This is a genomic window from Paraburkholderia sacchari, assembly GCF_000785435.2.
Lineage (GTDB): Bacteria > Pseudomonadota > Gammaproteobacteria > Burkholderiales > Burkholderiaceae > Paraburkholderia > Paraburkholderia sacchari.
In genome coordinates this window covers 56811-169752 of the sequence record NZ_JTDB02000009.1, presented here as the reverse complement: position 1 = coordinate 169752, position 112942 = coordinate 56811, and the positions used below count along the sequence as shown (strand labels likewise).

Genomic DNA, 112942 nt, shown 5'->3' with positions numbered 1-112942 from the left:
GGGCAGCTTGTCTTCACGGTTGTTCAGCACATCGCCCATCTGCCTGACCCATTGCCAGTCGTTCGCATCCAGATAGTTGTGATGCCAGAAGCGCAGCGCGAGCAGCATGAACGAGATGAACATCACCACGCCCACGAACGGATGCAGGATGCGCGTCCATTGCCCGCCGCCGAACAGCGCGGAAAGCCAGAACATCGACGGGTGGAACATCGCCAGCCCCGAGAGTGCGAGCAGCACGAAGGTGATCGCGGTAATCCAGTGGTTGGTGCGCTCATTGGCCGTATAACGCTGGATCCGTTGCGGTTCATCGTTTTTCATCGCCGCGCTCCTCGGGTTCGCCACGCATGCGCCGCGCCTCGTCGCGCGCGGCCTGCTCGTCTTCGTCATTCACCTCGTTCGGCCCCACCCGCGTGTAGTGGAAGAAGCCCGCTACCGCCGCGAGCGCGATGCCCGCGAGCGCGAGAGGCTTGGCCACGCCCTTCCACAGCCGCACGAGCGGGCTGATACGCGGATTGTCGGGCAAGCCGTGATACAGCGAGGGCTGGTCCGCGTGATGCAGCACGTACATCACGTGCGTGCCGCCCACGCCTGGCGGGTCATAGAGCCCGGCTTTGTCGAAGCCGCGCTCCTTGAGGTCGACGATGCGCTCCGCCGCGTGCTGCTTCATGTCCTCTTTGGTGCCGAACACGATCGCACCGGTCGGGCAGGTCTTCACGCATGCGGGTTCCTGCCCCACCGCCACGCGGTCGGAGCATAGCGTGCATTTATAGACGCGATGATCCTTCTTCGAAAGGCGCGGGATATTGAACGGACAGCCCGTGATGCAATAGCCGCAGCCGATGCAGTTTTCCTCATGAAAATCCACGATGCCGTTCGTGTATTGCACGATCGCGCCCGGCGACGGACACGCCTTGAGGCAGCCCGGGTCCTCGCAATGCATGCAGCCGTCTTTGCGGATCAGCCATTCGAGGTTGCCGTTCGGGTTCTCGTATTCCGTAAAGCGCATCACGGTCCACGAGTGCTCGGTGAGATCGCGCGGGTTGTCGTAGACGCCCGCGTTGATGCCCACCTCGTCGCGCAAGTCATTCCATTCCATGCACGCGGTCTGGCACGCTTTGCAGCCAATGCACTTCGTGACGTCGATGAGTTTCGCGACCGCGCCCGTGGACGGCTCGCGCACGCCGGGCGGCGGCGTGGTGGTGGCCGACTGGCGCTTGATATCGAGCGATTGCAATGCCATGTCGTCCCCCTACGCCTTTTCCACTTTCACGAGGAACGACTTGAACTCGGGCGTCTGCGAATTGCCGTCGCCGACGGGCGGCGTGAGCGTATTCGTCAGATAGCCGGGTTTGGTCAGTCCCGTGAAGCCCCAGTGCAGCGGCACGCCCACGTGATGCACCTTCCTGCCGTCGATGGTGAGCGCCTTGATGCGCTTCGTTACCACCGCCACGGCAATCAGGTAGCCGCGATTGCTCGACACCTTCACGCGTCCGCCGTCGACCACGCCCACTTCCTTCGCCAGCTCTTCGCCAATCTCGACGAACTGCTGCGGCTGAATAATGGCGTTCAGGCGCGCATGCTTGGTCCAGAAGTGGAAGTGCTCGGTGAGCCGGTAGGTGGTGGCGACGTGCGGGAACGATTGCGCCGTCGAGAACGTCTTGCGGTCGTCCGGGAACACGCGCGCTGCCGGATTGCTCGTAGCCTGCGGGTTATTGGGGTGGAACGGGTTATAGCCGAGCGGGTTCTCGAATGGTTCGTAGTGCTCGGGAAACGGCCCTTCGTTCATGCCGTCGCGCGCGAAGAAGCGCGCGACGCCTTCGGGGTTCATGATGAACGGCCCCATGCCGAGATCGGGCGACTCGTCGATCTTGTAGTCGGGCACGTCCGCGCCGGTCCATGCGCTGCCGTTCCAGCCGATCAGCTTGCGCGTGGGATCGAACGGCTTGCCGGCCGCATCGCACGAAGCCCGGTTGTACAGCACGCGGCGGTTCGCTGGCCAGGCCCAGGCCCAGTTCAGCGTCTGGCCGATGCCGGTGGGGTCGGCGTTGTCGCGCCGGCCCATCTGGTTGCCCGCCTGGGTCCACGCACCGCAGAAGATCCAGCAGCCGCTTGCGGTGGTGCCGTCGTCCTTGAGCTGCGCGAAGCCCGAAAGCTGCTCGCCCTTCTTCACGAGCACCTTGGTGGCGTCCTTCGGGTCGGTCTGGTCGGCGAGCGCGCGGCCGTTGTACTCCTTTGCGAGTTCCTCGGGCGTGGGGCTCTCCGGGTCCGAGTACGGCCAGTCGAGCTTCACGATCGGATCGGGCAGCTTGCCGCCATCCTTCTGGTACGCCGCGCGAATGCGCAGGAACAGCCCCGACATGATCTCGAGATCGCTCTTCGCCTCGGCCGGCGGTTCCGCTCCCTTCCAGTGCCATTGCAGCACCCGGCTCGAACTCACGAGTGAGCCGTTTTCCTCTGCGAAACAGGTCGTGGGCAGGCGGAACACCTCCGTCTGAATCGAGCCGCTATCGACATCGTTGTAATCTCCCACCTTCTTCCAGAACTCGGAAGTCTCGGTCGCGAGCGGATCCATGATCACGAGCCACTTGAGCTTGCCGAGCGCGGCCAGCGTTTTCGCCTTGTTCGGCGCGGACGCGATCACGTTGAAGCCCTGGCAGATATATCCGTTGACCTTGCCCTGGTTCATCAGCTCGATGGTCTGCATCAGGTCGTAGGGCTTGTCGAGCTTGGGCAGCCAGTCGTAGCCCCAGTTGTTCTCCTTCGTGGCCGCGTCACCCCACCACGACTTCATGAAGCTCACGAAAAACGCGTTATAGCGCTGCCAGTAGCTGAGCTGGTTCGGCCGCAGCGGTTGCAGCGCGCGTTGCTTGATGTAGTCGTCGTAGCTCTGCTCAGCCTCGTTGGGCAGGGTCATGTAGCCGGTGAGCAGATTCGACATCAGCCCGAGGTCGGTGAGCCCCTGGATGTTCGAGTGGCCGCGCAGCGCATTCATGCCGCCGCCCGCGATGCCGATGTTGCCGAGTAGCAACTGCACCATTGCGCCGGTGCGGATCATCTGCGAGCCGATCGAGTGATGGGTCCAGCCGAGCGCATACATGATGGTGCCAGCACGTCCCGGCTCGGCCGTGGTCGCCAGCATTTCGCACACCTTGAGGAATTTCTCCTTCGGCGTGCCGCAGACCTTCTCCACCATCTCGGGCGTGTAGCGCGAGTAATGCTGCTTGAGCAACTGATAGACGCAGCGCGAATTCTGCAGCGTGGCATCGGTCTTCACGAAGCCGTCTTCGCCGATCTCGTAGTCCCACGACGATTTGTCAGGGTACGCGTGTTTTTGCGTGTCGTAGCCCGAGTAAATGCCGTCGTTGAACGCGAAGTCCTCGCGCACGATGAACGAGAAGTCCGTGTAGTTCTTCACGTATTCGTGCTGGATCTTGTCGTTCGCGAGCAGCCAGTTGATCACGCCGCCAAGGAACGCGATGTCCGTGCCGGTGCGAATCGGCGCGTAATAATCGGCGACCGATGCCGTGCGCGTGAAGCGTGGGTCCACCACGATGAGCCGCGCCTTGCGGTGCGCCTTGGCCTCCGTGACCCACTTGAAGCCGCATGGGTGCGCCTCGGCCGCGTTGCCGCCCATCACGAGAATCACGTCCGCATTGCGAATATCGACCCAATGGTTCGTCATCGCACCACGGCCAAACGTCGGGGCAAGACCTGCCACCGTCGGGCCGTGTCAGACACGCGCCTGGTTGTCGAATGCGAGCAGGCCCATCGAGCGGGCCACCTTATGCGTGAGATACCCGACTTCGTTGCTGCCCGCGGAGGCGGCCAGCATGCCGGTGGTCAGCCAGCGGTTGACGGTCTTCCCATCCGCGGTCTTCTCGACGAAATTCGCGTCGCGATCTTCCTTGAGCAACTTCGCGATGCGGTCGAGCGCCTCGTCCCACGAAATGCGCTTCCACTCGTTCGAGCCCGCCGCCCGGTACTCGGGATACTGGAGCCGGCTCGGGCTGTGAATGAAGTCGATCAGGCTCGCGCCCTTCGGGCACAGCGTGCCGCGATTGACCGGGTGATCGGGATCGCCCTCGATATGGATGATGCTCGCGGTGGCGTTCTTCGCACCATCGCCAAGACCGTACATGAGGATCCCGCAGCCCACCGAGCAATACGGGCAGGTGTTGCGGGTTTCAGTGGTGCGCGCCAGTTTGTATTGTCGGACTTCGGCAAGCGCATTGTCGGGCGCGAAACCCATCAATGCGAGGCTGGAACCCGCCAGCGACGTTGCCGTGACCTTGAGGAACTGGCGCCGGGACATTTGCAGCATGGTGTGCGTCCTCGGCATTGTGATTGCGGGTTTTTTCAGTATAAGACGTTTCCAAAGATAGATACTGTCTAGTGTCCAGACGGCGCCAAGTTCAAGAACCAGGCTTGCTATATTTCCGATATTTCCGCAAGGTTCAACTCATTCGTATGAATCCCGGCGCGGCCATTGCGCCCGCGCCGGGCACAATGCCGGCAATATGAAACCACCCACGCCGGAATCCAGGACGTTCGAAATGGCAACTCTCTTATCGGAGCGGCTCGGCTCCGCCGCACGCAAGGAAGCCTCCTGGGTCGTGAGCGCGTGCCGGCAATTCATCGCCGACCGCTGCCCGTCGCTGGCCGCGAGCATCGCGTTTTATTCGGCGTTCTCGCTCGCGCCCACACTCGTCATGGTGATCGCGGTGGCCGGCTGGTTCTTTGGCGCCGACGCGGCGCGCGGCGAGCTGTTCCGCCAGGTGCACAACGTGCTGGGCAACGATGCCGCCGCGGGCGTCAGCACCATCGTCGAGAACGCGCACCGCGCGGGCGGCACAGGCAGCATCGCGGCCATGATTTCGCTCGCGATGCTCGCGGTCGGCGCGTCCGCAACGTTTGCGTCGCTCAACTCGGCACTCAATATTGTCTGGCCGGCAACCGGCCTTCGCACCTCCTCGGTGCTTGCGCTCGTACGCGTGCGGCTGATCTCGTTCGGCCTCGTGCTCGGCGTCGCCATCCTGCTGTTCGTCTCGGTCGTGCTGGATACGGTCATCACCTTCGTCGGCCGCTGGATCTGGGGCGAAACCTCTTTTGTGATCATAGGAAACCTGCTGCAACTGACGGTCGGGCTGCTCGTGCTCGCCTTTGCATTCGCCGCGCTGCTGCGCTTCCTGCCCGACGCCGTGGTGCGCTGGCGCGACGCCATGGTGGGCGGCATCGTGGCGGCCGTGCTGTTTTCGGTGGGCAAGAAACTTTTCGCGCTCTATCTGGCGCATGCGGGCATGGCCACGGCGTTCGGTGCGGCGGGCTCGCTGGCCGTGCTGTTGATGTGGCTGTACTTCTCTGCGGCGGTGTTGCTGCTGGGCGCCGAATTCTCAGCCGCGCGCGCACGCCTGCACGATCCGCGCGGTGCATGGGGTTTCCTCGCGGAAACACCGCCCGGCAGCCGCGCCAAGCTCGCCTCCGTACTCGCCGCTTCCACGATTGCCCCCATGCGCGAAACCGCAACGGGCGGCCGGCCGGTCCATGCGGTTCCGATCGGAAACACGGACACCGTTGCCAACCCGCAAGCCGGCCGGGACGCCGCTCATGGCGCAAGCGCCGCCGATGCGCCGCGGCAGGCGATCGGCCAGGTGCGCGCCGAGGGCGGCGCGTTCGCTCGGGGCGCGCTCACCCGGCGCAGCGCCGGCAGCCTGCAAATCCGCCGCTCTCAAGAAAACTCCGGGCTGCCCCAAGTTTTCTTGCCCCCCCTCGGCGGGCCTGACGCGAAGCGGCAGGTCTGGGGGCGCTCAGTAGTCAACATGGAGAAAAGCGCCACCGAGGCCGCCGCCCGTACCCTCTTGCGGGCGGGCCGCACGGTGGCCGCCACCAACCGCTATGTCCAGCGCCACCCCTGGCGCTCGGTGGCGTTCGTCGCGAGCGCCGCGCTTGCCGTGACGGCCGCGGCAGGCCGCCGCCGCGCCGCCGCGCCGGATTCACACAACCCGGGCGATTAGCCCTCGGTCCGACACCCGGCCACTCGCGCCGACATAGCCTGATTCGAAATACTGAGCAACCGGTGACCGCGTTCGGTTGCTCCGTATTTACCCTTATATTCCTCCTCCCCCCCTGTTGCACATTTCGCGACTCGTATCGAAAACCGCAATAGTGCCGCGTCGGCATCGTTTCCTTGCGAATCTGGAAGAATCCGTTAGAGCCCCGTATTACAAGGCATTTTGCGGATGTGTCAGCTTTTCGCGACAGTCATTTTTTTTCAGTTCTGGAGAATTGCGCCCCTGCGTTATTCTCCGTTCCGCAATGGCACGAACTAATTCAAGCAACAACTAAATTATTTGCGTGGAGAAAACCGGATGAAACGAATCGCCCTCTCGACCCTCTCGCTGGCCATCCTGGCCGTCTCGGGCGCAGCACATGCGCAGAGCAGCGTGACCCTGTATGGCGTGATCGACGAGTCGATCCAGTGGGTTGGCCACTCGAATGTCCAGAACAAGAACCTGGTCGGCCTGTACGCCGGCAATATTTCGGGCAACCGTTTCGGCCTGAAGGGCACGGAAGACCTCGGTGGCGGCCTGAAGGCAATTTTCCAATTGGAAAACGGCTTTGACGTCAACAACGGCAAGCTGGGCCAAGGCGGCCTCATGTTCGGTCGTCAAGCTTTCGTCGGCCTGACGTCTGACCAATACGGTACGGTCACGCTGGGCCGCCAGTACGACCCGCTGGTCGACATGGTTCAGCCCCTGACGGCCGACAACTACTTCGGCAGCACGTTCACGACGCCGGGTGACGTTGACAACAACGACAACAGCTCGCGTACGAACAACGCCATCAAGTACGTGTCGCCGGTTTTCAGCGGCTTCCAGTTTGAAGGCATGTATGCACTGGGCGGCGTCGCAGGTGCGACGGGCTCGGGTCAAAGCTGGGGTGCGGCTGCTACGTACGGCATCGGTGGCTTCAACGTTGCTGCTGGCTACTTCCGCATGGACAACTCGTCGAACCCGGCAGACCGCCTCAGGTCTGTCGCGAATGGCGGCGGCGGCTGGGCGGCGAACGCTACGTCGGGCGCCATGTTCGACAGCGAGATCAATTTCGCATACGCTTCGGCCAAGTCGATCAACAACGCTTCGGTCGCTGCGCAATACGTCACGGGTCCGTTCACGTTCGGCGCACGTTACGCCAACGTCCAGTACAAGTCGGACGGCTACTCGCTGTTCCAGTCGAGCCAGCGCTACAACGTTGCAGCCGGCTACTTCGGCTACCAGGTGAACCCGGCCCTGCTGCTCGGCCTGGGCTACACCTACACGCACGGTGCGGGCAACGCGTCGAACACCTACAACCAGGTTTCGCTGGGCGCGGACTACAACCTGTCGAAGCGCACCGACCTGTACGCATTGGCGGCTTACCAGCACGCCAACGGCACGCAGTCGGGCACCGGCGGCGCGGCCAACGCATCGGTCGGTTCGTACGGCTACAACTCGAATTCGAGCTCGCAAGAGATCGTCAGCCTGGGCATCCGCCACAAGTTCTAATCGGCATGAGCCGGGCTTACGCCCGGCCAGGCGAAGAGACCATGCAGCGGCTAAAAGCTGCACGCTACACAAGCCAGCCTTCGGTGCAAGCCAAGGCTGGCTTTTTCATTGGCAGCGCGTTTTAGCACCAAAGATCGACGCGCTCGAAAAGCCGGCCGCACTCAACGTACGGTTCTCGCAGCGCGCCGTCAACACACCATCGGCGCAGCTTCAGTGCGCGTCAGAGCCCCGTCGGAGCACGCTCAGCGCAGCCTTGCTAGCGCCGCACTTGCATGACGCAAGAACGCCTCCGCCAGCGGCGCCGCGTCCCGCTGCGCGTATCGCGCCACATTGAGCGGCACCTCCAGTTCCGGCACGAAGCGCTTCACCACCACGCGCGCGCTTGCTCCCGCCGCCGTGAGCGGGTCGACGAGCGCAATGCCCATTCCCGCCTCCACCAGCGTCACGAGCGCCTGCGCGAGATCCGCTTCCACGCCAGTCAGACGCGTTACGCCACACTCCGAGAACAGGCGGTCGATGCGCAGACGCGCATGCGTTCCCGCCGCATAGGAAACGAAGTGCTCACCCTCGCAGTCGGCGGCGCCAATCGCGCGCTTGCGCGCGAGGCGGTGGCCGCGCGGCACCATGCAGCGCATCGGCCATTGCCCGAGACGCTCGAGACGCACCGCGCGCGGCGCCGCTTCCTCGCCAACGAACGCCAGGTCGCAGCGCTCCGCCGCCACGCGTTCGAGCGCGAGCGCGGGTTCGAGCGTGAGCAGCGTGACATCCACGCCCGCATGCTCCTGTGCGAACGCCGCGCTCACGCGCGGCAGAAAGTCGGGGCCGAGTTCGGGCGCGCCTGCCACGCACAACACGCCGCGACGCTGCTCGCGGATTTGCGCGGCGGCCTGCACGACACGCTCGAGCCCACTGAACGCACGCTCGACTTCCGCATGCAGAGCATGCGCCTCGCCCGTCGGCAAGAGCCGCCCGCGTGCACGCTCGAACAACGCGAAACCTACGCTCGCCTCGAAGTCGGCAACGAGGCGGCTCACCGCAGGCTGCGAAACGCCGAGCGCGTGCGCTGCACGCGTGACCGTGCGCCACTGCATCAAGGCGCGAAACGCTTCAACCTGGCGAATACTGAGTTCGGAAGCTGGCATAACATCAGTGCATGCTATTTTCTTGGACAGGTCATACGGCATTAATGCTGCGGAATCACGGCTTGCCGAGATCCGCTTTTTACGCAGCATTATGCTCGACACCCATGTATAACATCAGAACATGCCTGGCGCACAGCGTGCCGCAATGCCATTTTCCACGCACAAATAAAAATCCCCGTGGGCAAGATGCCAACGGGGATTCTCTGGGTACTCTCGCGTGCCGCAGCCAACAAAGGCCACGGCATGAAGCCTTTAGGCCGCTGCTGCGTCCTTCAGCTTCTTCAGCGCGCGCGCCTTGATGCGCACGGTTGCCGGCTTGGCCGGGAACCAGCGCTCTTCACCCGTGAACGGGTCCTTGCCAAAGCGCTTCTTCTTCGCCGGAACGGCCTGAACGACGATCTTCAGAAGACCCGACAGCGTGAACTCGCCGGCGCCCTTCTTGTGGACCGAACCCAGGATCGTGTCTTCCAGCGCAGCGAGCACGGCCTTCGTGGCCTTCGGCTCGACGCCAGCACGCTCAGCAACGTGAGCAGCCAGCGAGGCCTTCGTGAAGGTGTCCTTGATCGGCGACGGTGCGCCGGACGCCTTCACGGCGACCTTCTTAGCTGCGGCCGTCTTGGTGGCGGGCGCTTTCTTTGCGGCAACCTTCTTGGCCGGGGCAGCTGCCTTTTTGGCCACTTTCTTTGCGGAAGTCGGCATGTTTCTCCTACCAGTGTTGGTCAGTGAATCGACGAAGCACAGCGGAATGCAGATGCTTCAACGGCGGATTCTACAAGCGCGCAAGCGTTTTGCGTGACTCTTTTGCATTGTAGATGCAAATTTGTTGCGCGACGCTGACTGCCGAATGCATTTCGATACTTGTTTTCAGGGGTAAACGTGCACCGGCTCGCCCCGCAAGAGCGCGGTTCGCGCTATCGCGACGCGTGCGCGATGCGGCGAAACCGCCACACGTATGGCGGTTTTTGGCAACAACGGCCCCTTCGCGCTACCTCGAAACGAATTGCGGCAGCGGACAAGTGCGCACATTCGAGCGTCGCGGCTGGCAGCTTTTGCGTGCTTTTTGGCGCTCCTGCACAGGCCCGCATGCGTAGAGTGACGATGAACGCGCCGTCGCCGGCACGGCGCGCGTTTCACTCCACCTTCATTTCGAGGCATTCTTCATGGCGCTCAAGATCGGCTTTTTGCTATTCCCCAAGGTACAGCCACTCGACCTCTGCGGACCGTACGACGTACTGGCATCGATGCCGGACACGCGAGTGCGGCTCATCTGGAAAACGCGGGAGCCGGTCATGTCGGCGACCGGCATGCTGCTCACGCCCGACACTGTGTTCGACGACTGCCCGCCGCTCGACGTGATCTGCGTGCCGGGCGGCAGCGGCGTGGCCGCGCTGATGGAAGACGATGCCACGCTCGCATTCCTGCGCCACCACGCGCGCAAGGCGCGCTACGTCACGTCGGTCTGCACCGGCTCGCTCGTGCTCGGCGCCGCCGGTCTCCTGCACGGGCGCCGCGCCACCACGCACTGGGCCTTCCACTCGCTGCTCGAACCGCTCGGCGCGATCGCGGTAAAAGAGCGCGTGGTGCGCGACGGCAACCTCATCACCGGCGGCGGCATCACGGCAGGCATCGATTTCGCGCTCACGCTCGCGGCGGAACTGGTCGGCGAGGAAGCCGCGCAGGCGCTCCAGCTCGAACTCGAATATGCGCCAGCGCCGCCGTTCGATGCGGGTCGCCCGGAAAGCGCGCCGCGCGCCGTGGTGGAACGCGTGCGCGCGCAAAGCGCGGCTACGCTCGAGCAGCGCACGCGCATCGTCGAGCGCGTGGCGGCAAAACATCGGGACACCCGCGCGTGAGCGCACCGGCATCGGTCCGTTGATCTGTTGCGCGATATCTGTTGCGCGAGACGAGAACCAGGGTCGCACTTGCTACCGTCGTTTGCAAGGATCGTATACATTCGAACTGGGGCTGCCGTTCAACCGGCGTACCCACAAAAGCGCGGCATCCGCCGCGCTGTTTTTCGCAATCCTTGCATTACAAACCCTGAATCCAGCGGTAAAAATCAATCAAGAGGGGTATTCATGCAGTCCACCATCAGCAAGCTGACTCTCGCCGCGGCCGCCGCCGCATTCCTGCTGGGCGTCGCCGCGCCCGCTTTCTCCCAGGACGCCAGCGCGCCCGCGGCCACCGCACAAAGCGCCGCGCCGGCTTCGCAACCGCTCACCAAGGCCGAAAAACGCAAGCAGGCGCGCGCGCAACACAAGGCCGAACGCAAAGCGGCGCGCGAGAAAAACAACGCCGAACTGAAGCAACTCGAAGACGCAGGCTACAAGCCCGCCAACAACGACCCGAACTATCCGACGAATCTCCAGAACGCGCAGAAGAAAGCCGCGGCGGCAGCGGCGGCGAGCGCGAGCCAATAAACCGCTTCCTCTCTCCAGTCTTTTTTGCGCATGCGGGGACCGGCGCCCATCCGGTCCCCGCCATCGTCCGCCGCTCTCCTCGCTTCACGTTCCTCGCTTCACGTTCCTCGCTTCACGTTCCTCGCTTCACGTCCCTCGCTTCACGTCCCCTGCTTCAGCGCTCCCCGGATACCTCCAGCGCACCTCCGACGCACGCCATGCCCCGATATGGGACGATCCCGCTCGTCCCTGGTCGAGATGGAACCCACCTCATGAACGCACCGAAACCGGAGGCGGGCGCGACGCTCGCGCTCAAGAAACCGGGCCTGCCCATCGGCTTGATCGCGGGCGCTGTCGCGCTCGTCGTCGTGTTGCTGCTGCCGTTGCCCGCTAGCCTGCCCGTAGCGGGTCAACGCATGCTCGCCATTCTCGCCTTCGCCGTGGTCGTGTGGCTCACCGAAGCCGTTTCCTACGAAGCGAGCGCCATTATCATCACCTCGTTGATGGCGTTTCTCGTCGGCACCGCGCCCACCGTGAGCGACCCCTCGCAGCTCTACGGCACCTCGAAAGCCATCAGCATGGCGCTAGCGGGTTTTTCGAATTCCGCGCTCGCGCTCGTCGCGGGCGCACTCTTCATTTCGGCGGCCATGACCGTCACCGGCCTCGACAAGCGCATCGCGCTCGTCACGCTCTCGCTCATCGGCACCACCACGCGGCGCATCCTGATCGGCGCGATCGCCGTGACCATCGTGCTCTCGCTCGTCGTGCCGAGCGCCACAGCGCGCAGCGCCTGCGTGGTGCCGATCATGGTCGGCGTGATCTCCGCGTTCGGCGTGGACAAGCGCTCGAACATCGCGGCGGGCATCATGATCGTGGTCGCGCACGCCACCAGCATCTGGAACGTCGGCATCCAGACGGCAGCCGCGCAAAACCTGCTCACCGTGGGCTTCATGGACAAGATGCTCGGCGCGCGCGTGACCTGGCTCGACTGGCTGATCGCGGGCGCGCCCTGGGCGATCGTCATGTCGGCCATCCTGCTCGTGCTGGTGCTGAGGATGCTGCCGCCCGAGACCGACGCCATCGCGGGCGGCAAGGAAGCCGTGGAAAAGTCGCTGCGCGAGCTCGGTCCCATGACCGGCCCGCAAAAACGCCTGCTGGGCGTCTCCATCGGCCTGCTGTGCTTCTGGGCCACCGAAGGCAAGCTGCACCCCTTCGACACCACCTCGGTCACCTACGTGGGCCTCGTGCTGCTATTGCTGCCGCGCTTTGGCGTGATGGACTGGAAAACAGTGCAAAGCCGCATTCCCTGGGGCACGGTGATCGTGTTCGGCGTGGGCATCAGCCTCGGCACCGCGCTGCTCACCACCAAGGCGGGCCAGTGGCTCGGCGACGTCGTCGCGCATCATACGGGCCTCGACAGCGCCGGGCCGTTCACGGCCTTCGCGGTGCTCGCCGCGTTCCTTGTGGTGATTCACCTTGGCTTTGCGAGCGCGACCGCGCTCACCTCGGCCATGCTGCCGATCCTGATCGCGGTGCTGCAATCGATGTCGGGCGACTTCAACCGGCTCGGCGTGACCATGCTGCTCGGCTACACCGTAAGCTTCGGCTTCATCCTGCCGATCAACGCGCCGCAAAACATGGTGTGCCTCGCCACCGAGACCTTCACCGCGAAACAGTTCGCGCGGGTCGGCATCGTGCTGACCGTGGTGGGCTATCTGCTGTTGCTGCTGTTTGCCGCCACATGGTGGCGCTGGCTCGGCTGGATCTGAACGCGCCGGTGACGGCGCGCCGAACACGCTAGACCGCCACCGCGCCCACGTAGTTTTCCGCCATCGCGGTCGCCGCCGCGCGCGAGGTGGTGACGTGCTCCAGCTCCGCCACCTGGAGGCGCTGCTCGAACGGCGAGGCGTCGTCGAGACGGTGCATCATGCGCGTCATCCAGTACGAGAAGTGCTCGGCGCGCCAGATGCGGCGCAGCGCGGTCTCGCTGTACGCATCGAGCAGATCGGTGCGGCCTTCCTTGTAGAACGCCACCAGCGCGGCAGTCAGCACGCGCACGTCGGCGACAGCCAAGTTGAGGCCCTTCGCGCCCGTGGGCGGCACGATGTGCGCCGCGTCGCCCGCGAGAAAGAGGCGCCCATGCTGCATCGTGGTCGATACGAAGCTGCGCATGCCGACGATGTTCTTCTGGAAGATCTTGCCCTCGACCACCTGATGGCCTTCGTCCGAATCGACGCGCGCGTGCAGCTCGGCCCAGATGCGGTCGTCGGACCAGTTTTCGACGGTGTCGTTGGGATCGCACTGGAAATACATGCGCTGCACGTTCGGCGAACGCGTGCTGACCAGCGCGAAGCCGCGTTCGTGGCGCGCATAGATCAGCTCGTCGGACGAAGGCGGCGCCTCCACGAGAATGCCGAACCAGCCGAACGGGAACACGCGTTCGTAATCGTTGCGCAAGGCCACCGGAATGGCCGCGCGCGAGACGCCCTGCGAGCCGTCGCAGCCGATCACGTAATCGCAATGCAACGTGTGCTGCTCGCCCTCATGCTCGAAGCAAATCGAGGGCGATGCCGTTTCGATGCCGTGAATCGACGTATTCGAGACGTTGAAGAACAGCTTGCCGCCGGCGGCCACGCGCGCCGCGACGAGGTCCTTGAGCACCTCGTGCTGGGCGTAGACCGTGATCGCCTTGCCGGTGAGCGCGGTGAGGTCGATGCGGCGGCGCTTGCCGTCGAACGCCAGCTCGAAGCCGTGATGCAGCGCGCCCTCGGCTTGCATGCGCGAGCCCACGCCGGCCTCGACGAGCGTATCCATGGTGCCTTGTTCGAGCACGCCGGCGCGGATCGTCGATTCGATCTGATCGCGGTCGCGCCTTTCGAGCACGACCGAGTCGATGCCGCGCAGATGAAGCAGATGGGAAAGCAGCAGGCCCGCGGGCCCCGCGCCGATGATGCCAACTTGAGTGCGCATGAATGTCTCCTGTGTGTTGATTTTGCGCAAGTTTGGCGGCTGCGAGCGATATCGCGCAACGCGATATCGTGAATATGAATTATCTCGATTACGGATAGCGGGCCGACTCTCATCCAGCTGCGCATTCATGCGGCGGCGCAGCGTAACCGCCGCCCCGGTTAGCCGGACATGTGCACGCCTGGCGGCATCGGCGTATGCTCGAACACATGCCCGCAGAGCAATCTGCACTCTGGCCGCCGGCTCGCCGCCGCCCGAAACGCGATGAACGCTTCCCCTCCACCCGCTGGTTCCGAACCCGGCTCCAGGCCCGTCTCCGCAGCCGACGCAAGCTCCGGGGCCGCCGCCAAACCCGGCCCGCGCGTCACCGTGATCGTGCTCACGCGCAACCACGTGCGCCAGATCGTCGACACCGTGGCGCGGCTCACCGCCCTGCCCGAGCATCCGCATGTGATCGTGGCCGACAACGGCTCCAGCGACTCCACCGTGAGCCTGCTCGCTTCGCTGTTTCCGCAGGTGCGTATCGTCCAGACGCTCGGCGATCACGGCGTGGCAGGCTTTAACCGCGCCTTCGCGCTCGCGCGCACCGACTATGTGGCGTGCTGCGACGACAGCACCTGGTTCGCGCCCGGCGCGCTCGCGCAAGCGGTGCAGCGGCTCGACGACCATCCGAACGTGGCAGTGCTCAATGCGCGCGTGGTCGGCGAGGACGAGCGCGAAATCCATCCGGCGTGCCTCATGCTCAACGCGACCTCGCCTGGCGGCGAGGGTCTGCCCGGCCCGGCGCTCGCAGGCTTCATGGCGGGGGCGTGCATCTTCCGCACGAGCGTGTTGCGCGCGCTTGGCGGCTACGAAGAGCGGCTCTCGCACGGCGGCGCGGAAGAACTGGCCGCGCTCGACGTGTTGAGTGCGGGTCATGCGATCGTGTATTGCGAGGCGGCGCTCGCGCATCGCGAGCCGCTATGCCGCTGGTTCACGCGCGCGCAGCACTGCGCGCTCGCGCGCAATTCGGCGTGGGTGGCATGGATGCGTCTGCCGCTGCGCGACGCGCTGGCCGCCACGGGCCACGCACTCGTCGTGTTCGCGCGCCAGCAATCGCTCGGCCCGGCCGGCTTCGCGTTGCTGCGCGGCGCGTTCTGGGCCTTGCGGCGGCGCCGCGTCGCGCCCGCGCACGTCGTGCTGCTCACGCGCCAGGTGCGGCGCGCCGAGCGCCACGTGCGCGCCGGCATTCCCGCCATGGCCGAAAAATACGATCAGTCCGGCCAGCGTGCGTGGTAGATCGCGGCAATTCAGGGCATAACCGGCACGAAGTCGCGATATTCGACTTGCGCGCCACGCACCACGATCGCGGTGGACTCGGGCACCTCGGCCCACACTTCCGGTAAATCGCCAAGCGGCTCGGACACGAGCAGATAGGCGTCCTCGCCCGCGGCCGCGATGCGCGGGTCGTCGGGATAGAGTTCGCGCAGGTGCTTGAACGAAGTGGTGTGAAAGAGCGAGCGCGACTTGCGCTCGCTGGAGTAGCGCACGGCCACGAGCTGCTCGCCGTCGCTCGCGCAAACCGTCATGTTGAGCGCCGGCTCGATGCCGTGCTTTTTCGCGGTGGCCTCCACGAAGCCCACCATGCGCTCGAGCGCCGGCACCGGATCGACTTCGAGCCCGAAGGTCATCGCCAGATAGAACATCGCTTCGGAATCGGTCGAGCCTTCGATGGCGCTGAAGCGCCCCGGCTCGACCGCCACCAGCAATTCGCGGCGCACGAGCGGAAAGCTCTGGATCAGCCCGTTGTGCACGAACATCCAGCGCCGGTGCCGGAACGGGTGGCAGTTGGTCTCCTGCACGGGCGTATGGGTGGCAGCGCGCACGTGCGCGATGAACATCGGCGCGTGCACCGCGCGCGCGATTTCGCGCAGGTTGCGGTCGTTCCAGGCCGGTTGCACGCTGCGATAGCGATACGGAATGTCGTGCGGATGCTGATACCAGCCGACCCCGAAGCCGTCGCCGTTGGTGGTGGTCGCGCCGAGCTTCGAATGCAGGCTCTGGTCGATCAGCGAATGGCGCGCATGAAACAGCACGGTTTCGAGCGGCACAGCGTTACCGGTATAGGCAAGCCAGCGGCACATGGTGACCTCCACTTTCAACGACTCGATGAACGACCCGGCGTGGTGTGGCGGCACGCAGGACCCCGTGCGCCCCGGTTTTAAATAGTCGCGTGCCCGCCCAGCAGCGGCACGAGAAAGCCGCTCAAGCCGGTGAGAATAATCTGCACGCCGATGCACAATAGCAGGAACGACGAAATGCGCATGGCCACGCGCGTGCCCTCCGCGCCCAGATAAAACGCGAGGCGCGCGGCGCGGCTGTAGACGTAATAGATCACCAGCACCACGAGCAGCGAGATCACTATCGAGGCAATGCCCGAGAGCAGAAATGCCGACAGCTTGTGCGTACGGTTCGCGTTGAGCGCAATGGCCGTGGCAATCGAGCCGGGGCCCGTGGTGAGCGGAATCGTGAGCGGAAAGAAAGCTTTGCTGGCCGCCGACGCGGCGCTGAGCGGCTTGACCGGATGATCGGCCACGGACGGCTCGGGTTCGGGCGCATTGAGCATCTGCCAGCCGCTCACGGCCACCGCGAGGCCGCCGCCGATACGCAGCGCCTCCATCGAAATGCCGAAGAAATGCAGGATGGGCGTGCCTACGAAAAACGCCGCCAGCAGCACAAAGCCCGCATTGGTGGCGACGCGCTTGGCGAGCAAACGCCGTTCCTCGTCGCTGAGCGAGGCCGTGCGGTCGAGAAAAACAAAGGCGATGCCGATGGGGTTGATGATGCTGATCAGTCCGGTGAAACCGAACAGAATGTCTGAAATCAGGCTCTCGATCATGTAGGCGATCCGGTGAACGCAGCGGGCCCAAATGGCGCCGCCGCCGGCAGCGAGAAGTGTAACCGCAGCGGCGCAGACCGTGCCGGCGGCATGCCGGCCCGCACGCGCAAATGAACCCGCTTCTTCATGACGCAGCGCACCAAGCCGCGCAATCGACACAAGTCCGCATTCAACCCCGCACGCCGGGATCGCATCAGGATTTTTGGCTGCTTTACGGGGCGCATTCGCGGGCATAGAGTGAACCGACCGCCCCCCAAACGAACCCGAAACAAGGTTTCCCTTTTACCCAAAGGAGTTGCCATGTCACTGAGGTTGCTTGCCGCGTTACCCTTCATCGGCATTCTGCTAGGCGTGCCGTTCGTCAATCGCACCGAGCCCCTCGTGCTCGGCATGCCGCTCGTGCTTGCGTGGATCGTGATGTGGGTCGTGCTGACCGCGGCCATCATGGGGCTTGTCTACAAGCTCGATCCGGCCAACCGCGACGTGCAGGATGCACAAGGCGGGGTGCGATCATGAGCGCGCTGATCATCATCGCCGCGATCACCGTGATCGCGCTTTATCTGGGCATCCGCGCGCGCCGCGGCCACGACATGAGTCTCGAGCAGTGGTCGGTGGGCGGACGCAGCTTCGGCACCGCGTTCGTGTTCCTGCTGATGGCGGGCGAGATCTACACCACTTTCACGTTTCTCGGCGGCAGCGGCTTCGCGTATGGCAAGGGCGCGCCCGTCTATTACATCCTGGCTTACGCGACGCTTGCGTACATTCTTTCGTACTGGATGCTGCCGCCCGTGTGGCGCTATGCGAAAGAACACGGGCTGGTCTCGCAGCCGCACTTCTTCGCGACCAAGTACCACAGCCCCGCGCTCGGCGTGCTGGTCGCGTGCGTGGGCGTGGCCGCGCTCGTGCCGTATCTCGTGCTGCAACTGAAGGGGCTCGGCATCATCGTGTCGACCGCGTCGTACGGCGCGATTCCCTCCACGGCGGCGATCTGGATCGGTGCGGTGGTGGTCACCGCCTACGTGATCTTCTCGGGCGTGCGCGGCTGCGCGTGGAACTCGGTCGTCAAGGACACGATGATTCTCGCCATCGCCGTGTTTCTCGGCATCTACCTGCCAGTCCATTACTATGGCTCGCATGCCGAGATGTTCCGCGCCATCGACGCGGCCAAACCGGGCTTCCTCAGCTTCGCGGCAAAAGGCCAGGGCGTGACGTGGTTCCAGTCCACCACGCTGCTCGCCGCGCTCGGCTTCTTCATGTGGCCGCACACTTTCATGTCGGTCTACACCGCGAAGGACGAGCGCATTTTCCGCCGCAACGCCGCGATCCTGCCGCTTTATCAACTGATTCTGCTGTTCGTGTTCTTCTGCGGCTTCGCGGCAGTGCTCAAGGTACCGGGCCTCAAAGGCACCGATATCGACCTCTCGCTGTTCCGCCTTTCGCTGCAAACCTTCGACCCTTGGTTCGTGGGCGTGATTGGCGCGGCAGGCGTGCTCACCGCGCTCGTGCCGGGCTCGATGATCCTCACCACCGCGTCCACGCTGCTCGCCAACGACGTCTATCGCGGCGCGCTGAATAAAAGCGCCGGCGACGAAAGCGTCGCGCGCGTCGCCCGCATCTTCGTACCGGTGGTCGCGCTGGTCGCGGTGGGCTTCACGCTCAAGGGCGGCGAGACCATCGTGGCGCTGCTGCTGATGGGCTACAACTTCGTCACGCAGCTGTTCCCGGCGCTAGTGTGCAGCCTCTCGGCACGCAACCGCGTGACGAAACAAGGCGCTTTCTGCGGGATTTTCGCGGGCGTGCTGGTGGTTGTGCTTACCACGCTGCTGCACCTGAGCGTCGCGCAGTTGGTTCCGTTCGCGTCCGATACATTCAAGGACATCAACATCGGCTTTCTCGCGCTCGGCGTGAATATCATCGTGCTCGCCGCCGTGAGCGCGCTCACGCAGCCGCGCGCGCATGCGGATCACAAGCACGCGGGAGCGCACTGAGAGCGATCGCAGCCTGCTGTTTCGATTGCAGTTTCAATGGCTTTTTCAATGGCTTTTTCAGTGATGGGCGGCGCATTCGTTGCGCCGCTTTTTTTTAAATTCGCCGGCGGCGGACAGACAAAACTCAATTCTTTGCGGCGCGCGCCGTAAACACAGTGATCCCGTCACTTCACACTCCTCAGGCGCGCCGATGACCGACACACTCGAAACCGCCCCCGGCGCCGCCTCGCTCACGCCCGCCGACCTCCCGGCCGGCCAGCCGCTCGAATGGCCGATCGTGGACCACGACGGCACGCTGCTGCTCGAACGCGGCGCGACGCTCGTGGGCGAGATGGAGCGCGATTTCCTGTTCCGCCACTTCGCGCCGCGGCGCGGCGACCATGCAGCGCCCGAGGCCGAGGACACATTCGCGCACGCGAAACCGCAAGAGCCGGAAGTCGCGCTGACCGTGCGCGACCTGCATCTATCGATTGGCGCGTCGATGGGCCTGCGTCCGCAACAAGGCGCCAGCGGCGCGCCGATGCACCCGTGCAAGCTGATCGGCTTTGCGCCGAACGAGTCGATCTTCGCGACGCTGCCCTACGCCGATGGCCGCCCGATTGCGCTCACGCCCGGCGAAAACGTCGAAATCGTGGCGATTGCGAGCCAGGCCGTCTATCGCTTCGTCTGCACGCTGCACGCGATCCATCACGCACCGCTGGGCTATCTCGTGCTCTCGGAGCCCGCCCATATCCGCCTGCTGCGCGAGCGCAAGTCGATCCGCGTGAACGCGCGCTTTCCGGTGCGCTTCGGCATCGGCGCCGAGGGCTATCAGGGTGTCGCGCTCGCGCGCGGCATCAGCGCGCTGGGGCTTTCGCTCGTCGCGCCATGGGCGCTCGGCCAGGTGGGCGAGCGGCTGCGTATTGCCTTCAGCCTGCGCTCCGGCGATCTCGACACGCCCATCGAAACCAGCGCGGTGATTCGCAACGTGCAACAGGAAGACGGCGCGCAATGCACGCTCGGCCTCGAACTCGACAGCCTCACGAGCGCGGAGCAGATGGCGATGAAAGTCTATGTGTTCGACCGCCACGACGACGTGGTCTACTGGAGCAACAGCACGCGCTGAAACAGGCGCTCCGGTTATACCCCTGGTGCGGCGCGGCCCATGCGTGAAGGCCGAAATGCGTGTGCTATGGTAAGCGCGCATCCTCCAAACCGGCCTTCACGGCCGCACTTTTTCATGGCACAGCCCTTTGACGAAGCCGAACGCGCGGCGGTCTACCGCGCGATCCACGAACGGCGCGACATGCGGCACTTCACGCCCGGCCCCGTCGATCCGGCGGTGCTCGCGCGTCTGCTCGACGCCGCGCATCACGCGCCGAGCGTAGGCTATATGCAGCCGTGGCGCATCGTGCGCATCACCGGCGCGGCCTTGCGCGAGCAGTTGCACGAGACCGTCGAGCGCGAACGCCTCGCCACCGCCGACGCGCTCGGCAAACGCCGCGACGAGTTCATGAAGCTCAAGGTGGAAGGCATGCGCGAATGCGGCGAATTGCTCGTGGTCGCGCTGATGGACCGCCGCGAAGCGCACATCTTCGGCCGCCGCACCTTGCCGGAGATGGACCTTGCCTCGGTGGCCTGCGCGATCCAGAACATGTGGCTTGCGGCGCGCGCCGAAGGGCTCGGCATGGGCTGGGTGTCGATCTTCGACGTGGACGAAGTGCGCGCGCTGCTGCACATGCCCGCCGGCGCCAAGCCCGTGGCGATTCTGTGCGTCGGCCACGTAGCCGAGTTCTATCCGAAGCCGATGCTGGAGATCGAGCAGTGGGCCGAGCGTCGGGCGCTCAGCGAATGCGTGTATGAAAACCGCTGGCCGGACGAGCAGACCGAAACCGTGCCGCAAGCCGAAAGCGCGCGCACCGGGTCCGCGTAGCGCGGCATCCGCGACTCAGCACAAATCAAGCGCCCATCAAGCACCAATCAAGCGCCGAACGTGACTGCCTCGACGTTATTGCCATCGGGGTCGATGAGAAAAGCGCCGTAGTAGTCGGGGCTGTAATCGGGCCTCAGGCCCGGTGCGCCGTTGTCCGTTCCGCCTGCCGCGATGCCGGCGGCGTAAAAGCGGTCGACTTCGGCGCGGCTCGCGGCGGCAAACGCCACATGCACGCCGCGCGCCGTAGCGGCGTCGCTGGCCGGCACGGTGTGGAGCCATAACTTAGGCATGCCAGGTTTGCCGATGCCTGTAATTTCGCCGTACTGCACGCTGACGCCACAACCCAGCGGCGTCAAAACCGCCTCGTAAAACCGCTTGCTGCGTGCGAGATCGCGCACGCGCAGACCCACGTGATCGAACATGTCTGGCTCCTGGTCCTGTGCCCCAACGGCAACCCTTGCCGTGGTACCTGAGAACCAGTTTAGTGCGCTGCGCCCGCGCGCGGCCTGGGAAAAATTGCGCACACCAGTGCGCGAGCCGGAGCCTCGCGTTCCCTCACTGCGCAAGCGGCTTAATGGAGATCACGTCGGGCATGGCCGGTGCGCCCGCCTGGCCGGCGGCGGCGTGGTCGGCCTCCTTTAGCTTCACGCGCCATTGCGGCGCACCCGCATACGGCAGCCGCGCGAGCGCGCCGGCGACCAGATACGGCAGCGCCTGTTGCGCGTCGGCGTTGCGGTCGCGCTTCACCGCGCTCACCTTATAGGCTTCGCGGCCGTCCGGCAGCGCGAGAAAACGCAGCGTGAGCGTATGCGTGTAGCGCTTGCCGAACCACGGGAACGACGGCCCTTCGGACGGCACGCAGCCGCCAACGCAATGGCCCCCATTGCCTGAGCCGCCGGTCTCCACGCTGACGTCGCTGGGCCGCGAGGCCCATGCCGCGGAAACGATATAGCGCGCCGCCTCGGGCGTGCCTTCCTTGAAGCCGCGTTGCGCGAGGCCGGCGCGCAGCAGCGCCTCGTAAGGCAGCGGCTCGTCGGCTTCCGCCTGCGCGGGCGTGCGCGCGAGCCGATACGTGGCGGTGGCCAGGTCGGTTGCGCTCAGGTCGCCAGTTGCCCGCACATCGGCGCTCGGGCCTGCGCAGCCGGCAAGCGCGCCCAGCATCGACAAGGTGCAGATCGTCATCGGGACTTTCACGGAGAACTCCATCGGTATCGTTGGCAGCCGGTTCCGGCGCCCAGGGTGCATCACGGGTGCATCACGGGTGCATCGAGTGCATTCGGCGCGATCAGGCGGTGCCCAGGGCAGTCACGCGACAACGCCGTCAAGCCGGGTTATCGAGCGCGGGCAGCGACATCGTCACCGTCGTGCCCTGGTCCGGCGCGCTCTCCACATGGATTTCGCCGCCATGACGCGTCACCACCGTCTTCACGAACGCCATGCCGAGCCCGGCGCCGCTCACCTCGGGCCGCTGGCCCGCATGAAAGCGCCGGAACGGCTGGAACAGCTTGGTCTGATCCTCGAGCGGGATGCCGTAGCCTTCATCGCGAATCGAGCAGATCACGCGCGGGGCCTGGCCATCCGCGACAGCGATACTACAGACAATCCTCGTATCGGGTGGGCTGTATTTCACCGCGTTGTTCAGAATATTGACCAGAGCGCGTGTCATGAGCGAGCGGTCGGCGTTGATCCAGCCCATCTGCTCGCCGTCAAACGCGGTTTCGATCTGAATGTGCTTGGCGCTCGCCTGCGGCCAGACTTCGTCGCTCGCGTCGATGGCGAGTTCGGTCAGGCTGGTGGGCTCCAGTGCGTATTGCTGCGACTCCGCGCGGGCGAGCTGCACGAAGTCGTCGGCGAGCGTGAGCGAGCGGCGCGCATAGCGCTCGATGCGGTCCATCACGTCGCGCACCGGCCCGGCTGCCAGCGTGCCGCGCTCGCGCTCGGTCTCCACGAGCGCCACGATCGACGCCTGAGGCGAGCGCATGTCGTGCGACAAGAGGCGCAGCGCGTGCTCGCGCTGGCGCTCGGCATCGTGCAGCGCGGTCACGTCGACGAGGCCCGCGATCCAGCCCACCGCCTGCCCCTGCGCATTGGTGCAGCGCGCGTAGCGCAGCAGGTAGTCGCTGCCGTCGCGCGCGCGCACTTCCACGCCCCGCTCCATGAGCTGTGCGAACTCGCCGCGCGCGGGATCGAGCGGCGCGGGCCAGTGCGCGTGCGCGAACGCGAGCGTCTCGGGGTTCGGGTCGATGGGCTTCACGAGCGCGAGATCGCCGAACACCTCGGGCATCGCGCGCCCCTCGGCCGCGCCCACGTTCAGGTCGGTGAAATAGGCGCGCGCCGCGTGATTGGCGATCAGCACCACGCCGCGCAGGTCGGCTACGACGAGCGGCTCCGGCACCGAGTCGAGACTGTCCCAGACGAAGCGGCGCATGTCCTGCAGGCGCTGCGCGGCTTGCGCCATCAGCGCCATCTGCTGGGCCAGCACGTCGCCGCCGAATTCGCGCGGCGGCGTGGGCGCTTCGGGCAGCAGATAGGGTTCGTCGGCAAGCTGGCGCAGCTCCTTGCGCAGATACGCCATCGTCATTTCGAGGCGCCGCCAGCTCCAGAGCGGATAAACGAGTGCGAGCGCAACGATCGCCGGCACCGGCGCGAGCCAGATGCGTGCGTAATAGAGCAGCGCGGCGCTGCCGGCCAGCGAGAGCAGCGCCAGCAGCGGCAGCAGCAGCAGCGTGCGCAGCGGCGAATGAACGAGAAATGCGTGCAGCAACAGCGCCAGCGGCACCAGCGAGGCGAGCACCACGGCGATCGGCGAGGCCGGTTCGATGGCCGTGCCCGACAGCAGCGTGTCGAGCGTTAGCGCGTGGATATAGACGCCAGGCACCGGCCCGAGCGTGCCCGAGAGCGGCGTGGCGAAGCGGTCGAACAAGCCCGATGCGGTCACACCCACCAGCGCCACGCGGCCGCGCAGCACGTCGGGCGGCACACGGCCTTCGAGCACTTGTGCGAACGACACCTTGCGGTAAGCATGCGTATTCGCGCCGAACGGCAGCAGGAAGCGCGCTTCGCTATCCGGCGCGCCCGGGCGCGTGAGCCTGGCGTCGGCGGCCGCGGTGGCGGCATTGCTCGCGCCCGCGTGATCGGGAAGCGCGAGCGTGCCGGCGCGCACGGCGCGCCAGAGCGGCACCATCAACTGAGGCCAGCGCTGCCGCGCATCGCCCTCGAACATCGCGATGCTGCGCACGATGCCGTCGTTGTCGACTTCGAGGTTGATGTGGCCGAGCCCCACGGCGGCCCGGGCGAGCGGCTCGACCGGCTTCACGACTTCGCGGCGGCCATTGTCGGCCTCGTTGGCGGGAGACAGCAGCACCGGCAGATACGAGGGACGCTCGCGCAGCGCCTCGCCCAGGCGCGCGTCGTCGGGCGATGGCTCGGTGAAGAGCACGTCGTAGACCACGGCGGCTACGCCCGCCTTTGCAAGTCGATCGACGAGCTGCGCGTGCACGCTGCGCGGCCAGGGCCAGCGCCCCAGCGCGGCAACGCTCTCGTTGTCGATCTCGACGATCACGATGTCGGGGGAAACGGGCCGCTCGCGGGCTGCGAGAAAGCGGTCGTAGACGAGGTGATCGGCGCTGAGAGTCCAGTGCCACACCACGCTCAGCAGCACGACGGCGATGCCTGCGCACGCCACGCCGATCCACTCGAACAGGAAGCGCCGCCCGACCGGGCGGCCGGGACGGGAAAGGCGGGGTGCGCTCACGCTCATGCGCGAGCGCCTCACCACTCGAGACGGAACGACTGTACCGGGCTGGCCTTCTGGAAGTACTTGCCCCCATCGAACTGCTCGGCAATCACGGTCCAGTAGTAGACGCCCTTGGGCAGGTCGGTGACGACCGCCTCGCCGTTCGTGATATCGGTGCGGTCCACGAGCGGCGCGCGCAGGTCCTCCGAGGTCGCAAGCACGAAGCGAAAGCGCGTGCTGCCGGCGCTGCGCTGATCGACGAACCAGCGGAACTCGTAGTCGCGCGTGCCTTCGACGCGCCCAGCCGAGGCGCCCAGCGCGAGGCGCCGGCGCTGGACCGCATACGTCGACGGCATGCCTTCCAGACCGTGCTCGTCGATGGCGGAAAAACGCGCGAAGTACGTGCCGTCGTCGAGCGCGCCGATGGCGACGTGCGGCCCATCGGAACGCGTGTCGCGAATCAGGTCCAGCAGGCCCGCGTCGCGGCCGATCTGCACGTGATAGCGGTGCGCCCCGGTAATGGGCGCGAGATCGAACGCGACGGTTTCGTCGTCCTGGACCTTCCCGGGATTGCGCAGATCGGGCGCGTCGAGCAGCGCGACGGGTGCGCCCACCGCGCCGCCCGCGAGCGTGAGGCTGCCGTGGCGCGCCACGACGAGCTGCGTGGAAGCGGCCAGCGGCGTGCCCGGCGCGGGCGCGACCGACGCGGCCGGGGCGCGCGACGCCGCGTCCACGCCCACCGCCCCTTCGATCACTTCGACCGCCGTCGAGCCTTTGTCGCCGTCGTAATTCACGCGAAAGCTCGTGCCGCGCACGCCCGCCACCACCGAAGGCGAGCGGATCTGGAAGCGGTCGTCCTTGCGGGTGGCCTTGGTGACCTCGGTGTTCACCTGGCCGCGATGGAGGTTGACCACGCGATCGGTCGAGCCGGTGAGCGCGGTCTGGCGCAGCGTGGCGAGATCGAGCGAGGCGCCCGGAGGGATGACGATATGCGAACCGTCGGCGAGTTCGAGCGTGGCGAAACCGTTCTCGCCGGTCTGCACGCGGTCGCCTTCGACGAGCGTGCCGCCGACGACGAGCGGCAGCATCGGCTCCTTGCCGAACGCATGGCTCGCCGGCCCGGAAGTGGCGATCACGCGGGCAGTCAGATGATCCTGGCGCAGCAGCGCGACCGGCAAGCGCAGCGAGGTGCCCGGCTGCAGGCGGCGCGGCGCGCTCACTCGGTTCAGGCGCGCGACCCTGGTCCAGTCGGCAGGATTACGCAGATAGCGCGTGGCGATGTCGTAAAGCGAATCGCCGGGCTGCGTGACGTAGACCGCCATCTCCATCGCCTGCGGGTTCGGCTTGCGGGCTTCGGCGCGGCCTGCGGCGGGCAGCAGTCCCAACGCCAGCGCACAAGCCGCCGCGCGGGCCAGCGGCGAACGCGCGGGTGCGCGACGGGTGCTGCGCGGGACGGCTGCCGGATCGGCAAGAGCGGCAGAACCGGCAGGAGCGGGTCCGGACAGTGCGACGGACAGCGTCACGCGCCCGGGCATGACGCAGTAAAGAGTGAAAAACGCCGAATAAGCGCCCCTCACGCCGTATCCCCCTCGATGCGCTCGAGCCGGTAACCGTAGCCGTAGATCGGCGTGAGGCGATAGCCGTTTTCGGGACGCAAGCCAAGCTTCGAGCGCAGCATGGAGACGTGCGTATCCATGGTGCGCGACGGGATGTCGTCGGACTGCTTCCAGATCACGTCGAGAATGTGCGCGCGCGACAGCGGCCGGCTCAGATGCTGGAACAGCAGCAGCGCAAGCTCGAATTCCTTTTGCGTGAGCGCCACCTGCTTGCCGCTGACCGACGCCTGGCGCGACTTCAGATCGAATTCGTAATCGCCAAAGACTTCTTTCTGCGTTGGCGCATGCAGCTGATACGCGCGGCGCAGCAGCGACGCCACGCGCGCGAGCAGGACCGGCGCGGAGACCGGCTTGACCACGTAGTCGTCGGCGCCGCTGTTGAGCATCAGCGCGATGTCGACTTCGCGGCTGCGGCTCGTCATGAACAGCACGGGCAAGCGCGTGGACAGGCTTTGGCGGACCCAGTGCAGAACCTCGTCGCCGGCCATATCGGGCACGTTCCAGTCGAGCACGAGCAAGTCGAAGGTTTGCCGCCGGAGCTGCTTGACGAGTTCGCCTCCCTTGGCGAACGCGTGGCAGACGTGGCCAGCCGCGCTCAGCGTCTGGCAGACGAAATCGGTCTGTGCCGGATCGTCGTCGAGTACTGCGATTCTCATAATGTCCTGCACCCAGTGTCGTTATTCATGTTCCCGGGATAGGCCGGCCCGGCGAGGCCCGGCCGTCATCCCCAACCCCTTGCCGCGCCGCTTGCGCCGCACAGCCAGGGCGCCACTCTCGCCGCGTCTCGAAACGAATGGGCGCGCACCCCGCAGCAGTGTGCCTGAAAGAGATCGGGAACCAGTTTTCGCTCATGGTAGACGAAAACGCCCCCGATTGAACGCCGCGCGGCCTTGCGCCCCCGCCCGGCCCACCTCGCGCCGCTCATCCTTTACGGCCGACCTCGCCGACCGCGTTCGTCTCGTCCGCATCGCCCGCGTGCCGGTCGCGGGCGAGATCGAGTTCGATGCGATCGAGGTCGCGGTTGCGGCCCGAACCGTTGACCCGCGAACCCGGCAGGAACCGCATGCTGCCGGAACGAAAAAACATGAAACCCCTCGAGTAGCAGACAGGCTCCGGACCCGCCGGATCGGCCCTGCGCGCGACGCAAACGGCGCACGCGTGAACGCGGGACTTCGTAAATGAAAAACGAGTGGCGACAGCCTCGGGCCGCGCACTGCGAGGTCTCCGGCGTCCTTCCCCCCCGGACTCGGACCGCCGGCGCAAGCGCCGCCGGACCGGCGCGTCACGCACAAGCGGGCATCACCGCCCGACACCCGCCCAAGACCGCAGCCGATCACACCATGGCGTTTCCCGCTGCCATCGCCACTCCTGGTACTTCCAGGCGCTGTTTTCCAGCGTTATCCGGCGAACTCGGGTCCGCTCTGATTTCCTCACTGCCGGCGCGTCGCCATGTCCCGACCGCGCCAGCCCCCGTAGCCGAATTTCCAGTCCTCGCGTGCGTGAGCCGCACGCCGTTACCGGCGCGGTCCATACCAGGACGCGCCACTACAAGCTATTGTGGCGGGAAGCTCGCAAAGCTACTGTCAGGGATTGTTAAATCGGCGGGAAACGGCTATCGGTCAGTTCAAGTGCGCTATTTCGGCCGCGACTTATCGTTGCGCAGTGTCAACAACTGGCATGCCGACCGCCATTTATATGGAATCCAAACCAATTAGTCGAATGTAACGAGATAAGGGCGCCCATTGGAGGCGCCCTCGCTTGCTCATACGGAAGCGGTCAGTACTGCTGCCGCTGGTCGCCCCTGCCAGCGCCCTGATTGGACGGATGAGCGCCTTGTTGCGGCGCCTCGGGACGGCCGCGCTCGGCCGGCGGCTCCGGCGGGCGCGCACCGCCAGGCGGCTGGCCGGGCGCATGAGTGAACGCGGGCGCCGGTCCTGGCCCCGGCCCCTGCGCTGGTGCCGGCGCGGGCGGACGGCCCATATTCGGTTGCGGCATGGGCGGGCGCGATGGATTGACCGCCTGCGCGGGCGGGCGCGGCGACTCGACAGGCGGCCGCGCACCCTCCACAGGCGGACGCTGCATTTCACCCGGCGGTCGCGCACCCTCCACAGGCGGGCGCTGCATTTCACCCGGCGGACGCGGCGCTGCGACGGGCGGGCCGCCGCTCTCGGGCGGCCGGCCATGAACGGACGGCGCTTCGTTGCCGGGGGGCATACGCGCCGGTTCAGGCGGACGCCCCGCGCGCGGCGGCGGAGCGCCATTCACCGGCGGACGAGCGCCTCCCGGCGGCGGCGGTGGCGGCGGCCGCCCTTCGCCGCCCGGCGGCCCGCCGTGAAACCGCTGCGGCTCCGGCGGACGCCCACGCACCGGTGGCGGCGCATGCGTCCAGCGATCGCGGTCGCCATACCAGGGCCGGTCGCGATAAAAGCTGCCCCAGTACGCCCCCACGGAAAACGTGACGATAGGCAAGCCGATGGCCGCGCCATAGCCGGTTAGCGGCACGTAAGCGCCTTGATACGGATAGCTGAGATATTCCGCATAGACCCAGCCACGCAGTCCGGGCAGCGCGACGTCGCACCACGAGTAGTCGCTCACGCAGCCCATCACGGTGACCGGCACGTTGGGGCCGAGCTCGCTCACTACCGGGTAGGCGTCGGAGGGGCCAGCAAACAAATCGACGGGCTCGCTCGTATAGGCCTGGGTCTGCGCGCGCACGCCCGGCGCCGCGAACGCCATCGCCGCAGCCACGCAGACCGTCGCGAGCCGCAAGCCCAGCCCGCGCGGCGGATTCGTGTATTGGCTTGTCATGCGCCCCTCTTCTCCTCTGTAACCCTGCACAAGGACGAGCATATTCCGTTCCTCGTCGGCGGACGCGTCGGCGCCGGAGCACGGGCAATCCATACGTTTTACATATGGATAATCTATTAAATCCATATTTAACATATCGAAACCGATTCCCTACTATCGGGTGAGCCGCACGATGCGCGCGCCGCCCCGGCAATGCGCCGGGGCGGTCGTGTTTCGCAGGGTGAACTCGATGAAAAATAATTCCGGCCTCACGCGTGGGATGGCGGCGCTGTTCGCCATCGCCTGCGGCGTGATCGTCGCCAACGTTTATTACGCTCAGCCGCTGCTCGCGACGATCGCAGCCGCGTTCGGCCGCCCGGTCGCCGATCTCGGCTATCTGGTCACGCTCACGCAGCTCGGCTACGCCGCCGGCTTCGTGCTGATCGTCCCGCTCGGCGACGTGGTCGACCGCCGCGCGCTCGTGCTGCGGCTGCTCGCTGCGAACATCGCCGCGCTCGGCCTGATCGTTTGCAGCCCGAACTATGCGACTTTCGCCGCCGGATGCGTGCTGGTTGGCTTCACGTCGTGCTCCACGCAGATCCTGATCCCGATGGCGGCGTCGCTCGCCGACCCGGCCTCGCGCGGGCGCGCAGTCGGCGTGGTGATGAGCGGGCTGCTGCTCGGCGTGCTGCTCGCGCGCATCGTGGCGGGCTACGTCGCGTACTGGGCGGGCTGGCGCGCGATCTTTGCGATTTCGGTGGCGGCGAGCATCGCCATCGCCGTGGTGCTCGCCATCATGCTGCCCAGAAACACGCAGGCGGTTACGTCCGCTACGTCCGCTACGTCCATTACGCCCGTGCGCTACGCGCGCCTGCTCGCGTCGCTTGCGCATCTGATGCGCCGCGAGCCGCTGCTCGTGCTGCGCTCGATTTATGGTGCGCTCGCATTCGCGTGCTTCAGCGTGGTGTGGACCGGGCTCACCTTCGTGCTGAGCCACGCGCCCTATGGATACGACGATGCGCAGATCGGGCTGTTCGGCATCGTCGGCGTGATTGGCGCGCTTGCCGCGCATCCGGCCGGCAGGCTCATCGACCTCGGCCACGAGAATAAGGCAACCGGCGCGTTCGCCGCGACGCTGCTGATCTCGTTCGCGCTGCTCGCGGGCGGCGGCGCTTCGCTGCCGCTGCTCATCGCCGGCACGCTTTTGCTCGACGTGGGCGTGCAGGGGCTGCATATCGCGAACCAGAGCGTGATTTTCGAAATCGATGCCGACGCGCGCAGCCGCATCATGACCGCGTATCTGGCGAGCTACTTCCTGGGCGGCGCGGTGGGTTCGAGCGCAGCGGGCGCCGCGTATGCGGCCGAGGGCTGGCTTGGCGTCTGCGCGGCGGGCGGCGCGCTTGCGGGCACCGCCCTGCTCGTGTGGATCGGCGCGCAAAGCGCGGGGAAATCGCGCCTTGCCGGGCAATCGACGGCTTCGCGGGAATGAACCGCTATCAACGCAGCAATGCCCGGCATGCCGGGCGTTGTGCGCAAAGTTGCATAAATAGTTGCACCAAAACGCGGTGAAAACTCAAACCACGTCCTGGAACAGCCGGCCCCAACCGCGCACCTCGCGCGTGTCCACGCCCACCATCCGCAGCGACTTCCATACCGCCGTCGCCACCGTGTCGTAGATGGGAATGCCGGTCTCGGCCTCCAGCGCTTCAACCAGCGGCGCAGCGCGCAGGTTCGTGCAGAACGTCGTGATGGCTTGCGGCTTCGCGCGCGCGACCTCCCGCACCGCCGTGCGGATCTGCTCGTCGGTCACTTCGGCGAAACTGTAGTTCACCTGCAACCCGAGATGCTGCTCGGCCACGCACTCGAAGTCGTGCCGCGCGTAGTTATCGACGATCTTGCGCTGCACGTCGTCGAGATACGGCGTGGCAAGGCCGAAGCGGCGCGCGCCGGTGCGCTCGAGAATCTCGTTGAGCGCGAGCACCGAGGTGGTCGCCGGCACGCCGGTGGCCTCGGTGATGCGCCGGCACAATTCGCGGTCGCCGTCGAAGCCGAGCCAGCCCGCCGAGGTGCCGCTCCAGGCGATCACGTCGACGCGCGCATCGGCGAGCAGACGCGCCGCGTCGACGATCTTGTCGAACTCGAACTGGCCGGTCGCGCGCGCGCCGAGCGAAATCTCCGTCACCGGAAAGCGCGAAAAATGCGCGCTGACGCCGGGTAGTCCGGCGACCATGGCGCTGGTAAGCGGTTCGAGCACCGTGTTCGACGACGGTGTCAACATGCCGAGATGAATTCGTTTTGTCATTGGATCAATGCTCCGCGGCATCGGGCGAAATTCAACAGCGCCCGACGCCAGTCAATTAAAGGTGATGAGATCAGGCCGGCACGCAAATGGGCTCGCGCCATGTGCACAGATCGACCATCACGCGCAGCCGCTGACGATCGAGGTTGCGGCCGATGAACACGATCTTGCTTTCGCGCGCCTCGTTAGCCCACGGCTCGGCCGCATGCAAGTCGAGTTGACGGTGCACGGCCTGCACGACGTGGCGGCGCGAATCGTCGGCGATCTCGAAGATGCCTTTCATACGGAACATGTCGTCGCCCTGGACGGCGAGCAGCGCGCGCAAGCCCGATTCGAGCCGCTCGCGATCGAACGGCCGGTCGAACACGAGCGACACCGAGTTCACCGACGGATCGTGCCGATGACCGTGATCGTGATCTGCGTCGTGATGATCATGGGCGTGATCGCAGCTCGAATCGCAAACGTGGTCATGATCGTGGTCGTGCGCATGGCCTTCGTGATCATGTTCGTGGTCCTGATCGTCGAGGCTCGTGCATCCCGGCGTGAAGCCGCCGATACCGAGAATCTTCGTCAGATCGACTTGCGCGTAGTTCGAGCGCAGGATCTGCGCGCCTTCGTTCAAATGATGCAGCCGCGCTTCGAGCCGGGTAAGCGCGTCGTCGCTCACCAGATCGGTCTTGTTCATGATGATGCGGTCCGCAGCGACGATCTGGTCGACGGCCTGATTGTCGAAGCCGGTCAGCTTCGGATCATCGAGATGGCTCTCGATGTGCAGCGCGTCGACCAGCGTGACGACGCCATCGAGCGCGACCTGGCGCGCCACCTCGTGATCCATGAAAAAGGTAGCGGCCACCGGCGTGGGGTCCGCGAGACCGCTCGTCTCGACCAGAATGTGATCGAACTTCTCCGGGCGCTCGAGCAGCTTCTGCAGGATCTTCACGAGGTCCGTGCGCACGTCGACCGTGCAGCAGATGCAGCCGTTCGTGACCTGGAAGATTTCCTCGTCGGAGGTCATCACGAGTTCCGAATCGACGTCGACTTCGCCGAACTCGTTCTCGATCACGGCGATCCGGTAGCCGTGGCGCTCGGTCAGGATGTAGTTCAGCAGCGTGGTCTTGCCCGAGCCGAGAAAGCCCGTGAGGATCGTGACCGGCACCGGCTGCACCGACTGAGGCTGGGTTTGCGTGTTGAGCTGGCTCATTGTGTTGTCTCCTTCTACGGGTCCGGAAAAATCAGATTGCGGCTGCGTCGGCGCGCAGCCCTTGCCAACGGCCGACGAGGCCTTCGTGGTCGATATCGAACAGGTCGAGCACGCGCCCGACCGTGTGGTCGACGATGTCGTCGACCGTGCGCGGATGGTTGTAAAACGCGGGCACCGGCGGCAACACAATCGCGCCTGCTTCGGTCACGCTCGTCATGTTGCGCAGATGCACGAGGTTGAGCGGCGTTTCGCGCGCGAGCAGCACGAGCTTGCGGCGCTCCTTGAGCATCACGTCGGCGGCGCGCGTGATCAGGTTGTCGGCGAGACCGGTCGCGATGGCCGCGAGCGTGCGCATCGAGCACGGCGCGACCGCCATGCCGTCACAGCGGAACGAACCGCTCGCGAGCGTCGCACCGATGTCGCGCGGGTTGTGCACGACATCGGCGAGCGCTTCGACGTCGCGCCGCCCCATGCCGAGTTCGTGGCCCGCCGTCAGCAGCCCCGAAGGCGACATCACGAGATGCGTTTCGCAGTGGTCGACGCGCGCGAGTTGCTGAAGCAGCCGCACGCCGTACACCGCGCCGCTCGCGCCCGTGATCGCGACGATCAGGCGCTTCATGATGCGCTCCGCAGATTCCGCGGCGCGAGCCCGGCGAGCAGTTGCGCGGCGCGCGTCATTGCGTCGGCGCCAATCTGTGCGCGCACGCCGTCGAAGTGCGGGCCGCGCGTGGCGTCGAGCCCCATGCGCGAAGTCGTGCCCACGCCCGAGGCGGACGGATCGAGCGCGCTGCCCGGCAGCCCGTCGACGATCACCACGTCGAGATGCGGTTGCAGATGCGTCGCGATCGCCCACAGCACTTCTTCGTCGCGCGAGATGTCGACGTCCGCATCGACCGCCACCACGTTCTTCAAATACGGGTCCCAGCCGAGCAGCCCGAGCATCACCTGGCGCGCCTCGCCGGGCCGCGACTGCTTTAACGCGACATAGGCGTGAAAGTGCGTACCCGAGGACGGATAGTGAACGGCCGTCACGCTGGGGAAGCGCTCCTTGAGCTTTTCGACCATCTCCGACTCGCGCGGAATGCGGCCGAGATTCAGGTGCTCGGCCGAGTTGCCGCCGGTCACGTCGATCAGGATCGGGTCGCGCCGGCGCAGCACGCTTTCCACTTTGAACAGATTGTTAGTAGACCGATCCGATGAATAACCGGTGAACTCGCCGAACGGCCCTTCGTCGGCGCGCGCGCGCGGGTCGATCACGCCTTCGAGCACGAACTCCGCATAGGCCGGCACTTCGATGCCGTAACGCGGCGTCTTCACGACGTCGAGCGGCGCGCCGAGCAGTCCGCCCGCGATGTGGCGCTCGTCCACGCCATACGGCAGCCGCGCGGCGCCGGACAGCATGAAAAGCGGATGCGCGCCAATCACCATCGCGACCGGCAGCGGCTTGCCGAGCGCCTGCGCGCGCTGCACCATGCGCCACAGATGGCCCCGCGAATGCAGGCTGGTGGCAATTTCGTCGCGCGAATGCAGCATCGAGCGGTGATAACTCGCATTGCCGATGCCGGTCTCGGGATCGTTGGCGATCAGGATCGCGTTGGTGATGTAGGGGCCGCGATCGGTTTCGAAATGGCGCAGCGTCGGGATCGTAGTGAGGTCAATGCGCTCGGTCTCGACCGATTCGAGCACCGGACCATCGGACACGACGCGTGGCGCGACCATGCGCCGGCTGCGTGCCTGGAATTCGTTGTGCAGATTCTGGACGTTCGTATCGAGCATCCACGCGATGCGCTTTCTAGACGCAAACACATTGGTGACGAGCGGCGTCTGCAAGCCGTCGACCTGCTCGAAAGCGAGCAGCGGATGGCGGTTCTGCGCGGCGAGCTGCCAGACGAGCGCGGTGGCGTCCTGATCGGCGCTCACGCGTTCACTGATCGTCAGCACGTCGTCGGGATGCGCGGCGCGATAGCCGGCGAGAAAATGGCGAAAGTCCTGCGGATTAGCGTCTGCGCGATCGAGAGCGGACGAACGGGTCGATGTCATGGTGGTTCCTTGTCATCAGCCTTTCAACGGCGCGGGCCGCACTTGCTGCACGGCGCCGCGCCATTGCGCTCAGCTGCTATCGCGGGCCGCCGCGCGCAACGGTGCAAGCACCGAAGCGCGAGCGGCCCACCGCATGGTCCCTATCAGGCGGGGACGTTGTCGAGCGCTGCGTAGCTGTCGGTCAAGCGCAGCTTCGCTTCCTCGAGATTGCGCGGCGGCGGCGAGGTCTTGATGCCGCACAGGCGCGCGATGTTGTTGCCCATGTAGTCTTCGAGACCGTCCTCGTCGAGATCCATGCCCTGCGGCGCGGGTCCGCACAGCATTTCGAGCTCGCGCAGCCACATGCCCGGCTCGTTCGGCGGCGAGTCGGTGCCGAACACGATCTTGTTGCGCGGCAGTTCACGTGCGAACTCGACGATGCGCGACTGGAAGCACCAGCCCGATTCACATACCACGTTGGGCGTGTCCATCGCCATCCAGAACGCTTCGAACGAATAGTTGCCGCCGGTCTGGATGCCGAAGTGACCGATGATGAAGTTCACCATCGGGAACTCGCGGATGATCGGGTAGAACATCGTCGGAATCGTGTACGGGCCATCGCCCGTGTGGATCAGCACGACGGTGTTGTACTTCGCGCACACCTTCATCGCGGGGCGCAGCCAGTCGAGCGCGCGGTCGGGACGGTAGCCGTGCATGTTGGCGTGCAGCTTCACCATCTTGAAGCCGTATTCCTTGATGTGGAATTCGAGCTCCTGCGCACCCTCTTCCGGGCCCCAGCGCGGGTTGAACGTGAAGTTGCCGATAAAGCGGTCCGGGTATTTCTGGCACAGCTCGGCGATATACGACATGTAGTCGCGAATGCCTTCGCGGCCGCGGCGGTTGCCGTCGCGATAGCCGGTGTTGCCCGGCGGCGGCTGAATGAAGCCCATGTCGATACGGCGCGGCTTGCCGTTGATGATGTACGGGCCGTCCATCATCTCGAGCAGACGCTCGCCCGTGAACGGCGTGCCGGTGTGGCGCCACGCTTCGTCGACGAGATTGGTCGGGTGCAGATGGGTATCGATGATCATGCTTGTCTCCGGTTCGTGTGACGTGGCGCGCTCATGCTGCGAGCAGCGCCCTGGCTTCTTCGACGGTCTTCGGCACCGGCGTCGGCTCGAGGCCGATCATGCGTGCGGTGTTGTTGCCGAGATAGTCTTCGAGCGTGTCTTCGTCGAGATTGAGGCCTTGCGGCGGATCGAAGCAAAGCACTTCGAGCAGACGCAGCCACATGCCGGGTTCGTTCGGCGGCGTGTCGGAGCCGAACAGGATCTTGTGCTTGGGCAGCACCTTCGCGAATTCGACAATGCGCGACTGCAGGCACCAGCCCGATTCGCAATACACGTTGGGCAGATCCATCGCGAGCTGGAACGGCTCGAAGCAGTAGACGCCGCCCGTCTGCACGCCGAAGTGCGCCATGATGAAGTTCACGGTCGGGAACTCCTTGATCATCGGCACCCATTCGGTGGGGATGCTGTACGGGCCGTCGCCGGTGTGCAGCTTTACGAGCACGCCGAGCTCCGCGCATTTGGCGAGCGCCGGGCGCAGCCAGTCGAGCGCGCGGTCCGGACGGTACGCATGCATGTTGGCCTGGAACTGCACCATCTTGAAGCCGAGCTTGCGCACGTAGTAGTCGATGGCGTTCACGCCGTTTTCGACGCCGCAGCGCGGGTTATAGACGAAGCAGCCGATAAAGCGCTCCGGATACTTCTTCACCATTTCGACCGTGTAGGCCATATAGGCGTCGATCGATTCGGTGCCGGTCTTTACGCCGTCGGTGTACGTGTAGATGGTGTTGCCTTGCGGCGGCTGGATGAACGCCTTGTCGATGCGGCGCGGCTTGCCGTTGATCAGAAACGGACCGTCCATCATTTCGATCAGGCGTTCGCCGGTGAACGGGTCGCCGTCGTGCCGCCAGGCGAGATCGACGAGATTCGTCGGATAGCAGCTTGTGTCGATAATCATGCGGGCTCTCCTCGCAGTGCTTGAGGTGGAACGCAGCAGCTCACGGCGCGTGTGCGGCGCCGGGTGAACTGCCTCGATTTCGGGAGCACTGTGAGAGCGGCAATGGTTGGAAAATTGGCGCCACCGACAGAAACTCCGTCAGTGAGCAATCTCCAGTTGAACGATCGCGGTATTGCACCGCTGCTTGTTCAATCGACCGCTTCTACCCACGGCCAGATCATGCCGCCCGCGAATGGGCTTTGTCAAGGGCGTGATCAAATTTCCGGTATTTCGATTGCGAATCTATTGCCGCCACTTGTCCGGACCGGATAAACATGCTCCGGCCGCGGCCTCATTTCCACGGCTAATTCATTCGGCATCCGAATTTTTTGCGCCGATTTCGCGCCGCCACTCCAGCGTCACCTCTTCCAGAAGCGCCAGAAAGCGCTCCAGCGCCGGCAGCGTGTCGTCGCGGCGCACCGAGGCGTAAAGGTCGGCGTTGACGCCGCGCTCGTCCAGCCGCACGAACACGACGTTCTCGCGCGGCGTGGTCGACAGCGACTCGGGCAGGATGCTCACGCCCACACCCGCGCCCACGAGGCTCAGCACCGTCTCGGGATCGATCGACTCGTGCAGCACGCGCGGCTGGAAACCGTCGCGCACGCAGGCCGCGAGCACGTCGCGAATGATCGGGCTTTGCGTGTTGAGCAGCACGAACGCATCGCTGGCGAGCGCCTTGAGCGCAATGCGGCGGCGCTTCGCGAGCGGATGCTCGCTGGGCAGCGCGACGCGCAGCGGCTGCGGGTATACGCGGATCGAGCGCAGCTCGCTGCGCGTCGCCGCGCTGCACGCGAAGCCCACGTCGATCTTGCCGGCGACCAGCGCGTCCTGCTGCTGCTCGGGCAGTAATTCATGCAAGGTCCACTCGACCTCGGGATTGTGCTTCTGGAACAAGTGCATCGTGCGCGGCAGCGGACCGTACATCACCGAATTAATGATGCCGATGCGGATATAGCCTTCGAGCCCGTCCGCCACGCGGCGCACGAGTTTCTCGACCGAATCGCAATCGCTCACGATGCTGCGCGCACGCACGAGCAGCGCCTCGCCAGCGCGCGTGAGCCGCGCGCCGTGGCGGCCGCGCACAAACAAAGTCACGTGCAGCGAATCTTCCAGCGCCATGATCTGCTGGCTCAGCGGCGGCTGCGAAATGTGCAGGCGTTCGGCCGCACGGCTGAAATTCCCCTCCTCCGCGACTGCAATGAAATAACGCAACTGCCTCAAATCCATATGAACCTCGTATCGAATGGATTCCAAAATCGTATTTCACATATCGATTTTGTGCACATAGGCTTTACCCACATGACGGAAATATGCCGCGGCCAACGCATCCACGAATCGATTAATCGATACGCCAATCGGGAGACGACATGACGAAGTTGAACGTGAACGGCGCCGACCATGTGGTCGACGCGCCGCCCGATACACCGCTGCTGTGGGTGCTGCGCGATACGCTGCACCTGACCGGCACGAAATTCGGCTGTGGGATGGGACTGTGCGGCGCGTGCACAGTGCATCTCGATGGCGCGGCGGTGCGCTCGTGCCAATTGCCGCTCGGCGCAGTCGCCGGCAAGCGGATCAAAACCATCGAAGGGCTCGGCACGCCGGATGCATTGCATGCCGTGCAGGCAGCGTGGCGCGACGAGGACGTGCCGCAATGCGGCTACTGCCAGTCCGGGCAAATCATGTCGGCGGCTGCGCTGCTCGCGACGAACCACAATCCGGGCGACAGCGATATCGACACCGCGATGGCCGGCAATATCTGCCGCTGCGGCACCTACGACCGCATCCGCCGCGCGATCCATCGCGCGGCTGTCGCGCTGCGCGACAAGGCGGCTGCATGAAACGCTACGACCATCACAACGGCCTCCAGACCGCGCCCGCTTCGGGCAGCCGCCGCCGCTTTCTGCAAACGGGCGCCGCGCTTGCAGGCGGCCTGCTGCTCGAAATCGGCGGCGCGGGCATTCAAGTCGCGCAGGCAACGCCGGCCGTCGACAGCACGGCGGGCCGCTTCGCGCCGAACGCATGGGTGCGCATTGCACCGGATAACCAGATCTTTTTGGTGTGCCACAAATTCGACAGCGGCACCGGCGTGAAAAACGCACTCGGCATGCTGCTCGCCGATGAACTCGACGCCGACTGGTCTCGCGTACGGATCATCCAGCCCGACGATCCGCTCGCGGCGGTCTATATCCAGAAGCTGTGGGGCATGCACGCCACCGGCGGCAGCACCAGCGTGGCGTGGCAATGGGAGCCGCTCAGGCGCGCCGGCGCAACGGCGCGCGCGATGCTGGTCGCGCAAGCCGCGCAACGCTGGTCCGTCGATGCGTCAACGTGTCAGACCGCGAACAGCGAAGTGATTCATCCGGCGAGCGGCCGCCGCTTCAATTACGGCGAGCTCGCCACCGCCGCCGCCTCGCAGCCCGTGCCGCAACAGGTCACGCTCAAGCGCCCCGACCAGTTCGTGCTGATCGGCAAGCCGCGCCGCAGCTATCGCGTGGTCGAAAAGCTCACGGGTCAGGCGCAATATGCGATCGATCTGCAATTGCCCGGAATGTTCACTGCGATCGTCGTTCACTCGCCCGTCGTCAACGCGAAGGTGAAGTCATTCAACGCCGCCGAGGTAAAAGCGCTGCCCGGCGTGCGCGACGTTTTCGCGCTCGACATTCCCGAGGTGATCGCGCATTTCCGGCCCGATCATGCGCCCTCGCGCGTCGCGAACGGCGCGTGCCAGCCGGGCGTCGCGATCGTCGCCGATCAGTTCTGGAGCGCGCAGCGCGCGCGCAAAGTGCTGAAAGTCGAGTGGGAAAACAGCGATCTCGCGAACTTCAGTTCGGAAGGCGCGATTCGCGAAATGACCGAACACGTCGACGATCCCGGCAAGCAATCGAACGGCAAAGGCGATGCAAAGGCCGCGTTCGCGCAAGCCGCGCGCGTGGTCGAGGCGGTGTACACGATGCCGTACAAGGCGCACGCGCAGATGGAGCCGCTCAGCATCGTCGCGTGGGTGAAGCCCGATACCGTCGAGTACTGGGGCGGCCTGCAGGTGCCGTCGCGCTGCGCGCAGGCGGCCGAGACGATTGCGGGCGTGCCGCGCGACAAGGTCCGCCTCCATCTGACCGAAGCCGGCGGCAGCTTCGGCGCGCGTGAGGGCCTGCATCAGGTGCTAGAAGTCACCGCAATCTCGAAGCGCGTTGGCAAGCCCGTCAAGCTGCTGTACAGCCGCGAGGACGATATTCGCGGCACGTTCTATCAGAGTGCGAGCGTGCACAAGGCGCGCGTCGCGCTCGACGCGAACGGCCACGTCACGGGCTTCAGCCTTCGCGCGGTCGTGCCGTCGATCAAGGAGCCCGACGATCCCGGTTTTCTGGCGAAATTCCCCGTCGATCCAAGCTGCACCGAAAGCATGCGCGCGGACTTCCACTACGACATGCCGGCGCTCGATCTCGCATGGGTGCGCCACGAACCCGGTTTCCCGATCTGGTGGTGGCGCGCGGTCAGCTTCGTGCCCAATGTGTTCGCGATCGAAAGCGCGGTCGACGAAACCGCGCACGCGGTGAATCAGGACCCCATCGCGTATCGCAGCACGATGCTCGCGAGCCGGCCCGAGTTGCGCGCGGTGCTCGAACGCGCGGCGACGCTCGCGCAATGGACGCCCCGCGCGATTCACGACGCGGACGGCACGCGGCGCGGCATGGGCGTCGCGATCTACAACGGCTACGAGAGCTTCATCGCCATCGTCGCGGAAGTCGCCGTGAAGGACAACGCGATCGCTGTGCGCAAGGTCACCTGCGTGGTCGATTGCGGCATCGCCGTTGATCCAGGCTCGGTGCATCAGCAACTCGCGGGCGGCATTCACTGGGGCGTGAGCACCGCGCTCATGAACGCGGTGCACATCGAGAACGGCCAAGTCCGCGAGAGCAATTTCCACGACTATCCGGTGCTGCGCATCCACGAAGCCCCGCTCGTGCAGATCGAGCTGATGCCGCCAACCGACCGCAAGCCGGGCGGCATTGGCGAGCTCTCGAATCCGCCAGTCGTGCCGGCCATCGGCAATGCGATCTTCGCGGCGACCGGGCAACGGTTGCGCGCGACACCATTCGTGCTCGCGTGAATTGGCCTGAATCCGCTTAGAAACTGCTTTACCTAATTACACCGCAAGGAGACACCCCGATGTCCGCAGAACTCGATTCGGTACGACGCGAAATCGCTCCCGTCGACAGCGTGCCCAAACCGCCGCTGCTCGTGATGCTTGGCCTCCAGCACGTCCTCGTGATGTATATCGGCGCGGTAGCGGTGCCGATGATCATCGCGAGCGCGCTCAAGCTGCCGAAGGAATCGATCGCGGTGCTCATCAATGCGGACCTGTTCACCTGCGGGATCGCAACCATCCTGCAATCTGGCGGCATCTGGCGTTTTGGCGTACGCATGCCGGTCATGCAGGGCGTTGCGTTCAGCGCCGTGCCGCCGATTCTCGTGATCGCAACCGCGCCCGGTCTCGGGCTGACCGCCGTGATCGGCGCGGTGATGGCGGGCGGCGTGATCACGATGCTGCTCTCGCCGGTATTCGGCAGACTCGTGAAGTTCTTTCCGCCCATCGTGGGCGGCTCGATCGTGATGGTCGTGGGGCTCTCGCTGTTCCCGGTGGGCGTGAACTGGATCGGCGGCGGCAAGGGCTCGCCCGACTTCGGCGCGCCGCAAAATCTCGCGCTCGCCGCATTCGTGTTCGTGATGATTCTCGCCATCAACCGCTGGCTCAAGGGCTTCTGGTCGAATGTTTCGGTGCTGCTGGCGCTCGCGGTTGGCATGCTCGTCGCGATCCCGTTCGGCATGGTCAATTTCCACGGCGTGGCCGAAGCGCCGCTGGTCGACATGATCCAGCCGTTTTATTTCGGCATGCCAATCTTCGATCCGATCGCGGTGGGCACCATCGTCGTGGTGATGGTGATCGTCATGATCGAGTCGATGGGGCTCTTCATCGCGACCGGCGACGTGGTCGACAAGAAGCTTACCTCGGCCGACATGACGAGCGGGCTGCGCGCGAACGGCCTCGCGAGCATCATCGGCGGGATTTTCAACGGCTTCCCATATACGATCTACAGCCAGAACATCGGCCTGCTCGTCGTGACCGGCGTGAAGAGCCGCTGGGTGGCGGTGGCCGCCGGCGTGATCCTGTGCCTGCTGGGGTTGCTGCCGAAGCTCGCGACCATCGTTGCTTCAGTGCCGTTGCCCGCGCTCGGCGGCGCGGCGCTGTTCATGTTCGGCGTGGTGACTTCGACCGGCGTGAAGACGCTGTCGCGCGTCGATTTCGAAACCAGCCGGCGCAATGTCTATATCGTCTCGGCCACGCTCGCGGTTTCGCTGCTGCCGACCTTTGCGCCCGCCTTGTTCGCCAAGCTGCCCGCCGCGATCCAGCCGATCCTGCACAGCAGCATCCTGCTCGCCTGCGTGACCTCGGTCGGGCTGAACCTGCTGTTCAACGGCATCCCGAAGGGAGATCCGCACACCCATTCCGAACAGGATGCTTCGCTGGCTCTGGCCAAGCACTAAGATAACCCCACGCGGCCGCCTCAAAGCGGCCGCGCGGAAGATCGTCTCCAGTGCCCACGCCTCCTGTGAATGCACTGTTCGGCTCTCGCTTTGCGAGGGCCGTTTTTTATTCGGGTCTTTGCATCTAAACAAGGTTTCACCACTGGATCAGATAAGCGGCGCGTCACCCGGCAAAAGCCGTCCTCGCGCCACAGCCGCCGGATAAAATCCGCGTCCGATTCTTCGAACTGCAGCGTTTGCTGCCCGCTCCCATGGCAGCCCGGCTACGCGGCGGTTCTGTCCGCGAGTGTCCACTCTTGGCCAGCATCGCCCCAGAAAAATTCAGCGCCTGTAACCGGACAACGAAGCCCACCGAATTAACCAGCGTATCCATCCATAACGCTCCACGCGCAGTGAGAGGCCGCCATGCAGCCCGAACATCCCACCGCCGACTTCGCGGCAGCCTTCGCGCCTGGTCTGACGAATCCCGATGCAGCCGCGCCCGAAGGCGTCGTGGCCGCTCCGGCCGCGCCCGGCAAGGGCGTCGTCAAGCGCTACAACGTCTATCGGAACAACGTCACCGTCAGTCTGATCGATGCGCTCGCGGCAATCTATCCTGCCGTGCAGCGCATCACCGGAGTCGAGTTCTTCCGTGCGATGGCTCGCTTTCACGTGCGCGCCACGCCACCGATTTCTCCTCTGCTGTTCGAGTACGGGCGCGAGTTTCCATCTTTCATCGAAACCTACGAGTACGCACGCGAGATGCCCTGGCTCGCGGATACAGCACGTATCGAACGCGCCTGGCTCGACGCCTGGCACGCCGCCGATGTCGCGCCGCTCACCGCCGGTGCGCTTGCCTGTGTCGATCCGTCCGCGCTCGCACAGGTGCGCTTCGTTCCGCATCCCGCCACGCGCATCGTGCGCTCGCGCTATCCGGCTGTGGCGATCTTCACGATGAATCGCGTGAACACGCCCGCCACGCCGCTGCATTCGGGCGATGCCGAGGATGCGCTCGTCACGCGGCCCGACGCGGACGTAATCGTCTCGCGTCTGCCACCGGGCGGCGCGGCCTTTCTCGTTGCACTCGTCGAGGGCGCAACGCTCGGCGCCGCAGTGGAGACCGCCTTCGAGGAATCCGCCGATTTCGACCTGCCGGCCAACCTCGCCGCGATGATTTCAGCCGGGGTGTTCGCCGCCATTCAAACAGAACAGTAGTGGAGCGCTAGTTGAGCCATCGTTAGCCTGTCGATTCAGGCAAGCCCGGGCGCCCGAGTTCAACTTAAATATTCCGCCGCTGTAACCGCCGCATGGCAATTCCCGAATTAGCTTGTGTATCCGCTGGGGATACCTCTCTTTCCTTCAACTGGAGATCGCTCATGTCCACCAAGATCAATGTCAGTTCCGCGCTGCTTGCCGGCGCCGTCGCCAGCCTTCTCGCCGCCACGGCCCATGCCGCGCCGCTCACCAAGGCGGAAGTCAGCGCTGCAATGGCCGCGCATAAGGAAAAGTGCTATGGCGTCGCGCTGAAGGGGCAAAACGATTGCGCCGCCGGCCCGGGAACGACCTGCCAGGGCACGTCGACGATGGATTTCCAGGGCAACTCGTGGAAGTTCGTTCAGGGCGGTACGTGTGCGAGCATCGTCGTGCCGGGTGGCGGCCACGGCTCGCTCACGCCCATGAAGTCCTGATCGCGCGGTTGACGAGAGGAGATGGGCGGTCATGAATCCTTCCACTGGCAGCATGACGGCGCATGCGCCTGGCCGTCCTCTTCGCGCAGCCGGCACGACACGCTCGGAGCCGGTGCTAGCCGGCACGAGTTTCAAACATGAACACTTCGCCGCGATTCTCGACGATGGATTGAAGGACGGATTCTTCGAAGTCCATGCCGAGAACTACATGGGTGCGGGCGGCCCGCCGCATCGGATGCTCGGCACGATCCGCGAACGCTGGCCGCTCTCGCTGCATGGCGTGTGCATGTCGATCGGCGGGCCGGATGCGCTCGACGTCCAGCACCTCGCCCGCTTTCGCGATCTGGTGGAGCGCTACGAGCCGCTGCTCGTCTCCGAGCATCTGGCGTGGTCCTCGCACGGAGGAACCTTCTTTAACGACCTGTTGCCGCTGCCTTATACGAAGGCCACGCTCGACAAGGTTTGCAGTCACATCGACCAGGTTCAGGAAACCATCAAGCGCCCTATCCTGCTCGAAAATCCCTCCACCTATGTTGCGTTCGCATCGTCGACCATGAGCGAGCCCGGCTTCATCCGCGCCGTTGCGCAACGCACGGGCTGCGGATTGCTGCTCGACGTGAATAACGTTTTTGTTTCGGCAGTCAATCACGGCTATTCGGCGCAAGCGTATCTCGCGGAATTTCCGTCCGAATACGTTGGCGAGATTCATCTCGCGGGACACAGCGAGCAGCGCGACGACGAGAATGCGCCGCTGCTCATCGACAGTCACGACCGTGCCATCGCAGATTCCGTCTGGGCGCTCTACGAGCTTGTCATCGAACGCCTGGGCCCCGTTCCAACGCTGATCGAATGGGACAGCAATCTGCCGGCGTGGTCCGAGTTGCGCGCGCATGCGCAGACGGCTCGGCGGATCGCAGACCGTGCGCTCACATCCGTTCTGAATGGAGAGTCATCATGATATCGACCCGGCAAGATCTCAAGCCGTCCGCTTTCAGCACCGTCACGATAGCAATCGTTCGTGCGCGGCGCCTGGTCGAAAAGCTCGCGCAGCCGTGGTTCGTGCAATTGCTGCTGCGCATCGCGCTTGCCGTGCCGTTCTGGCGCTCGGGGGTGCTCAAATGGCACGGCTTCCTCCAGCTCAACGACACGGCCATCGATCTGTTCACCGACGAATTTCGACTGCACCTGCCAGGCGGCCCTTATCCGTTTCCGGCTCCAGCGGTTTTCGCGTTTCTTTCGGCGTGCGGTGAGATCATATTCCCGGTGCTGCTCGTGCTCGGCATCGGCACGCGTTTCGCTGCGCTAGGCCTGCTGCTGATGACCTGCCTGATCGAATTGACGGTGCCGGATGGCTGGCCGGTTCACATCACGTGGGCCGCGATGGCGCTCGGCATTGCCGCCTGGGGCCCTGGCCTGATTTCGATCGATTATCTGCTCGGGGACCGCCATCACCGGGCGTGAGTGCGCCACGTTGCGTCCTGATTTAACCGCCAGCGAGTAATATTCATCCCCTGCACGTTGCTTTATCCATCCATCTAGAGGGGGCGGCATGGAGGCAGTCAGGGACCTACTCGGCGCTCAGCCGCTATTCGCACTCTTTCTGACCATCGCCATCGGCTACCTGGTCGGCGAAATCAACATCAAGGGCGTGGCGCTGGGCTCAGGAGCCGTGCTGTTCGTCGGCCTGGCGGTCGGTGCGTTCGCGCCGAAATCCGCGCCGCCTCCGTTGCTGGGCACGCTCGGTCTGCTGCTGTTTCTTTATGGCATCGGCATTCAATACGGCGCGCAGTTCTTTCGCGGGCTCACCAGCAAGGAAGGCGCGAAGGCCAATGCAGCCGCGTGTGTCGGTGTGATTGCCTCTGGTCTCGTGGCATGCGGATTGATTCGTTTCGGCATCGTGCTCGCCGATTCGCTCGGGATGTTCGCGGGCAGCGGGACCAGTACCGCTAGCCTGCAAGTTGCCATCGCCTCGATGAAAAGCAACGACGCCGCCGTAGCCTATAGCGTCACTTACCCATTCGGCGTGGCCGGGCCGATACTGTTCATCTATGCGCTAAACGCCGTGATGAAAGTGAAAATAAGCAAGCCGCCCGCGAAGTTGCTGAAGACCGCGGAAATCGCATTGCGCAATTCGACTCTGTTCGGTCTCAGGCTGTCCGAACTCGCGGCACGGCTGCCTGCCGGCGTGGTTATCTCAGCCGTGCGGCGCGCGCATCACAATCAGTTGCCCGTCGAGGATTTCACGCTGCGCGCCGACGACGTTCTGCTCGCCACTGCCACCGACCAGCGCCCGCTGGACGAAGCCACGGCGCTATGCGGCGAACTGCAGCCCGGGCGCATTGCGAGTCATCGGGAAGACCTCGACTATGTGCGCGTGTTCGCGTCGAACCCGTCGGTGGTCGGCATGGCACTCGGCAATTTGCGCTTTCCGGATGGAGTGAACTGCGCGATCGCGCATGTGCGGCGCGGCGATGCCGATCTGGTGTCGACGCCCGATCTGATTCTCGAAGCCGGCGACCGCGTCGGCGTGCTGGTCCATCAAGCTCATCAGGCGACGGTGCGCGCGTTCTTCGGCGACTCGATCAAGACCACCGCCGATCTCAGCTTCATCAGCCTCGGCATCGGCGCGGCGTTGGGGCTGCTGGTCGGTGCGATTCCGTTGCGCGTGCCGGGGCTCGGCGCGTTCAGCATGGGGCTCGCGGCGTTGCTGCTGGTCGCGCTGTGCCTCGGCAAGGCGCGCCGCAACGGGCCATTCGTCTGGGTGATGCCGCTTTCGGCCAATCTCGTGATGCGCAATCTCGGGTTGACGATTTTTCTCGCGCAGGTAGGCATTTCGTGCGGGCCGAAGTTTATTGCCACGGTGGGCACCGCCGGGCCGCTCCTGCTGCTCTATGGCGCAATCACGCTGCTGGTGCTGGTCGCCGCCACGGCGGTATGCTGCCTGTGGGTTTTCAGGCTGCCTTTCGATACGACGATCGGGGTAATCTGCGGCGCGACCGGCAACCCGGCCATTCTCGCTTTCGCCAACCGCATCGCGCCGACCGACGAGCCGGACATCATGTACGCAATGATTTTTCCGTCGATGACCATCGTGAAGGTGCTTTTTGTACAGATCGCCATTGCGGTTGCCGCCGGCTAAATGCAAGCACGTAATGCATGAAAAGATCTCGAGTTGCAGATTCAGCGGAGCCCATCATGGATGTAGCGATTTTCAGTTCGACGCGCTATGAGCGCCAGTTTCTCGACGAGGCCAACCGGGCCGCGCAACACGATCTGCACTACTTCGACGTCCCGCTCGATATGGACAGCGTCGGTCTTGCGGCGGGCTACGGCGCGGTGTGCATCTTCGTCAACGACCGCGCAGGTGCACAAGTGCTCGAAGCGCTGCACAAGGGCGGCACGCGTTTGCTCGCGTTGCGCTGCACGGGCTTCAACAATGTCGATCTGGAAGCCGCAGCGCGGCTCGGCATGAAAGTCGTGCGCGTGGTCACGTACTCGCCGTACTCGGTGGCCGAGCACGCGGTGGCGCTGCTGCTCGCGATCAACCGCAAGGTCCACCGCGCCTATAACCGCACGCGCGATTCGAATTTCTCGCTCGATGGCCTGACCGGCTTCGACCTGCATGGCAAGACGGTCGTGGTGGTGGGAACGGGGCAGATCGGCTGTGTGTTTGCGAAGATCATGCTCGGCTTCGGCTGCAAGGTGATTGGCTTCGATCCCTATCCATCGCCCCATTTCGAAGCGCTTGGCCTGAGCTACGCAACAGCAGGCGAATTCGCCGAGCAGGCCGACGTGATTTCGCTGCATTGCCCGCTGACGCCCGAGACGTATCACATCATCAACTCGCAGACGCTCAAGCGCACGAAGCCCGGCGCCATCCTGATCAATACGAGCCGGGGCGGACTGATCGACACGGAAGCCGCCATCGAGGCCTTGAAGAGCGGCCAGCTAGGCGGCCTGGGAATCGATGTTTATGAACAGGAGGCGGACCTGTTCTTCCGCGATCTCTCCAGCGAGATCATCACCGACGACATCTTCCAGCGCCTCGTGTCGTTTCCCAATGTGATCGTTACCGGGCACCAGGCCTACCTCACGCGCGAGGCATTGACGACCATCTGCGAAACCACGGTGGAAAGCATTACCGATTTCGAGAACAAGCAGGAATTGAAGAACGAGGTGAAATTCAGTTAGGCGTACGCATCGACTCCGCGCACCAGGCGTCTCGCCAGCCGCGCATCCCTCAACTGCTCCAGCCACCATTGCAGCGCGCGGCCCTCATGCTCGTTACGCCAACCGACATACAGCACGTTAGGCTCGCGCGGATTGGCGGTGCGCTTTTCCACCAGTTCGCCGCGCTTGAGCAGCGTTGCCACGCGATGCCGGGGCAACCAGCCAATCCCGAGCCCATCGCGCTGCGCCTGCGTCTTGGCGCGCATGGAAGGCACGGCCAGCGAACGCTGCCCGCCCACGGTGCCGTACGCGCGGCCCGCCGTAAAGCGCGACGAGTCGGCCACCACCACCGCGCGGTGCCGGGCGATGTCCTCGCGCGTCAGCGGTTCCCGCGACGCCGCGAGCGGATGCCGGGGCGCAATCGCGAACACCCACTCGACCACGCCCAGTTCGAACCACCCAAGATTGGGAATCGCCGGCGGCTCGTTGGTCGCGCCGATGACCAGATCGGCCCTGCCGTCGCGCAGCGCCTCCCAGGTGCCAGCCAGGACTTCATGCGTGACGCGCAGGGCCACCCCGGATTCGAGCTTGTCGAAGGCATGCATGACCGGCATGAGCGTTTCGAATTCCATCAGCTCGTCGGTCACGATCCACAACCGGTCCTCCCAGCCGTTGGCCACCTGGCGCACGCGCTGCGTGACGCGCGAGACGTCCTGTGCGAGCCGCGCGGCTTCTTCGGTGAGCACCTCGCCCGCGCGCGTCAACTGCAAACGGTAACGGCGGCGGTCGAACAGCAGCGCGTCGAAGCGTTGCTCGAGCTGCCGCGCGGCGTGCGACACGGTCGAGGGCGCCTTGCCCAGCCGCGCCGCCGCGCGCGACAGGCTGCCTGCATCGCGGATGGCCTCCAGCAGGGCCAATTCGTCTTCCGACAACATGTGCAATTCCTTCGAACGAGTTTATCGGTCCGATCGTATGGCAAACCGCTATCCCGCGTCCATACTGCACTCACGCAATGGTTGAAGTTCAAATTTTCCACTGGAGAAACATCATGAATCGCTTCGAAGGCAAAACTGTTCTGGTCACTGGCGGCAACAGCGGCATCGGTCTGGCGGCCGCTCAGGCTTTCGCCCGGGAAGGGGCGCGCGTGGTCATCACCGGCCGCGACGCGGCCACGCTGGAAACCGCACGCGCCACGCTGGGCGGCAACGCGCTCGCCATCCGCAACGAAACCGGCACCGTGCAAGCCGCGCGCGACCTGGCCCGCCAATTGTCCGAGGAAGGCATCCGCCTGGATGCCGTGTTCATCAACGCCGGCGTCGCCAAATTTGCGACGCTGCCCGATGTGGACGAGGCGCTCTGGGACGCCACTTTCAACGCCAACGTGAAAGGCGCGTACTTCCAGATTCAGGCGCTGCTGCCGCTGCTCAATCAAGGGACCTCGATCGTGCTGAACGGCTCGATCAACGCACGCATCGGCATGCCGATGTCCTCCGTGTATGCCGCCAGCAAGGCCGCGCTGATCTCGCTGGCGAAGACGCTCTCGGGAGAACTGATCGGTTCGGGCATTCGCGTAAACGTAGTCAGCCCGGGGCCGGTGACGACGCCGCTGCACGGCAAGCTCGGCATGGATGCCGACACGCTATCGGCTACCGTTGCGCAGATCCAGACCCAGGTGCCGCTGGGCCGCTTCGGCGAGCCGGCGGAGATCGCTTCGACGGTGCTGCATTTGTCGGCGCCTGAATCGGCCTTTATCGTCGGCACGGAAATCATCGTCGATGGCGGCATGAGCCAGCTCTAAGCCTTCCGGGGGGGCGGACCCTGAGTCGTCTTGTCGTCCGTCCCCCGGCCATCGCGTGTCCCGTTCAAGGAGCTTGCAACGTGGCAGCAAGCGTGAGGCGGGAGTGGCGGCCAACCACGCCGCCACCTCCGCTCAAGCGATTAGAAGCGGCATTAGAAGCGGTGGATGATGCCCACGCCAACCCCAACCATGCTGCGCGACGACGAAGGCGAATTGTTCTGGCCGTCGCCGATGGCCGCCGTGGCGTTGATGATGGTCTTGCCGTTCGTGCCCAGCGTCTGGCCGTTCGCGCGCTGATACGCTTCCAGCGCATACAGGCCGGTGCGCTTGGACAATGCGTAGTACTGCGAGAGGTTGAACTGGTTGTAGCTTGCCGCGCTGGTGATGCCGTTCGACAGCGTCGCGGCGGTGTAGCTATAGCCAGCGGCCAGGTCCAGCGCCGTGGTCGGCTTCCAGTGCAGCACGGCGCCTGCCGTGTTCCAGATCTGCGTGCCATGGAACAGCGAAGCCGTGCCCGCCGCGTATTGCACGTTCGAGTACGAGAGCGAAATATCCCACTGCGAATTGAATGCGTAGCCTCCCGTCACCGCGACGCGCTGCTGCTTGGCCGCGGTCTGGAAACCATTGTTGATGGCCGAGACGCCCGGCTGCGAGCCGTTGTTCGACGCGGTGGAGTTCGCACCCCATGCGCCGCCGTTCGAGTTGCCGTTGTCGATGCGCTGGATGCCCGCCGCAATGCCCACCGGGCCATTCAGGTACTGTGCCGCCACGCTCCACGTCTGGCCGGCGCCCGTGCTGCCCGGCGTGCCGCCGAGCGCGTACGAGCCGCTCACCGTGAAGCCGGCGATGGTCGGCGACGTATAGACGAGCGAGTTGTTCACGCGGTACAGCGTATCGAGCGAGTCGATATCGCCCGGGTGCGCGCCATAGGCGCCGGTCAGCCACGTGGTCGGGCTGTACGGCGAAAGCAGCGTGTAATACGAGGTGTACTGGCGGCCAGCCGTCAGCGTACCGAAGCGCTTGTCCGTCAAGCCCACCCACGCCTGGCGGTTGAACATCAGACCCGTCACGGCTTGTGCGCCGTTCGCGCTGTTGAATCCCTCTTCCAACTGGAAGATCGTCTTCGTGCCGCCGCCCAGATCTTCCGCGCCCTTCAAACCGAAACGGCTGCCGGCCCAGATGCCGTTGTTCATCTTGACCACCGAGCGGCCGCCCGAGTTCGAGCCCAACGCCGCCGAGCTGCTTTGATAGCCAATCCCCGTATCGACGATACCGTACAACGTCACGCTGCTTTGCGCATGGGCGCCCAGAGCGACCAACCCCAGAGCCGAAGCCAACAGTGTCTTTTTCATATCTTCTCCTCTATTAGAAACTCTATTTATGCGGTCCTGAATAAATGCCGCTGAGTGTGAAAGCCAACGTGGTTGGAACAACCAGAATCAATACACCGGGTGGCCGTTGATCAGGCTCGGCAACCAGGTCGAAAACCACGGGACGTAGGTGACGATATTGATGGCCGAGAAGATAGCGAGGTAATACGGCCAGGCGACCTTGGTGGTTTCACCAATAGACACATTGCCGATCGCGCAACCGATGAACTGCACCGAGCCAATCGGCGGATGCACGAGGCCGAGCGCGCAGTTCAGCAGGATCATGATGCCGAACTGCACGGGCCCCACGCCGTTGTGCATGGCCATCGGCAGAAACAGCGGCGTCGTGATCAGGATGTGCGCCGCCATATCGACGAACGTGCCGAGAAACACCTGAATGATGTTGATGTACAGAAGCATCAGCCACGGCATCGAAGTCGCGCCGTCGAGCATGCGCTCGATCGAATCCGGAATTTCGAGGTAAGCCATTTGAAAGCGCAGCATGTTCGACACGCCAATCAGCAGCAGCACCACGCCGGTCGTTTTTGCCGCTTTGCCGAGCGCGTGGCCGAGCTTCGCCAGCGACATCGAGCGGTACACCACGATGGTCAGAATCAGCGAATACGCCACGGCAATCGCGGCCGCCTCCGTCGCGGTGGCGATCCCGCGCGCCACGCAGAACAGAATGATCGCGATGACCATCAGGCCCGGCAGCGCGCCAATGAACGTGCGCAGCACCGCCATCCAGCCCGGAAAACGCTGCAGTTCGGTCGAACCGTCCGCACGGCGCGGATAGCCGAACTTCACCGCCTGCCAGTAAGCGGCGATCAGCACGAGGCCCATCACCCACAGCACCGGCAAGAGCCCCGAGAACAGCAGATCGCCGATCGACACGCCGCTCATCTGCGCGCCGTTGAGCGAGCCGCTTACGCCCTGGGCCGCGAACGCGTAGATGATCATGTTCGTCGAGGTCGGCATCAGCGCGCCGGCGAGCGACGAATGCGTCGTCACGTTGACCGCATATGCTGCGCTGTAGCCTTCGCGCTTCATCAGCGGGATCACCACGCCGCCCATCGCCGAGGTATCGGCGGTGGGCGAGCCCGACACGCCGCCGAACAAGGTGCAGGCCACCACGTTGGCCATGCCGAGGCCGCCGCGGAAATGGCCCACGGTCGCCTGCGCGAAGCGCAGGATGCGGTCGGCAATGCCGCCGTGGAGCATCAACTCGCCCGAGAAAATGAAGAACGGCACCGCGAGGAACGAGAACGCATTCATGCCCGAGATCATCGACTGCATCGCGGTAGCCGTTGGCAATCCTTCGTATAAATACGTGAGGACGCAGGACAGCCCGAGCGCGAATGAGACCGGCACCCCGAGAAGGAGGAAAACGAGAAAACTGGCTGTTAGAAGGGCGAGTTCCATATTTTTCTACTTGTGTTTCCGGGCAAAGAGCGCGAGCAGATGCTCGGTCGAGAACATCGCAATGCAGACGCTGGCTACGATCGGAATGCAGTAGCGCAGCCCTTCCGGCAAACCGAGAATCGGAATCCGGTCGTGCCGCGTGGTTTCCGCCATCTCCAGACAGCCGACAAGAGTCGCCACCGCGAAAGCGATCAGACAGACATGCTGAATGGCCGCCACGACCGTCTGGCCCTTCGGCGGCAGCTTCTTCACGAACGAGTCGAGCCCGATGTGACCGCCTTCGCGCACGCGCAGCGCCGCGCCGAACGTTGCGATCACAATGACGAGCAGCAGTGCGATGGGCTCGACGAAATCGGGCGCGTCGGCAAAGACGTAGCGCATCACCACGCTGTAGATCACGAGCGCGCACAGCGCGGCGAGGCTCACCGCCGCTACGACCACCAGCACGCGAAAAAGAAAATCGTTGGGGCGTTTCAGTAAATTCATTGACCCTGTCCTTCTTGCGACAGCACTGTCGCGAACATTCGGCAGTCGTCTCAAGACGCATCCAGCGCGCGCGGCAAAGCACGGCGCGTCGCCCGCAGGTTTCCTGCAAGGGCATTCGCGCCGCGCCTGCCAAAAACGGATTGATGCGGGTTGCGTCCGGGACGCGGGATTTACTTGACTGCCTCGATCTCGTCGACGATCTGCTTCATTTGGGGCGTCTTCTCGTACTTCGCCCAAACCGGCTGCATGACCTTCACGAACGCGGGACGGTCGATCTGCGAAGCCGTGACGATGGTGGCGCCGCCCTTCGTGACCGTCTTCTGCGCCTCGGCTTCACGCGCGGTCCACAGCTTCTGGTAGTACGGCACCGAGTCGGCTGCCGCCTTCTTGATGATCTGCTGCTCCTGCGGCGTCAGCGTATCCCACACCTTCTTCGAGAACACCAGCACTTCCGGCGTCATCGAATGCCGGGTTTCCGAGTACACCTGGGCTACTTCGAAGTGCTTGGTTTCTTCGTAGGATGGCAAATTGTTTTCCGCTCCGTCGACTAGACCGGTCTTCAGGCCCGTGTAGACCTCCGCGAACGGCATCGGGGTCGGCGTGCCGCCCATCGCCTTGATTTCGTCGACCATCAGGTCGGACGGCTGCACGCGCACTTTCAGGCCCTTCATGTCGGACGGCGACTTGATCGGCTTCTTCGCGTACATCGAGCGCGCGCCGCTCTCATAGAACGTCAGCGCAATCATGCCCTTCGCGGTAAACGCGTCGAGAATCTTCTGGCCTTCGGGGCCGTACATCACCTTGCGGAAATGGTCGATGTCGCGGAACAGGAATGGCAGCGACGGGATCATCGATTCGGGCACGATCTCGTTGAACGCCGCGCCGTTCGCGCGCGCCATGTCGAGCGCGCCAATGCGCACCTGGTCGATGGTGTCGTTCTCGGAGCCGAGCGCGCTGTTGCCGAACACCTTCACCTTGTCCTTGCCGTCGGTCGCCTTGCTGATTTCCTCGCCCATGTACTTCACGGCCATGTTGGTCGGATAGTTGTCGCCATGCACGTCCGAAACGCGGAACACGCGCGCTTGAGCCGACATCGTGCCGAACGCCAGCGCTGCGGCGGCAACGATCATCGAAACACGGGAAGATGCAAGCTTCTTGTTCATCGTGACTTTCCTTTTAATCCGGACGAAAGCGATCTGTTGGGTCTGATATGTTGTACGACGACGTATGAAGTCTATAAAAGCACTTTTCACTTGTACAGACGGTATTTACCCGCACAGAAACTCTCCCGGCAACCATTACCGAAGCCACATTTCGCCAATATCCGCGCCTGTTGCGCAGGACTCGGCGATACCATTCGAAGCGGTTCGCGAGATGTTGTTCTTTTAAAGAGGAACCCGAACCGAGGTAATTCCCCCAGTCTAGTTGTACGATGAGTGATGATTAATGACGACGTAAGAGGCGCCGCAAACGAAAAACGCCGGGAGTCGAACAGCCTCCCGGCGCATGCTTCGTGCAAGCCTGATTACAGTTTCCCTGCGAATTCGGGCTCGGGCAGCCCGCTCACGCCGGGCCGCAGCGCGAACACATGGCCGTCGTGCTCGCTTGCGCCATTGCCCGGCCGGATCGACGTGACGAACAGCGTATCGAGATCGCGGCCGCCGAACGCGCACATGGCCGGCTTCACGGCCGGCACGGCGATATGCCGGTCGAGCTTGCCTTGCGGCGTGAAGCGCAGCAGCAGCCCCGCATCGTTCGCGCAGATCCAGTAGCAGCCATCGGCGTCCACCGCTGCGCCGTCGGGTCGGCCCGCGTAGTGATGCAGATCGGCGAACACGCGGCGGTTGCGCGGCTCGCCCGATTCGATGTCGTAATCGAACGCCCAGATCAGGCGGCGCAGCGGATGCGAATCGGACAGATACATCGTCGCGCCGTCCGGCGACCAGCCAAGGCCGTTCTGCGTGATGAGCGCATCGACAATCGGCGCGGACAGCGCGCCGCTTGCGTCGAAGCGGTACAGCGCGCCGTCCGGGATGGCCGCGGCCATGTCCATGACCATCGTGCCGGCCCAGAAGCGCCCTTGCCGGTCGCAGCGGCCGTCGTTGAAGCGCATGCCGGCACGCGGGAAAGCGGGCGCCGCGAGCTTGCGGACCGTCGCCTTCAGCGGCTCGCCGCTCGATGCGCCCGATGCGTCATCGAGCGTGACCGCGAACAGCCCCGTTTCGCAACCGGCAAGCACCGCGCCGTCGCGGTTGAAGGCAATGCACGCCACCTGCTCCGGCAGCATCCATTCCGTGCGCCGGCCCGTTTCGATCTGCGCGCGCACGATCTTCTTCGCCGGAATGTCCACCCAGTACAGCGCCTGCTCCGCCGCGCGCCACACCGGGCTTTCGCCGGTCGCCGCGGGCAGCGGCCCCGCCGCTTCGAGCCGCTCCACTTTCGTGCTAGCCGTCGCGCCCGTCATCTGGACTCACCCGCCGCGTTGTTGCGCTTCGGCTCCATCGGTCCGGCAAGCACGAACGGGCCGCCCTGGTAAAGCTGGGTCGGATCGTCGAAGCGCGCGTCGGGCGCGCCAGCCGGAAACAGATGCTCGAACGGTTCGGAGCTGTCCTTCGGCCGGAAGCCGAGGAACGCGGCCTTGCTGTTGTCCACCCACGAAATGCGATTGTTCGATACGCCGTAGACGATCGCATGGCCGACGCGGTTGGTGAACAGCGAGCAGCGCACGAGTTCGATGAAGTCGCGATAGCTCAGATACGTGACGAGCATGCGCGCCGACTTCGGCTGCTCGAACGACGAGCCGATCCGCAGACACACGGTCTCGAGACCGAAGCGGTCGAAGTAGTAGCGCGACAGCGATTCGCCGAAGCACTTCGTGACGCCGTACAGGCCATCGGGGCGCAGCGGCGCATCGGCATCGAGCACCGAGGTCACCGGATGAAAACCCACCGCATGATTCGAGCTTGCGTAGACGATGCGCTTCACGCCCTGCTTCTGCGCCGACGAATACAGGTTGTAGAGGCCGCGAATGTTCGCTTCGAGCAAGTCCTCGAACGGCGCTTCGACGGAAATGCCGCCGAGATGCACCACGGCGTCCACGCCTTCGAGCAGCGCGTGCACGGCCGCTGCATCGGCGAGATCGACGATGGCGGCTTCTTCGTGCGCGGCCACTTCGCCGAGCGGCGCAATGTCGGACACGCGCACGATATCGGCCCAGTCGGCGAGCGCGCCGCGCAACTGCTTGCCGAGATTGCCCGCCGCGCCGGTAAGAAGCAGGCGGCGGAACGGCTTCCTTGCCGCGGAGCGGCTAACGCTCAAATCGTTCGAATCGGTCATGTCGTTTTGCTTCTGTGAATGAGGTTGGTGAAGTTCGCTGGATCAACTCGCGAGAAAGCGAAACGCCGCTCAGGTCACCGGCGCCGGATTGAACAGCGCGAGCGCGTTATGAAGCTTGAGCTTCTCGGCGCAGGTCTGTTTGCGCCCGCTCGCCACGTCGAGCATCAGGCGGAACAGTTCCCAGCCCACGTCTTCGATGCTGGCCTGGCCAGTCGCGATGGTGCCCGCGTTAATGTCCATCAGATCGTGCCAGCGGCGCGCGAGATCCGAGCGTGTGGCCACCTTGATGACGGGCACTTCGGCGAGGCTGTACGGCGTGCCGCGGCCCGTCGTGAACACGTGCAGCGTGATGCCCGAGGCCAGCTGCAGCGTGCCGCAGATGAAGTCGCTCGCCGGCGTCGCCGCATAAATCAGGCCCTTCTGCCGCACCTTCTCGCCCGGCGACAGCACGCCCGAGATCGCCGAGTTGCCCGACTTGATGATCGAGCCCATCGCCTTTTCGACGATGTTCGACAAACCGCCCTTCTTGTTGCCGGGCGTCGTGTTCGCGCTGCGGTCGGCGCCGCCGCGCTTCAGATAATCGTCGTACCACTGCATTTCGCGGATGATCGCCGCGGCCACCTCGGGATTGGCCGCGCGCGCCGTGAGCTGGTCGACGCCGTCGCGCACTTCAGTGACTTCCGAGAACATCACCGTCGCCCCCGCGCGCACGAGCAGGTCGGCGGCGAAGCCGACGGCCGGGTTCGCGGTCAGCCCCGAGAATGCATCGCTGCCGCCGCACTGCACGCCCACCACGAGATCGGAGGCCGGGCAGGTTTCGCGGCGGCGGTTGTTCAGACGCTTGAGATGGCCCTCGGCCATGCGCATGATCGACTCGATCATCGACTGGAAGCCCACGTGCGCTTCGTCCTGCAACACCACGACGTCGCCGTTATGGTCCGCCGCAACGTCGCCGATATCGGCAATGTCGTCCGCGTTCGCGGCCGCCGCGATCGGGATCGTGCCCGGCGGCATCAGGCGCTCGGGCTGCAGCTTCTCGCAGCCGAGGCTCACGATCATCACCTCGCCGCCGAAGTTCGGATTCAGCGCGATGTTGCGCACGGTGCGGATCGGCACCATCGCGTCGGGCGCGTCGATGGCGACGCCGCAGCCGTAAGTGTGGCCGAGGCTCACGACATCGTCGACGTTCGGGTACTTCGGCAGCAGTTCCGCCTTGATGCGCGTGACCGCGTGCTGAACCACGTCGGCCACGCACTGCACGGTGGTCGTGATCGCGAGGATGTTGCGCGTGCCGACCGAACCGTCGGCGTTGCGATAACCCTCGAACGTGTAGCCGTCGAGCGGCGCCATCTCCGGCGCCTTGATGGTGGCGATGGGCAGGTCTTCGAGCCCGGGCGGGCTGGGCATGCGGATCATGTGCTCGTTGATCCAGCTGCCCTTGGGCAGCGCCTTCAGCGCGTAGCCGATCACGACGTTGTAGCGGATGACTTCGTCGCCCTCGGCCAGATCGGCCAGCGCAACCTTGTGCCCTTGCGGCACGCGCTCGCGCAGCCTGAGGCCGTCGGCAAAGACCGCGCCCTCGCCCAGGCCGCCGTCGTTGACGACGATCGCGACGTTGTCGTTGGGGTGAACGCGTATGTAGAGCGGAGTGTGTTCCATTGCATCGATCCTCAAGGCGCTGTCGGCACTGTCGGCTTGCTGCGCCACTTATTCATACGTCATCATACAACATAAGCCGTTAACCACAACGCCCAGTATTTACCCTACGGCGCACCACTCGCCACGAATCCCCCGTTGAATTCCGGAATTCATTGTTGTACGATGACGTATAAGTATTCGATATTTACTCAACGAATCGCTACTTGTCGGACCTCCGGCCCACCAGTCGATGCGACCCGGCCCAGCCGACCCACCGAAACATACCGCTTCTGGATATTCACATGACGACACCGCAAGAACTCAAGCAGATCGTTTCGGAAGGCCTCCTGTCCTTCCCCGTGACCGACTTCGACGCACAAGGCGATTTCCGCGCCGATACCTACGCCGAGCGCCTCGAATGGCTGGCGCCGTACGGCGCTTCCGCGCTGTTCGTGGCCGGCGGCACGGGCGAATTCTTCTCGCTCACGCACGACGATTACTCGAAGGTCGTGCGCACCGCCGCCGAAGTCTGCAAGGGCAAGGTGCCGATTCTCGCGGGCGCGGGCGGCCCGACCCGCGTCGCGATTGCCTACGCGAAGGAAGCCGAGCGCCAGGGCGCGCAAGGCATCCTGCTGATGCCGCACTACCTGACCGAAGCCAGCCAGGAAGGCATCGCCGCGCACGCGGAACAGGTCTGCAAGGCCGTGCCGAACCTGGGCGTCATCATCTACAACCGCGCGAACTCGAAGCTCAACGCCGACATGCTGGAGATTCTGGCCGAGCGCTGCCCGAACCTGATCGGCTTCAAGGACGGCGTGGGCGAGATCGAAAACATGGTGACGATCCGCCGCCGCCTGGGCGAGCGCTTCTCGTACCTGGGCGGCCTGCCGACCGCCGAAGTCTACGCCGCCGCGTACAAGGCGCTCGGCGTGCCGGTGTACTCGTCGGCGGTGTTCAACTTCATTCCGAAGACCGCGATGGACTTCTACCGCGCCATCGCCGCCGACGACCACGCCACCACCGGCAAGCTGATCGACGAATTCTTCCTGCCGTACCTGAAGATCCGCAACCGCCGCGCGGGCTACGCGGTCAGCATCGTCAAGGCGGGCGCGAAGCTCGTGGGCCACAGCGCGGGTCCGGTGCGCGCACCGCTCACCGACCTGACCGGCGAAGAAATGGAACAGCTCGACGCGCTGATTCGCAAGCTCGGAGCGCAGTAAGCCCCCGCGGCGGCGCGCTGCAGACACGCACACGCGCGCCGCCAGCCAAACGGAAAGACGAGGACCGCGCAGACGGTCCCGTCATGAGCGCCCAGCCCGGCAACGCCGCCGGGCGTGCAGAGCGCTCCCCTGCCGCATCATTCAGGAGACAACCATGAACATGAGCCGCACGGCCAGTTCCGCCAGCGCCGTCGCGCGCACCCGGGTTCGCTACGCGATCCTGGCGCTGATCTTTCTGATCACCACGCTCAACTACGCCGACCGCGCGACCCTCTCGGTCACGGGCTCCGCAATGCGCGCCGCGTTCAGCCTCGACGCGATTCGCATGGGCTACATCTTCTCCGCCTTCAGCTGGGCCTACGTGCTCTCGCAACTGCCGGCCGGCTGGCTGCTCGACCGCTTCGGCGCGCGGCGCGTGTACGCGGCCAGCATTTTCTCGTGGTCGCTGTTCACGCTGCTGCAAAGCTCGATCGGCCTGCTGGGCAGCGCGGGCGCCGCGGTGGCCGCGCTGTTCGTGCTGCGGTTCGCGATGGGCGCAGCGGAATCGCCGGCGTTCCCGGCCAACGCGAAAGTGGTCGCGAGCTGGTTCCCGACCAACGAGCGCGGCACCGCATCGGCCATTTTCAACGCCGCGCAGTACTTCGCCGCCGTGGTGTTCACGCCGCTGATGGCATGGATCACGCACGCGTTCGGCTGGCAGACGGTCTATGTGGTGATGGGCGCGCTCGGGCTGCTGCTCGCGCTCACGTGGCTGATGTTCATGAAAGACCCAGCCGCCCACCCGCGCGTCTCGCGCGCCGAACTCGACTACATCGAGCAAGGCGGCGGCCTCGTGAGCGGCGCGCGCAAGACTCGCTCCGACGACGTCGAAAAAACCGTCGGCTGGACGCTGTTCCGCCAACTGCTCAGCAACCGCATGCTGCTCGGCGTCTATCTCGCGCAGTACTGCATCAACGTGCTGACCTACTTCTTCCTCACCTGGTTTCCGATCTACCTCGTGCAGGCGCGCGGCATGACGATCCTGCACGCCGGCCTCATCGCTTCGCTGCCGGCAATCTGCGGCTTTTCCGGCGGCGTGCTCGGCGGCCTGATCTCGGATGGGCTGATCCGGCGCGGCGCATCGCTCACGCTCGCGCGCAAGGTGCCGATCGTGGGCGGCATGCTGCTGTCGACCTGCATCATCGGCTGCAACTATGTCTCGACCGACTGGATCGTCGTCGCGCTGATGTCGCTCGCGTTCTTCGGCAAGGGCATCGGTGCGCTTGGCTGGGCCGTGGTGGCCGATACGGCGCCGAAGGAAGCGCTGGGCCTCTCGGGCGCGATCTTCAACATGTTCGGCAACGTGGCCGGCATCGTCACGCCCATCGTGATCGGCTATCTGGTCGCCAACACGGGCTCGTTCAACGGCGCGCTCGTGTTCGTCGGCGCGAATGCGCTGATCACGGTGTTCAGCTATCTCGTGATCGTGAAAGACATCCGGCGCGTCGAGTTGCGGGCGATTTGAGCAGTCATCGCATCGGTATAATCCCGTGCAGAGACCTCTGCCAATTTCCGCTCAAGGGGCGTATTCGATGGCCACACCAATCGCGCCTCCGCCACGACGCGCACGCAATCTTGCCGAGCTAGTCGTCAACCATGTCACCGAGCAGATTGCCGCCAAGGCGCTGAACCCCGGCGACAAACTCCCGACCGAATCGCAACTGATGCACACGCTCAGCGTGAGCCGCACCGTGATTCGCGAAGCCATTTCGCGCCTGCAGGCCGGCAAGATTATCGAAACGCGGCACGGCATCGGCAGCTTCGTGCTCGAACCGCCGCGCGAAAAGCTCGGCATCGCCGTCGTGCCCGCCACGACGTTGCGCGACGTGTTGTCGATTCTTGAATTGCGCATCAGCCTCGAAACGGAATGCGCGGGACTCGCCGCACAGCGCGCGAAGCCGGACGACCTCGCGCGCATTCGCGCCGCGCTCGATGCGATCGAAACCTCGCGCCATAACGGGCACGATAGTGTGGACGCCGATTTGCAGTTTCATGTCTCGGTGGCGCGCGCCACCGGCAATCGCTATTTCGTCGACATCCTCTCGCAGATGGGCAGCGCGCTGATTCCGCGCAACCGGCTCGACTCGGCGGGTATCGCGCGCGCCGATCCTGATGCGTATCTGTCGCTCGTTAATCTCGAACATGAGAGTATTTTTGAAGCGATTTCCCGGCACGATGCGCAAGGCGCACGTGCGGCGATGCGTATGCATTTGTCGAATAGCCGGGAGCGGTTGAGGCGTGCTAATGAGGTGAGTGGCTGAGCGGGCCTTTGCTTGTGTTGCGGGTGAAGAAAATGGCTGGGGTCGTCCCGACCATTTTTTTTGGCTCTTCGTGGATTAACGCCCGCCTTCCGTATCGGGCGGCGTCCCGCGAAGAATGTCGCCCGAAACAGGCCCACATCGATCCGGCTACGAGTACTTGTCGCCGACCGTACTGCGAATCGGATAGGTATCGTAGACGATGATCATCCGTTCAATGAGCCCCGCGACGTCGAACTCGAACACGTCGACGCTTTCGAAGCGCACCGCCGAACCGTCTTTCAGGCCCCAGTCGCGCGGAGTGGCAATGAGTGATAGACGAAAGTCTCCTGGCTGAGTGGAGCCGACATTCAAATGTCCCGCCAAAATATCTGCGAAGGACCAGTTCTGGCCGAGAGCACCAGTTCGACGATTCTCCACAAAGCGGAAATCGTCGAAGGTTGCTTTCGGGTGTCTCTGTGAATGAGTAGAGTCGGCCAGAAGCGGTCGGTCGCCGTAGCAACGAGTATGGTCAATCGGGTCCATGCGCGACACGCCATAACGGAATTCCAACCGCACGGTGAAGCGTTGATTTCGGGCCTCTCAATGAATCGGTTTTGCGGGGCCTAAACGAGGCATGTCCGCGCCAATGACGCACTTCAATCCGGTGCGAATGTAAAGTTCGCCTCAACCTGCCCCCCCTCATCCGACATGATCGTCGTTTCCGGTGAAAATGGTCCGACCGTCGAGCACGTAAGCCACGCTTCCTTGCCACGAGATTCTTGAGTTGGCTTGCGACGACAGACCCAGGTGACTTCTGTGCTCTGCCTTCCGTCCGGCCTGAAAACGACGATTGTACTTTTACCATCCGGTCTGGCACCTTGAGCCGCATCGAAGACAGTGCGGAAAAGTGCCAATGATCGCCAATTGCAGCGCCCTGGCAAATAGCGATCCAGAAAAAATCGCACCGAGTACTCTGTCTGCCCGGCGGGAACACGGAGCCAATCAATGACTTCCTGGGAAGTATCTGGCGCTCCCATCACACGACCAGCAAGCGTTTGTGTCTGACATTGTTTTGCCTGCGTGGTGTAACTAAGCTCGAACCACAACTCAAGATTGGAGTCCTTATGCCCTTTAATGACGACGAGCCTTTGCGGGGATGAATTGAGTGTCGGCTTATCAATTAGCCGATTCTGCTCGGCCTCTTCGTGGCCGTGGAACTCTATTTCGCCCGGCTCAGCGCGTACAACAAAGGCTTGTCCGACGAGTCCCCAGAGAACCGCTGTGCCCATCACCACGTGCAGTAGCTTCATTGCCGTCCTCATCCCCGATTTTACTGTCCGTCGAACGCAAACGAACTTGATGCGGCGATGATATGCCATTAGCGCAGCACACATGCCGCCACCGATTTCGACATAACTCAGGCGTTTAGTGACTGCTATCGGGGACCGAATCCTATATGGGCATAAGACCGTAACGGGCCGCAAACGGTCCCCTGCGGTCCGAATGAGCTACCCGATTCGGTGCGGCCGTGTCTATGATGATGACTGGCCACATGGAGCCATCAATGAGCCGCAAATGGACGCCACGGACATGAAGAGGCCTTTCAGCGCAGAGTTCGATTGGCGGAAGTAAGCGCGGGCGCGTCCGGCGCCGCACAAGTGGCTGATGATGCCTGCGAACCCGTGAAAGGAACGCGCCGGGCAGCCGATTGCGCCGGAATGGGCTCGCTGCTCATGACGCTGGCGGGCATCGCGTCGTGGCACTGGATCAACGCCCGCTGAGGGAGCATTGCCATGAAGGGCTTTCAAATTACGTTCTTTACTCAGCAGGATCGCCGGCATCATGGCAAACCGGTTGCCGACTGGCTTGTTCATCTCGCCAAGGAGATGGGGCTGCACGGCGCGACCGTGTATGCGGGGGCGGAGGGCGTTGGGCACCATCACCGCATCCACTCGGCGGGTTTCTTCGAGTTAGCCGATCAGCCCCTGTCGATCGTTATGGCGCTCACGACCGATGAGGCCGATCGGTTGTTCGAACGTTTGCGCGCGGAGGGCGCGCATCTCTTTTACGTGAAGACCCCCGTCGAGTTCGGCATTCTCGGGGAGGAGGACGGGGATTCCGGCGGAGCATAGGTGGGCCGCCAAAGTTCGACCAGCCGGTTCGTAACCTATTCAATGTTCGCTTCCGCGATCGGCACTCCGGTCGCGCACGATGGTGACGGAGCACGGCGCATAGGCAATCACTTGCCTTGCGACGGAACCCAGCAGCCAACGATCAAAGACAGTATGTCCTCGATGTCCTACTACTACGTGGTCGATACCATGTCGCTCGGCATACAGCACCAGTTCCTTGGCAGGATGCCCGACAACCGTCTCATATTGGACAGTGATTCCGGATGACCCGAACTCGCTCTTGAGCTCGGTGATGAGGTCCTGACAGTGACGTTTCTCGGTCTCAATCAGTTCAGGCCGCTCATAGGCCAGCTTCCCCCAATCGGGCAAAGGAGCAACCGTAAGAATGTGCAGCCGCGCCCCTTCCTTTTCAGCGAGATTCTTTGCGAAGCGGACTGCACCCTGTGCTGAAGCCGAGCCATCGTAACCCGCGAGTATGTCATGCATGATTGCCTCCAAACACGCATCGGGATCTCTTGCGACCATTCCGGGACACCCTGCAATGGTCGCGTCCCAGAGTAGCCCGGGTGTAGCCGCAACTCCCTGATATGCCCGCCCTTTAAGCCCTTGACCCTTGCAAACACTGCGCGACTCTGCTGGCCCGCGCCCTCACGCTGGTGACGCGGCGAACCGGTGCCCGGTTTATTGCCACTTCCAGTGTAGGCCGGTTACGGCAGCAAATCCTGGCCGGCGATCCCGTTGGCCGACGCGACGGGAGGGCCGCCCAGGCGGGGCGAAGGCTATTTAGTGCGCGCTTGATTCAGCGGATGGACAGGCCCGTTCCGGCTCACTACGCAGGTGTCTCCCTAGTGGGCCCACGCGGGGCTTCCCCGCAAGGCGATATTTGGGATACTCATTATCCAGCACAGCGATAGTAGGCTTCCTCCGCCATGAACATCGCCCGGAGCCCCTTGCCGCCATGAGTTCCCCCTCACACATGTCATCGCGAAGGGGTCGTCGGTGTTTTCACTCATTTGACCACCATCCTGCCGCTTTGCAAAATTCGTTCATTAAAAGAACGATGGTTCAACATACGAACATCTGGGCTGGGAGGATTTTATGAGACCTGCCAGGCGCCAGCACGTCGTTGAAACGCAAGGTACTGGTCAAAATCGCACTGGGAAAAGGCAATGAGTCGAAATTCGGTCGTCAACGTGCAGACGTTCATTAACGAGCAGCCATTCGGGAAGTTTCGGTGGCTCGTGTTTTCAATGTGTTTCGTGATCGTCTTGCTGGACGGCTTCGATACGGCCTCCATCGGCTTCATTGCGCCTTCTCTGCTGGCCGAGTGGCACCTGGGCAAGCCTGAGCTCGCTCCGGTTCTCAGCGCCGCACTTTTTGGTCTTGCGTTCGGGTCCCTCGCCGCGGGCCCGCTTTCGGACCGCCTTGGCCGCCGTGGGCTGCTGCTCGGCGCCGTGATCCTGTTCGGCGTTGCCTGCCTCGGCTCAGCCTTTGCGACCACACTCGAAACGCTCACCGTGCTGCGCTTTGTGACCGGGCTCGGGCTTGGCGCAGCCATGCCGAATGCTGTCACGCTCATGAGCGAATTCTGCCCGGATCGCCGTCGTTCAACTGTCATCAACCTGATGTTCTGTGGCTTTCCGCTTGGCGCGGCATGCGGCGGTTTTCTCGCGGCATGGATGATTCCCCACTTTGGATGGCGTAGCGTGCTGATTCTTGGCGGTGTCGCCCCGCTGCTGCTTGCCGCACTCCTCGCCGCAAAAATGCCGGAGTCGGTTCGATTCATGGTGGCGAACGTCAAACCTCATGCGCGTGTCCAGCAAACGCTCGCCCGCATCTCGCGGGTGGCCCTGGAGGCTGAACGCTTTGTCCTGAGCGAGAGCGCGCCCGACACCGGCCGCAGGGGCCTCGGTGTCGTATTGTCAAAGTCGTATATCGTCGGCTCGGTGATGCTCTGGGTGGCCTACTTCATGGGGCTTGTCATCTTCTACGCATCGATCAACTGGATGCCGCTGCTCCTGAAAGACGCAGGGCTCGCCCCGAAGAGCGCGACGCTGATCGCCGCGCTCTTTCCGCTCGGTGGCGTGGGCGCGGTGTTGTGCGGTGCACTGATGGATCGTCTTGACGCAAACCGCGTGGTCGCTGTCTGTTATGCGCTAACGGCTGTGAGCGTCTATGCAATCGGGCAGCTCGCAGGCAACGTCGGCGCGCTCGTTTTGGCGGTTTTCCTCGCTGGCATCCTGATGAACACCGCGCAATCGTCGTTGCCCGCACTGGCGGCCGCGTTGTATCCCACTGCGGGGCGCGGTACCGGCGTCGCCTGGATGCTGGGCATCGGCCGTTTTGGTGGCATTGCGGGTTCATTCCTTGTCGCCGAATTGACGCGTCGCCACTTCGGGTTCGCTGACGTCTTCTCTACCGTCGCCGTTGCTGGCGTAATCGCCTGCATCGCGCTGGCGATCAAGCAGTTGGCTGCGCCGCGAGCGACTGCGGCGCACGGAAAGATTGAAACAATCGGGCACTGAATGAATTACCGGGCGAAGTCCAAAGGCCATGGTGGGTCTTCGCCCTGTGGACCGGAGCAAAGGCATGTCCTCAGGTCGACTCGATGGGCGTAGCGAAAAGCGTTTGATAAGTACAACTATCCGAGAAAATCCGCTTTTTCGCTGCCCCACCCTCGACTTACCCTCGCACGATCTCCCCGTCACGACGACGCCACAGATCTAGCGGATTATCATCAGCCAGCGCCTGCGGCAGCATCTCAGCCGGGAAATCCTGATAGCACACGGGGCGCAAGAAACGATCGATCGACGTCGTACCCACCGAAGTCGCGCGCGCATCCGAGGTCGCCGGGAACGGCCCGCCGTGAACCATCGCGTGACACACCTCCACGCCAGTCGGAAAGCCGTTGACCAGAATCCGCCCTGCCTTGCGCTCGAGTATCGTCACCAGCTTCTTCGCAGCAGCCACATCGGCGCTGTCCATCTGCAGCGTCGCGGTCAACTGCCCGGCAAAGTGCTCGGCCACCTTCAGCAACTCCTGCTCATCCTTGCAGCGAATGAGCGTCGACACCGGGCCGAACACTTCGTCTTCCAGCGCCGGAGTCGAGAGAAACGTCTGCGCATCGGTCACGAACAGCGCCGCGCGCGCCTGAGTGGGACCGGTTGCGGCCACGCCATGCGCCACCATCTCGACACCCTGCGTCGCGGCAAGCTTGCTCTCCCCTTCCTCGTACGCTGCATGAATGCCCGAAGTCAGCATGGTTTGCGCCGGCTTCGCGATCATCGCTTCGGATGCCGAAGCAATAAAGCGCTCCAGCGCCTCGCTTTCGATCGCAATAGCCAGCCCCGGGTTGGTGCAGAACTGCCCCGCGCCAAGCACGAGCGAGTCGACGAAACCGCGCGCGATGCTCTCGCCGCGCGCCGCGAGCGCGTTCGGCATCAGGAACACCGGGTTGATGCTGCTCATTTCGGCGTAGACCGGAATCGGCTCGGGACGCGCCGCCGCCACACGCATGAGCGAGGTGCCGCCCGCGCGCGAGCCGGTGAAGCCGACTGCCTTGATGGCCGGGTGCGCGACCAGCGCCTCGCCCACCGAGTTGCCCGCGCCGACGATCATCGAGAACACGCCTTCGGGCAGATCCATTTCCCGCGCGACGCGCTGGATCACGCGGCCGACCAGTTCCGAAGTGCCAAGGTGCGCGCGATGCGCCTTCACGACGACCGGGCAGCCCGCCGCAAGCGCCGCGGCGGTATCGCCGCCCGCCACCGAGAACGCGAGCGGGAAATTGCTCGCGCCGAACACGGCGACCGGACCGAGCGCGATCTTCTGCATGCGCAGGTCCGGGCGCGGCAGCGGCTTGCGCTCGGGCAGCGGCGAGTCGAGCGTGGCGCCGAGCCACTGCCCCGCGCGCACGGTCTGCGCGAACAGCTCGAGCTGGCCGGTGGTGCGGCCGTGCTCGCCTTCGAGGCGCGCCTTCGGCAGGCCCGATTCGGCGTGGGCGCGCTCGATCAGTTCGTCGCCTAGCGCGGTGATGCCGTCGGCGATGCGTTCGAGGAATTCCGCGCGCACCGCGAGCGGCTGTTGCCGATATGCATCGAAGGCAGCGCGCGCCAGTTCGCACGCCTCATCGACATTGGCGACGGTGCCGCTGCCGAATGCCGGCTCGGCAATCTCGGCACCCGTCGCGGGATTGAAGGCGCGCAGCGCTTGTTCTTCGCCGCGCACGGCTTTGCGGCCGACCAGCATCTCACCGGTAATGGGCATTTGGGGGGTTCCTCGAATGGCATCTAAAGATATACGTCATCCTACAACATGAAAAGGGCCGCCGGCAACCGGGAACACCCGTCGAATCGAACTTCCGGGTTTACACACCCGTTACAGGCGCAGGCATGGGTATTAAACTGTCACTAGACATACGATGACTTATAACATCAAAATAGCTCGCGGGTTTGCCGCCGTCGCCGCCGACTTTCAGATCCATCGCCATTGAGGAGACACCCGATGCCTACCGACACGCCCTACCAGTCCCTGCCCAACCGCTTCCGCCAGGCGGTGCGCGGCGGAGCAACCCAGATCGGCTGTTGGGCGTCGCTGGGCAGCCCCATCGTTACCGAACTGCTGGGCACAGTCGGCTTCGACTGGATCCTGCTGGACGCCGAGCACGCGCCCAACGACGTGCTTACGCTGATCCCCCAACTGATGGCGCTCAAGGACAGCGGCAGCGCGCCGGTCGTGCGGCCGCCGGCCAACGACAGCGTCGTCATCAAGCGCTTTCTCGACAGCGGCTTTTCGAACTTCCTCGTGCCGTTCGTCGACAGCGCCGACGACGCCGCCCGCGCCGTCGCCTCCACGCGCTATCCGCCGCAGGGCATCCGCGGCGTGTCGGTCGGCCATCGCGGCAACCGCTACGGCACGATTGCCGATTACTTCGCACTCGCAAACGACAATGTCTGCGTGATTGCGCAGATCGAAAGCCGCAAGGCGGTCGAGGCCATCGACGGCATTCTCGCGGTGGACGGCATCGATGCGGTCTTTATCGGCCCATCGGATCTCGCGGCTTCGTACGGCCAGCTCGGCAACGCGAACCATCCCGAAGTGCAGCAGGCCATTGCGCACGTCTTCGAGCGCGCGCAGGCAGCCGGCAAAGCGAGCGGCACCCTTGCAACCGTGCAGGCGGAAGCGGAGCATTATCTGTCGATGGGCGCGCGCGTGGTTGCGGTGTGCGCCGATCTCGGGCTGCTCAAGGGCGCAGCGCTTGCGGTTCAGAAACACTTCATGCAGAAGCGGGCCGGCGAAGCTTGAGCGCCGCCCGCACTTAGGAGCATTCGATGAAAAAAGCAGGCTTTATTGGACTCGGCATCATGGGCAAGCCCATGGCCGCCAACCTTCTGAAGAACGGCGTGGCGCTCGCCGCGTTCACGCGCAGCGGCGTGCCCGATGAACTGACCCAGGCCGGCGCCGTGGCGTGCGACAGCCCGGCCGCGGTGGCCGCCCATGCGGACGTGATCTTCGTGATGGTGCCGGACACGCCCGACGTCGAGCGCGTGCTGTTCGGCGAACAGGGGCTCGCGAGCGGGCTGCGCGCGGGCCAGATCGTCGTCGACATGAGCTCGATTTCGCCGATGGCAACGCGCGATTTCGCGGCGCGCGTGCGCGAGCATGGCGCCGACTATCTCGACGCCCCGGTCTCGGGCGGCGAGGTGGGCGCGAAAGCCGGCTCGCTGACCATCATGGTGGGCGGCGAGCAGGCCACCTTCGACACCGTGAAGCCGCTGTTCGACATGATGGGCAAGAACGTCACGCTGATCGGCGCGGTGGGCGCGGGCCAGGTGTGCAAGGTCGCGAACCAGGTGATCGTCGCGGCAACCATCGAGGCGGTGGGCGAAGCGCTGCTGCTCGCTTCGAAGGCCGGCGTCGATCCGGCGCGCGTGCGCGAGGCGCTGATGGGCGGCTTCGCGTCGTCGCGCATTCTCGAAGTTCATGGCGAGCGCATGACAAAGCGCGCCTTCGATCCGGGCTTTCGCATCGAGCTGCACCAGAAGGATTTGAACCTCGCGCTCTCGACGGCGCAGGCGCTCGGCGTGTCGCTGCCGAATACCGCCACCTGCCAGGCGCTCTTTAACGCTTGCGTCGCGCACGGCGGCAAGGCGTGGGACCACTCGGCGATGGTGCGCGCGCTCGAGCTGCTCGCGAATCACGAAATCGGGCAGAAGGTGGCGTGATTTCACGCACGCGGCCGCGCGGGCACGGTTCAGACTTCGATACCCAGCGCGACGATGCGCCGGTATAGCGTCGCGCGCGCCATGCCGATCCGCGCGGCGGCGTTCGCCACGTGGCCGTCCGCCGCGCGCAGCGCATCGGCCAGGAAGCGGCGCTCGAAATCCTGCATCGCTTCGTCGTACTGCTGGGCGCTGGCGCGATCGGGCGCGGCGGCCGTCGGCTCGCCGCGGCGATTGTCCGTGTCCACTGGGCCGCGCGCGTCGTCTTCGGCCTCGATCTGGCCGCGCCCTTCACCGATGAAGCGCGCCAGCGAACGCGCGTCGATTCGTTCGTTCTCCGAAAGCAGCACCGCGCGTTCGAGCGTATTGCGCAGCTCGCGCACGTTGCCTGGCCAGCTATACGCGCACAGCACCGCGAGCGCATCGCGGTCGAGTTCGAGGTGCACGGCGCCGCTTTCCACGGAAAGCTTGTCGAGGATCGCGTAGGCCATCGCCTCGATGTCGGCCAGGCGTTCGCGCAGCGGCGGCACGCGAATCGTCAGCACGTTGATGCGATAGTAGAGGTCCGCGCGAAATCGGCCCTGCGCCACCAGCGCGGGCAGATCCGCCGAAGTCGCCGCGATGATGCGCACGTCGGTGCGCACGATGCGATTCGATCCGAGCGGCTCGAATTCCTGCTCCTGCAACACCCGCAGCAATTTGCCCTGCAGCGCGAGCGGCATGTCGCCGATCTCGTCGAGAAAGAGCGTGCCGCCCTGGGCCAGCTCGAACTTGCCGATGCGCCCCTTGCGGTCCGCGCCCGTGTACGCCCCCGCTTCCGCGCCGAAGAACTCCACTTCGAGCAGCGTGTCCGGAATCGCCGCCACGTTGACGGTCACGAGCGGGCCGTCCGCGCGCCCGGAAGCGCCGTGTATGGCGTGCGCCAGCAGTTCCTTGCCGGTGCCCGTCTCACCAAGCAGCAACACCGGCGACGCGAGACGCGCGGCCCGGCGCGCCTGGCGCTTGACTTCGATAATCGCGGCGCTGGTGCCGATCAGGCTCGAAAAGCTGTACTTCGCGCGCCGCACCTGCGCAAGCGACTGGCGCGTACTGATGAGTTCGGCGCGCAGCCGCGCATATTGGCTGAATAGCGGCGACAAGCTCTTGAGCCCGTCGAACAGCGCGAAGCCGACTGCGCCGATGGTCGTACCGGCGTCGTCCTTGATCGGCACGCGCGTGACGACGATCGGTTCGCGATCGGTTTCCAGAATGTCCAGCAAGATCGGTTCGCCGCCGTTCACGACCTCGCGCATCATGCTGTTCGGAATGACGGCCTCGCAGTCGAGGCCAATTGCCGCCATGGGATCGTCGAAGCCGAAGCGCGCCGCGTAATGCCGGTTGATCCAGACCACGCGCGCATTGCGGTCGACGATGACCGTGCCCTCGCTGTATTTCTCGAGCGATTGAAACAGCGATTGCATCGCCAGTTTGCGCACGCGGTCGTAGTCGGCCAGCAGCGCGGTCGTCTGTATTTCCATGGGTTCTCTCTTGCGCCGGTCGCTGACTCGCGACCCTGCGGATTCTCACTTTCGGGACGCATTATCCCAGAAATGAGAATCGCCTTTCTCCCCGGAACGACGGGCCTTTACTGGCGAGCGCCCGGCTCAAGGTAAGGCGCCCTGCCATCGCCGTCTCAATTCTGGGACGGCTCGCTGCGGCAGCGCTTCCATTTCGGCCGCCCCGCTCGCGTCACACGCGCCCGAACGCCCGCCCCGCAAGGCTTTCCAGCCGTTGGCATGCATCCTGCTCTATCGCGCACTCGCGCCTTTCCGAGGCCGCGAAACACAGGCAAACGCGCCTGCACGAATAAACCCATTGGAGACAAGATGTCCTTCGTGATTGTGATCGCCGCTTTGGCGTTCCTGATGCTGGTCGCCTATCGCGGCTACAGCGTCATTCTCTTCGCCCCCATCGCCGCCCTGGGCGCCGTCCTGCTGATCGATCCGCCCGCCGTCGCGCCCGTGTTCTCGGGCATCTTCATGGAGAAGATGGTCGGCTTCGTGAAGCTCTACTTCCCGGTGTTCCTGCTCGGAGCCGTATTCGGCAAGGTCATCGAGCTATCGGGCTTCTCCGAGGCGATCGTGCACGCCGCCATCCGCTATATCGGCCGCTCGCGCGCCAACGCCGTGATCGTGGCCGTGTGCGCGCTGCTCACCTACGGCGGCGTGTCGCTGTTCGTGGTGGTTTTCGCGGTGTACCCGTTCGCCGCCGAACTCTATCGCCAAAGCAACATCCCCAAGCGCCTCATGCCAGGCGCCATCGCGCTCGGCGCATTCACGTTCACGATGGACTCGCTGCCCGGCACGCCGCAGATCCAGAACATCATCCCCACCACGTTCTTCAAGACCACGGCGTGGGCCGCGCCCTGGCTCGGTGTGATCGGCTCGCTGTTCATCATCGTGGTGGGCCTCGCCTACCTCGAATGGCGCCGCCGCAGCGCGGCGGCGAAGGGCGAAGGCTACGGCGCGTCGCTCGTGAACGAGCCGGAGCGCGTGGAAACGGGCAATCTGCCCCATCCGGTGCTGGCCATTGCGCCGCTCGTGCTGGTTGGCGTCGCCAACTTCGTGCTGACGAAGTGGATCCCGCAGTGGTACGGCGCGAGCTTCACCGTCTCGCCCGACGTGCTGCCCGGCGTTCATGCGCCGCTGACCGTGGCCGTCAAAAGCGTGGTGGCGATCTGGGCCGTTCAGGGCGCGCTGTTGCTCGGCATTCTGCTCGTCATCGCGACTGCGTTCGGCCGCGTGAAGGAACGCTTTGCCACCGGCACGAAGACGGCGGTGGCCGGCGCGCTGCTCGCCACGCTCAATACCGCATCCGAGTACGGCTTCGGCGGCGTGATCTCGGCGCTACCCGGCTTCATCGTGATCGGCGACGCGCTCAAGGCGATTCCGAATCCGCTCGTGAACGCGGCCGTGTCGGTCTCGGCGCTCGCGGGCATCACGGGCTCCGCCTCAGGCGGCATGAGCATCGCGCTCGCCGCGATGGCGGACACCTTCATCAAGACGGCGCAGACCATGCATATCCCGATGGAAGTGCTCCACCGCGTGGTGGCCATGGCCAGCGGCGGCATGGATACGCTGCCGCACAACGGCGCGGTCATCACGCTGCTCGCGGTCACGGGCCTCACGCACCGCGAGTCGTATCGCGACATTTTCGCGGTCACCCTCATTAAAACGCTCGCGGTCTTCTTCGTCATTGCCGTGTTCTACCTGACCGGCATCGTCTGACCGGCATTCACACGAGGCTTGCTCATGCATCTTTCCAGCACATTCACTCTCGCCGGGAAAACCGCCGTCGTCACCGGATCGACCAGCGGCATCGGGCTCGGCATCGCGACGGCGCTGGCCGGCGCGGGCGCCAACATCGTCCTCAACGGTTTCGGCGACCCCGCGCCCGCCCTCGCCCAGATCGAAGCGGCCGGCGTGCGCGCCGTGCATCACGCCGCGGACATGAGCCTCCCCGACCAGATCGAGGCCCTCGTGGCCTTCGCGGCGAGCACGTTCGGCGGGCTCGATATTCTCGTCAACAACGCGGGCATTCAGTATGTCGAAACGATCGAGAACTTCCCGGCCGAACGCTGGGATCAGATCATCGCGATCAATCTGAGCGCGACGTTTCACGCGACGCGCGCTGCGCTGCCCATCATGCGCGCAGCCGGCTGGGGCCGCGTGATCAATATCGCCTCGGTGCATGGGCTGGTCGGCTCGGTCGGCAAGTCGGCGTATGTCGCCGCGAAGCACGGCGTGATCGGGCTCACCAAGGTTGCGGCGCTGGAGACGGCGCGCAGCGGCATTACGGTGAACGCGATCTGCCCGGGCTGGGTGCTCACGCCGCTGGTCCAGAAGCAGATCGACGATCTGGCCCGCCGCGAGGCGATTTCCACCGAGGACGCCACGCTGAAACTGCTCGGCGAAAAGCAGCCGTCGGCGCGCTTTGCCAGCGTCGAGCAGATTGGCGGCGTGGCGGCCTTTCTCTGCTCCGAATCCGCGAACGAAATACGCGGAGCGGAGATCAAGGTCGACGGAGGATGGATCGCGCAGTGAAGCCCGCGTGAAATCTTTGCTGGAATCCGCAGCTCGCCTGTCCTAAGCTCCGATGATGCCGCGGTCACGTCAAGCACACGTTGCCTGAACAACAATCATGGAGAGACATCGATGAGAGATACCCCGTTTGCAGTCCGACATAAATTCGCGCTGCTCGGCGCGGCACTGGCGCTATCCGGAGCGGCGCTCGTGCCCATCGCTCGCGCGGACAATCCAGCCGGCAATCTCAACAGCGGCAACAACGGCCACGCCGCGCCAAACCGGCTGCCGTCATTCGTGGTGGCGGGCAGCCTGAGAACGACGAGTTACGACGGCGTGAGCGACGACCTGCTCACGGCCGGTCTCGGCAAAACCGGCCTGGCGGGCGCGGCGCCGTCGATCGCGAACCCGGCGGCTCCCACGGCGGCGGAATTGCGCAGGCTTGCCATCTGGTCGAACTATCGCGCGCTCGTGGACATGAGCGCAAACGGCGGCTACGGCCGCTTCTGGGGACCCAACGTGGATGTGTACGGCGACGACACCTTGGGCGAAGGGAAAATTGCCGGCACCGAATATCTCGCGTATGCCGACGAGGGCTCGGGCCGGCAGAACGTCAGCCTCCTCGTTCAGGTGCCGGCGAGCTTCAACCCGGCGAGCCCCTGCATCGTGACGGCAACCTCGTCGGGCTCGCGCGGCGTGTACGGCGCGATCTCGGCAGCGGGCGAATGGGGCCTCAAGCGCGGCTGCGCGGTGGCCTATACCGACAAGGGCTCGGGCAACGGCGCGCACGAACTGATGACCGGCACGGTCACGCTGATCGACGGCCTCACCGCCGATGCCGCAACTGCCGGGCGCAACAGTCTCTTCACGGCGAACGTGCCCGCCGCTGGGCTGGCCGCGTACAACCAGCAGTACCCGAATCGTTACGCGTTCAAGCACGCGCATTCGCAGCAGAATCCGGAACAGGATTGGGGCAAGGACACGCTCGAGGCGGTGCAGTTTGCGTATTGGGTGCTGAACCAGCAGTTCGCGCCGAGCGCTGATACATCGAATACAGCATCGAACCACGGCGTGCGCTACGCGCCAGGCGACATCACTACGATTGCGGCTTCGGTGAGCAACGGCGGCGGCGCGTCGCTCGCGGCGGCCGAGCAGGACCCCGGAAAGTGGATCACGGCGGTGGTGGTCGGCGAACCGCAGATCAACGTGCGCATGCCCGGCAACGCCCAGGTCAGCGAAGGCGGCCAGCGCATCGCGGCAGCGGGCAGGCCGCTCGCCGACTACATGACGCTCGCCAACCTGCTGCAGCCATGCGCCGCGCTCGCGCAGAGCGCCGCTGGCGCGCCCTACCTCACCGCGCTGCCCGCCGCCACCACCGCGGCCATCCGCCAGGCGCGCTGCGCCGCGCTGGCGTCGGCGGGCTACGTGCACGGCAGCGACACGCAAACGCAGGCCAACGACGCGCTCGCGCGTTTGCACGACGCCGGTTATGAAGCCGATTCCGATCTGCTGCAAGCGCCCATGTGGGACTCGCAGGCCGTGCCGGCCGTGGCGGTGACGTACGCCAACGCGTACACGCGCTCGAGCGTGGCCGACAACCTGTGCGGTTTCAGCTTCGGCACGACCAGCGCGTCCACGGGCGCAGCGGGCGTGACGCCCGCGGTCTCGCCCATGCGGACGGTGTTCGGGCTGGGCAACGGCGTGCCGCCCACCAATGGCGTGAATCTCGTCTACAACGTCACGCCCGCGGGCGGCGCCGATCATCGGCTCGCGACACCCGATGCCAGTTTCGCGGGCGCCGTCTGCATGCGCGCGTTGTGGACGAACGGCGACCCGCGCATGCGCCAGAGCGTGCAGGCGATCAGCGTGAATGCGAATTTGCACGGCAAGCCCGCAATCATCGTCCAGGGCCGCAGCGATGCGCTGGTGCCGATCAATCATGCGTCGCGCGCGTATCTCGCGGCCAACAGCGTACGCGAAGGCTCGCGCAGCCAGTTGTCGCTCTACGAGGTGATGAACGGGCAGCACTTCGACGCGTTCCTGGGCGTGCCGGGTTTCGACAACCGTTTCGTGCCGGTGCACTACTACAACATCGAGGCGCTCAATCTGATGTGGGACCACCTGAAGAACGGCACGCCGCTGCCGCCTTCGCAGGTCGTCCGCACGATACCGCGCGGCGGCAACCCAGGCGCCGCGCCGGCGCTGGCCGTGACCAACCTGCCAGCCATCGTTGCGAATCCCGGCAGCAATGCGATCAGCGCGCGCGACGGCGTGGTGAACGTGCCGCATTGACGGCAGTCAGACGTCCCTGGCAAGCGCATGAAACAGCTCGTCTTCTTGTGCGCAGTGCAACCGGATGATCGCGTCGAGCCCGTACAGCAGCCGCTGCGCTTCGCGCAGCCAGTCAGCGCCCGCGCGATCTTCGGACAGGTCTTTTGCCATGCGGTCCAGGGCCTGTGTGAGGCGAAATATTTCCCGATGCATCGCGCTCATGGTTGACAGCGGGTCCTCGCCTTCCAGCAGTCCGGCGATTCGGGGATAAAGATCGGTGTCGTCGCTTACCTCATGCGGTACGAGTATCAGCCTCAGCGAGTCATTGAGGTGCGCGAGCCGGTCCTTGACTGCCGCGGAGGACAACTGCGGCAGTTCGTCGGCGAGCCGCCGTATCTGTTCCATCACCGGTTCGAGTTGCGCATGCTCGCCGCTCAGGCGCGCGACGTCGTCGGGCGCCAGCACGCCGGCTGCGCGTCGAGGCGCGCCTCCCAGCGCCCGCAGCGCATTCGCGATAGCCGCGACATCGATCACCTCCTGAAGGATCGCGCCAGCCAGGGGCGGCAGAAAGCCGAGCGCGGCAAACGTCATCGCGACCAGTGAAAGCCCCATGCCGACAAACACGCTTTCGATCGCAATGCGCCGTGTCCGGCAAGCGACGCGGCGTGCGTCGACCAGCCTGTCGAGCCGGTCGACGAGCAGGACGACATCGGCCGCTTCGGACGATGCGGCGGCGCCGCGCGCGCCCATCGCAACCCCCACGTCGGCTGCCGCCAGTGCGGGCGCATCGTTCACGCCGTCTCCGACCATGATGACCGGGCCGTGCCGTTTGGCCTCCTGAATCGCAGCGAGCTTGCCGGCGGGCGTCTGGCCCGCGCGCACCGCGTCGACTTGCAGGACGGCGCCCACGGTTTGGGCGACATCGGCGTGGTCGCCCGTCAACATCTCGATGCGCGCGATGCCTTCCCGCCGCAGCAAACGCAATGCGCGCGGCGTCTCCATGCGAATGCTGTCGGCCATCTGGATTGCGCCGGTCATGACGCCGTCCTCACTGACGAAGACGGACGAAGCGCCCTCATAGGCAATGCGGCGAAGAAAGCGGTCGGCCCACGGCGCAACGGCCGACGCCGCGCTCACGAAATCGAAGCTGCCTATCGCCACGGCGTGCCCGTCGACGTTGCCGCGCATCCCGGCTCCGGCCGTCTCGCGCACGTCGAGCGGCGCGCTCAGCAGCAGTTGGCGCGTGCGTGCCTGCGCCGTGAGCGCGTCGGAGATGGCGTGGTTCGAGGCCTGCGCGAGCGAAGCCGCCACGCGCAGCACGCGCTCGGGCGTACCGGCGGGCCCCGTCTCGATAGCGACGACACGCGCGGCGCCACCGGTCAGCGTTCCGGTCTTGTCGAAGAAGAGCGTGCGCGCCGTTGCCAGCTGTTCGAGCGCCGCTCCGCCCTTGATCAGCACGCCGCGGCGCGCACATCGCGAGATTCCCGAAACAATGGCCACCGGCACGGCCAGGATCAGGGGGCAAGGCGTGGCGACGACGAGCACGGCGAGTGCCCGCTCGATCTCGCCGGTACCGATCCAGCTTCCCCCCGCCATCACGAGCGTGCAGGCGACAAACCACCAGGCGTAGCGGTCCGCGAGCCGCGCGGCCGGACTGCGGTCGCGCTGCGCCATTTCCACCATGCGCACGATGCCCGCAAAGGTGCTGTCCGCCGCTGTGGCCGACGCGATCATCTCGAACGTCGAGCCCGCATTGATCGCGCCGCTTCGCACCGCCGCACCGGATTCGCGCGTGCACAGACGCGACTCTCCGGTCAGCGCCGACTCGTCCAGCTCGGCATTTCCAGCCAGCGCTCCGTCGACCGGCACGATGTCCGCGTGACGCACCATCAAGCGGTCGCCGGCTCCGATCTGCTCGAGCGGCACCTTGTTCCACTGTCCCGCTTCCAGCCGGGTCGCGCTGCGTGGCGCATGGCTCAGCAGCGCGGTCATTTCGGCGCGCGCGCGATTGTCCGCATACGTCTCCAGGGCCCGGCCGCTCGCGAGCATCAGGGCGATAACCGCGGCGGTCAGCCATTCGCCCAGAAGCAGCGCGAAGGTGATGGCGAGCACCGAAAGAATGTCGACACCGCCCTCGCGGCGACGCAACGCCCTGGCCGTCGAGACGCCGAGCGACGCCAGCACCGGCAAGGCACCGGCCATCCACGACAGGCGCGCGGCGTCGGCAAAGCCGGCTCCATCCAGCGCAAGCCCGGCAAACAAGCCGGTCACGCACGCTGCAAGCCAGATGAAGTTCAGTGAATGGATGACGTCCCGCATGGCCGCTATGCGTCCTGTTCAGTCGAACCCGAATCATGCGCGCCCGGAACCGCACGCGATTGATCTTCATCAATCGCGCGGACGGATTTGCGTTCACGGTAGGCATGCCAGCCCTCACTACCGATCGAGACAGCGATGACGACTCCTTCAATCGACCCCGGCGCGCCCGCGCCTATTACGCGCATTCTGGTCGCCGTCGACGCGTCGCCAGCGTCGATGGCCGCGCTTCGATACCTGGGCCAGCTATTGCGCCCTGCGCTGGGGCCTGCGTTGGGCCCCGAATTGGGCTCCGAATTGGGCTCCGATACCTCGGTGCACATCGTGAGCGTCGCGGAGAACCCGCGATCGCTTGTGCCGCTCGGGACCTGGGCGGCCGAGCAGCTCGATGCCGCGAGGGACGAAATTCACCGCGACGCCGAACAAGCCGCCCAGGCGGCGCTCGATGCATTGCACGGCTGCGGATCGCGCATCGACGCGGAGGTCATCGATCTTTGCAAGGAAGGCGGCGATGTCGTGGACGCGATCGCCAAGGCGGCGTCGCGCTGGCCGGCCGATATGGTCGTTCTCGGCACGAGCCACCATCGCGGCCTCATGCGCTGGGTGGAAGGCGAGGTTTCCGCGCCGTTCGCACGTCTGTTTCGCTGGCCGGTGTTGCTCGTGCCCGCGGGCTACGAGGCGCACGAGGGTGAGGTTCCCTCGCGCATTCTGTTCGCGACCGATGGCAGCGACGCATCCTTCGCCGCCTTGCGGACGGCCACGGCGCTCGCCACGCCTTATGCGCACTGGTGCGCGATCTATGTCGTCGACCGGCTGCTGGCGCCGGGCACCGGGGTTTTCGAACGAAAGCTCGAGGAAACGCTGAGCGAGGTCGGTGACATGGCTGTCGCGAAAGCGCGCGCCGAGCTAGCTGCGTACGGGCAAGAAGGCTGGAGCGTCGAAACCGCGATAGTCAAAACCGCGAACTCATTTGACGACGTACCGCACACGCTCGATCGCGAAGCAAAGCGCTGGAATGCGCAACTGCTCGTGCTGGGCACACACGGGCGGCGCGGCCTGACGCGCTGGCTGCTTGGCAGTGTCGCGGAGCGGGCCACGAGGCTCACATCCGTTCCCGTGTTTCTCGTACCGCCGGCAATGGAATAAGAGGGAATGGGCGCGGCCCGCCCCTCCGGGTTCCGGGCGGCGGGTCGCGCCGCCATGCGGCCTCGAGCTGGCTTTAAGCTGGCGTCAAGCTGGCTTCAAGCTGGCTTCAAGCGTCCGGAACATACGGGACATCCACCAGCAGCAGCGGCGTCCGCGCAAGATGGGCGACCTGGCTGGCGACGCTGCCCACCACGAGGCGCTTCAGCCCCTGGCTGCCGTGCATGCCCATGACCAGCAGATCCGCATGCCATTCGGCCGCCTCGCGAACCAGGACGCGTGCAATGTCCTCGCTCGTTTCCGCGGCGCCGATGGTGGCCGTCGTCACGTTGCTCGAGGCTCGCTCGAGGACTTGCCTCGCGGCGGCAAGCGCTTTCGCGCCGCGATCGACGTCCGCTTCGCGGTGCTCTGCCGGCCATACCGGAGCAGGCGCGGCAACGCATACCGCGCGCAGCGAAAGCGCGTTCGGCGCTGCGAAGCGTAACCCATACATTGCGCAATGCCGTGCGTCTTCCGCCGAGTCGACCGCGAAGAGCATCCGTGCAGGCCAATCGCCTTCGCCGCCATGCCAGCCGTGCGGGACGATCATCAACGGACAAGGGCTCAGCCGTGTCAATGCGCCGGAGACGCTTGCCTCAAGCCAGCGCAGCCACTGCCGGTGCTGCCGCGCCCCGACGACGACAAGCTCCGCGCGCCACGCAGCCGCCGCGGCAACGATGGCGTGTCCGATATCGGCGTCATGCCAGGACATCTCGATCGTCTGCGTGTCCGCTGGAATGCCGGCGTTCACAAAAAAATCCGCCGCGTCCGAGAGCGCGTCCTTTGCATCGTGCCTGGGCTGCTCCCGATCGTCGCGCGACGGCTCCGGAACCGGAATGGCCGCGTCTCCGGGCAGCAAAGCCGACGGCTCGCCCAGCGCCACGTTGACGATGCGCACTACGCTATGGATTGGCGCCACGTCGCGAACGAACTTCAGCAAGTCGCGCGAAACGTCTGACGTATCCAGGGCAACGAATATTCTGAGCGGCATGCGTGCGTTCATCGTCGAATTCGCCCTATGACCCGCGTGGCCTGCAAGCCGGTTACCGCGCCGTCCGGCACAGGATGATCACACCGCATTTGTCAGGATCCTCCAGGCGGATAACCGTTTCCGTGCCGCCGCGCGCCGGCACCTGCACCGTCTGCGTCAAGCTTTGCGAGCGAAGATGAACTTCGATCTCGTAGCGGCCCGCGGGCACGCGAACGAACAGAAATGGCCCATGCGTACGCACGCGCAGGAGGCGCTGATGCGGCTCTCTCCAGATACTCACGTCGACATCGGCCAGGTAAGAACCCGTTTTCGTCGCGAAGGTCATGCGCAGGTTGTATTGGCTCGCCTGCGCCCTGAACGCCTCGACTTCGGTTTGGCCGATGCCGCCCGTGATGTAGGGAATGCCGTGTCGCTCGACGGGCATGTGGGTCGTCTGCGCGTCCCCCGCCCCGGCAAAGACGGCAAGTCCGGCAATGAAAACGATGGCGGGGAGGCGGAATAGAGCGGACATGACGGACACCCATTGACGTGATCGCGGCCATGGCGTGTTTCGCCGCGCGGCATCGATGAAGCAAGAATAGGAGTGGGCGGCAAATGGCAGTTGATACAGATCAATCGCGCCAGGTCCTCGCGACGTAAGCTGCATCCCACGGTAACCGTCGAAGTTCTCGTCCTGTTCTCCTGTCACGACGCGGAGGTCCGCCATGAACAAACTTTCGTTATCCAGAACAATAGGTAAAGCCAGCATCGCGCTGCTGGTCGGTCTCGGCGTTTCGATGATGTCGTTCGCCGACGATCGCAACGCCCCGAATAACGCCAACAATGCCAGCGGCCCTGGCATGATGGGCGACTTCGACGGCAACTACATGGGCCCCGGCATGATGGGCTTTGGCACGCCCGGGCGCGGCATGATGGGCGGCGGCATGATGGGCGGCTACGGTTGCGGCCCGGGTAACGGCAGCGTAATGGGAGGTCTCGACCTGACCCGCGATCAACGCAGCCGCATCAACGCGATCGTCGATCAAACACGCAAGGCGCATTGGGCGCTGATGGGCAAGATGCTCGACCAGCAGGCCAGCCTCCGCGATTTGTATAACGCGCCCACGCGGGACCAGAACGCGATCGACAAGGGCTATAAGTCGTTGCGCGACTTGCGCCAGCAGATGTACACCACTTCGGTCGATGCGCGTAAGCGCATCGAAGCCGTGCTGACTCCGGGGCAGCGGGACAAGTTGCGCGAGGACTGGCGCGAAAGCGGGCCGATGGTCTGGTAACGGAAAAATGAAGCAATAAAACCAATCTGCCTGGAGATGCTTCATGGCGACGCTGGCGATCCTGTTCGCCGTGGTGCTGCTGATCAATCTGATTCCCGTGTTCGCACCGCCCACGTGGATGGCCATGTCGTGGATCGGCTTCAACGTTCCCGAAGGCAGTGCTTTGCTGTTCGCCCTCGTCGCCGCGAGCGCGGCGACCATCGGGCGGCTCGTATTGGCGACCTTCGCGCGAACCCTGGTCCGCGGAAGACTGATGCGAGACGCGGACCGGCAGAATATCGACGTGATCAAAGCCTGGCTCGAAAAGCACAGCACCATGACGGCCAGCGCTTTTTTTCTCTATGCCTTGAGCCCGTTCCCTTCGAACTATCTTTTCATCGCATATGGACTTTCGGGTTTGCCGCTCAGGAATATCGGCGTTGCATTCTTCATCGGCCGCACGGTCAGCTATACGGTGTGGGCTCGCCTCGGAAAGCTGGCGTCCACCTATGTCGATCCGGAATTTCAGCTCGAAGGCGGCTATTTCAGCGTCTGGTTCGTGATCACGCAGCTGGCGTTGCTCGGTTTCGTCTACTTGCTTACGAAAATCGACTGGAAAACGCTGGTCGAGCAACGCAAGCTCGCGTGGCGGCGCTCGCTGAAACGACCCCATGACACAGGGCGCGGCCACACCACAGACTCTTGATCGGGCCGCGCCGGCACGTCCTTAAGCCTGCGTTAACCTTCTCTCCCCTACGCTTGCGGCATCGCCACTCAAGGTACGACAACGAACATGACCGCGTTTCCGCACTCCCTTCGCGCCAGCTTGCTGTTGTGCGCTTCGCTTTTGGCCGCCCCGTCGTTCGCACAGGCAGGTGAGATCAAGGCACTGATGAAAGACATGAAGGTGGCCATGCAGGGCGCGATGGCCAGCACAACGATGCCAGAACTAAGCGGCTATGTGGCCCGGCTCGAACGCGACGCGCAGCAAGCAAGCCGTCAGACTTATCGCGACGACCAGCGCACGTACGACGATGGCATGCAGGCGTTACGCCAACAGTTGGCCGAGGTGGATCAGGCCATCCGTGTAAACGACATGAATAGCGCGAAGAAAGCGCTGCACGAAATCAACGATACACGCAAGCATTATCACCACCTGCTCGGCTAACCGTTTCGCACGTTCACTCGAAGTTCGAACACCGCCCATGGAAAAATTCTCGCGATATCCCCTCTCGGTCAGCTTGCTGCACTGGCTGCTCGCCGTTGCGCTAATCGGAAATCTCGTCATCGGCTGGCTGCTCGACGACCAGGAGGACCTGGTCACCCTGCACAAGTCGATCGGCATTACGATCCTGGGCCTCGTCCTGATGCGCCTGGCGAACCGAGTACGTTTGCGGGGCCGCTTGCCGAAAACGGTAAACAGGGCAGGCACGCCAGCCTACTTTGTGGAAATCGCGGTGCATCGTTTGTTCTATACGTTGATGCTTGCCATACCGCTGCTCGGCTGGATGAAGACCAATGCGGCGGGACACGCTGCCAGTTGCTTCGGACTCTTTTCGTTGCCTGCGCTGATGCCGAGAAGCCGCGAGCTGTCGCACCTACTCGGGCAACTGCATTCGCTGACGGCCTACGGGCTGGTTGCATTGATCGGCCTGCACGTGGCCGGGGTCCTGGCACATCGGGTTTTCAAGGCCCAAAATATCCTGCCTCGCATTCTTCCCCTACCTCAGCGAAGACCGGACAGTCAGGCGCATACCGCCCCCGAACAGTCGAATGCTGCGGGTTGAATGCGCTGGTTGAAATGGCGCGCGTAGTGGCGGATCTGGCGCTTCACTGGATCATGCCGCCAACGCCATGGCGGCTTTCAGATGAGGGCGCCACTCAGCTTGCTCACAACCCCACGCTCTTCGGAGCGTGGGGTTTTTTCTTTTGGTGCGGGTGCGTGCGAAACGCTTGACGCACATCAATCGTGAGGACATGGAAACCAGCAAATCTGCAAGTTGGGACGGGTGTTTTCCTTGGGTGGCGGTCATGCGCTGCGCTCGAGCAACGGCGCGCGCGCCCGAGGGCACGCATACGGTTTTCACACTATGGAGAAAGCACCATGCAACGCATCTGTCGAAGTGGAATGCTTGCAGGCGTAGCGGCGCTCGCCGTCGGCGCGGCGTCGATGCATACGGCAGCCGCCGACGAAACGATCGCGCCGCCGGCGCCCGCCGCCGTGGTCTCGGGCGCCAGCGTCAAGCATGCGAATGCGGTGGTGTTTGCCATCGATATCGGACGCAATAGCATCACGCTGCTCGAAGACAACGGCGAACCGGTGGACGTGATAGTCGACCGCAGCCTCGGCAACGTCGCCAGACTGCAACTCGGCGACACCGTTGCCGTCACGTTCAGCAAAGCGTTGCTGCTGCGCGCCGACAAGTCCGATTCGAGCGGGATACGCAAACGCGTCGATAAAGGCTTCACGTCGGGCGCGCCGCTCGGTTCGTCCCTGTCGTTGTACCGGGTCGAAGAAGTGGCGACCGTCGTGCAGGTCGACCCCGCCAGGCACGAACTCACCGTGCGCGGCCCGACGCGCACGATGACGTTGCAGGCAACGTCGGAGAGCCTGATCGACGGGCTCAAGCCCGGCGACAGCGTGAAGGTCGACTACGTCGAGGCGACCGCCGTCCAGATCACGCGAGACGGCATGCCGCTGCGCTAGATACGCCTCACATTTCGATGATGACCTTCAGCGCCTGCGTGCTGGCCGCGTGCGAGAACGTTTCGTACGCCTTGAGAACATCGTCGAATGCAAACCGGTGCGTGATGAGCCGCGCCGGATCGATGCGCCCGGCGCACACGGTCTTGAGCAGCATGGGCGTGCTCACCGTGTCGACGAGACGCGTCGTGATCGAGACATTGCGATCCCAGAGCTTGTCGAGAAAGATCGACGCGCTCACCCCATGCACGCCGATATTCGCAATCGTGCCGCCCGGCGCCACGAGCTGCTCGCAAAGCTCGAACGTGGCGGGCACGCCCACCGCCTCGATGGCGCAATCCACGCCCACGCCGTCCGTGAGCTTCATGACCGCTTCCACCGCGTCCGCCGCGCGCGGATCGACGCACGCCGTGGCGCCGAAGCGCTTCGCGCATTCGAGACGGTTCGCGTCCATGTCGATCATGATGATCTGCGCGGGCGAGTAGAACTGCGCGGTCAACAGCGCCGCCAGCCCGATCGGCCCCGCGCCCACAATGGCGATGGTGCTGCCCGGCTCGACCTTGCCGTTGAGCACGCCGCATTCGAAGCCGGTGGGCAGGATGTCCGAGAGCATCACGAGCGCGGCTTCGTCGAGGCCCGCGGGGATCTTGTAGAGGCTCGTCTGCGCGTGCGGCGTGCGCACGTATTCGGCCTGGGTGCCGTCGATGCGGTTGCCAAGAATCCAGCCGCCCGTCTTGCAGTGCGAGTACATGCCGCGGCGGCAGTATTCGCATTGCCCGCAGCTGGAAATGCACGACACCAGCACGTGATCGCCAGGCTCGAGCGTGCTCACGCCGCTGCCCACTGCGTGCACGACGCCCACGCCTTCGTGGCCGAGAATGCGCCCCGGCGTGCAGCTCGGCACGTCGCCCTTGAGGATGTGCAGATCGGTGCCGCAGATCGTCGTCTTTGACATCTTGACGATGGCGTCGCCAGGCTCGCGCAATTCCGGCATCGGGCGCGTTTCGACCGCGAAGCGGCCCGGGCCGTTGTAGACCAGTGCTTTCATGTTCCCTCCATCGGCGTTCGGAAATGGACCGGCGCGGTGCGTGGCAACTGCGTGGCAACTACGCGCCAACTGCGCGCCAACTGCGCGCCAACTGCGCGCCGACGCTAGCAGTTTTGATCATGCCCCGCCGATGCCTGGCGCAATTGACTTCGATCAAGAGCATCCGGTCCGACGCGGATTGATTCAGGTCAAGCCCTAGACGTCGCGACGTTATGCAATAGGAGATGCACGAGCGGCCAGGCGCGCATTGCGCCGGCCGCCGCATCTTTCCGGGGCTCCCCGGCAGCGAGGTCCATCGTGACTGGCAAAACTCTCGTATTCCATCAGGCGGCCCGCCAGCGACTTCTGGACGGCGTCAACGCGCTCGCCGAAGCCGTGAAGGTGACGCTCGGGCCGGGCGGGCGCAACGTGATCGTCGAGCGCCGCGGCGATACCCCGCTCATCGCCAATTCTGGTGTGGTGGTGGCGGGCTCGGTGGCGGTGCCCGACGCGTTCGAGGAGATGGGCGTGCGCCTCTTGCGCGAGGTGGCCACGCGCACGAGCGAGCTTGCGGGCGACGGCACCACCACGGCAACCACGCTCGCCCAGGCCATCATGGTCGAGGGCAACAAGTACGTCGCCGCGGGTTTCGATCCGATGGCGCTGCGCCGCGCGATCGAAGCCGCCGGGCAGCGGGTGGTCGCAAGGCTGCGCGAGCTCGCGCGCCCCTGCGCCGGCACCGACGAAGTGCGCCACATCGCGACGATTTCGGCGAGCGGCGATGCGAGCATCGGCGGCATTGTCGCGCAGGCCGTCGAGCGTGTCGGCCGCGACGGCGCGATCAGCATCGAAGACGGCTCGAAGCTCGAAGACGAACTGGAAACAGTGGAAGGCTCGATGATCGAGCACGGCTTCGCTTCGCCGCTCTTTCTCGGCGAGGAGGGGCGCGAAGTCGTGCTCGAGGAGCCCCGCATCCTGCTGTGCGACGCGAGCATCAGCTCGATCGCGCAGATGCTGCCGCTGCTCGAAGCGCTCAGCGCCACGGGCAAGCCGCTCCTCGTTGTGGCGAACGAGATCGAAGGCGAGGCGCTGGCGACACTGGTGGTCAACCATCTGCGCGGCGCACTCAAGTCGTGCGCGGTGCGCTCGCCCGAGTTCGGCGAGCGGCGCACCGAAACGCTGAACGACCTCGCGACGCTCACCGGCGCGACCGTGATCTCGCCGCAAATGGGCCGCACGCTCGAGCACGCGAAGCTCGACGACCTGGGCGCCGCGCGGCGCGTGGAAATCACCCGCGACACGACAACGATCGTCGAAGCGCGCGGCGCGCGGCCCAGGATCGAAGAGCGCATCGGCGCGCTGCGCGCGCGCCTCGATAAGCTCGGCCCCGGCACCGAGCGCGATGCGCTCGCGCGCCGTCTCACGCGGCTGGCGGGCGGCGTGGCCGTGATCCGCGTGGGCGCCGCCACCGAAACGGCGCTGCACGAACGCAAGAACCGTTTCGAGGATGCGCTCCACGCCACGCGCGCGGCGGTCGAGGAAGGCATCGTGGCGGGCGGCGGCGTCGCGCTGCTGCGCGCGCGTGCGGTGCTCGAAGCGTTGGACGCTGACGAAACCGCGCGGGCCGGCGCGAAGATCGTTCACGACGCGCTGGCCGCGCCGCTGGGCCAGATCGCCGAGAACGCCGGCGCCGACGCACAGGTGGTCGTGCATGCCGTGAGCGCCGCCGAGAACGCGTGGGGCTACGACGCCGCCAGCGGCGCCTTCGGAGACATGATCGCGGCCGGCATCGTCGATCCCCTGAAGGTCACCCGCACGGCGTTGCAAAACGCGGTGTCGATTGCCTCGTTGCTCCTCACGACCGACTGCATGATTGCGCGGCAAGCCGGCGCGGCCCCTGAAGCACAGACCGAATGAAGTCGCAAGCCTCAAGCCGCAATAACTGGAACTGGACGATAAACAGGATTTCGCCATGAAAGACGCTTTCGAACGACGCGCCCTGCTGCTTCAACTCGGGCGCACGCTGCAACTGCTGGCCCGGATTCTCGAATCGCGCACCACGGCCGCGACCGTCGGGGAGTTCATCGCACTGAACCCGCTGCTTGAAGACGAGCCGCTGCTCGAACACGTCCTGCCTTCGATGTCCGTCGACGACTTCGTCGCGCAGGCGGCGCAGGCGTTCTGCACCTGGCCCGCGCGGCTGCTCGACGAGACGCTCGAGCGCGACGCGTTCGCCGCATCGGTGCGCGAGCACCTGTTCGATCAGAATCCGGGCGGCTGGCGCGCCTATGCCGCCGGTTTGCGCGGCGAGCTGGCGTGGTTCGGACAGAGACCATCTGGACAGCGGCGCGTCCCGCATCGCAGGCCAAGCCGGGCGAGCGAGCCGGCGCCAACCGAGGCCGCGGCGTCCGGTGCGGCGGCGTCCCCTGCCGCGGTGCGCGACATCGAGCGGGAAGAACGGGACGAGGGGGACGAGGGCACCGCACAGCGGATTTCGGAGAGCGTCGAAGGCCTCGCGCCGCCAGAGAGCGCGCAGCGAGGCAACGAGCAATCTCTGCCCGAGTTCGAATAAGCAAGCGTGGCGGGCTACGCCATGGGCGTCTCGGCGCTGCCCTCGCGCCGGTGCCAGCCCGGCGCCGGTTCGAGCGGTTCGAGCGCGCTGGTTTCATCGAGATGGAACAGCGCATCGAACTGCGACGCGAGCGAGGCTTCGAAGTAGTGGCTCTGCCGCTCCGTCCGCGGCAGGTACAGCACGCCGATGGCGCGCTCGAGCATGGGTTCGTCGAGCGGGCGGGACACGTCCTCGCGCAGCGGCAGAAAGAACCGGTCGTAGCCCGTCGTGTGGAACAGGTGCTCCCAGCTCTCGGGCAGCGCCGGACGCACCCACTTTTGCTCGACCTCGCCGTCCCACTCGGAGGCGGCAGACACATGGCCAGTGCAGGTCGTGAAGCCCACCAGCAAGGCGCGGTGCTGCGCGCTCTCGCGCACGATCTGGCCGAGGTTCCACTCGCCGCGCCGGCGCGACTCGGTCGCGCGAGCGTCGCCAAGGTGCGAGTTGTGGGCCCAGACCACGACCTTGCCGCTGCCGCCGCGCCGCACGCGATAGCTCGCCAGCGCGAACAGCGTATTGGCCATGTGGGCGTCGCGCAGGTTCCAGGTGTTCAGCCGGCTGCTGAACATGCCGCGGTAGTACGCCTCGGCATTGACCACCACCTGGGCGTTCTGCTCCGCGAAGAACTGCGCGTCGAGCGCGTCGGTGCCGTCGCGCGCGAGGTACTCGAATTCGCCGGCACGCAGTTGCAGAAGCTGCTTCACCGCGCCCGCGCGCGCAGCGGGCCGCGCGCCGAGCGCGACCGCGTAACCGTAGGCCTGCGCCTCGCGCACATGATCGAGCGCCGCGTAGCGCTCGCGCGCCAGCGCGGCTTCGTGCGGATCCACGGCTTCGAGATAGCGGATCACGGCGTCCGCCGAGCGGTAGAGGCTGTACAGATCGAGACCATAAACGCCCGCGCGCTGCCGCCGTGGCCGCGCCGCGTTCAGCTCGCGCAGCGCCGCGATGAACTCGCGCATCTCGCGATTGCGCCACATCCACGCGGGGAATCGCTCGAAGTCGTCCAGCGCGGATGTCGCGTCGTCGGCGCCCGCGCATTGCACGAAGCGGTTGATGCGCCAGGCGTCGGGCCAGTCGCCTTCGATCGCCACGGTGTCGAAGCCGCACTCGCGGATCAGGCGCAACGTGATTTCCGCGCGCATGCGGTAGAACTCGGCGGTGCCGTGAGTCGCCTCGCCAAGCAGAACCAGATCGCGGCCGTGCGCCATCTCCAGCAGTGCGTCGTAGTCCGAAAGTGTTCCGTCAAGGCGTTGCGCGAGGTCGCGAACGGCCAGAAAAGGGGTTTTCGAAGGCTGCACGATCCATGCCCTCCTTGCTGGATTGACTGGCCGCTCAAGCCGGGCCGCCGCTGGGCGGCACAGAATGCGCGCCGCCGGCATCGCCGCCCGCAGCGCCGCGCGCCGTGTCCGGTTGCCGGCCTTGCGCGGCGTCGAGGCAGGCTCGAACCTCCTCGTCGCTGGTCTGGGCGAAGTCGGCATAAAACTGCCCGATGCCCATGAACCCGTGCGGCTGCATCACGCAAACGAAGTCGTCCGCCACCCCGGCGAAGCGCCTTTCGGCGCCAGCGGGGCAAACCGGCACCGCCACCACGAGCGCCCTCGGCCGTCTGGCGCGCAGCGCCTTGAGGGCCGCATGCATGGTCGCGCCTGTGGCCATGCCGTCGTCCACCACGATAACGGTCTTGCCCTGCACAACCGTCGGCGGCCGCTGCCCCCGGTAAGCCGACTCGCGGCGATGAAGCTCGACGCGCTCGCGCTCGAACGTCTCCGCGAACTGCGCCTCGCTCACGCCGAGCGCGCGCAGCACCGCGTTGTTCACGTAGAGCGCGTCGCCGCTGGCGATCGCGCCCATGGCGAGCTCCGGATTCTGCGGCGCGCCCAGCTTGCGCACGATCAGCACGTCGAGGGGGCAGCGCAAGGCCCCCGCCACCTCATAGCCAACCGGCACGCCGCCGCGCGGCAGCGCGAGCACGACGACGTCGTCGCGCTGCGCGTAGCGCTCCAATGCCCAGGCAAGCTGCCTGCCCGCATCGACGCGATTCTGGAATACGTCATTCATGGTCTGGCATCCTGATCAATTCTCACACCTGCTGGTCATGGCTCCATCTCGCGTGCAACACGCGCTCGCCGTCGCGATACTCGATCGAGAGCTTGCCGTGGTGCGCCCGCAGCATGGCCTCCGCGAGCCTGCGCAACAGGTGCGGCCCGGTCGTCGTGACGCGCACGCCGCCGGGTTGGACGTCGATGTCCATGATGCGCTCCAGCGCGTGCAGGCCCTCTTCGTTCTGCGCTTCACGCGACAGGAGCGAGACGACCTGATCGAGGCGCGGCATCAGGTAGTCGCACGACTGCAGCCACAGCTCCCCGGCCGGCGCGTGCTCGGAAATCCTGCGGCAGGCGGGGCACAGCAACTGTTTGGTCACTTCCGCGCTGGCGCTCCATATCCACCGGCCGTTTTCGTAGACGGCGCCGCATTCGCGGCAGCCCGTGCCGCTCATCACGCGCAAGGGTGCGCGGTAGCTGTCGTCCGTATGCGGTTGCAGTCTCTTGTCGCGGCGCATTCCGGTCGCCGCCTTGTTGTTGCGAATCGGGTTCATGTCCGGTCGCTCCGTCAAGGTTGAAAATCAAGGGTGGAAAAATAAACAGCCGATGAACGGCTCATGCGCGCGTGCGTCCATCGAGCCAGCGCACAAACCAGTCGCTGGCAAGGCGCGTCACTTCTTCGAGCGTGCCCGGCTCCTCGAACAAATGCGTCGCGCCGGGCACGATGTCGATGCGATGCTCGCAGTGCATCTGCGCGGCGGCCTTGCGGTTCAGGCGGATGACCTCCTCGTCGAGTCCGCCCACGATCAGCAGCGTGGGCGCCGTAACCGAGGCGAGCGCCGTCCTCGCAAGATCGGGCCGTCCGCCCCGGGACACGATGGCGCCCACCGAATCCGTCTGCGCCGCCGCGACGAGCGCGGCGGCCGCGCCCGTGCTCGCGCCGAAAAGACCCACCGGCAGCGGCGCGATCTCGGGCCGCTCGCGCAGCCAGACGAGGGTCGCGGCAAGCCGGCGCGCCAGCAGCGAAATGTTGAAGCGGTACGTGGCGTCGACGCTGTCGTGCCGCTGCTCCTCAGCCGTGAGCAGGTCGAACAGCAGCGTCGCGAAGCCCGCGCCGTGCAGCCCCGCCGCCACCTGCCGGTTGCGCGGGCTGAAGCGGCTGCTGCCGCTGCCATGCGCGAACACCACGATGGCGCGGGCCTTGTCGGGCATCTCCAGGGTTCCGCCCAGGGTCACGTAATCGACGGGAATCTCCACCTGCAGCGTTTGCATCTGTCCCTCCAGGGCGTGGCGGCCGTGCATGGTTCGCGTGGCGTTTGATCCCATCATCGTGGCGGCTTCGCAGCGCCGATTGATTTCGATCAATCGCAGGCGGCGCGGGTCGGGTCGAATGGACTTGGCCGGCGCGACGCCCGCCGATGTGCATCCGCACATGTGCGCCCCCTCAACCTGGAGCTACGATCATGACCCTGCCGCCTCTCCTGCACCGCCTGCTGTTCGGCCCGCGCCGCGCACGCCGCGTGCGCACCATCACGCTCGAGCGCGCGTGCGCCGCACGCGCGCATGCTCCGATTCCTGTGCTCCTGCCATGTCCCGCGCACACCACATTCCCTTCGCGCTAAGCGGTGGCAAGGCGCGCCGCGACGCCCGCCGCGTCGATCGCGCCTTGCGCCGCGCAAGCACCTACCCGCATCCCGCTGGCCGCATCCGGCGCATCGAGACGCACCTGTCGGTCGTCTTTCTCGCCGGACGCTACGCCTACAAGCTTTTCAAGCCCGTGAAGTTCGACTTCGCCGATCTCACACGGCTCGCGCGGCGCCGCCGCTGCGCGCAGGCCGAGTGCACGCTCAACCGGGCGCTGGCCGGGCCGCTCTATCTGGGTGTATCGCCGCTCGTCGCGCGGGGCCGGCGCTGCATCTTCGGCGCCGCCTCGAACGTGCCTGCGGGGCGCCGCCCGGCCCCGCTGACACGCGTCGTGGAATACGCGGTGCGCATGCGCCGCTTCGACGCGGGCGCGGTGCTCTCGGCGCGCTGCGCGCGCCGCGACGACGGTCTCGCTGATGCCGATGCCCTGGCGGCGCGCCTCGCGCACTATCACCTGCACGCGCCCCGCCGCGCGCCGCGCGCACGCTACGGCAGCGCGGCCAGCGTGACGGCGCAATGGCGGCCGCTCGCCGCCACGCTCGACCCCGCCGCGCCGGCCGAGGCCGCGTTGCGCGCGTGGTGCGAGGCAGAGCTGGCGCGCCTCGCGCCGCAATTCGACGAACGCCAGGCAAACGGTTTCGTGCGTGCCTGCCACGGCGATCTGCATCTGGACAACCTGATCCGCTGGCGCAACCGCCTGCTGATGTTCGACTGCATCGAGTTCGACGACGCGCTGCGCTGGATCGACATCGCGAGCGATCTCGCGTTCGCGCTCATGGATTTCACCGCCCACGGGCGCGAGGACTGCGCGCACCGGCTGCTCGGCACATGGCTGGCCGCAACCGGCGATTACGCGGCGCTGCGCGTGCTGCCGTTCTATACAGCCTCGCGCGCCCTCGTGCGCGCGCTGGTGGCGCGCCTGCGCGGCGATGCCGCCGAATCCGCGCGCTATCGGCGCGTGGCGGCGGGCGTCGCGGCGCGCATGAGCGAGGCGCGTCCCGCGCTGCTGCTGTGCCACGGCGTCTCGGGCTCGGGCAAGTCGCTCGCGAGCCGCGCGCTCGCGCGGCGGCTTGGTGCGATCCGCCTGTCGAGCGATGCCGAGCGCAAGCGTCTCGCCGGCGTCCCGGACGCCGCGCGGCTACCCGCTTGCGCCTATACGGCCGGCCAGGTCGACGCGATCTACGGCGGCCTGCTCGCGCATGCCCAAACCGTGCTCGAAAGCGGTTACACGGCGATCGTCGATGCGACATTCCTGCGCGAAAACAACCGCAGCGCCTTCATCGCGCTCGCGCGCCGTCTGGGCGTGCGCGTCGCCCTGCTCGATTTCACCGCGGATCGCGCGACGCTGTTCGCGCGCGTCGAGTCGAGGGCGGCGCTCGGGCGCGATGCGTCAGACGCGGGCCCCGCTGTGCTCGCCGATCAACTCGCGCGGGCCGAGCCCCTGAGCGCCACGGAGCGCGCCCTGGCGATCCGCTTCGACACCGGGGGCGCACCCGCAGCTTACGAAACCGAAGCCTTCTGGACGCCGCTGCTCGACGCGCTTGCGCGCCAGCGCAGTCACCCGGCCAGCCGATAACCCCCCGCAAACCTGCCGAAATCATGCCCATCCACCATGCCGATATCGCCGAAGTGTTCAGCGAGATAGCCGACCTGCCCGACGTTCAGGGCAGCAATCCCGAAGCTGCGGGCGCTCATTGCGGCTACGATGCGTGAAACGCCGGAAGACAACATGGCCGCCATAGCGCGAGCGCCTCGCGCTCACTCGCAGGTGGCGGGCCAAGGCCGCTCAGGCCGACAAGAGGCCGCAAGCCAGTGAGGTCAACCATGTGGTATGCCCTGGTCGAACAGCAGCGCCAATGGCTGCGCGCATGGCGCGCGGCGTCGCAATCCATGCGCAGCGCCTGTGAGGCGTGGCCCGCGCCCCCGCTCGCGCACGCCGCTTCATCCTGCTATGCCGATCTGTACGAGCCCCTGCTCGGCCTCGCCGACGGCCCGCCGCCGTTCGCGATCGACGCCATCGCGCTCGCGGGCCGCAGCTGCGCGGTCGAGGAAAGCGTGGTCGCGCGCACGCCGTTTTGCGACCTGCGCCGCTTCGCGCGCCCCGACGCCGCGCGCGCCGTGCTGTTGTGCGCGCCGCTGGCCGGCCATGCGGCCGTCATGATGCGGGAGACCGTCGAGGCGCTGCTTGCCGACGGCGACGTCTATATCACCGACTGGGCCAACGCGCGCGACGTGCCGCTCGCGGCGGGACGCTTCGGCCTGAACGAATACGTGGCGATGCTCGACAGCTTCATCGATCAGCTCGCATGCGACGGCCGGCCGTTGCACGTCGTCGCCGTCTGCCAGTCCACGTTTCCCGCGCTCGGCGCACTTGCGCTGCGGGCGCAGCGCGCACTGGCGCCGCCCGCCAGCATCACGCTGATAGGCGGCCCGCTCGACGCGCGCCGCAATCCGGGCACGCTCGGTCTCGCCGCCGTGTCGCATTCGCTCGACTGGTGCGAACGCCATCTGATCGACGTCGTGCCGCCGGGGTTCGCGGGGCATGGCCGGCGGGTGTTCCCGACCTGGTTGCAGCAGGCCGAGATCGCGATTCTCTATCCGCAGCGGTACATGTCGCTGATCGACCGCTACGCCCATGCCGGCTCGCGCGGCGACGCCCGCGCGCTGGCCGGCGCGCGCCGCGAGTTGATCGAATACACCGCGCTGATCGACATGCCCGCCGAGTATTTCCTCGACACCGTCGATATCGTGTTTCAGCGCGCGATGCTCGCGGCCGGCACGTGGCGCGTCGCGGGCGGCACGCTCGTCGAGCCGGCAGCATTGCGCGAGGTCGCGCTCCTGAGCGTGGAGGGCACGCGCGATGCCGTCACCGGGGCCGGGCAGACGCATGCGGCGCTCGAGATGTGCAGCAGCGTTGCGCTGCGGCAGCGCCTCGACGTGGACGGGTGCGATCACTACGGGCTGTTCACGGGCGAGCGCTGGCGCGCCGACGTGCATCCGGCGCTGCAGGCATTTTTCGCGAAGGCCGAGGCTGCCGCCCGCGCGCGCCAGCGAGCGAAGCCGCGCGGGCCCCGAGCCGTGCGGGCCTGAATCGTCCGGTTCGTGCCGGGTTCGCGCGTGATTCGTGCCGGGCTCGTGCCCGATTTGCCCCGGATTCAAGCCTGCAACACGTATGCGCCCGGCGCCGGGCCCAGTCCCGCGGGCGGCGTGCGCGCCGGCGCCTCGCCCGTCGAGCGATCGCGCAGCCAGTCGCGCCAGCAGGTCCACCAGGACCCCTCGACCGCGGGCGTGCCCTTCACGAATTCGTGCCCGCTGCGGTACGCCGCGCCAGCCTCGCGCGTGGCGCACCGGTAGTAGCGCTGCGCGTGGCCCGGCTCCGAAACGATGCCCGCATTGTGGCCGCCCGCGGTGAGCACGAAGGTGAGCGCGTTGTGGGTGAGCAGATGCAGCTTGTAGACCGAGCGCCACGGCGAGACGTGATCGCGCTCCGTGCCAACGACGAACATCGGCGCCTTGATATCCGAGAGCGCGACCGGCTGGCCGCCGACGCAATAGCGCCCCGCCGCGAGGTCGTTGTGGAGAAAGAGATGCGTGAGGTACTCGGTATGCATGCGATACGGCATGCGGGTCGTATCCGCATTCCACGACATGAGGTCGTTGGGCTTCGTGCGCCGCCCGAGCAGATACTCGCTCATCATGCGCGACCAGATCAGGTCGCGGGCATTGAGCAGCTGGAACGCCGCCGCCATCTGCGCGCCGTCCAGGTATCCCTGGCGCCACATCAGCGCCTCGAGCGCCGAAAGCTCGCTCGCATCGATGAAGAGCCCGAGCTCGCCCGGTTCGCTGAAATCGGTCAAGGCGGCCAGCAGCGTGATCGAGCGCAGCGCGTCGCGGCGGCCGTCGCGCGCGAGCGCCGCCGCGCCGATCGCGAGCAGCGTTCCGCCGAGGCAATAGCCCATCGCGTGCACGGCTTCGCCGCATCGCGAGCGCACCGCTTCGAGCGCGGCGAAAAAGCCGTCGCGCAGGTAATCGTCGAGGCCGAGATCGCGCGCTTCGGCGCCCGGATTGCGCCACGAGATCGCGAACACCGTAAAGCCCGATTCCACCAGAAAGCGGATCAGCGAGTCGTGCGGCTGCAAGTCGAGGATGTAGTACTTCATGATCCACGACGGCACGATCAGGACCGGCTCGCGGGCCACGGCGGGTGTGGCCGGGTCGTACTGAAGCAGCTCGCAGATCTCGTTGCGCCACACGACCCGGCCTTGCGTAAGCGCGACGTCGCGGCCCGGCACAAAGCTTTGCGCGGCGCGCGGATGCACGCCGGCGAGGCGGCCGGCCATGGCCACGGCGTCTTCGAGCCAGTTGCACAGGCCGGCCGCGAGATTCGCGCCGCCGCTGCGGATCGTCGTATCGAGCACGACCGGATTGGTGGCGATGAAGTTGCCGGGCGAGCACGCGTCGAGCCACTGGCGCGCCGCGAAGCCCACCAGTTGCGCATGGTGCCGCTCGACGCCGGGTACGCCGCGCGTCGCCTCGCGCCACCAGCGCTGAACCCCGAGAAAGGCGTCGCGGTACAGATGAAACGGCCAGTTCGACCACGCGGCGGCCACGAAGCGCGGGTCGGCCTCGCCCGCGTGCACCGCGACGCCGCTTTCGACCTCACCCGCGTCCGCGTCCGCGCCGGCAGCGGGCACCGCGGCGGGAAAGAGGCTCGCCGCGAGCCACACCTTGGTGGCGAGGTCGAAGCATTTGCCGGGCGCAATCGCCAGATGCGCACCCCAGTCGATGGCGGCGAGCGTCAGTGAGATCGGCGAGAGGCCGAACGTGATGGCGGCCATGCCCGCGTGGGCCGCCCGGCTCCATTCGTCGCCGCGGGCCGTCTGCGGGCGGGCGCGGTCGGGGGCGCGGTCGGGGGCGCTGGCCGGCGCGCCATGGGCGGCGCTCGGGCGCTCGTCGATTCGCGATTCGGCGTCGTGCACGGCAGCTTTCATCGTTCTTCCCCTGTTTCGATCCAGCCGGTTGAGCGGCCGCGCGGCCACAACCGCTCCACTGTGGGTTCACCGCGCGCGGGCCCCGTTGATCTGAGTCAAGCGTGCAGGCGCCCCCCGACATAGACTGCGTTGCACCCACTGCCGCAGCAGACACCGTGCCACGCGATTGACCGCCGCCGGCAGGCGCCTGAACCCGCACCGGGGAGACCCATGCGCACGCTTGCACTGCTTGTCATCAACGCTGGTTCGTCGAGCGTCAAGTTCGCCGTGTTCGCCTGGCCTGCGCACGGCGACCCGCAGCGCCAGCCGCTGCACGAAGGCGAAGCGATCGACACCGCCGATGGCATGGCGATCCGCCTTGACGCGGCCCCCGCGCGCCCGCTGCACAAGGCGCCCGGCGAGGACCCGTTTCGCCGGGTCCTCCGCGAGATCGTCGAATGGATGCGCGAGCGGCTCCCGCATCTCACGCTGGGCGCCGTCGCGCATCGCGTGGTGCACGGCGGCGCGCAGTACGCGGCGCCGGCGATCGTGGACGCCGGCGTGCTCGGCGCGCTGCGCCGGCTCACGCCGCTCGCGCCTTTGCATCAGCCGCATGGCCTCGATGCCATCGAGCTGTTGCGCATCGCCTTCGCGGGCGTCCCGCAGATTGCGGTATTCGACACGGCGTTCCACCGCACGCTGCCGCGCAACGAGCAACTGCTGCCGCTGCCGCATGCGTGGTTCGACAAGGGCGTGCGCCGCTACGGCTTTCATGGCTTGTCCTACGAATACCTGAGCGTCGCGCTCGACGAGGCCTTCGGCGCGCGCGCCCAGGGCCGCGTGATCGCGGCGCACCTGGGCGGCGGCGCGAGCTTGTGCGCCATGCGCGCGCTGCGCAGCGTCGCGACGACGATGGGGTTTTCCGCGCTCGACGGTCTGATGATGGGCACGCGCTGCGGCACGCTCGATCCCGGCGCCGTGCTGCATCTGCTCGACGTCGAGCACCTCAGCCACGAAGCGCTCGGCCAGATCCTCTACAACGAGTCGGGGCTCAAGGGCGTGTCCGGCATTTCGTCCGATCCGCGCGAGCTGCTGGCGCGCGAGGCTAGCGGCGACGCCCGCGCGCACGACGCGCTCGCGCTGTACGCGCACCGGATCGTGCGCGAGACGGGCGCGCTCGCCGCGCTGCTGGGCGGTCTCGACATGCTGGTCTTCACCGCCGGCATCGGCGAGCATTGCGCGGCTTTGCGCGAACGGATCTGCGCGGCGCTCGGCTGGCTCGGCATCGAGCTGGACCCGGCGGCCAATGCCGCGAACGCGCACGTGATCTCGCACGCGTCGAGCGCGGTGACGGTGGTGGTCGAGCCGACCAACGAGGCGTGGATTGCCGCGCGCGACGCGATCCGGCTGCTGCATGCCCGGCAGCAGCAGGTTGCGGGAACGGGAACGTGAAGCGCGGCGCGCCTTCCCGGCGCGCCCTGTGCCTCAATCCGGCTCCGCCGCCTCGACGATGGCAAGCGGCATCGCGATTTTCACCGCGAAACCGCGGCCCGGCGCGGTCTCGATGGCGAGCTTCCCGCCCAGGCGCTCGGCCCGCTCGCGCATGCCCAGCAATCCGAACGATTTGAGGCCCGGTCGAACTTCGTTGGCGGCGCCGTGGCCGTTATCCGCAATGTTCACGCTGCAATCGGTTGCGCCGCGCACGATCTCGACGCGGACTTCGGTCGCGTTCGCGTGGCGCGCGATATTCGTCAGGGCTTCCTGGATCATGCGGAACACCGCCGTGGCGCTCTCGCGATTGAACGCGATCGCGTCTGCGTCGATGTTGGCGACCACCTCGATCCCGTACCGGGTCGAGAACTCCTCGATCAGCCAGCCGACTGCGGGAATCAGGCCAAGGTCATCGAGCATGCGCGGACGCAGGTCCGAAGCGATGCGCCGCACCGAGGCGACGATCTGGTCGATCATCGTGTTGAGCCTGCCGATCTCGCCCTGGTCCGTGCCGGCCCCGGCCCTTCTGAGCCGGTTTTCGAGCAGCCCCGTTTCGAGCTTGAGCGCGGTGAGTTGCTGCCCAAGGTCGTCGTGCATTTCGCGCGCGATGCGCGCCTTCTCCTCTTCCCTGACACGCTGGATGTTCGCGGAAAGCCGCTTGAGCTCCTCGCGCGACTCCCGCAGCGCCTCCTCCGCACGCCGCCGATCGGTGATGTCCACGATCCAGCCCACCATCCGGTAAGGCTCGCCCGCGCTATTCCACAGCGCCTGCCCCCGCGACAGAATCCAGCGCAGCTCGCCCGATTTCGTGCGCACCCGATACTCCACGCTATAGGCGCCCTGGTGCGCGAGATGCGCCTCGAGCGCGGAGGTCACGCGCTCGATGTCGTCGGGATGAATCGCATAGCGGTGCACCCGGATGTCGCTGGGCAGTTCGTCCTCGGCATAGCCGAGGATTTCGCAGAAGTGCGGCGAGAAATACACCGCGTTGCTGCGCGGGTCCCAGTCCCAGAGCCCGGCAGCCGCGCCGCTGACCGCCAGCTGAAACCGCTCCTCGCTGGCCGCCAGCACGGTCGACACGCGCTGCCGCTCGATCGCGTAGCGGATCGCGCGGCTCAACAGCATGGGCTGGATTTCCCGCTTGAGGAGGTAGTCCTGCGCTCCGTCTTGAATCGCCAGCAGGCCGGCCGACATGTCGTCGAGCCCGGTCAGCACGAGCACGGGTGTCTCCGGCTTTTGAAGATGGAGCGCGTGGAAGGTATCAAGACCCTGCGAATCCGGCAGCCCCAGGTCGAGCAGCACCACGTCGAAGGGCGTCGCCCGCAGGTGCGCCAGCGCCGCCGACAATTGCTCCGCGTGCACCAGCACCGGCGCGAATTCCGGGACGTCCGCGAGCGCCTCGCGGATCAGGAACGCGTCGGTCGGATTGTCCTCGACAAGCAGGACGCGAAGCTCTTCAAGCGCAACGCTCATTGCTCTCCGGGTGGCAGCGTGACCACGCCGAACCAGAATTCGCTGATGCTGCGCACCACGTCTGCAAACCTCGCGAAATCCACCGGCTTCGCGATGTAGCAGTTGGCATGCAGTCCATAGGATTTCGCCACGTCCTCCTCGGACCTGGAGGTGGTCAGGATCACGACCGGAATGTTGCGCAGATCGGCGTCGTCCTTCAGTTCCTGAAGCACCTCCCTGCCGCTCTTCTTGGGCAGGTTCAAATCCAGAATGATGAGTCCCGGCCGGCGCGCGGCGTGGTACGGACCCTCGCGGCGCAGGTAGGCCATCGCCGCGACGCCGTCGTCCACGACCCGCAGCGGGTTGAGCACCCTGTGGTACTCCAGCCCCTCGCGCGTCATCATCACGTCCGTCGGGCTGTCCTCGACGAGCAGAATTTCGACAAGGCCGTCAAACGCATTGCGTGACATCGGCTCGCTCCTTCCGGGTTGCGCGGTTATCGCGATTCGCTCCCGCCTTGCCCCGGCAGCGTGAAAAAGAACGTCGTGCCCTTGCCCGGTTCGGATTCGACCCAGATCCGGCCGCCGTGACGCTCCACGATGCGCTTGCACAGCGCGAGTCCGATACCAGTGCCCGGATAATCGCGTCGGGTATGCAGGCGCTGAAAAATCAGGAAGATCCGTTCGAAATATTGTGCGTCGATACCAATGCCGTAGTCTTTCACGCGGAACTGCCAAACGCCGCCGCGCGGTTCGGCGCCCACGCGAATCTCCACTGGCCCTTCCTTGCGCCGGAACTTGATCGCGTTGCCCACCAGGTTCTGGAACAGCAGCGAAAGCTGGGGCGCAATGGCGCGCACCGTGGGAAGCGGCCCACGATGCACCTGTGCGCCGGCTTCCTCGATGGCCGTGCTCAAATTCTTCAGAGCGTAGTCGAGCGCGGCCTCGCACTCCGTCGGCTGGAACACATTTTCGGCCCGTCCCACGCGCGAATACGTCAGAAGATCCTCGATCAGCGCCTGCATGCGCGCGGCGCCTTCAACGGCGTGGCCGATGTATTCGTCCGCCCGCGCGTCCAGTTGCCCCTCGTAGCGCCGCTGCAGAAGCTGCAACGGTCCGGCGACGGCGCGCAGCGGCTCTTGCAGGTCGTGCGAGGCGACGTATGCGAACTGCTCCAGGTCGCGATTGGAGCGGGCGAGCTCGTCGGTACGCTCTTGCAGCGCGTCCTCGGCGCGCCTGCGCTCAGTAATGTCGACGACCGCGGCCAGAACGAACATGCCTTCGTCGGTCTCGATCGGATTGAGGCCGATTTCCACCGGAAACTCGCTGCCGTCGCGGTGCAGGCCGTAGAGATGCCGCCCGGTGCCCATCGGCCGGCTCTTCGGGTCGCCGAAGAAGGCCGCGCGCCAGGCGGGATGGCCCGCCCGCAGTCTCGCCGGCACGAGCTCGTCGATGCCAAGACCGAGCAACTCGTCGCGCGAGTAGCCGAACACGCGCTCCGCCTGCGAATTCACGAGCACGATATGGCCGGCGCGGTTCACCATGATCATGGCGTTGGGCGCGGCCTCCACGACGAGCCTGAGCCGCTCCTCCGCCCGTTTGCGTTCGCTGATGTCGGTGGAAATGCCGCCGATCGCGACCGTGCGGCCTTCGGCGTCGCGAATCGGAAAGCTCACGGAAAGGAAGGTGTGCAGCTGGCCGTCGAGCGTGACCTCCTCCTCCCGCTCGTCGACTTCTCCCGCCAGCACCCGCTCGTCCGCCTCGCGGAACGCGAGCGCGCGCCTGGCCGTAAACAGTGCCTCGTCCGTACTGCCCAGCGCACGCCCCCGTTCGATGTGAAAAACCGCTTCGAAGCGCCGGTTGACGAGCGCGTAACGGCGATCCAGCTGTTTGACTGTGACCACGGTGGCGGCGTTATCGACGATCGACTGGAGCCGCTGCTGGCTGTCGCGCATTTCCCGTTCCGCGCGCTCGTGGTCCGCGGACTTGCGGCGCAGCGCTTCGTTGGCGCTTTCGAGTTCCGCCGTGCGCTGCGCGACCCGCTCTTCGAGTTCGCGCGTGAGCGAACGCAGCCGCTCTTCCGCAGCCTGGCGCGCGGCGACCTCGCGCACGAGATCGCGGTTCGTTTGATAAAGCCGCTTCGGGCTCGGCAACGCGAGCGCTTTCGGAATCAGCGGCCACATGGCGGCGGCGGTCGCCAGCGAAGCCAGCGCCGTGACGGTCTTGACGCCCGCATCCAGCCAATAGACGGGGTGCCAGATGTCGACGATGGCGAGCAAATGCGTGGTACCGCAGGCGAGGATGAACACCGCGAACATAAGGAACAGCCAACTGAACGGAAGATCGGTGCGGCGGCGCGCGAACGACCACAGCACCACCGGTATCGAATAATAGGAAAGCGCGATGACCGCGTCGGATCCCACGTATGTCCAGATCAGCGGGAGCGACCAGTGCAGACAATAGCCGTGAGGGATGAAATCCGAGGTTGCAAGGAATTGAGCAATGGCGTCCACGCTTCGTTCCCTCCCAACGATGGACTTTCGGACTGCTCCAGGTTACGCGCGGCTGGCAATCGACTGAGGTAAGCGATCAGATAAAGCCCGAAAAAGGTCCGCGCCGTGGCTCAAGCGAAGCACTTATCAAGATTAGGCACCGGAATTGCGTGATTCAAGGGATGGAGCGATGCGCGGCTAGCTCCGCACCTCGTCGGGGTGGCCGACGACCGCCCCCTCGCCGCGCGTCATGGCAGCGCCCGTGGCGAGCACGTCGAACGCCGCCGCGCGGCCCAGCTCCCTGAGCGTCGAGATCGATTCCGCCGAAAAATCGAAGTCGCGCGCAAACGTCGCGCGGCCCGGCGCGGGACCATCGAGCGCGATGCGGTGGATGCTCACCGGCGCGTGGCTGCCCATCAGCCGGATGTACTCCGGCGACTGCCGCACGCGCGCGGCGCTCGCGGCGTCGAGCTGGGCGGCGATGCGCTCGACGAGGTCGCGGAAGTCGTTGGCATGCTCCTCGAAGCGCAAATCATTGCGCACGCGGTCCGCATAAACGATCTCGTCCCGGCGCAGCATGACCTCGAAGAGGTTCTGCGGCAGCGGCCGCTCGCCGGAGAACAGATCGACAACGAACACGCGCCCCGCCACCTGCCCGCAGCGCTCGATCACGAGATCGAGCGGCGAATTGCTGACGATGCCGCCGTCCCAGTACGCGCGGCCCTCGATCTGGGTCCACGGCATCGCCGGGGGCAGGCTGCCGCTGGCGAGCAGATGCTCGGGCGCGAGGCGCTCGACGTAGCTGTCGAAGATGCGCCGCTCGCCGCTGGCGACGTCCACGGCGCCGATCAGCAGCCGTGTGGGGCTCGCCGCCAGCGCGTCGAAATCGACGTAGCGGCGCAGCAGCGCAAGCATCGGCCCGGTATCGTAGAAGCTCGTCCACCACGGCGCGTAGCTGCCGATGCCGGGCCACCAGCGCGGCCGCAAGAAATTGGGCACGCCGAACAGCGCGAGATGCCAGGCGAGCGCGCCTTGCCGCAGGTCCGCGCAGGGCTGCGGCGCTGCCACGCCCTCGATCGACAGTTCGCGCCAGAACGCGTCGAGCGCCTCGGCCGCGTGTCCGGGATGGCTCGCGGCGATCGCGCCGTTGAACGCGCCGATGGACACGGCCGAGATGATGTCGGGGCGCACGCCATGCGATTCCAGCGCGGCGATCGCGCCGCCCTCGAACGCCCCGAGCGCGCCGCCGCCCTGCAGGATGAGCACGGTCTGCGAAGGCAGGGCGCTCAGCCGCGAGCCCGCTTGCGCGAGCATCTCGCGGCTGCCTTCGAGATTGCGCCGGTGGCGGATCATCTCTGCGGCGGCTACCGCTTCGTCCGGGCTCACGCCGATCGAGAACATCGCACGCAGTACGTGGTGCTTCATGAACAGCACCGAGTACGGCGCGAGCGGGAATTCGCCGCGCTCCACGACCTCCTGGGCGCCGGACGGGTCGCCGAGCAGGTTATAGGGCACGTCGAACACGTCGCCATAGAAGATCGAGACCTCGCGATACGGCATGCGCGCGCCGCGCACGTTGCGCGCCGCGAGGCGCCCCTGGCGCGCCGCGTTGTCCCAGTGCTCGATGCGCCGGCGCACGCCCGGCACCGGGTCGTGAAAATTCGCCACGTCGCCGGCCGCATAGACGTTCGGGTCGGACGATTGCAGGCATTCGTCGACAAGCACGCCATCATTCGTCGCAATGCCGCTGCCCGCGAGAAACGCGCAGTTCGGCACCACGCCGGTCGCGACCACCACGAGGTCGCACGCGAGCACGCGGCCATCGCCCAGCACCGCGCCGTCGACCCGGTGGCTGCCCGTGAAGCGCGCGAGCGTGAGCCCGGTCAACACTTCGACGCCGTGCTGCGCGGCGAGCTTCGCAAAGCGCTCCGAAAGCAGCGCCGAATGCAGCTGCGGCAGGATCTGCTCCGAGCGCTCGACGAGCGTCACGTCAAGGCCCAGCTCGCGCAGAGCCGCCGCCGCCTCGACGCCGGCGAAACCCGCGCCGATCACGAGCGCGCGGCGCTTGCCCGCCGCATCGGCGCGCAGCGCGACGGCGTCGCCGATATCGTGCAGACGGTGCACGCCCGCCAGCGCCGCGCCCGGCACGTCCAGCACGCATGGCGCGGCGCCAGTCGCGATCAGCAGCTTGCCGTAGCCTACTGCGCTGCCGTCTTCGAGCTGCACGCGGCGCGCGGCGCAATCGAGCGCAGCGGCCCGCGCGTGCAGCAGCAGCACGATGTTCTGCCTTTCGTAGAAGTCGGCGGGGTGAATCGTGAGCCGCGCCGCGCTGCTCTTTCCCATGAGAAAGCTCTTGGTGAGCGGCGGACGCCAGTACGGCAGGACCGGCTCGCCGCACAGGATCGCGATGCTCGCGCCCGGCGCCTCGTGGCGCAGCGCACGCGCCGCAGACACGCCGGCGATGCCGCCGCCCACGAGCACGTAATCGAAGCGCTGCTCGCGCACCGCCTGCTCCGACGCCATGTTCATCGGGGCACCGCCTCGCGTTCGCGCGCGGCCAGCGCGTCCTTGATCGCGAGCACGAAGCGGGCCACCTTCTCCACCGCCACATCGCGCTGCATGTCGCGCGCGGAAATCGCGCAGGTGGCGAGCGGCGCAAGGTGCGCGAGCTTCTGCATCTGCGCGAATGTGTCTTCGCTGCCGCGCGAGCCCATCGTGCAGAAAAACGCCGTGGCGCGCACTTCGTGCGCGTGCTGCGCCAGCCAGGTCGCGACTGGCGTGGAGGCGCGGGCGGCCCACACCGGCGTGCCGATCAGCACCACGTCGTAATTCGCGAGCGCGTGCGTCATCGGCCGCAAATGCGCGGGGCGCTTGCGGACCACATCGAGAATCGAGCACAGGAATCCGAACGGTCCCGCGCGCCGCCCGAACTCGACCTCCTGCAGCCGTTCGTAATCGCCTTCCAGCTCGGCGGCAAGCCGCCCGGCAAACTCGGCCGTGGTCTCGCTGCGCGAATAGAAAACCACGAGGATGCGTGATGAAGCGCTCATGGGAACCTCCTCGATGCTTCGCGGCTACTCGGACGAACTCGGCTCGCCGCGGTGTTTCGCTTCGAAATGTTGCTGGCGTGCCGCGATGAGACGCAGCTCGTCGAGCAGATTCGCGGCCGCATGAAGCAGGTCGTCGAGCGAGACGATGCCCACCAGTGCGCCGTCTTCGCCGACCACGGGCAACCGTCGCACGCCGTGCAGACGCATGCGCTTCGCGAGCAGCCAGAAGTCGTCGGTGCCATGCGCGAGCACGGCGGGCGCCGACATCACGTCTCCGGCATAGAGCTTCGCCGGCGACGCATCCTGGCTCACCACGGCCAGCACGATATCGCGATCGGTGAGCATGCCGACCGGCACGCGCACGCCTGCCTCATCGCTCACCACCACGAGATCGCCCGCGTGCAGCGCGCGCATTCTGGCTGCCGCTTCGACGATGGATGCTTGCGGGCCGCACGTGGCGACCTCGCGTGTACATAGCGCTAAAGCGTTCATTGCGCCCCCTTCCATTCGGCCTGAAGTTGTGAGCACGGGGCCGGCTGGCTCGCCTGCTCGCAGGCGAGCGCGTTGTCGGCAGCCGCTTGGGCGGCGAGCGCACCGACGATGCCCTGCAAGGACACGCCGCATCGCTCGACGACGATGAACCCCGCGCAAGCAATGGCCGACGCCGTCACCACGCCGAACGCCAGCCATTCGAATCGGCGAAACATGCGATCCATCACAGTGCTCCTTGCGTTGCCATTCCTTCGACCTGCAGAAGATCGACGATCGCCCGCACGCCCGGCGTCGCCTTCGCCGCCCCGCACACGAGCCGCCGCTCGGCGTGCGAGGCGACCTTGCCGGTCAGGATGGCGGTGCCGTCGTCGATCTCGATCCCGATGTGCTTCGCTTCGCGATCCCCGTGCCGCTGGATCGCATCGCGAATGCCGCTAGCGATGTCCTCGGCCGAAGCCACGCCGCGGATGCGGATTTTGTCGGTGACCCCGGTTACGCCGCGCATGCGCGCGATCGCGCTTAGCGCAGCGTGGCTCTGGTAGCCCCAGTCGCAATCGCCCAGCAACGTGACCCAGCCCTTCTCGACCTGCACCTGCACGTTCTGGTTGTTCAGGCCGACGGTCCATTCGAGAATCGAGCGCACCGTGTTGGCGATGTCCTCGTCGCTGCGCGCATCGTGGCGCGGCAGACGCACCTCCATTTCGACGACGATCCCGCGCACGCCCGCGACTCTGCCCGCCGCGCGCTCCGCCGCGATTTTCTGCGCGAAGCTGGCCGGATGCCCCGACAGGGTGACCACCCCGTTCGACACTTCCACGCCGATCTCCGCGAGATTGATCGACTTGTCCCACGCGAACTCGGCTTCCACGTCGCGCTTCAATTCGATATCGGTTTTCATGGCTCGCCACTCCTGATTTAAATGCTGATATAGCCGCGGAAGCACCACGGCAGCGGCATCTGCTGCGGCGCGGGCGAAGCGCCCGGCTGCTCCACGCAACTGCCAAAGAAGCCCGGCGCGCCATCGGCGGAAAAGACCGGCACGAACGCGAACGCGTCGTTCACCCGGATGAGGAAATCGCGGTTGTAACGCGACGGCGCAAAGATCTCGATCGACTGGAAGAACGCGCGGTCATGCGCCATTTCACGCACCTCCCGCGCGGCCGGCCCGCGCATGTCGTAGCGCGCCGGCAGCTCGTCGCTGCGCGTGCCGCGCCGCACCGCCTCGCAGGGACTGAAGACCAGTTCGACGCCCGGGTACGGCAGACAATGCGGCTGCTGTGCGACCGGCCCTTCGGGGCCAAGCAGAAGAGGCGGATACGCCCACATCGACATATTGACCACCGGGGTTCTGCGCGAAAAATATTCTGCGAGCCAATTCATCACTCCTCCTTGCCTCGAAAACACCGCGGACGCCTGCGTCCGCATGCGGTTCATCCTCTTGCGTCGTACCACCCGCGGATGGCCGACCAGATTTGCTCCGCGCTCTCGCAAAAGCGAAAGAGCGCGAGATCGCCCGGCGCGATCATTCCTTCCGCGGCCATCAAGTCGAAATCCACGAGCGCGCGCCAGTAGGCTTCGCCCACCAGCACCACCGGGATCGGCTCGATCTTGCGGGTCTGCAAAAGCGTCAGGACTTCGAATAGTTCGTCGCAGGTTCCGTAGCCGCCCGGAAAGAACACGGCGGCTTTCGCCTTCTCCAGCAGATGCAGCTTGCGGATGGCGAAGTAGTGAAACCGGAAGCACAGCTCGGGCGTCAGATACGGGTTTGGAAGCTGATCGCGCGGCAACGCGATGTTCATGCCGACGGTAAGCGAGTGGCTTTCGAACGCACCGCGATTGGCCGCTTCCATGATGCCTGGGCCGCCGCCCGTGACGACCGTGAGCCGCGCAAGCGTGGGCGTCGCATCGGAGGCGCCCACCAGCCGCCCGAACTCGCGCGCGATTTCGTAATAGACGCTGTGGCGGACCTGCGCCTCGGCCGCGCAAACGGCGCGGTGGGATTGCGCATCGGCGGGATCCGCTTCGAGCCGCGCGCGCGCTTCGGCCAGCATGCGGCGCGCGCGAGCGGGGGCTTCAACGCGCGTGCTTCCGTACACCACGACCGTGTCGCGAATGCCGAACTGCTGCAACGCCTCGGCGGCTTTCCAGTAATCGAGCTGCAGGCGCACGCCGCACATTTCGGGGCGGCGCAGGAACGCGCTGTCCTCGTCGGCCTGAACGTAGGTCGGGCTCTCGATCAGCCGGCGCACGCGCGGCGGCAGTGCTTGGCGCGCCTTTCGGGCAGGACGCCGCGCACGCCTCGCAATCGCGTTCATGCTGCCGGCACCGAGGCGAAGTGCTCGCGCACGAACTCGCGCACGCGCGAGAGATCGGCGGCGGCAGCCGAAGGGCTCATCGCCGGTCCGACTTCGTCGATGTGCAGATGCCCGACTAGCTCGAACCCGGCCGCGCCGAAGATATGCGTGTCCTGCAGCAGTTCCAGCGCCTGCCAACGGCCGTCCTGCACGAGCGCGGCGAGCGGCGCGCCCGACACCGTGACCACCGCCGCCCGGCGCCCGGACAGCAGGCCGCGCAGTTTGCCCTGCTCCACCTCGTAGGCGAAGCCGCGGCTGAATACGCGGTCGATGTAGCCCTTCATCATCGCGGGCATCGACATCCACCAGAGCGGATAAACAACCGTCACGACATCGGCCGCGAGCACGTCCTCCTGCGCGATCAGCACGTCGGCCATGCGAATGTGCACGTCCTTCCCGTCGATCAGTTCGCGTGCGGACAGCACGGGATCGAACCCCATCCGGTAAAGGTCGTGCACGCGCACGTCGCAGCCCGCGCGGATCAGCTCGCCGACGTAGGTCCGCGCGAGGCTCATGGTGAAGCTGTCTTCCACCGGATGCGCGACCACAATCAGGTGCTTCTTCATGGCGAGGGCTCCTTTTACATGCGAGGTGCACAGCACGTTCGCTGCACCGACACGTCGATCGTGCGCGCCATCGGCGCTATCCAATTGACACATATCAACGATGCGGATTGCGGGCGGCGCACGCGGGTGGTCTACGGTCGCGACACGCTGCACAGCCCTGATTGATCTGAGTCAATCGCGCACCCGCCCCTGGCGTCGAGACTGAAGCGGCAAACGGATGCCGGCCGCGAGCCACCTGGAGAACGCCATGACCGAATTTCAACGCATCGACTACCAGCCTGTGCCGCTGCTGCCGCCCGCTCCCGCGAGCGGCGAAGCGCTCGCCTTCATCGACCTGCCGCGCCCGCGACACGACGCCGGCGCGCCCCTGATGAAAGCGCTCGTGCAGCGCAAGAGCACCCGCATGTACGCGGACACGCCCATGACGCTCGACACATTGGGCGAACTGCTCTGGGCCGCGAATGGCGTGAACCGCCCCGAAACCGGCGGCCACACCGCGCCCTCCGCGCATGGCTTCAATGAGATCGATGTCTATGTCGCGCTGCCTCACGGCGTCTATCGCTATGAGCCCGATCTCAACCGGCTTGCGCTCAAGCACGCCGTCGACGCGCGCAACATGACGGGCTATCAGGACTTCGTGGGCAAGGCGCCGCTCGATCTCGTGTACGTGCTGCGAGGCTCGCAGGTGCTCGCCGCGCCGCGCCAGCAGCGCGAACTGTTCGCGGCCATTGCCACCGGCGCGATCTGCCAGAACGTCTCGCTCTACTGCGCCTCCGAGGGGCTCGCCACCGTCGTGCGCGGCTGGATCAACCATCGGCTGCTAGCCGATGCTCTGCGCCTGAACGAGGACGAGACGCCGATTCTCGCGCAGACCGTCGGCAGGCCGGCGGCGGCGTAAGCGGCCCAGGCCGCGCTCGCGAACCGGGAAGCTGGCGATGACTACGCGCGTGGACTTGACCGCCGTTCAGGAGATCTACCGTCTCTGCTATGTGCGCGCGCCGTGGGCGTATTTCACGCGCGTGCCGCTCGATCAGCAATGGGGCGACCATTGGGAGCACTCGCCCTATACGTCCGAGGCGTCCGAGGCGTCCGAGGCGTCCGAGGCCGGCTTGCCCTATGGCGGCGAATCCGACCAGATTCTCAAGCTCGCCTTCGACGGGCCGCTGCTCACGCCGGAAACGGGCGAGCACGCGCACCCCTACAGCGTGCAGGAGATCAACGACCGGCGCGCGCCCTGGCTGCGCACCGACAGTTATTTCGGCGGCCCGCCCGTGCACATCATGGCGGGCGCGACGCTCCAGCGCTTCACCGAGTTGGTCGAACTCGCGGGCGGGACCGTCTATGCCCCGGTCGGATGGGGACAGTTGCCGGCGCTGGGGGCAAAGCCGGCGGCGGCTTGCTGAGATGCCCGCGCCGCCTTTGTGCAATTGCGCGCAGAAGTTCGCGACCCGGAACTTCTGCATCTGTCCGCCCGGTGCGGGTGCGTCGAACGGGCCAGAATCTGTGATCCGCGAGGAGTGAATCATGAAAGATGCTTACGAGCGCCGGGCCTTGCTGCTGCAACTCGGCGATGTTCTGAAGATGCTCGACTACATCAAGGCGCACGTTCGCGACGCCCAGACCGTCGGCGATCTGGTCCGCAATTACGAGGCGCTGGCGGGCATTGCGCTGCTGGACAGCGTCGCCCAGACCATGACGGTCAGCGAGCTCGAATACCGCGCCTTGCGCGCGTTTTGCCGTTGGCCGCAGTTGCTGCTGGACGAGCCGCTCGACCATGGCGCGCTCGCGGCGCCCGTGAGAGCACTGCTTTTCGAAGACAACCCGTATGGGTGGGAAACCTGGACCGCGAGCCTCGCACGCGACGTGCCATGGCTGGGCACGGCATCGGCCGTTCCGGCATGACGCGAGAGTTCGCACGCACTGCGGTTTTCCCTTGTTGAATCGCGCACGACCGCCCCAAGATGCACGCCATCAGACAGGCCGTCGCGAATGGGTGTTCGTGAACGAACGGCCGCTGTCATGCGGGAGCCATCCGTCCTCCCGATTAGCAGTACGGTTTATTCCGTGATCGACATGAAGACCGAAGGCCACCAGCAGCACACCGACATGAGCATGGAGCGCATCGAGCGTCTGCTCGATGCGCCCCTTTATCCGCAAGGTCCGCAACCGGGCGCCCTCCAGCCATTGAGTCCGGAGGCCGGGCCGCGGGACATTGCCGTCGCCGACGACACTCTTGTGCTGTTTCGCGCGCGCATGCATGCGGTGCCGTTGCTGTCGCGCGATCAGGAAGTCGCACTGGCGCAGGAAATCGAGGCGGCGCGCCGCGATATCCTGCATGCGCTCGGCACGCTCGGCACAAGCGCGCCGAGCGCCGAAGCATCCGGCGAATGGCCGTCGGATGTCGTCGAAGCGGTCTGCGACGCGCTCGTCGCCATGCACCGCGAGACACCCGCCGCCCCCGAAACGCATGAGCAACTCGCGCACTTGAACGCGGCGCGCGGGCGTCTGCGCGAAGCAACGCGCAAGCTCTTCGAAGCCAATCTGCGGCTCGTGTATTCGATCGCGCGACGCTACGAGAATCGCGGCATCGACCTGCCCGACCTGGTGCAGGACGGCAGTATCGGCTTGATGCGCGCCGTCGAGCGCTTCGAATACCAGCGCGGCTTCAAGTTCTCCACCTACGCGACGTGGTGGATCCGCCAGGCGGTGTCGCGCGCCGTGGCCGACCGCGGGCGCACCATCCGGGTGCCGGTTCATATGGGCGGCCAGCTCGCGCGCGTGCGACGCGCGCGCGAACGTATTCGCGAGCAAACGGGCCACGAGCCGGACCTTGCCGATATCGCATCGGCCAGCGGCATCGAAGACGCCAAAGTGCGCGCATTGCTGGCGATTCCCGGCGAGCCGGCATCGCTCGACATTCTGCTGCCCGACGGCGAAACGGAGCTGATCGAGCTGGTTCCCGACCGAGCGGCAGCCACGCCGCTCGATACGCTCGCCCATGCGCGCATGCGCGAACTCGTGCAAGCACTGCTGGACGAGATGCCCGCCGAGCAAGCGGATATAGTGCGCCGGCGCTTCGGAATTGGCGGCGTCGAGCCCGAAACCTACGACGAAATCGCGAAGCGCGCGGGTGTCTCGCGCGAACAGGTCCGCCGCATCGAGCAGCGGGCGCTCGATGCGTTGCGCGCCTCGGCGCGCGCTAGCGCAGCGCACGACTATCTCGAGCCGGGGCACTAGGCGCACAAACGGGGGGCCTGCGTGGAGACCTGCACGGGCACCGGCGAGCCTCATGCCGCAGGCTCTACGCTCCGGCTCTTTTTGGTATCCGAAGGATTTTCCGCACTCTGCTCCGCGCTTCCGTCCGGAGCGGACTCGCCCGCAATCAGCGCAACCAGTTCGTCGTGCTCGAGCACTTCCCGCTCGAGCAGACGCCTGGCAATCCTGTCGAGCGCCTCGCGCCGTTCGGCGAGCGTGTGCGCGACACGTTCGTGCGCCTCGTTCAGCAGCCGGCGCACTTCGTCGTCGATGCGCTGGGCCGTTTGCTCGCCGCAGCGCGGGCCATCCGCACCGGCGAGCGAGCGCGCCATGCCGTCGTGGTCGGCGCAGTTCGCGAGGCCAATGCGCTCGCTCATGCCATAGCGCGCCACCATGTGCCACGCCATGGCGGTCGCGCGCTCGAGGTCGTTCTGCGCGCCTGTGGAGACATCGCCGAATACCAGCGCCTCCGAAACCCATCCGCCGAGCAAGGCGTCGAGCCGGTCGAGCAGCTCGCTGCGCCGCAGCACATAGCGGTCCTCGGTGGGCACCTGCTGCGTATAGCCGAGCGCGGCAACGCCTCGCGGGATGATCGACACCTTCTTGACCGGATCGCAGTGCGCGCGGCTTTGCGCCACCAGTGCATGGCCCGCCTCATGCCAGGCGATGGTCTGCTTCTCCTGCGCGTTCATCACGCGGCTCTTGCGCTCTGAGCCCGCGAGCGCGCGGTCGATGGCCTCGTCGAAATCCGCCATGGCGACGCTCGGGCGGTCGGCTTCCGCCGCATGCAGCGCGGCCTCGTTCACGATGTTCGCGAGATCCGCGCCCACGCAGCCCGGCGTGCGCGCCGCCAGCTCATCCAGATCGACGTCGGGCGCAAGCGG

At 65.7% G+C, this 112942-nt stretch carries 105 protein-coding genes (2 of these 105 only partly in view); 47 read left to right on the top strand and 58 right to left on the bottom strand.

Annotation, left to right across the window (positions count from 1 at the left end):
- The 3 genes in view from NH14_RS26720 to fdnG are tightly spaced (at most 9 nt apart) and all read right to left on the bottom strand, a layout consistent with a single transcriptional unit that may run on beyond the window.
- On the bottom strand, positions 1-318 hold the 5' portion of the coding sequence (locus NH14_RS26720) for a formate dehydrogenase subunit gamma (RefSeq protein ID WP_035529703.1). 309 nt of this gene lie to the left of the window's left edge; only the first 318 of its 627 coding nucleotides appear in the window; the start codon lies at positions 316-318; its stop codon lies off the left edge, out of view.
- Positions 305-1240, bottom strand: a complete 936-nt coding sequence (fdxH, locus tag NH14_RS26715; protein WP_035529705.1) for a formate dehydrogenase subunit beta — start codon at positions 1238-1240, stop codon at positions 305-307. Before fdxH ends, NH14_RS26720 begins: the two co-directional genes overlap by 14 nt.
- Positions 1241-1249: 9 nt before the next feature.
- On the bottom strand, positions 1250-4321 hold the full coding sequence (fdnG, locus tag NH14_RS26710; protein WP_084225679.1) for a formate dehydrogenase-N subunit alpha: 3072 nt from the start codon (positions 4319-4321) through the stop codon (positions 1250-1252).
- Positions 4322-4553: 232 nt separating this feature from the next.
- Between fdnG and NH14_RS26705 the strand changes: the two genes are divergently transcribed.
- The gene (locus NH14_RS26705; RefSeq protein ID WP_035529711.1) at positions 4554-6011 is read left to right on the top strand and encodes a YihY/virulence factor BrkB family protein; all 1458 of its coding nucleotides are present in this window, start codon (positions 4554-4556) and stop codon (positions 6009-6011) included.
- Between the two features lie 354 nt (positions 6012-6365).
- Positions 6366-7541 (top strand): porin, encoded by a 1176-nt coding sequence (locus NH14_RS26700; RefSeq protein ID WP_035529712.1) that lies wholly within the window; start codon positions 6366-6368, stop codon positions 7539-7541.
- 242 nt (positions 7542-7783) lie between these two features.
- On the opposite strand, the gene NH14_RS26695 is transcribed toward NH14_RS26700, so the two are convergent.
- Together NH14_RS26695 and NH14_RS26690 are read right to left on the bottom strand one after the other, a co-directional pair.
- Complete coding sequence (locus tag NH14_RS26695) at positions 7784-8683, bottom strand: LysR substrate-binding domain-containing protein (protein WP_035529714.1); 900 nt, start codon at positions 8681-8683, stop codon at positions 7784-7786.
- Positions 8684-8935: 252 nt separating this feature from the next.
- On the bottom strand, positions 8936-9382 hold the full coding sequence (locus tag NH14_RS26690) for an HU family DNA-binding protein (protein WP_035529715.1): 447 nt from the start codon (positions 9380-9382) through the stop codon (positions 8936-8938).
- Positions 9383-9843: 461 nt separating this feature from the next.
- On the opposite strand from NH14_RS26690, the gene NH14_RS26685 reads away from it, so the two are divergent.
- From NH14_RS26685 to NH14_RS26675, 3 genes are all read left to right on the top strand, one after another.
- On the top strand, positions 9844-10536 hold the full coding sequence (locus tag NH14_RS26685; protein ID WP_035529716.1) for a DJ-1/PfpI family protein: 693 nt from the start codon (positions 9844-9846) through the stop codon (positions 10534-10536).
- 225 nt (positions 10537-10761) lie between these two features.
- Positions 10762-11103 carry a DUF4148 domain-containing protein gene (locus NH14_RS26680; protein ID WP_035529717.1) on the top strand — a complete coding sequence of 114 codons (342 nt, stop codon included), beginning with the start codon at positions 10762-10764 and terminating at the stop codon, positions 11101-11103.
- A gap of 251 nt (positions 11104-11354) precedes the next feature.
- Positions 11355-12851: a DASS family sodium-coupled anion symporter gene (locus tag NH14_RS26675; RefSeq protein ID WP_035529719.1), complete on the top strand. Its 1497-nt coding sequence runs from the start codon at positions 11355-11357 to the stop codon at positions 12849-12851.
- 28 nt (positions 12852-12879) lie between these two features.
- Here the strand turns inward: NH14_RS26675 and NH14_RS26670 are convergent, their stop codons facing one another.
- The gene (locus NH14_RS26670) at positions 12880-14052 is read right to left on the bottom strand and encodes a 4-hydroxybenzoate 3-monooxygenase (RefSeq protein WP_035529720.1); all 1173 of its coding nucleotides are present in this window, start codon (positions 14050-14052) and stop codon (positions 12880-12882) included.
- Between the two features lie 261 nt (positions 14053-14313).
- Between NH14_RS26670 and NH14_RS26665 the strand changes: the two genes are divergently transcribed.
- Entirely contained in the window at positions 14314-15327 is a 1014-nt protein-coding gene (locus tag NH14_RS26665) for a glycosyltransferase family 2 protein (RefSeq protein ID WP_084225680.1), read from the top strand.
- An 11-nt stretch (positions 15328-15338) separates the two neighbouring features.
- On the opposite strand, the gene NH14_RS26660 is transcribed toward NH14_RS26665, so the two are convergent.
- Both NH14_RS26660 and NH14_RS26655 read right to left on the bottom strand, forming a co-directional pair.
- Positions 15339-16172, bottom strand: coding sequence for a class II glutamine amidotransferase (locus tag NH14_RS26660; protein ID WP_035529724.1), 834 nt, complete (start codon positions 16170-16172; stop codon positions 15339-15341).
- A gap of 77 nt (positions 16173-16249) precedes the next feature.
- Positions 16250-16927, bottom strand: coding sequence for a MarC family protein (locus NH14_RS26655; protein ID WP_035529950.1), 678 nt, complete (start codon positions 16925-16927; stop codon positions 16250-16252).
- A 300-nt stretch (positions 16928-17227) separates the two neighbouring features.
- Between NH14_RS26655 and NH14_RS26650 the strand changes: the two genes are divergently transcribed.
- The 4 genes from NH14_RS26650 (at position 17228) to bluB (ending at position 20827) form a co-directional block, all read left to right on the top strand.
- Positions 17228-17443, top strand: a complete 216-nt coding sequence (locus tag NH14_RS26650) for a DUF3311 domain-containing protein (RefSeq protein WP_035529726.1) — start codon at positions 17228-17230, stop codon at positions 17441-17443.
- Positions 17440-18915, top strand: coding sequence for a sodium:solute symporter family protein (locus tag NH14_RS26645; protein WP_035529728.1), 1476 nt, complete (start codon positions 17440-17442; stop codon positions 18913-18915). Before NH14_RS26650 ends, NH14_RS26645 begins: the two co-directional genes overlap by 4 nt.
- 190 nt (positions 18916-19105) lie before the next feature.
- Entirely contained in the window at positions 19106-20020 is a 915-nt protein-coding gene (locus NH14_RS26640) for a flagellar brake protein (RefSeq protein ID WP_035529730.1), read from the top strand.
- Positions 20021-20134: 114 nt separating this feature from the next.
- Positions 20135-20827 (top strand): 5,6-dimethylbenzimidazole synthase, encoded by a 693-nt coding sequence (bluB, locus tag NH14_RS26635; protein ID WP_035529732.1) that lies wholly within the window; start codon positions 20135-20137, stop codon positions 20825-20827.
- 47 nt (positions 20828-20874) lie between these two features.
- Here the strand turns inward: bluB and NH14_RS26630 are convergent, their stop codons facing one another.
- The 7 genes from NH14_RS26630 to NH14_RS26600 all read right to left on the bottom strand — a co-directional run bounded on the left by NH14_RS26630 (position 20875) and on the right by NH14_RS26600 (position 28987).
- Positions 20875-21249: a VOC family protein gene (locus NH14_RS26630; RefSeq protein WP_035529734.1), complete on the bottom strand. Its 375-nt coding sequence runs from the start codon at positions 21247-21249 to the stop codon at positions 20875-20877.
- 133 nt (positions 21250-21382) lie between these two features.
- Positions 21383-22021, bottom strand: a complete 639-nt coding sequence (locus NH14_RS26625) for a DUF4136 domain-containing protein (protein WP_161790859.1) — start codon at positions 22019-22021, stop codon at positions 21383-21385.
- Between the two features lie 127 nt (positions 22022-22148).
- Positions 22149-24587: a CHASE2 domain-containing protein gene (locus tag NH14_RS26620; protein WP_035529736.1), complete on the bottom strand. Its 2439-nt coding sequence runs from the start codon at positions 24585-24587 to the stop codon at positions 22149-22151.
- A gap of 11 nt (positions 24588-24598) precedes the next feature.
- Entirely contained in the window at positions 24599-26098 is a 1500-nt protein-coding gene (locus NH14_RS26615) for a FecR family protein (protein ID WP_084225704.1), read from the bottom strand.
- Between the two features lie 38 nt (positions 26099-26136).
- Positions 26137-26835, bottom strand: coding sequence for a response regulator transcription factor (locus NH14_RS26610; RefSeq protein ID WP_035529738.1), 699 nt, complete (start codon positions 26833-26835; stop codon positions 26137-26139).
- 265 nt (positions 26836-27100) lie between these two features.
- Entirely contained in the window at positions 27101-27265 is a 165-nt protein-coding gene (locus tag NH14_RS26605) for a hypothetical protein (RefSeq protein ID WP_161790860.1), read from the bottom strand.
- A gap of 690 nt (positions 27266-27955) precedes the next feature.
- Entirely contained in the window at positions 27956-28987 is a 1032-nt protein-coding gene (locus tag NH14_RS26600) for an SH3 domain-containing protein (RefSeq protein WP_052148230.1), read from the bottom strand.
- Positions 28988-29207: 220 nt separating this feature from the next.
- Here NH14_RS26600 and NH14_RS26595 point away from each other — a divergent pair, with 220 nt between their 5' ends.
- The gene (locus tag NH14_RS26595; protein ID WP_407947186.1) at positions 29208-30455 is read left to right on the top strand and encodes an MFS transporter; all 1248 of its coding nucleotides are present in this window, start codon (positions 29208-29210) and stop codon (positions 30453-30455) included.
- An 84-nt stretch (positions 30456-30539) separates the two neighbouring features.
- On the opposite strand, the gene NH14_RS26590 is transcribed toward NH14_RS26595, so the two are convergent.
- From NH14_RS26590 to NH14_RS26560, 7 genes are all read right to left on the bottom strand, one after another.
- Positions 30540-31268 (bottom strand): maleate cis-trans isomerase family protein, encoded by a 729-nt coding sequence (locus NH14_RS26590; RefSeq protein WP_035529740.1) that lies wholly within the window; start codon positions 31266-31268, stop codon positions 30540-30542.
- A gap of 70 nt (positions 31269-31338) precedes the next feature.
- Positions 31339-32466 (bottom strand): CobW family GTP-binding protein, encoded by a 1128-nt coding sequence (locus NH14_RS26585; RefSeq protein WP_052148231.1) that lies wholly within the window; start codon positions 32464-32466, stop codon positions 31339-31341.
- A 31-nt stretch (positions 32467-32497) separates the two neighbouring features.
- Positions 32498-33085, bottom strand: coding sequence for a UbiX family flavin prenyltransferase (locus NH14_RS26580; protein WP_035529742.1), 588 nt, complete (start codon positions 33083-33085; stop codon positions 32498-32500).
- Entirely contained in the window at positions 33082-34506 is a 1425-nt protein-coding gene (locus NH14_RS26575; RefSeq protein WP_035529744.1) for a UbiD family decarboxylase, read from the bottom strand. The genes NH14_RS26580 and NH14_RS26575 overlap by 4 nt, the downstream gene beginning before the upstream one ends.
- Before the next feature lie 143 nt (positions 34507-34649).
- The gene (locus NH14_RS26570) at positions 34650-35576 is read right to left on the bottom strand and encodes an amidohydrolase family protein (RefSeq protein ID WP_035529746.1); all 927 of its coding nucleotides are present in this window, start codon (positions 35574-35576) and stop codon (positions 34650-34652) included.
- Positions 35577-35607: 31 nt separating this feature from the next.
- The gene (locus tag NH14_RS26565; protein ID WP_035529748.1) at positions 35608-36510 is read right to left on the bottom strand and encodes an amidohydrolase family protein; all 903 of its coding nucleotides are present in this window, start codon (positions 36508-36510) and stop codon (positions 35608-35610) included.
- A 348-nt stretch (positions 36511-36858) separates the two neighbouring features.
- Positions 36859-37776, bottom strand: coding sequence for a LysR substrate-binding domain-containing protein (locus NH14_RS26560; protein WP_052148232.1), 918 nt, complete (start codon positions 37774-37776; stop codon positions 36859-36861).
- Between the two features lie 140 nt (positions 37777-37916).
- Here NH14_RS26560 and NH14_RS26555 point away from each other — a divergent pair, with 140 nt between their 5' ends.
- The 9 genes from NH14_RS26555 to NH14_RS26515 all read left to right on the top strand — a co-directional run bounded on the left by NH14_RS26555 (position 37917) and on the right by NH14_RS26515 (position 47954).
- Complete coding sequence (locus tag NH14_RS26555; RefSeq protein ID WP_035529750.1) at positions 37917-38390, top strand: (2Fe-2S)-binding protein; 474 nt, start codon at positions 37917-37919, stop codon at positions 38388-38390.
- Entirely contained in the window at positions 38387-40660 is a 2274-nt protein-coding gene (locus tag NH14_RS26550; protein ID WP_052148233.1) for a xanthine dehydrogenase family protein molybdopterin-binding subunit, read from the top strand. Before NH14_RS26555 ends, NH14_RS26550 begins: the two co-directional genes overlap by 4 nt.
- Positions 40661-40719: 59 nt before the next feature.
- A complete protein-coding gene (locus NH14_RS26545; RefSeq protein WP_052148234.1) occupies positions 40720-42096 on the top strand; it encodes a nucleobase:cation symporter-2 family protein in 1377 nt (458 codons plus the stop codon).
- A gap of 405 nt (positions 42097-42501) precedes the next feature.
- The gene (locus NH14_RS26540) at positions 42502-43290 is read left to right on the top strand and encodes an HvfC/BufC N-terminal domain-containing protein (protein WP_035529752.1); all 789 of its coding nucleotides are present in this window, start codon (positions 42502-42504) and stop codon (positions 43288-43290) included.
- 161 nt (positions 43291-43451) lie between these two features.
- Positions 43452-43763, top strand: coding sequence for a BufA1 family periplasmic bufferin-type metallophore (locus NH14_RS26535; RefSeq protein ID WP_035529754.1), 312 nt, complete (start codon positions 43452-43454; stop codon positions 43761-43763).
- Positions 43764-43794: 31 nt separating this feature from the next.
- Positions 43795-44721, top strand: coding sequence for an MNIO family bufferin maturase (gene bufB / locus NH14_RS26530; protein ID WP_084225684.1), 927 nt, complete (start codon positions 43795-43797; stop codon positions 44719-44721).
- The gene (locus NH14_RS26525; RefSeq protein ID WP_456238518.1) at positions 44721-45224 is read left to right on the top strand and encodes a DoxX family protein; all 504 of its coding nucleotides are present in this window, start codon (positions 44721-44723) and stop codon (positions 45222-45224) included. The genes bufB and NH14_RS26525 overlap by 1 nt, the downstream gene beginning before the upstream one ends.
- A gap of 88 nt (positions 45225-45312) precedes the next feature.
- Positions 45313-46902 (top strand): aspartate:alanine exchanger family transporter, encoded by a 1590-nt coding sequence (locus NH14_RS26520; RefSeq protein WP_035529756.1) that lies wholly within the window; start codon positions 45313-45315, stop codon positions 46900-46902.
- Positions 46903-46958: 56 nt separating this feature from the next.
- Positions 46959-47954 carry a 2-hydroxyacid dehydrogenase gene (locus NH14_RS26515; protein WP_035529758.1) on the top strand — a complete coding sequence of 332 codons (996 nt, stop codon included), beginning with the start codon at positions 46959-46961 and terminating at the stop codon, positions 47952-47954.
- Here the strand turns inward: NH14_RS26515 and NH14_RS26510 are convergent.
- Entirely contained in the window at positions 47951-48868 is a 918-nt protein-coding gene (locus NH14_RS26510) for a LysR family transcriptional regulator (protein ID WP_035529760.1), read from the bottom strand. The genes NH14_RS26515 and NH14_RS26510 overlap by 4 nt on opposite strands.
- A 113-nt stretch (positions 48869-48981) precedes the next feature.
- Here NH14_RS26510 and NH14_RS26505 point away from each other — a divergent pair, with 113 nt between their 5' ends.
- Entirely contained in the window at positions 48982-49731 is a 750-nt protein-coding gene (locus NH14_RS26505; protein WP_035529763.1) for an SDR family oxidoreductase, read from the top strand.
- A gap of 152 nt (positions 49732-49883) precedes the next feature.
- Here NH14_RS26505 and NH14_RS26500 read toward each other — a convergent pair whose 3' ends face one another.
- The 7 genes from NH14_RS26500 to garD all read right to left on the bottom strand — a co-directional run bounded on the left by NH14_RS26500 (position 49884) and on the right by garD (position 58004).
- Positions 49884-51083 carry a porin gene (locus NH14_RS26500; protein ID WP_035529765.1) on the bottom strand — a complete coding sequence of 400 codons (1200 nt, stop codon included), beginning with the start codon at positions 51081-51083 and terminating at the stop codon, positions 49884-49886.
- 87 nt (positions 51084-51170) lie between these two features.
- Positions 51171-52523: a TRAP transporter large permease gene (locus NH14_RS26495; RefSeq protein WP_035529767.1), complete on the bottom strand. Its 1353-nt coding sequence runs from the start codon at positions 52521-52523 to the stop codon at positions 51171-51173.
- 6 nt (positions 52524-52529) lie between these two features.
- Positions 52530-53009, bottom strand: a complete 480-nt coding sequence (locus tag NH14_RS26490; protein WP_035529769.1) for a TRAP transporter small permease — start codon at positions 53007-53009, stop codon at positions 52530-52532.
- Positions 53010-53179: 170 nt separating this feature from the next.
- The gene (locus NH14_RS26485; RefSeq protein ID WP_035529770.1) at positions 53180-54172 is read right to left on the bottom strand and encodes a TRAP transporter substrate-binding protein; all 993 of its coding nucleotides are present in this window, start codon (positions 54170-54172) and stop codon (positions 53180-53182) included.
- 362 nt (positions 54173-54534) lie between these two features.
- Positions 54535-55473 carry an SMP-30/gluconolactonase/LRE family protein gene (locus NH14_RS26480; RefSeq protein ID WP_035529772.1) on the bottom strand — a complete coding sequence of 313 codons (939 nt, stop codon included), beginning with the start codon at positions 55471-55473 and terminating at the stop codon, positions 54535-54537.
- Complete coding sequence (locus NH14_RS26475) at positions 55470-56345, bottom strand: NAD-dependent epimerase/dehydratase family protein (RefSeq protein WP_035529775.1); 876 nt, start codon at positions 56343-56345, stop codon at positions 55470-55472. Before NH14_RS26475 ends, NH14_RS26480 begins: the two co-directional genes overlap by 4 nt.
- Positions 56346-56414: 69 nt before the next feature.
- The gene (garD, locus tag NH14_RS26470; protein ID WP_035529777.1) at positions 56415-58004 is read right to left on the bottom strand and encodes a galactarate dehydratase; all 1590 of its coding nucleotides are present in this window, start codon (positions 58002-58004) and stop codon (positions 56415-56417) included.
- Between the two features lie 281 nt (positions 58005-58285).
- Between garD and kdgD the strand changes: the two genes are divergently transcribed.
- The 3 genes from kdgD to NH14_RS26455 all read left to right on the top strand — a co-directional run bounded on the left by kdgD (position 58286) and on the right by NH14_RS26455 (position 61503).
- Positions 58286-59203: a 5-dehydro-4-deoxyglucarate dehydratase gene (kdgD, locus tag NH14_RS26465; RefSeq protein WP_035529780.1), complete on the top strand. Its 918-nt coding sequence runs from the start codon at positions 58286-58288 to the stop codon at positions 59201-59203.
- Between the two features lie 154 nt (positions 59204-59357).
- Complete coding sequence (locus NH14_RS26460) at positions 59358-60707, top strand: MFS transporter (protein ID WP_035529782.1); 1350 nt, start codon at positions 59358-59360, stop codon at positions 60705-60707.
- A 67-nt stretch (positions 60708-60774) separates the two neighbouring features.
- Entirely contained in the window at positions 60775-61503 is a 729-nt protein-coding gene (locus NH14_RS26455) for a FadR/GntR family transcriptional regulator (protein WP_035529784.1), read from the top strand.
- Between the two features lie 147 nt (positions 61504-61650).
- Here NH14_RS26455 and NH14_RS34040 read toward each other — a convergent pair whose 3' ends face one another.
- Together NH14_RS34040 and NH14_RS26445 are read right to left on the bottom strand one after the other, a co-directional pair.
- Positions 61651-62025: a hypothetical protein gene (locus NH14_RS34040; protein WP_331253472.1), complete on the bottom strand. Its 375-nt coding sequence runs from the start codon at positions 62023-62025 to the stop codon at positions 61651-61653.
- A gap of 113 nt (positions 62026-62138) precedes the next feature.
- Entirely contained in the window at positions 62139-62792 is a 654-nt protein-coding gene (locus NH14_RS26445) for a hypothetical protein (RefSeq protein ID WP_152617200.1), read from the bottom strand.
- 483 nt (positions 62793-63275) lie between these two features.
- On the opposite strand from NH14_RS26445, the gene NH14_RS26440 reads away from it, so the two are divergent.
- Positions 63276-63614, top strand: a complete 339-nt coding sequence (locus NH14_RS26440; RefSeq protein WP_035529786.1) for a DUF190 domain-containing protein — start codon at positions 63276-63278, stop codon at positions 63612-63614.
- A 39-nt stretch (positions 63615-63653) separates the two neighbouring features.
- Here NH14_RS26440 and NH14_RS26435 read toward each other — a convergent pair whose 3' ends face one another.
- Positions 63654-64100: a universal stress protein gene (locus tag NH14_RS26435; protein ID WP_035529789.1), complete on the bottom strand. Its 447-nt coding sequence runs from the start codon at positions 64098-64100 to the stop codon at positions 63654-63656.
- Between the two features lie 683 nt (positions 64101-64783).
- On the opposite strand from NH14_RS26435, the gene NH14_RS26430 reads away from it, so the two are divergent.
- Positions 64784-66139 (top strand): MFS transporter, encoded by a 1356-nt coding sequence (locus NH14_RS26430; protein ID WP_035529790.1) that lies wholly within the window; start codon positions 64784-64786, stop codon positions 66137-66139.
- 157 nt (positions 66140-66296) lie between these two features.
- Here the strand turns inward: NH14_RS26430 and NH14_RS26425 are convergent, their stop codons facing one another.
- The gene (locus NH14_RS26425) at positions 66297-67880 is read right to left on the bottom strand and encodes an aldehyde dehydrogenase (NADP(+)) (protein WP_035529792.1); all 1584 of its coding nucleotides are present in this window, start codon (positions 67878-67880) and stop codon (positions 66297-66299) included.
- A 237-nt stretch (positions 67881-68117) separates the two neighbouring features.
- Here NH14_RS26425 and garL point away from each other — a divergent pair, with 237 nt between their 5' ends.
- Together garL and NH14_RS26415 are read left to right on the top strand one after the other, a co-directional pair.
- Positions 68118-68918, top strand: coding sequence for a 2-dehydro-3-deoxyglucarate aldolase (gene garL, locus NH14_RS26420; RefSeq protein ID WP_035529794.1), 801 nt, complete (start codon positions 68118-68120; stop codon positions 68916-68918).
- Positions 68919-68944: 26 nt separating this feature from the next.
- A complete protein-coding gene (locus tag NH14_RS26415) occupies positions 68945-69838 on the top strand; it encodes a 2-hydroxy-3-oxopropionate reductase (RefSeq protein ID WP_035529796.1) in 894 nt (297 codons plus the stop codon).
- 29 nt (positions 69839-69867) lie between these two features.
- Here the strand turns inward: NH14_RS26415 and NH14_RS26410 are convergent, their stop codons facing one another.
- Complete coding sequence (locus tag NH14_RS26410; protein WP_035529798.1) at positions 69868-71352, bottom strand: sigma-54 interaction domain-containing protein; 1485 nt, start codon at positions 71350-71352, stop codon at positions 69868-69870.
- Between the two features lie 348 nt (positions 71353-71700).
- Between NH14_RS26410 and NH14_RS26405 the strand changes: the two genes are divergently transcribed.
- From NH14_RS26405 to NH14_RS26395, 3 genes are all read left to right on the top strand, one after another.
- The gene (locus tag NH14_RS26405) at positions 71701-73101 is read left to right on the top strand and encodes a GntP family permease (protein ID WP_035529800.1); all 1401 of its coding nucleotides are present in this window, start codon (positions 71701-71703) and stop codon (positions 73099-73101) included.
- A gap of 24 nt (positions 73102-73125) precedes the next feature.
- Positions 73126-73917: a 3-hydroxybutyrate dehydrogenase gene (locus tag NH14_RS26400; protein ID WP_035529802.1), complete on the top strand. Its 792-nt coding sequence runs from the start codon at positions 73126-73128 to the stop codon at positions 73915-73917.
- Between the two features lie 111 nt (positions 73918-74028).
- Positions 74029-76188, top strand: coding sequence for a D-(-)-3-hydroxybutyrate oligomer hydrolase (locus NH14_RS26395; RefSeq protein ID WP_052148235.1), 2160 nt, complete (start codon positions 74029-74031; stop codon positions 76186-76188).
- Between the two features lie 6 nt (positions 76189-76194).
- Here the strand turns inward: NH14_RS26395 and NH14_RS26390 are convergent, their stop codons facing one another.
- A complete protein-coding gene (locus NH14_RS26390) occupies positions 76195-78486 on the bottom strand; it encodes a heavy metal translocating P-type ATPase (protein WP_035529804.1) in 2292 nt (763 codons plus the stop codon).
- Positions 78487-78621: 135 nt separating this feature from the next.
- On the opposite strand from NH14_RS26390, the gene NH14_RS26385 reads away from it, so the two are divergent.
- A complete protein-coding gene (locus NH14_RS26385; RefSeq protein WP_035529806.1) occupies positions 78622-79629 on the top strand; it encodes a universal stress protein in 1008 nt (335 codons plus the stop codon).
- Positions 79630-79735: 106 nt separating this feature from the next.
- Here the strand turns inward: NH14_RS26385 and NH14_RS26380 are convergent, their stop codons facing one another.
- Positions 79736-80656 (bottom strand): universal stress protein, encoded by a 921-nt coding sequence (locus tag NH14_RS26380; protein WP_161790861.1) that lies wholly within the window; start codon positions 80654-80656, stop codon positions 79736-79738.
- A gap of 52 nt (positions 80657-80708) precedes the next feature.
- Complete coding sequence (locus tag NH14_RS26375) at positions 80709-81362, bottom strand: hypothetical protein (RefSeq protein WP_152617201.1); 654 nt, start codon at positions 81360-81362, stop codon at positions 80709-80711.
- Between NH14_RS26375 and NH14_RS26370 the strand changes: the two genes are divergently transcribed.
- The 4 genes from NH14_RS26370 to NH14_RS26355 all read left to right on the top strand — a co-directional run bounded on the left by NH14_RS26370 (position 81361) and on the right by NH14_RS26355 (position 83696).
- Positions 81361-81930 (top strand): Spy/CpxP family protein refolding chaperone, encoded by a 570-nt coding sequence (locus NH14_RS26370; protein WP_237179769.1) that lies wholly within the window; start codon positions 81361-81363, stop codon positions 81928-81930. The two genes, NH14_RS26375 and NH14_RS26370, sit on opposite strands and share 2 nt — an antisense overlap.
- Positions 81931-81973: 43 nt before the next feature.
- The gene (locus NH14_RS26365) at positions 81974-82615 is read left to right on the top strand and encodes a TVP38/TMEM64 family protein (protein WP_035529809.1); all 642 of its coding nucleotides are present in this window, start codon (positions 81974-81976) and stop codon (positions 82613-82615) included.
- Between the two features lie 87 nt (positions 82616-82702).
- Positions 82703-83077, top strand: a complete 375-nt coding sequence (locus tag NH14_RS26360) for a cytochrome b562 (protein ID WP_052148236.1) — start codon at positions 82703-82705, stop codon at positions 83075-83077.
- A 37-nt stretch (positions 83078-83114) separates the two neighbouring features.
- Positions 83115-83696, top strand: coding sequence for a cytochrome b (locus NH14_RS26355; RefSeq protein WP_035529810.1), 582 nt, complete (start codon positions 83115-83117; stop codon positions 83694-83696).
- Between the two features lie 51 nt (positions 83697-83747).
- Here the strand turns inward: NH14_RS26355 and NH14_RS26350 are convergent, their stop codons facing one another.
- Positions 83748-83942 (bottom strand): hypothetical protein, encoded by a 195-nt coding sequence (locus NH14_RS26350; protein WP_152617202.1) that lies wholly within the window; start codon positions 83940-83942, stop codon positions 83748-83750.
- 71 nt (positions 83943-84013) lie between these two features.
- On the opposite strand from NH14_RS26350, the gene NH14_RS26345 reads away from it, so the two are divergent.
- Positions 84014-84616 carry a hypothetical protein gene (locus NH14_RS26345; RefSeq protein ID WP_035529811.1) on the top strand — a complete coding sequence of 201 codons (603 nt, stop codon included), beginning with the start codon at positions 84014-84016 and terminating at the stop codon, positions 84614-84616.
- A gap of 7 nt (positions 84617-84623) precedes the next feature.
- Here the strand turns inward: NH14_RS26345 and NH14_RS26340 are convergent, their stop codons facing one another.
- Positions 84624-85661, bottom strand: a complete 1038-nt coding sequence (locus tag NH14_RS26340) for a zinc-dependent alcohol dehydrogenase family protein (protein WP_035529814.1) — start codon at positions 85659-85661, stop codon at positions 84624-84626.
- A gap of 297 nt (positions 85662-85958) precedes the next feature.
- On the opposite strand from NH14_RS26340, the gene groL reads away from it, so the two are divergent.
- Together groL and NH14_RS26330 are read left to right on the top strand one after the other, a co-directional pair.
- A complete protein-coding gene (gene groL / locus NH14_RS26335; protein ID WP_035529817.1) occupies positions 85959-87557 on the top strand; it encodes a chaperonin GroEL in 1599 nt (532 codons plus the stop codon).
- Positions 87558-87612: 55 nt separating this feature from the next.
- Positions 87613-88212 (top strand): hypothetical protein, encoded by a 600-nt coding sequence (locus NH14_RS26330; RefSeq protein ID WP_052148237.1) that lies wholly within the window; start codon positions 87613-87615, stop codon positions 88210-88212.
- 14 nt (positions 88213-88226) lie between these two features.
- Here NH14_RS26330 and NH14_RS26325 read toward each other — a convergent pair whose 3' ends face one another.
- The 4 genes from NH14_RS26325 to NH14_RS26310 all read right to left on the bottom strand — a co-directional run bounded on the left by NH14_RS26325 (position 88227) and on the right by NH14_RS26310 (position 91565).
- Entirely contained in the window at positions 88227-89549 is a 1323-nt protein-coding gene (locus tag NH14_RS26325) for an erythromycin esterase family protein (RefSeq protein WP_035529819.1), read from the bottom strand.
- A 34-nt stretch (positions 89550-89583) separates the two neighbouring features.
- The gene (locus NH14_RS26320; protein WP_052148238.1) at positions 89584-90309 is read right to left on the bottom strand and encodes a phosphoribosyltransferase; all 726 of its coding nucleotides are present in this window, start codon (positions 90307-90309) and stop codon (positions 89584-89586) included.
- A gap of 22 nt (positions 90310-90331) precedes the next feature.
- On the bottom strand, positions 90332-90847 hold the full coding sequence (locus NH14_RS26315) for a BCAM0308 family protein (protein WP_052148239.1): 516 nt from the start codon (positions 90845-90847) through the stop codon (positions 90332-90334).
- 61 nt (positions 90848-90908) lie between these two features.
- Entirely contained in the window at positions 90909-91565 is a 657-nt protein-coding gene (locus NH14_RS26310; RefSeq protein WP_035529981.1) for a dienelactone hydrolase family protein, read from the bottom strand.
- Positions 91566-91756: 191 nt separating this feature from the next.
- Here NH14_RS26310 and NH14_RS26305 point away from each other — a divergent pair, with 191 nt between their 5' ends.
- Together NH14_RS26305 and NH14_RS26300 are read left to right on the top strand one after the other, a co-directional pair.
- Complete coding sequence (locus NH14_RS26305; protein WP_161790862.1) at positions 91757-91915, top strand: hypothetical protein; 159 nt, start codon at positions 91757-91759, stop codon at positions 91913-91915.
- Complete coding sequence (locus NH14_RS26300) at positions 91882-93513, top strand: bifunctional aminoglycoside phosphotransferase/ATP-binding protein (RefSeq protein ID WP_035529820.1); 1632 nt, start codon at positions 91882-91884, stop codon at positions 93511-93513. The genes NH14_RS26305 and NH14_RS26300 overlap by 34 nt, the downstream gene beginning before the upstream one ends.
- On the opposite strand, the gene NH14_RS26295 is transcribed toward NH14_RS26300, so the two are convergent.
- Positions 93495-93677, bottom strand: coding sequence for a hypothetical protein (locus NH14_RS26295; RefSeq protein WP_035529822.1), 183 nt, complete (start codon positions 93675-93677; stop codon positions 93495-93497). The genes NH14_RS26300 and NH14_RS26295 overlap by 19 nt on opposite strands.
- An 84-nt stretch (positions 93678-93761) precedes the next feature.
- Here NH14_RS26295 and phaZ point away from each other — a divergent pair, with 84 nt between their 5' ends.
- Entirely contained in the window at positions 93762-95027 is a 1266-nt protein-coding gene (phaZ, locus tag NH14_RS26290) for a polyhydroxyalkanoate depolymerase (protein ID WP_035529824.1), read from the top strand.
- 65 nt (positions 95028-95092) lie between these two features.
- Here phaZ and NH14_RS26285 read toward each other — a convergent pair whose 3' ends face one another.
- Positions 95093-96928 carry a PHA/PHB synthase family protein gene (locus tag NH14_RS26285; protein WP_035529826.1) on the bottom strand — a complete coding sequence of 612 codons (1836 nt, stop codon included), beginning with the start codon at positions 96926-96928 and terminating at the stop codon, positions 95093-95095.
- A 210-nt stretch (positions 96929-97138) separates the two neighbouring features.
- On the opposite strand from NH14_RS26285, the gene NH14_RS26280 reads away from it, so the two are divergent.
- Complete coding sequence (locus NH14_RS26280; protein ID WP_035529828.1) at positions 97139-98359, top strand: acetate/propionate family kinase; 1221 nt, start codon at positions 97139-97141, stop codon at positions 98357-98359.
- A gap of 33 nt (positions 98360-98392) precedes the next feature.
- Here the strand turns inward: NH14_RS26280 and NH14_RS26275 are convergent, their stop codons facing one another.
- From NH14_RS26275 to NH14_RS26225, 11 genes are all read right to left on the bottom strand, one after another.
- The gene (locus NH14_RS26275) at positions 98393-99871 is read right to left on the bottom strand and encodes a PAS domain-containing protein (protein WP_035529830.1); all 1479 of its coding nucleotides are present in this window, start codon (positions 99869-99871) and stop codon (positions 98393-98395) included.
- Complete coding sequence (locus tag NH14_RS26270; protein WP_035529832.1) at positions 99868-100320, bottom strand: response regulator; 453 nt, start codon at positions 100318-100320, stop codon at positions 99868-99870. The genes NH14_RS26275 and NH14_RS26270 overlap by 4 nt, the downstream gene beginning before the upstream one ends.
- Positions 100321-100346: 26 nt before the next feature.
- Positions 100347-102362: a sensor histidine kinase gene (locus tag NH14_RS26265; protein ID WP_052148240.1), complete on the bottom strand. Its 2016-nt coding sequence runs from the start codon at positions 102360-102362 to the stop codon at positions 100347-100349.
- Positions 102363-102539: 177 nt separating this feature from the next.
- The gene (locus NH14_RS26260) at positions 102540-104870 is read right to left on the bottom strand and encodes an FAD-dependent oxidoreductase (RefSeq protein ID WP_052148241.1); all 2331 of its coding nucleotides are present in this window, start codon (positions 104868-104870) and stop codon (positions 102540-102542) included.
- The gene (locus NH14_RS26255) at positions 104867-105391 is read right to left on the bottom strand and encodes a flavodoxin family protein (RefSeq protein ID WP_035529836.1); all 525 of its coding nucleotides are present in this window, start codon (positions 105389-105391) and stop codon (positions 104867-104869) included. Before NH14_RS26255 ends, NH14_RS26260 begins: the two co-directional genes overlap by 4 nt.
- A gap of 24 nt (positions 105392-105415) precedes the next feature.
- Positions 105416-105883, bottom strand: coding sequence for a CBS domain-containing protein (locus NH14_RS26250; protein ID WP_035529839.1), 468 nt, complete (start codon positions 105881-105883; stop codon positions 105416-105418).
- Positions 105880-106107: a hypothetical protein gene (locus NH14_RS26245; protein ID WP_035529841.1), complete on the bottom strand. Its 228-nt coding sequence runs from the start codon at positions 106105-106107 to the stop codon at positions 105880-105882. Before NH14_RS26245 ends, NH14_RS26250 begins: the two co-directional genes overlap by 4 nt.
- Entirely contained in the window at positions 106107-106781 is a 675-nt protein-coding gene (locus NH14_RS26240) for a BON domain-containing protein (protein ID WP_035529842.1), read from the bottom strand. Before NH14_RS26240 ends, NH14_RS26245 begins: the two co-directional genes overlap by 1 nt.
- Before the next feature lie 17 nt (positions 106782-106798).
- On the bottom strand, positions 106799-107263 hold the full coding sequence (locus NH14_RS26235; protein ID WP_035529845.1) for a hypothetical protein: 465 nt from the start codon (positions 107261-107263) through the stop codon (positions 106799-106801).
- Positions 107264-107313: 50 nt separating this feature from the next.
- On the bottom strand, positions 107314-108198 hold the full coding sequence (locus tag NH14_RS26230) for an LOG family protein (RefSeq protein ID WP_035529848.1): 885 nt from the start codon (positions 108196-108198) through the stop codon (positions 107314-107316).
- Positions 108195-108803, bottom strand: coding sequence for an NAD(P)H-dependent oxidoreductase (locus NH14_RS26225; RefSeq protein ID WP_035529850.1), 609 nt, complete (start codon positions 108801-108803; stop codon positions 108195-108197). Before NH14_RS26225 ends, NH14_RS26230 begins: the two co-directional genes overlap by 4 nt.
- 247 nt (positions 108804-109050) lie before the next feature.
- On the opposite strand from NH14_RS26225, the gene NH14_RS26220 reads away from it, so the two are divergent.
- The 4 genes from NH14_RS26220 to NH14_RS26205 all read left to right on the top strand — a co-directional run bounded on the left by NH14_RS26220 (position 109051) and on the right by NH14_RS26205 (position 112040).
- The gene (locus tag NH14_RS26220; protein ID WP_035529987.1) at positions 109051-109701 is read left to right on the top strand and encodes a nitroreductase family protein; all 651 of its coding nucleotides are present in this window, start codon (positions 109051-109053) and stop codon (positions 109699-109701) included.
- Between the two features lie 37 nt (positions 109702-109738).
- The gene (locus tag NH14_RS26215) at positions 109739-110206 is read left to right on the top strand and encodes a hypothetical protein (RefSeq protein WP_035529852.1); all 468 of its coding nucleotides are present in this window, start codon (positions 109739-109741) and stop codon (positions 110204-110206) included.
- 121 nt (positions 110207-110327) lie between these two features.
- Positions 110328-110705 carry a hypothetical protein gene (locus NH14_RS26210; RefSeq protein ID WP_052148242.1) on the top strand — a complete coding sequence of 126 codons (378 nt, stop codon included), beginning with the start codon at positions 110328-110330 and terminating at the stop codon, positions 110703-110705.
- Between the two features lie 171 nt (positions 110706-110876).
- Positions 110877-112040, top strand: coding sequence for a sigma-70 family RNA polymerase sigma factor (locus NH14_RS26205; protein WP_237179768.1), 1164 nt, complete (start codon positions 110877-110879; stop codon positions 112038-112040).
- A 50-nt stretch (positions 112041-112090) separates the two neighbouring features.
- Here the strand turns inward: NH14_RS26205 and ftsH are convergent, their stop codons facing one another.
- Positions 112091-112942, bottom strand: partial view of an ATP-dependent zinc metalloprotease FtsH gene (gene ftsH / locus NH14_RS26200; protein ID WP_084225694.1) — the 3' portion only. 1065 nt of this gene lie beyond the right edge of the window; the window shows 852 of its 1917 coding nt (coding positions 1066-1917); its start codon lies off the right edge, out of view — the gene reads right to left on this strand; the stop codon is at positions 112091-112093.

What these genes read in the sequence shown, in the direction of transcription:
- NH14_RS26320 (WP_052148238.1), bottom strand. Translation starts at nt 90,309, where the DNA reads ATGAATGACGTATTCCAGAATCGCGTCGATGCGGGCAGGCAGCTTGCC.
- NH14_RS26615 (WP_084225704.1), bottom strand. Translation starts at nt 26,098, where the DNA reads ATGCCCGGGCGCGTGACGCTGTCCGTCGCACTGTCCGGACCCGCTCCT.
- NH14_RS26365 (WP_035529809.1), top strand. Translation starts at nt 81,974, where the DNA reads ATGGCGACGCTGGCGATCCTGTTCGCCGTGGTGCTGCTGATCAATCTG.
- NH14_RS26605 (WP_161790860.1), bottom strand. Translation starts at nt 27,265, where the DNA reads ATGTTTTTTCGTTCCGGCAGCATGCGGTTCCTGCCGGGTTCGCGGGTC.
- NH14_RS26225 (WP_035529850.1), bottom strand. Translation starts at nt 108,803, where the DNA reads ATGAAGAAGCACCTGATTGTGGTCGCGCATCCGGTGGAAGACAGCTTC.
- NH14_RS26650 (WP_035529726.1), top strand. Translation starts at nt 17,228, where the DNA reads ATGTCACTGAGGTTGCTTGCCGCGTTACCCTTCATCGGCATTCTGCTA.
- NH14_RS26640 (WP_035529730.1), top strand. Translation starts at nt 19,106, where the DNA reads ATGACCGACACACTCGAAACCGCCCCCGGCGCCGCCTCGCTCACGCCC.
- NH14_RS26275 (WP_035529830.1), bottom strand. Translation starts at nt 99,871, where the DNA reads ATGAGCGTTGCGCTTGAAGAGCTTCGCGTCCTGCTTGTCGAGGACAAT.
- NH14_RS26460 (WP_035529782.1), top strand. Translation starts at nt 59,358, where the DNA reads ATGAACATGAGCCGCACGGCCAGTTCCGCCAGCGCCGTCGCGCGCACC.
- NH14_RS26590 (WP_035529740.1), bottom strand. Translation starts at nt 31,268, where the DNA reads ATGACAAAACGAATTCATCTCGGCATGTTGACACCGTCGTCGAACACG.
- NH14_RS26660 (WP_035529724.1), bottom strand. Translation starts at nt 16,172, where the DNA reads ATGTGCCGCTGGCTTGCCTATACCGGTAACGCTGTGCCGCTCGAAACC.
- NH14_RS26250 (WP_035529839.1), bottom strand. Translation starts at nt 105,883, where the DNA reads ATGAACGCTTTAGCGCTATGTACACGCGAGGTCGCCACGTGCGGCCCG.
- NH14_RS26315 (WP_052148239.1), bottom strand. Translation starts at nt 90,847, where the DNA reads ATGAACCCGATTCGCAACAACAAGGCGGCGACCGGAATGCGCCGCGAC.
- NH14_RS26380 (WP_161790861.1), bottom strand. Translation starts at nt 80,656, where the DNA reads ATGCCGCTCAGAATATTCGTTGCCCTGGATACGTCAGACGTTTCGCGC.
- NH14_RS26360 (WP_052148236.1), top strand. Translation starts at nt 82,703, where the DNA reads ATGACCGCGTTTCCGCACTCCCTTCGCGCCAGCTTGCTGTTGTGCGCT.
- bufB (WP_084225684.1), top strand. Translation starts at nt 43,795, where the DNA reads ATGAATCCTTCCACTGGCAGCATGACGGCGCATGCGCCTGGCCGTCCT.
- NH14_RS26670 (WP_035529720.1), bottom strand. Translation starts at nt 14,052, where the DNA reads ATGCGCACTCAAGTTGGCATCATCGGCGCGGGGCCCGCGGGCCTGCTG.
- NH14_RS26300 (WP_035529820.1), top strand. Translation starts at nt 91,882, where the DNA reads ATGTCCCGCGCACACCACATTCCCTTCGCGCTAAGCGGTGGCAAGGCG.
- bluB (WP_035529732.1), top strand. Translation starts at nt 20,135, where the DNA reads ATGGCACAGCCCTTTGACGAAGCCGAACGCGCGGCGGTCTACCGCGCG.
- phaZ (WP_035529824.1), top strand. Translation starts at nt 93,762, where the DNA reads ATGTGGTATGCCCTGGTCGAACAGCAGCGCCAATGGCTGCGCGCATGG.
- NH14_RS26535 (WP_035529754.1), top strand. Translation starts at nt 43,452, where the DNA reads ATGTCCACCAAGATCAATGTCAGTTCCGCGCTGCTTGCCGGCGCCGTC.
- NH14_RS26540 (WP_035529752.1), top strand. Translation starts at nt 42,502, where the DNA reads ATGCAGCCCGAACATCCCACCGCCGACTTCGCGGCAGCCTTCGCGCCT.
- NH14_RS26490 (WP_035529769.1), bottom strand. Translation starts at nt 53,009, where the DNA reads ATGAATTTACTGAAACGCCCCAACGATTTTCTTTTTCGCGTGCTGGTG.
- NH14_RS26565 (WP_035529748.1), bottom strand. Translation starts at nt 36,510, where the DNA reads ATGATTATCGACACAAGCTGCTATCCGACGAATCTCGTCGATCTCGCC.
- NH14_RS26705 (WP_035529711.1), top strand. Translation starts at nt 4,554, where the DNA reads ATGGCAACTCTCTTATCGGAGCGGCTCGGCTCCGCCGCACGCAAGGAA.
- NH14_RS26255 (WP_035529836.1), bottom strand. Translation starts at nt 105,391, where the DNA reads ATGAGCGCTTCATCACGCATCCTCGTGGTTTTCTATTCGCGCAGCGAG.
- NH14_RS26235 (WP_035529845.1), bottom strand. Translation starts at nt 107,263, where the DNA reads ATGAATTGGCTCGCAGAATATTTTTCGCGCAGAACCCCGGTGGTCAAT.
- NH14_RS26445 (WP_152617200.1), bottom strand. Translation starts at nt 62,792, where the DNA reads ATGAAGCTACTGCACGTGGTGATGGGCACAGCGGTTCTCTGGGGACTC.
- NH14_RS26440 (WP_035529786.1), top strand. Translation starts at nt 63,276, where the DNA reads ATGAAGGGCTTTCAAATTACGTTCTTTACTCAGCAGGATCGCCGGCAT.
- NH14_RS26355 (WP_035529810.1), top strand. Translation starts at nt 83,115, where the DNA reads ATGGAAAAATTCTCGCGATATCCCCTCTCGGTCAGCTTGCTGCACTGG.
- NH14_RS26230 (WP_035529848.1), bottom strand. Translation starts at nt 108,198, where the DNA reads ATGAACGCGATTGCGAGGCGTGCGCGGCGTCCTGCCCGAAAGGCGCGC.
- NH14_RS26435 (WP_035529789.1), bottom strand. Translation starts at nt 64,100, where the DNA reads ATGCATGACATACTCGCGGGTTACGATGGCTCGGCTTCAGCACAGGGT.
- NH14_RS26480 (WP_035529772.1), bottom strand. Translation starts at nt 55,473, where the DNA reads ATGACGGGCGCGACGGCTAGCACGAAAGTGGAGCGGCTCGAAGCGGCG.
- NH14_RS26285 (WP_035529826.1), bottom strand. Translation starts at nt 96,928, where the DNA reads ATGAAAGCTGCCGTGCACGACGCCGAATCGCGAATCGACGAGCGCCCG.
- NH14_RS26330 (WP_052148237.1), top strand. Translation starts at nt 87,613, where the DNA reads ATGAAAGACGCTTTCGAACGACGCGCCCTGCTGCTTCAACTCGGGCGC.
- NH14_RS26560 (WP_052148232.1), bottom strand. Translation starts at nt 37,776, where the DNA reads ATGGATTTGAGGCAGTTGCGTTATTTCATTGCAGTCGCGGAGGAGGGG.
- NH14_RS26375 (WP_152617201.1), bottom strand. Translation starts at nt 81,362, where the DNA reads ATGGCGGACCTCCGCGTCGTGACAGGAGAACAGGACGAGAACTTCGAC.
- NH14_RS26575 (WP_035529744.1), bottom strand. Translation starts at nt 34,506, where the DNA reads ATGACATCGACCCGTTCGTCCGCTCTCGATCGCGCAGACGCTAATCCG.
- NH14_RS26270 (WP_035529832.1), bottom strand. Translation starts at nt 100,320, where the DNA reads ATGTCACGCAATGCGTTTGACGGCCTTGTCGAAATTCTGCTCGTCGAG.
- NH14_RS26675 (WP_035529719.1), top strand. Translation starts at nt 11,355, where the DNA reads ATGAACGCACCGAAACCGGAGGCGGGCGCGACGCTCGCGCTCAAGAAA.
- NH14_RS26580 (WP_035529742.1), bottom strand. Translation starts at nt 33,085, where the DNA reads ATGAAGCGCCTGATCGTCGCGATCACGGGCGCGAGCGGCGCGGTGTAC.
- garL (WP_035529794.1), top strand. Translation starts at nt 68,118, where the DNA reads ATGCCTACCGACACGCCCTACCAGTCCCTGCCCAACCGCTTCCGCCAG.
- NH14_RS26430 (WP_035529790.1), top strand. Translation starts at nt 64,784, where the DNA reads ATGAGTCGAAATTCGGTCGTCAACGTGCAGACGTTCATTAACGAGCAG.
- NH14_RS26690 (WP_035529715.1), bottom strand. Translation starts at nt 9,382, where the DNA reads ATGCCGACTTCCGCAAAGAAAGTGGCCAAAAAGGCAGCTGCCCCGGCC.
- NH14_RS26505 (WP_035529763.1), top strand. Translation starts at nt 48,982, where the DNA reads ATGAATCGCTTCGAAGGCAAAACTGTTCTGGTCACTGGCGGCAACAGC.
- NH14_RS26260 (WP_052148241.1), bottom strand. Translation starts at nt 104,870, where the DNA reads ATGAACATGGCGTCGGAGCAGGCGGTGCGCGAGCAGCGCTTCGATTAC.
- NH14_RS26215 (WP_035529852.1), top strand. Translation starts at nt 109,739, where the DNA reads ATGACTACGCGCGTGGACTTGACCGCCGTTCAGGAGATCTACCGTCTC.
- NH14_RS26400 (WP_035529802.1), top strand. Translation starts at nt 73,126, where the DNA reads ATGCATCTTTCCAGCACATTCACTCTCGCCGGGAAAACCGCCGTCGTC.
- NH14_RS26485 (WP_035529770.1), bottom strand. Translation starts at nt 54,172, where the DNA reads ATGAACAAGAAGCTTGCATCTTCCCGTGTTTCGATGATCGTTGCCGCC.
- NH14_RS26310 (WP_035529981.1), bottom strand. Translation starts at nt 91,565, where the DNA reads ATGCAAACGCTGCAGGTGGAGATTCCCGTCGATTACGTGACCCTGGGC.
- NH14_RS26345 (WP_035529811.1), top strand. Translation starts at nt 84,014, where the DNA reads ATGCAACGCATCTGTCGAAGTGGAATGCTTGCAGGCGTAGCGGCGCTC.
- NH14_RS26405 (WP_035529800.1), top strand. Translation starts at nt 71,701, where the DNA reads ATGTCCTTCGTGATTGTGATCGCCGCTTTGGCGTTCCTGATGCTGGTC.
- NH14_RS26700 (WP_035529712.1), top strand. Translation starts at nt 6,366, where the DNA reads ATGAAACGAATCGCCCTCTCGACCCTCTCGCTGGCCATCCTGGCCGTC.
- NH14_RS26280 (WP_035529828.1), top strand. Translation starts at nt 97,139, where the DNA reads ATGCGCACGCTTGCACTGCTTGTCATCAACGCTGGTTCGTCGAGCGTC.
- NH14_RS26655 (WP_035529950.1), bottom strand. Translation starts at nt 16,927, where the DNA reads ATGATCGAGAGCCTGATTTCAGACATTCTGTTCGGTTTCACCGGACTG.
- fdxH (WP_035529705.1), bottom strand. Translation starts at nt 1,240, where the DNA reads ATGGCATTGCAATCGCTCGATATCAAGCGCCAGTCGGCCACCACCACG.
- NH14_RS26520 (WP_035529756.1), top strand. Translation starts at nt 45,313, where the DNA reads ATGGAGGCAGTCAGGGACCTACTCGGCGCTCAGCCGCTATTCGCACTC.
- NH14_RS26585 (WP_052148231.1), bottom strand. Translation starts at nt 32,466, where the DNA reads ATGAGCCAGCTCAACACGCAAACCCAGCCTCAGTCGGTGCAGCCGGTG.
- NH14_RS26340 (WP_035529814.1), bottom strand. Translation starts at nt 85,661, where the DNA reads ATGAAAGCACTGGTCTACAACGGCCCGGGCCGCTTCGCGGTCGAAACG.
- kdgD (WP_035529780.1), top strand. Translation starts at nt 58,286, where the DNA reads ATGACGACACCGCAAGAACTCAAGCAGATCGTTTCGGAAGGCCTCCTG.
- NH14_RS26410 (WP_035529798.1), bottom strand. Translation starts at nt 71,352, where the DNA reads ATGGAAATACAGACGACCGCGCTGCTGGCCGACTACGACCGCGTGCGC.
- NH14_RS26545 (WP_052148234.1), top strand. Translation starts at nt 40,720, where the DNA reads ATGTCCGCAGAACTCGATTCGGTACGACGCGAAATCGCTCCCGTCGAC.
- NH14_RS26620 (WP_035529736.1), bottom strand. Translation starts at nt 24,587, where the DNA reads ATGAGCGTGAGCGCACCCCGCCTTTCCCGTCCCGGCCGCCCGGTCGGG.
- NH14_RS26385 (WP_035529806.1), top strand. Translation starts at nt 78,622, where the DNA reads ATGACGACTCCTTCAATCGACCCCGGCGCGCCCGCGCCTATTACGCGC.
- NH14_RS26305 (WP_161790862.1), top strand. Translation starts at nt 91,757, where the DNA reads ATGACCCTGCCGCCTCTCCTGCACCGCCTGCTGTTCGGCCCGCGCCGC.
- NH14_RS26390 (WP_035529804.1), bottom strand. Translation starts at nt 78,486, where the DNA reads ATGCGGGACGTCATCCATTCACTGAACTTCATCTGGCTTGCAGCGTGC.
- NH14_RS26295 (WP_035529822.1), bottom strand. Translation starts at nt 93,677, where the DNA reads ATGGCGGCCATGTTGTCTTCCGGCGTTTCACGCATCGTAGCCGCAATG.
- NH14_RS26645 (WP_035529728.1), top strand. Translation starts at nt 17,440, where the DNA reads ATGAGCGCGCTGATCATCATCGCCGCGATCACCGTGATCGCGCTTTAT.
- NH14_RS26495 (WP_035529767.1), bottom strand. Translation starts at nt 52,523, where the DNA reads ATGGAACTCGCCCTTCTAACAGCCAGTTTTCTCGTTTTCCTCCTTCTC.
- NH14_RS26475 (WP_035529775.1), bottom strand. Translation starts at nt 56,345, where the DNA reads ATGACCGATTCGAACGATTTGAGCGTTAGCCGCTCCGCGGCAAGGAAG.
- NH14_RS26500 (WP_035529765.1), bottom strand. Translation starts at nt 51,083, where the DNA reads ATGAAAAAGACACTGTTGGCTTCGGCTCTGGGGTTGGTCGCTCTGGGC.
- NH14_RS26370 (WP_237179769.1), top strand. Translation starts at nt 81,361, where the DNA reads ATGAACAAACTTTCGTTATCCAGAACAATAGGTAAAGCCAGCATCGCG.
- NH14_RS26425 (WP_035529792.1), bottom strand. Translation starts at nt 67,880, where the DNA reads ATGCCCATTACCGGTGAGATGCTGGTCGGCCGCAAAGCCGTGCGCGGC.
- NH14_RS26515 (WP_035529758.1), top strand. Translation starts at nt 46,959, where the DNA reads ATGGATGTAGCGATTTTCAGTTCGACGCGCTATGAGCGCCAGTTTCTC.
- NH14_RS26510 (WP_035529760.1), bottom strand. Translation starts at nt 48,868, where the DNA reads ATGTTGTCGGAAGACGAATTGGCCCTGCTGGAGGCCATCCGCGATGCA.
- NH14_RS26665 (WP_084225680.1), top strand. Translation starts at nt 14,314, where the DNA reads ATGAACGCTTCCCCTCCACCCGCTGGTTCCGAACCCGGCTCCAGGCCC.
- garD (WP_035529777.1), bottom strand. Translation starts at nt 58,004, where the DNA reads ATGGAACACACTCCGCTCTACATACGCGTTCACCCCAACGACAACGTC.
- NH14_RS34040 (WP_331253472.1), bottom strand. Translation starts at nt 62,025, where the DNA reads ATGGACCCGATTGACCATACTCGTTGCTACGGCGACCGACCGCTTCTG.
- NH14_RS26395 (WP_052148235.1), top strand. Translation starts at nt 74,029, where the DNA reads ATGAGAGATACCCCGTTTGCAGTCCGACATAAATTCGCGCTGCTCGGC.
- NH14_RS26695 (WP_035529714.1), bottom strand. Translation starts at nt 8,683, where the DNA reads ATGCCAGCTTCCGAACTCAGTATTCGCCAGGTTGAAGCGTTTCGCGCC.
- NH14_RS26245 (WP_035529841.1), bottom strand. Translation starts at nt 106,107, where the DNA reads ATGGATCGCATGTTTCGCCGATTCGAATGGCTGGCGTTCGGCGTGGTG.
- NH14_RS26240 (WP_035529842.1), bottom strand. Translation starts at nt 106,781, where the DNA reads ATGAAAACCGATATCGAATTGAAGCGCGACGTGGAAGCCGAGTTCGCG.
- NH14_RS26685 (WP_035529716.1), top strand. Translation starts at nt 9,844, where the DNA reads ATGGCGCTCAAGATCGGCTTTTTGCTATTCCCCAAGGTACAGCCACTC.
- NH14_RS26210 (WP_052148242.1), top strand. Translation starts at nt 110,328, where the DNA reads ATGAAAGATGCTTACGAGCGCCGGGCCTTGCTGCTGCAACTCGGCGAT.
- NH14_RS26630 (WP_035529734.1), bottom strand. Translation starts at nt 21,249, where the DNA reads ATGTTCGATCACGTGGGTCTGCGCGTGCGCGATCTCGCACGCAGCAAG.
- NH14_RS26350 (WP_152617202.1), bottom strand. Translation starts at nt 83,942, where the DNA reads ATGACCGCCACCCAAGGAAAACACCCGTCCCAACTTGCAGATTTGCTG.
- NH14_RS26415 (WP_035529796.1), top strand. Translation starts at nt 68,945, where the DNA reads ATGAAAAAAGCAGGCTTTATTGGACTCGGCATCATGGGCAAGCCCATG.
- NH14_RS26570 (WP_035529746.1), bottom strand. Translation starts at nt 35,576, where the DNA reads ATGATCATCGATACCCATCTGCACCCGACCAATCTCGTCGACGAAGCG.
- NH14_RS26610 (WP_035529738.1), bottom strand. Translation starts at nt 26,835, where the DNA reads ATGAGAATCGCAGTACTCGACGACGATCCGGCACAGACCGATTTCGTC.
- NH14_RS26550 (WP_052148233.1), top strand. Translation starts at nt 38,387, where the DNA reads ATGAAACGCTACGACCATCACAACGGCCTCCAGACCGCGCCCGCTTCG.
- NH14_RS26205 (WP_237179768.1), top strand. Translation starts at nt 110,877, where the DNA reads ATGAAGACCGAAGGCCACCAGCAGCACACCGACATGAGCATGGAGCGC.
- NH14_RS26680 (WP_035529717.1), top strand. Translation starts at nt 10,762, where the DNA reads ATGCAGTCCACCATCAGCAAGCTGACTCTCGCCGCGGCCGCCGCCGCA.
- NH14_RS26555 (WP_035529750.1), top strand. Translation starts at nt 37,917, where the DNA reads ATGACGAAGTTGAACGTGAACGGCGCCGACCATGTGGTCGACGCGCCG.
- NH14_RS26220 (WP_035529987.1), top strand. Translation starts at nt 109,051, where the DNA reads ATGACCGAATTTCAACGCATCGACTACCAGCCTGTGCCGCTGCTGCCG.
- NH14_RS26455 (WP_035529784.1), top strand. Translation starts at nt 60,775, where the DNA reads ATGGCCACACCAATCGCGCCTCCGCCACGACGCGCACGCAATCTTGCC.
- NH14_RS26600 (WP_052148230.1), bottom strand. Translation starts at nt 28,987, where the DNA reads ATGACAAGCCAATACACGAATCCGCCGCGCGGGCTGGGCTTGCGGCTC.